115 protein-coding genes, 2 tRNA genes and 1 riboswitch (2 of these 118 only partly in view) are annotated in these 111694 nt (G+C 69.5%); of the genes, 61 read left to right on the top strand and 56 right to left on the bottom strand.

Annotated features, from left to right (window positions below; genetic code table 11):
• Window positions 1-373, bottom strand: the 5' portion of a protein-coding gene (locus F9C12_RS29285; RefSeq protein WP_409462499.1) for a class I SAM-dependent methyltransferase. 233 nt of this gene lie to the left of the window's left edge; only the first 373 of its 606 coding nucleotides appear in the window; the start codon lies at window positions 371-373; the stop codon falls past the left edge of the window.
• Window positions 374-519: 146 nt separating this feature from the next.
• Between F9C12_RS29285 and F9C12_RS29280 the strand changes: the two genes are divergently transcribed.
• From F9C12_RS29280 to F9C12_RS29270, 3 genes are read left to right on the top strand one after another with little or no spacing between them, the layout of a single operon-like run.
• Window positions 520-1644, top strand: coding sequence for a sensor histidine kinase (locus tag F9C12_RS29280; protein ID WP_409467097.1), 1125 nt, complete (start codon window positions 520-522; stop codon window positions 1642-1644).
• The gene (locus F9C12_RS29275; RefSeq protein WP_409184988.1) at window positions 1641-2294 is read left to right on the top strand and encodes a response regulator; all 654 of its coding nucleotides are present in this window, start codon (window positions 1641-1643) and stop codon (window positions 2292-2294) included. Before F9C12_RS29280 ends, F9C12_RS29275 begins: the two co-directional genes overlap by 4 nt.
• A gap of 19 nt (window positions 2295-2313) precedes the next feature.
• Window positions 2314-3453 (top strand): PQQ-dependent sugar dehydrogenase, encoded by a 1140-nt coding sequence (locus tag F9C12_RS29270; protein WP_409462498.1) that lies wholly within the window; start codon window positions 2314-2316, stop codon window positions 3451-3453.
• A gap of 2 nt (window positions 3454-3455) precedes the next feature.
• On the opposite strand, the gene F9C12_RS29265 is transcribed toward F9C12_RS29270, so the two are convergent.
• Entirely contained in the window at window positions 3456-4172 is a 717-nt protein-coding gene (locus tag F9C12_RS29265; RefSeq protein WP_409462497.1) for an SDR family NAD(P)-dependent oxidoreductase, read from the bottom strand.
• Window positions 4173-4202: 30 nt separating this feature from the next.
• On the opposite strand from F9C12_RS29265, the gene F9C12_RS29260 reads away from it, so the two are divergent.
• From F9C12_RS29260 to F9C12_RS29250, 3 genes are read left to right on the top strand one after another with little or no spacing between them, the layout of a single operon-like run.
• Window positions 4203-4736, top strand: a complete 534-nt coding sequence (locus tag F9C12_RS29260; RefSeq protein WP_409462496.1) for a MarR family winged helix-turn-helix transcriptional regulator — start codon at window positions 4203-4205, stop codon at window positions 4734-4736.
• A gap of 10 nt (window positions 4737-4746) precedes the next feature.
• A complete protein-coding gene (locus F9C12_RS29255; RefSeq protein ID WP_409184984.1) occupies window positions 4747-5145 on the top strand; it encodes an NUDIX hydrolase in 399 nt (132 codons plus the stop codon).
• Window positions 5145-5525, top strand: a complete 381-nt coding sequence (locus F9C12_RS29250; RefSeq protein ID WP_409184983.1) for a VOC family protein — start codon at window positions 5145-5147, stop codon at window positions 5523-5525. Before F9C12_RS29255 ends, F9C12_RS29250 begins: the two co-directional genes overlap by 1 nt.
• Before the next feature lie 4 nt (window positions 5526-5529).
• On the opposite strand, the gene F9C12_RS29245 is transcribed toward F9C12_RS29250, so the two are convergent.
• On the bottom strand, window positions 5530-6120 hold the full coding sequence (locus tag F9C12_RS29245) for a TetR family transcriptional regulator (protein WP_409186885.1): 591 nt from the start codon (window positions 6118-6120) through the stop codon (window positions 5530-5532).
• A gap of 207 nt (window positions 6121-6327) precedes the next feature.
• Window positions 6328-7287, bottom strand: coding sequence for an acyl-CoA desaturase (locus F9C12_RS29240; protein ID WP_409184982.1), 960 nt, complete (start codon window positions 7285-7287; stop codon window positions 6328-6330).
• A gap of 197 nt (window positions 7288-7484) precedes the next feature.
• On the opposite strand from F9C12_RS29240, the gene F9C12_RS29235 reads away from it, so the two are divergent.
• The 4 genes from F9C12_RS29235 (at window position 7485) to F9C12_RS29220 (ending at window position 11845) form a co-directional block, all read left to right on the top strand.
• Window positions 7485-7556: transfer RNA gene (locus F9C12_RS29235), tRNA-Gln, on the top strand.
• A gap of 90 nt (window positions 7557-7646) precedes the next feature.
• Window positions 7647-9326, top strand: coding sequence for a diguanylate cyclase domain-containing protein (locus F9C12_RS29230; protein WP_409184981.1), 1680 nt, complete (start codon window positions 7647-7649; stop codon window positions 9324-9326).
• 45 nt (window positions 9327-9371) lie between these two features.
• The gene (gene glmU, locus F9C12_RS29225; protein ID WP_409462495.1) at window positions 9372-10868 is read left to right on the top strand and encodes a bifunctional UDP-N-acetylglucosamine diphosphorylase/glucosamine-1-phosphate N-acetyltransferase GlmU; all 1497 of its coding nucleotides are present in this window, start codon (window positions 9372-9374) and stop codon (window positions 10866-10868) included.
• Window positions 10865-11845, top strand: a complete 981-nt coding sequence (locus F9C12_RS29220) for a ribose-phosphate diphosphokinase (protein WP_409184979.1) — start codon at window positions 10865-10867, stop codon at window positions 11843-11845. The genes glmU and F9C12_RS29220 overlap by 4 nt, the downstream gene beginning before the upstream one ends.
• Before the next feature lie 1219 nt (window positions 11846-13064).
• On the opposite strand, the gene F9C12_RS29215 is transcribed toward F9C12_RS29220, so the two are convergent.
• Window positions 13065-13490 (bottom strand): pyridoxamine 5'-phosphate oxidase family protein, encoded by a 426-nt coding sequence (locus F9C12_RS29215; RefSeq protein ID WP_409462494.1) that lies wholly within the window; start codon window positions 13488-13490, stop codon window positions 13065-13067.
• A 96-nt stretch (window positions 13491-13586) separates the two neighbouring features.
• On the opposite strand from F9C12_RS29215, the gene F9C12_RS29210 reads away from it, so the two are divergent.
• Window positions 13587-14459 (top strand): TIGR03621 family F420-dependent LLM class oxidoreductase, encoded by an 873-nt coding sequence (locus F9C12_RS29210; protein WP_409462493.1) that lies wholly within the window; start codon window positions 13587-13589, stop codon window positions 14457-14459.
• Here the strand turns inward: F9C12_RS29210 and F9C12_RS29205 are convergent.
• Window positions 14395-15072: a TetR/AcrR family transcriptional regulator gene (locus tag F9C12_RS29205; RefSeq protein WP_409184977.1), complete on the bottom strand. Its 678-nt coding sequence runs from the start codon at window positions 15070-15072 to the stop codon at window positions 14395-14397. The two genes, F9C12_RS29210 and F9C12_RS29205, sit on opposite strands and share 65 nt — an antisense overlap.
• A 122-nt stretch (window positions 15073-15194) precedes the next feature.
• Here F9C12_RS29205 and F9C12_RS29200 point away from each other — a divergent pair, with 122 nt between their 5' ends.
• Window positions 15195-16040 carry an esterase/lipase family protein gene (locus F9C12_RS29200; RefSeq protein ID WP_409462492.1) on the top strand — a complete coding sequence of 282 codons (846 nt, stop codon included), beginning with the start codon at window positions 15195-15197 and terminating at the stop codon, window positions 16038-16040.
• A 55-nt stretch (window positions 16041-16095) separates the two neighbouring features.
• Here F9C12_RS29200 and F9C12_RS29195 read toward each other — a convergent pair whose 3' ends face one another.
• Both F9C12_RS29195 and F9C12_RS29190 read right to left on the bottom strand, forming a co-directional pair.
• Window positions 16096-16740, bottom strand: coding sequence for an NAD(P)-dependent oxidoreductase (locus F9C12_RS29195; RefSeq protein WP_409462491.1), 645 nt, complete (start codon window positions 16738-16740; stop codon window positions 16096-16098).
• Window positions 16741-16851: 111 nt separating this feature from the next.
• Window positions 16852-17967 (bottom strand): hypothetical protein, encoded by a 1116-nt coding sequence (locus F9C12_RS29190; RefSeq protein WP_409462490.1) that lies wholly within the window; start codon window positions 17965-17967, stop codon window positions 16852-16854.
• A 326-nt stretch (window positions 17968-18293) separates the two neighbouring features.
• Between F9C12_RS29190 and F9C12_RS29185 the strand changes: the two genes are divergently transcribed.
• From F9C12_RS29185 to F9C12_RS29175, 3 genes are all read left to right on the top strand, one after another.
• Window positions 18294-18893: a 50S ribosomal protein L25/general stress protein Ctc gene (locus F9C12_RS29185; RefSeq protein WP_409184973.1), complete on the top strand. Its 600-nt coding sequence runs from the start codon at window positions 18294-18296 to the stop codon at window positions 18891-18893.
• Window positions 18894-18903: 10 nt separating this feature from the next.
• Complete coding sequence (gene pth, locus F9C12_RS29180) at window positions 18904-19497, top strand: aminoacyl-tRNA hydrolase (protein ID WP_409184972.1); 594 nt, start codon at window positions 18904-18906, stop codon at window positions 19495-19497.
• Window positions 19498-19726: 229 nt separating this feature from the next.
• Entirely contained in the window at window positions 19727-20095 is a 369-nt protein-coding gene (locus tag F9C12_RS29175) for a DivIVA domain-containing protein (protein ID WP_409462489.1), read from the top strand.
• A gap of 198 nt (window positions 20096-20293) precedes the next feature.
• On the opposite strand, the gene F9C12_RS29170 is transcribed toward F9C12_RS29175, so the two are convergent.
• The 3 genes from F9C12_RS29170 to F9C12_RS29160 all read right to left on the bottom strand — a co-directional run bounded on the left by F9C12_RS29170 (window position 20294) and on the right by F9C12_RS29160 (window position 24837).
• Window positions 20294-21982 carry a fatty acyl-AMP ligase gene (locus F9C12_RS29170; RefSeq protein WP_409184970.1) on the bottom strand — a complete coding sequence of 563 codons (1689 nt, stop codon included), beginning with the start codon at window positions 21980-21982 and terminating at the stop codon, window positions 20294-20296.
• An 87-nt stretch (window positions 21983-22069) separates the two neighbouring features.
• On the bottom strand, window positions 22070-23839 hold the full coding sequence (locus tag F9C12_RS29165) for an ABC-F family ATP-binding cassette domain-containing protein (protein WP_409184969.1): 1770 nt from the start codon (window positions 23837-23839) through the stop codon (window positions 22070-22072).
• Window positions 23840-23868: 29 nt separating this feature from the next.
• Window positions 23869-24837, bottom strand: coding sequence for a 4-(cytidine 5'-diphospho)-2-C-methyl-D-erythritol kinase (locus F9C12_RS29160; protein ID WP_409184968.1), 969 nt, complete (start codon window positions 24835-24837; stop codon window positions 23869-23871).
• A 121-nt stretch (window positions 24838-24958) separates the two neighbouring features.
• Here F9C12_RS29160 and F9C12_RS29155 point away from each other — a divergent pair, with 121 nt between their 5' ends.
• On the top strand, window positions 24959-25432 hold the full coding sequence (locus tag F9C12_RS29155; protein ID WP_409462488.1) for a hypothetical protein: 474 nt from the start codon (window positions 24959-24961) through the stop codon (window positions 25430-25432).
• Window positions 25433-25542: 110 nt separating this feature from the next.
• Here F9C12_RS29155 and F9C12_RS29150 read toward each other — a convergent pair whose 3' ends face one another.
• From F9C12_RS29150 to metG, 5 genes are all read right to left on the bottom strand, one after another.
• Window positions 25543-26556 (bottom strand): methionine ABC transporter ATP-binding protein, encoded by a 1014-nt coding sequence (locus F9C12_RS29150; protein WP_409462487.1) that lies wholly within the window; start codon window positions 26554-26556, stop codon window positions 25543-25545.
• A 216-nt stretch (window positions 26557-26772) separates the two neighbouring features.
• A riboswitch (SAM riboswitch) is annotated at window positions 26773-26863 on the bottom strand.
• Window positions 26864-27611: 748 nt separating this feature from the next.
• Complete coding sequence (rsmA, locus tag F9C12_RS29145; RefSeq protein WP_409462486.1) at window positions 27612-28454, bottom strand: 16S rRNA (adenine(1518)-N(6)/adenine(1519)-N(6))-dimethyltransferase RsmA; 843 nt, start codon at window positions 28452-28454, stop codon at window positions 27612-27614.
• A gap of 92 nt (window positions 28455-28546) precedes the next feature.
• Window positions 28547-30007 (bottom strand): transglycosylase family protein, encoded by a 1461-nt coding sequence (locus F9C12_RS29140; protein ID WP_409184964.1) that lies wholly within the window; start codon window positions 30005-30007, stop codon window positions 28547-28549.
• A 349-nt stretch (window positions 30008-30356) separates the two neighbouring features.
• Window positions 30357-31181: a TatD family hydrolase gene (locus tag F9C12_RS29135; RefSeq protein ID WP_409184963.1), complete on the bottom strand. Its 825-nt coding sequence runs from the start codon at window positions 31179-31181 to the stop codon at window positions 30357-30359.
• Window positions 31182-31471: 290 nt separating this feature from the next.
• Window positions 31472-33268, bottom strand: a complete 1797-nt coding sequence (metG, locus tag F9C12_RS29130) for a methionine--tRNA ligase (protein WP_409462485.1) — start codon at window positions 33266-33268, stop codon at window positions 31472-31474.
• A gap of 62 nt (window positions 33269-33330) precedes the next feature.
• Between metG and F9C12_RS29125 the strand changes: the two genes are divergently transcribed.
• The 5 genes from F9C12_RS29125 (at window position 33331) to F9C12_RS29105 (ending at window position 37756) form a co-directional block, all read left to right on the top strand.
• Window positions 33331-33915, top strand: a complete 585-nt coding sequence (locus tag F9C12_RS29125) for a PadR family transcriptional regulator (RefSeq protein ID WP_409184961.1) — start codon at window positions 33331-33333, stop codon at window positions 33913-33915.
• Between the two features lie 92 nt (window positions 33916-34007).
• Window positions 34008-35006: an ATP-binding cassette domain-containing protein gene (locus F9C12_RS29120; RefSeq protein ID WP_409462484.1), complete on the top strand. Its 999-nt coding sequence runs from the start codon at window positions 34008-34010 to the stop codon at window positions 35004-35006.
• On the top strand, window positions 34996-35760 hold the full coding sequence (locus F9C12_RS29115; protein WP_409184959.1) for an ABC transporter permease: 765 nt from the start codon (window positions 34996-34998) through the stop codon (window positions 35758-35760). Before F9C12_RS29120 ends, F9C12_RS29115 begins: the two co-directional genes overlap by 11 nt.
• A 97-nt stretch (window positions 35761-35857) precedes the next feature.
• On the top strand, window positions 35858-36472 hold the full coding sequence (locus tag F9C12_RS29110) for a glycoside hydrolase family 25 protein (protein ID WP_409184958.1): 615 nt from the start codon (window positions 35858-35860) through the stop codon (window positions 36470-36472).
• A 45-nt stretch (window positions 36473-36517) separates the two neighbouring features.
• Complete coding sequence (locus F9C12_RS29105; RefSeq protein ID WP_409462483.1) at window positions 36518-37756, top strand: aminodeoxychorismate synthase component I; 1239 nt, start codon at window positions 36518-36520, stop codon at window positions 37754-37756.
• Between the two features lie 34 nt (window positions 37757-37790).
• On the opposite strand, the gene F9C12_RS29100 is transcribed toward F9C12_RS29105, so the two are convergent.
• Entirely contained in the window at window positions 37791-38750 is a 960-nt protein-coding gene (locus F9C12_RS29100; RefSeq protein ID WP_409462482.1) for a zinc-binding alcohol dehydrogenase family protein, read from the bottom strand.
• Window positions 38751-38922: 172 nt separating this feature from the next.
• Between F9C12_RS29100 and F9C12_RS29095 the strand changes: the two genes are divergently transcribed.
• Both F9C12_RS29095 and F9C12_RS29090 read left to right on the top strand, forming a co-directional pair.
• Window positions 38923-39399: a QsdR family transcriptional regulator gene (locus F9C12_RS29095; protein WP_409462481.1), complete on the top strand. Its 477-nt coding sequence runs from the start codon at window positions 38923-38925 to the stop codon at window positions 39397-39399.
• 9 nt (window positions 39400-39408) lie between these two features.
• Complete coding sequence (locus F9C12_RS29090; RefSeq protein WP_409462480.1) at window positions 39409-40548, top strand: hypothetical protein; 1140 nt, start codon at window positions 39409-39411, stop codon at window positions 40546-40548.
• Window position 40549: 1 nt separating this feature from the next.
• Here the strand turns inward: F9C12_RS29090 and rsmI are convergent, their stop codons facing one another.
• A complete protein-coding gene (gene rsmI, locus F9C12_RS29085) occupies window positions 40550-41389 on the bottom strand; it encodes a 16S rRNA (cytidine(1402)-2'-O)-methyltransferase (RefSeq protein WP_409462479.1) in 840 nt (279 codons plus the stop codon).
• 54 nt (window positions 41390-41443) lie between these two features.
• On the opposite strand from rsmI, the gene F9C12_RS29080 reads away from it, so the two are divergent.
• Complete coding sequence (locus F9C12_RS29080; RefSeq protein WP_409184952.1) at window positions 41444-43012, top strand: dolichyl-phosphate-mannose--protein mannosyltransferase; 1569 nt, start codon at window positions 41444-41446, stop codon at window positions 43010-43012.
• Here the strand turns inward: F9C12_RS29080 and F9C12_RS29075 are convergent.
• Complete coding sequence (locus F9C12_RS29075) at window positions 42963-43742, bottom strand: AraC family transcriptional regulator (protein WP_409462478.1); 780 nt, start codon at window positions 43740-43742, stop codon at window positions 42963-42965. The genes F9C12_RS29080 and F9C12_RS29075 overlap by 50 nt on opposite strands.
• A 55-nt stretch (window positions 43743-43797) precedes the next feature.
• Here F9C12_RS29075 and F9C12_RS29070 point away from each other — a divergent pair, with 55 nt between their 5' ends.
• Entirely contained in the window at window positions 43798-44367 is a 570-nt protein-coding gene (locus F9C12_RS29070) for a class I SAM-dependent methyltransferase (RefSeq protein ID WP_409462477.1), read from the top strand.
• Window positions 44368-44408: 41 nt separating this feature from the next.
• On the opposite strand, the gene F9C12_RS29065 is transcribed toward F9C12_RS29070, so the two are convergent.
• Complete coding sequence (locus tag F9C12_RS29065) at window positions 44409-46130, bottom strand: serine/threonine-protein kinase (RefSeq protein ID WP_409184949.1); 1722 nt, start codon at window positions 46128-46130, stop codon at window positions 44409-44411.
• A 217-nt stretch (window positions 46131-46347) separates the two neighbouring features.
• Here F9C12_RS29065 and F9C12_RS29060 point away from each other — a divergent pair, with 217 nt between their 5' ends.
• Both F9C12_RS29060 and F9C12_RS29055 read left to right on the top strand, forming a co-directional pair.
• Window positions 46348-48222, top strand: coding sequence for a propionyl-CoA synthetase (locus F9C12_RS29060; RefSeq protein ID WP_409462476.1), 1875 nt, complete (start codon window positions 46348-46350; stop codon window positions 48220-48222).
• Window positions 48223-48340: 118 nt separating this feature from the next.
• Window positions 48341-49915: a beta-N-acetylhexosaminidase gene (locus F9C12_RS29055; protein WP_409462475.1), complete on the top strand. Its 1575-nt coding sequence runs from the start codon at window positions 48341-48343 to the stop codon at window positions 49913-49915.
• On the opposite strand, the gene F9C12_RS29050 is transcribed toward F9C12_RS29055, so the two are convergent.
• The 4 genes from F9C12_RS29050 to adh form a co-directional block, all read right to left on the bottom strand.
• Entirely contained in the window at window positions 49892-50581 is a 690-nt protein-coding gene (locus tag F9C12_RS29050) for an MOSC domain-containing protein (RefSeq protein WP_409462474.1), read from the bottom strand. The genes F9C12_RS29055 and F9C12_RS29050 overlap by 24 nt on opposite strands.
• Window positions 50582-50639: 58 nt before the next feature.
• Window positions 50640-51107, bottom strand: coding sequence for a hypothetical protein (locus F9C12_RS29045; protein ID WP_409462473.1), 468 nt, complete (start codon window positions 51105-51107; stop codon window positions 50640-50642).
• A 139-nt stretch (window positions 51108-51246) separates the two neighbouring features.
• Window positions 51247-51618, bottom strand: coding sequence for a DUF779 domain-containing protein (locus tag F9C12_RS29040; protein ID WP_409184944.1), 372 nt, complete (start codon window positions 51616-51618; stop codon window positions 51247-51249).
• Complete coding sequence (adh, locus tag F9C12_RS29035) at window positions 51618-53141, bottom strand: aldehyde dehydrogenase (RefSeq protein WP_409184943.1); 1524 nt, start codon at window positions 53139-53141, stop codon at window positions 51618-51620. Before adh ends, F9C12_RS29040 begins: the two co-directional genes overlap by 1 nt.
• Before the next feature lie 100 nt (window positions 53142-53241).
• Here adh and F9C12_RS29030 point away from each other — a divergent pair, with 100 nt between their 5' ends.
• Complete coding sequence (locus F9C12_RS29030) at window positions 53242-54720, top strand: GAF domain-containing protein (RefSeq protein ID WP_409462472.1); 1479 nt, start codon at window positions 53242-53244, stop codon at window positions 54718-54720.
• 3 nt (window positions 54721-54723) lie between these two features.
• Here the strand turns inward: F9C12_RS29030 and F9C12_RS29025 are convergent, their stop codons facing one another.
• Genes F9C12_RS29025 through F9C12_RS29015 form a run of 3 tightly spaced genes read right to left on the bottom strand, consistent with a single transcriptional unit; the run spans window position 54724 to window position 57349 of the window.
• Window positions 54724-55635 (bottom strand): NAD-dependent epimerase/dehydratase family protein, encoded by a 912-nt coding sequence (locus F9C12_RS29025; RefSeq protein ID WP_409462471.1) that lies wholly within the window; start codon window positions 55633-55635, stop codon window positions 54724-54726.
• A 25-nt stretch (window positions 55636-55660) separates the two neighbouring features.
• Window positions 55661-56530 carry a YwqG family protein gene (locus tag F9C12_RS29020; protein ID WP_409462470.1) on the bottom strand — a complete coding sequence of 290 codons (870 nt, stop codon included), beginning with the start codon at window positions 56528-56530 and terminating at the stop codon, window positions 55661-55663.
• A gap of 48 nt (window positions 56531-56578) precedes the next feature.
• On the bottom strand, window positions 56579-57349 hold the full coding sequence (locus tag F9C12_RS29015) for a class I SAM-dependent DNA methyltransferase (protein WP_409467096.1): 771 nt from the start codon (window positions 57347-57349) through the stop codon (window positions 56579-56581).
• 167 nt (window positions 57350-57516) lie between these two features.
• Between F9C12_RS29015 and F9C12_RS29010 the strand changes: the two genes are divergently transcribed.
• The 6 genes from F9C12_RS29010 (at window position 57517) to F9C12_RS28985 (ending at window position 61900) form a co-directional block, all read left to right on the top strand.
• A complete protein-coding gene (locus tag F9C12_RS29010; RefSeq protein WP_409462469.1) occupies window positions 57517-57957 on the top strand; it encodes a MarR family winged helix-turn-helix transcriptional regulator in 441 nt (146 codons plus the stop codon).
• A gap of 10 nt (window positions 57958-57967) precedes the next feature.
• On the top strand, window positions 57968-58375 hold the full coding sequence (locus tag F9C12_RS29005; protein ID WP_409462468.1) for a hypothetical protein: 408 nt from the start codon (window positions 57968-57970) through the stop codon (window positions 58373-58375).
• 160 nt (window positions 58376-58535) lie between these two features.
• The gene (locus tag F9C12_RS29000; protein ID WP_409462467.1) at window positions 58536-59321 is read left to right on the top strand and encodes an SGNH/GDSL hydrolase family protein; all 786 of its coding nucleotides are present in this window, start codon (window positions 58536-58538) and stop codon (window positions 59319-59321) included.
• Window positions 59318-59887, top strand: a complete 570-nt coding sequence (locus tag F9C12_RS28995; protein ID WP_409184936.1) for a TetR/AcrR family transcriptional regulator — start codon at window positions 59318-59320, stop codon at window positions 59885-59887. Before F9C12_RS29000 ends, F9C12_RS28995 begins: the two co-directional genes overlap by 4 nt.
• A gap of 220 nt (window positions 59888-60107) precedes the next feature.
• Window positions 60108-61253 (top strand): sensor histidine kinase, encoded by a 1146-nt coding sequence (locus F9C12_RS28990; protein ID WP_409462466.1) that lies wholly within the window; start codon window positions 60108-60110, stop codon window positions 61251-61253.
• Window positions 61250-61900, top strand: a complete 651-nt coding sequence (locus tag F9C12_RS28985) for a response regulator (protein ID WP_409462465.1) — start codon at window positions 61250-61252, stop codon at window positions 61898-61900. Before F9C12_RS28990 ends, F9C12_RS28985 begins: the two co-directional genes overlap by 4 nt.
• On the opposite strand, the gene F9C12_RS28980 is transcribed toward F9C12_RS28985, so the two are convergent.
• Window positions 61867-63294, bottom strand: a complete 1428-nt coding sequence (locus F9C12_RS28980) for a phytoene desaturase family protein (RefSeq protein WP_409462464.1) — start codon at window positions 63292-63294, stop codon at window positions 61867-61869. The genes F9C12_RS28985 and F9C12_RS28980 overlap by 34 nt on opposite strands.
• Window positions 63295-63429: 135 nt before the next feature.
• Between F9C12_RS28980 and F9C12_RS28975 the strand changes: the two genes are divergently transcribed.
• Together F9C12_RS28975 and F9C12_RS28970 are read left to right on the top strand one after the other, a co-directional pair.
• A complete protein-coding gene (locus F9C12_RS28975) occupies window positions 63430-64161 on the top strand; it encodes a DUF2786 domain-containing protein (RefSeq protein WP_409184932.1) in 732 nt (243 codons plus the stop codon).
• A gap of 15 nt (window positions 64162-64176) precedes the next feature.
• Entirely contained in the window at window positions 64177-64890 is a 714-nt protein-coding gene (locus tag F9C12_RS28970; RefSeq protein ID WP_409467095.1) for a GNAT family N-acetyltransferase, read from the top strand.
• Here the strand turns inward: F9C12_RS28970 and F9C12_RS28965 are convergent.
• Entirely contained in the window at window positions 64887-65816 is a 930-nt protein-coding gene (locus F9C12_RS28965; protein WP_409462463.1) for a LysR family transcriptional regulator, read from the bottom strand. The two genes, F9C12_RS28970 and F9C12_RS28965, sit on opposite strands and share 4 nt — an antisense overlap.
• Before the next feature lie 206 nt (window positions 65817-66022).
• On the opposite strand from F9C12_RS28965, the gene F9C12_RS28960 reads away from it, so the two are divergent.
• Window positions 66023-67711, top strand: a complete 1689-nt coding sequence (locus F9C12_RS28960; RefSeq protein ID WP_409462462.1) for a 2-isopropylmalate synthase — start codon at window positions 66023-66025, stop codon at window positions 67709-67711.
• Between the two features lie 46 nt (window positions 67712-67757).
• Here F9C12_RS28960 and F9C12_RS28955 read toward each other — a convergent pair whose 3' ends face one another.
• Both F9C12_RS28955 and F9C12_RS28950 read right to left on the bottom strand, forming a co-directional pair.
• Window positions 67758-68405, bottom strand: coding sequence for a response regulator (locus tag F9C12_RS28955; protein ID WP_409467094.1), 648 nt, complete (start codon window positions 68403-68405; stop codon window positions 67758-67760).
• An 11-nt stretch (window positions 68406-68416) separates the two neighbouring features.
• Complete coding sequence (locus F9C12_RS28950; protein ID WP_409462461.1) at window positions 68417-69748, bottom strand: sensor histidine kinase; 1332 nt, start codon at window positions 69746-69748, stop codon at window positions 68417-68419.
• 169 nt (window positions 69749-69917) lie between these two features.
• On the opposite strand from F9C12_RS28950, the gene F9C12_RS28945 reads away from it, so the two are divergent.
• On the top strand, window positions 69918-71111 hold the full coding sequence (locus F9C12_RS28945) for an MFS transporter (protein ID WP_409462460.1): 1194 nt from the start codon (window positions 69918-69920) through the stop codon (window positions 71109-71111).
• Here the strand turns inward: F9C12_RS28945 and F9C12_RS28940 are convergent.
• Window positions 71065-71967 carry a polysaccharide deacetylase family protein gene (locus F9C12_RS28940; RefSeq protein ID WP_409462459.1) on the bottom strand — a complete coding sequence of 301 codons (903 nt, stop codon included), beginning with the start codon at window positions 71965-71967 and terminating at the stop codon, window positions 71065-71067. The two genes, F9C12_RS28945 and F9C12_RS28940, sit on opposite strands and share 47 nt — an antisense overlap.
• A gap of 56 nt (window positions 71968-72023) precedes the next feature.
• On the opposite strand from F9C12_RS28940, the gene F9C12_RS28935 reads away from it, so the two are divergent.
• The 3 genes from F9C12_RS28935 to F9C12_RS28925 are packed head-to-tail and all read left to right on the top strand — an operon-like array spanning window position 72024 to window position 74733.
• Window positions 72024-72812 carry an IclR family transcriptional regulator gene (locus F9C12_RS28935; protein WP_409462458.1) on the top strand — a complete coding sequence of 263 codons (789 nt, stop codon included), beginning with the start codon at window positions 72024-72026 and terminating at the stop codon, window positions 72810-72812.
• Window positions 72813-72859: 47 nt separating this feature from the next.
• Window positions 72860-73951, top strand: coding sequence for an NADH:flavin oxidoreductase/NADH oxidase (locus tag F9C12_RS28930; protein ID WP_409462457.1), 1092 nt, complete (start codon window positions 72860-72862; stop codon window positions 73949-73951).
• A gap of 11 nt (window positions 73952-73962) precedes the next feature.
• On the top strand, window positions 73963-74733 hold the full coding sequence (locus F9C12_RS28925; RefSeq protein WP_409462456.1) for an alpha/beta fold hydrolase: 771 nt from the start codon (window positions 73963-73965) through the stop codon (window positions 74731-74733).
• Between the two features lie 3 nt (window positions 74734-74736).
• Here the strand turns inward: F9C12_RS28925 and F9C12_RS28920 are convergent, their stop codons facing one another.
• On the bottom strand, window positions 74737-75468 hold the full coding sequence (locus F9C12_RS28920) for an SDR family NAD(P)-dependent oxidoreductase (protein WP_409184923.1): 732 nt from the start codon (window positions 75466-75468) through the stop codon (window positions 74737-74739).
• Window positions 75465-75767 (bottom strand): hypothetical protein, encoded by a 303-nt coding sequence (locus F9C12_RS28915; RefSeq protein ID WP_409462455.1) that lies wholly within the window; start codon window positions 75765-75767, stop codon window positions 75465-75467. The genes F9C12_RS28920 and F9C12_RS28915 overlap by 4 nt, the downstream gene beginning before the upstream one ends.
• 85 nt (window positions 75768-75852) lie before the next feature.
• Between F9C12_RS28915 and F9C12_RS28910 the strand changes: the two genes are divergently transcribed.
• From F9C12_RS28910 to F9C12_RS28900, 3 genes are all read left to right on the top strand, one after another.
• A complete protein-coding gene (locus F9C12_RS28910) occupies window positions 75853-76686 on the top strand; it encodes a LysR family transcriptional regulator (protein ID WP_409462454.1) in 834 nt (277 codons plus the stop codon).
• 52 nt (window positions 76687-76738) lie between these two features.
• On the top strand, window positions 76739-77278 hold the full coding sequence (locus F9C12_RS28905; protein WP_409467093.1) for a helix-turn-helix domain-containing protein: 540 nt from the start codon (window positions 76739-76741) through the stop codon (window positions 77276-77278).
• A gap of 189 nt (window positions 77279-77467) precedes the next feature.
• Window positions 77468-78355 (top strand): carbohydrate-binding protein, encoded by an 888-nt coding sequence (locus F9C12_RS28900; RefSeq protein WP_409462453.1) that lies wholly within the window; start codon window positions 77468-77470, stop codon window positions 78353-78355.
• On the opposite strand, the gene F9C12_RS28895 is transcribed toward F9C12_RS28900, so the two are convergent.
• The gene (locus F9C12_RS28895; protein WP_409462452.1) at window positions 78345-79313 is read right to left on the bottom strand and encodes a LysR family transcriptional regulator; all 969 of its coding nucleotides are present in this window, start codon (window positions 79311-79313) and stop codon (window positions 78345-78347) included. The genes F9C12_RS28900 and F9C12_RS28895 overlap by 11 nt on opposite strands.
• Window positions 79314-79531: 218 nt before the next feature.
• Between F9C12_RS28895 and F9C12_RS28890 the strand changes: the two genes are divergently transcribed.
• Together F9C12_RS28890 and F9C12_RS28885 are read left to right on the top strand one after the other, a co-directional pair.
• On the top strand, window positions 79532-80089 hold the full coding sequence (locus F9C12_RS28890) for a hypothetical protein (protein WP_409462451.1): 558 nt from the start codon (window positions 79532-79534) through the stop codon (window positions 80087-80089).
• A gap of 94 nt (window positions 80090-80183) precedes the next feature.
• Window positions 80184-81944 (top strand): chitinase, encoded by a 1761-nt coding sequence (locus tag F9C12_RS28885; protein WP_409462450.1) that lies wholly within the window; start codon window positions 80184-80186, stop codon window positions 81942-81944.
• Between the two features lie 230 nt (window positions 81945-82174).
• Here F9C12_RS28885 and F9C12_RS28880 read toward each other — a convergent pair whose 3' ends face one another.
• Genes F9C12_RS28880 through F9C12_RS28865 form a run of 4 tightly spaced genes read right to left on the bottom strand, consistent with a single transcriptional unit; the run spans window position 82175 to window position 83413 of the window.
• Window positions 82175-82345, bottom strand: coding sequence for a hypothetical protein (locus tag F9C12_RS28880; RefSeq protein ID WP_409462449.1), 171 nt, complete (start codon window positions 82343-82345; stop codon window positions 82175-82177).
• A 2-nt stretch (window positions 82346-82347) separates the two neighbouring features.
• Entirely contained in the window at window positions 82348-82977 is a 630-nt protein-coding gene (locus tag F9C12_RS28875; RefSeq protein ID WP_409462448.1) for a DUF3558 domain-containing protein, read from the bottom strand.
• A complete protein-coding gene (locus tag F9C12_RS28870) occupies window positions 82977-83264 on the bottom strand; it encodes a hypothetical protein (protein ID WP_409462447.1) in 288 nt (95 codons plus the stop codon). The genes F9C12_RS28875 and F9C12_RS28870 overlap by 1 nt, the downstream gene beginning before the upstream one ends.
• A gap of 11 nt (window positions 83265-83275) precedes the next feature.
• A complete protein-coding gene (locus tag F9C12_RS28865; protein ID WP_409462446.1) occupies window positions 83276-83413 on the bottom strand; it encodes a hypothetical protein in 138 nt (45 codons plus the stop codon).
• Window positions 83414-83663: 250 nt separating this feature from the next.
• On the opposite strand from F9C12_RS28865, the gene F9C12_RS28860 reads away from it, so the two are divergent.
• From F9C12_RS28860 to F9C12_RS28845, 4 genes are all read left to right on the top strand, one after another.
• The gene (locus tag F9C12_RS28860) at window positions 83664-83972 is read left to right on the top strand and encodes a hypothetical protein (protein ID WP_409462445.1); all 309 of its coding nucleotides are present in this window, start codon (window positions 83664-83666) and stop codon (window positions 83970-83972) included.
• Window positions 83972-85753, top strand: a complete 1782-nt coding sequence (locus tag F9C12_RS28855) for an alpha/beta hydrolase (protein WP_409462444.1) — start codon at window positions 83972-83974, stop codon at window positions 85751-85753. Before F9C12_RS28860 ends, F9C12_RS28855 begins: the two co-directional genes overlap by 1 nt.
• Window positions 85750-86361, top strand: a complete 612-nt coding sequence (locus F9C12_RS28850; protein ID WP_409462443.1) for an LppA family lipoprotein — start codon at window positions 85750-85752, stop codon at window positions 86359-86361. Before F9C12_RS28855 ends, F9C12_RS28850 begins: the two co-directional genes overlap by 4 nt.
• 601 nt (window positions 86362-86962) lie before the next feature.
• Complete coding sequence (locus tag F9C12_RS28845) at window positions 86963-87187, top strand: hypothetical protein (protein ID WP_409462442.1); 225 nt, start codon at window positions 86963-86965, stop codon at window positions 87185-87187.
• 425 nt (window positions 87188-87612) lie between these two features.
• Here F9C12_RS28845 and F9C12_RS28840 read toward each other — a convergent pair.
• The 5 genes from F9C12_RS28840 to F9C12_RS28820 all read right to left on the bottom strand — a co-directional run bounded on the left by F9C12_RS28840 (window position 87613) and on the right by F9C12_RS28820 (window position 91656).
• Window positions 87613-87685: transfer RNA gene (locus F9C12_RS28840), tRNA-Ala, on the bottom strand.
• A 73-nt stretch (window positions 87686-87758) separates the two neighbouring features.
• Window positions 87759-88577 carry a gephyrin-like molybdotransferase receptor GlpR gene (glpR, locus tag F9C12_RS28835; RefSeq protein ID WP_409462441.1) on the bottom strand — a complete coding sequence of 273 codons (819 nt, stop codon included), beginning with the start codon at window positions 88575-88577 and terminating at the stop codon, window positions 87759-87761.
• A gap of 161 nt (window positions 88578-88738) precedes the next feature.
• Complete coding sequence (locus F9C12_RS28830) at window positions 88739-89398, bottom strand: GNAT family N-acetyltransferase (RefSeq protein ID WP_409184906.1); 660 nt, start codon at window positions 89396-89398, stop codon at window positions 88739-88741.
• Window positions 89399-89401: 3 nt separating this feature from the next.
• Window positions 89402-90754 (bottom strand): gephyrin-like molybdotransferase Glp, encoded by a 1353-nt coding sequence (gene glp, locus F9C12_RS28825; protein WP_409462440.1) that lies wholly within the window; start codon window positions 90752-90754, stop codon window positions 89402-89404.
• On the bottom strand, window positions 90751-91656 hold the full coding sequence (locus tag F9C12_RS28820; protein WP_409184904.1) for a UTP--glucose-1-phosphate uridylyltransferase: 906 nt from the start codon (window positions 91654-91656) through the stop codon (window positions 90751-90753). Before F9C12_RS28820 ends, glp begins: the two co-directional genes overlap by 4 nt.
• A gap of 24 nt (window positions 91657-91680) precedes the next feature.
• Between F9C12_RS28820 and F9C12_RS28815 the strand changes: the two genes are divergently transcribed.
• The 4 genes from F9C12_RS28815 to mscL all read left to right on the top strand — a co-directional run bounded on the left by F9C12_RS28815 (window position 91681) and on the right by mscL (window position 94480).
• Entirely contained in the window at window positions 91681-92280 is a 600-nt protein-coding gene (locus F9C12_RS28815; protein WP_409462439.1) for a 5-formyltetrahydrofolate cyclo-ligase, read from the top strand.
• Between the two features lie 587 nt (window positions 92281-92867).
• On the top strand, window positions 92868-93197 hold the full coding sequence (locus F9C12_RS28810; RefSeq protein WP_409462438.1) for an FmdB family zinc ribbon protein: 330 nt from the start codon (window positions 92868-92870) through the stop codon (window positions 93195-93197).
• A 129-nt stretch (window positions 93198-93326) separates the two neighbouring features.
• Entirely contained in the window at window positions 93327-93986 is a 660-nt protein-coding gene (locus F9C12_RS28805; RefSeq protein WP_409462437.1) for an SAF domain-containing protein, read from the top strand.
• A 74-nt stretch (window positions 93987-94060) separates the two neighbouring features.
• Window positions 94061-94480 carry a large-conductance mechanosensitive channel protein MscL gene (mscL, locus tag F9C12_RS28800; RefSeq protein WP_409462436.1) on the top strand — a complete coding sequence of 140 codons (420 nt, stop codon included), beginning with the start codon at window positions 94061-94063 and terminating at the stop codon, window positions 94478-94480.
• 4 nt (window positions 94481-94484) lie between these two features.
• Here the strand turns inward: mscL and F9C12_RS28795 are convergent, their stop codons facing one another.
• Together F9C12_RS28795 and F9C12_RS28790 are read right to left on the bottom strand one after the other, a co-directional pair.
• Window positions 94485-94658 (bottom strand): hypothetical protein, encoded by a 174-nt coding sequence (locus tag F9C12_RS28795; protein WP_406638733.1) that lies wholly within the window; start codon window positions 94656-94658, stop codon window positions 94485-94487.
• A gap of 54 nt (window positions 94659-94712) precedes the next feature.
• Window positions 94713-95213, bottom strand: coding sequence for a molybdenum cofactor biosynthesis protein B (locus F9C12_RS28790; RefSeq protein ID WP_009083558.1), 501 nt, complete (start codon window positions 95211-95213; stop codon window positions 94713-94715).
• A 123-nt stretch (window positions 95214-95336) separates the two neighbouring features.
• Here F9C12_RS28790 and F9C12_RS28785 point away from each other — a divergent pair, with 123 nt between their 5' ends.
• Together F9C12_RS28785 and F9C12_RS28780 are read left to right on the top strand one after the other, a co-directional pair.
• The gene (locus tag F9C12_RS28785) at window positions 95337-96395 is read left to right on the top strand and encodes an NAD-dependent epimerase/dehydratase family protein (RefSeq protein WP_409462435.1); all 1059 of its coding nucleotides are present in this window, start codon (window positions 95337-95339) and stop codon (window positions 96393-96395) included.
• Between the two features lie 56 nt (window positions 96396-96451).
• Window positions 96452-97300 (top strand): MBL fold metallo-hydrolase, encoded by an 849-nt coding sequence (locus F9C12_RS28780; RefSeq protein WP_409462434.1) that lies wholly within the window; start codon window positions 96452-96454, stop codon window positions 97298-97300.
• Window positions 97301-97318: 18 nt separating this feature from the next.
• On the opposite strand, the gene F9C12_RS28775 is transcribed toward F9C12_RS28780, so the two are convergent.
• The 3 genes from F9C12_RS28775 to F9C12_RS28765 are packed head-to-tail and all read right to left on the bottom strand — an operon-like array spanning window position 97319 to window position 100478.
• Window positions 97319-98368: a sensor histidine kinase gene (locus F9C12_RS28775; protein WP_409184897.1), complete on the bottom strand. Its 1050-nt coding sequence runs from the start codon at window positions 98366-98368 to the stop codon at window positions 97319-97321.
• Window positions 98365-99066 (bottom strand): response regulator transcription factor, encoded by a 702-nt coding sequence (locus F9C12_RS28770; RefSeq protein ID WP_409462433.1) that lies wholly within the window; start codon window positions 99064-99066, stop codon window positions 98365-98367. Before F9C12_RS28770 ends, F9C12_RS28775 begins: the two co-directional genes overlap by 4 nt.
• An 8-nt stretch (window positions 99067-99074) precedes the next feature.
• Window positions 99075-100478: a hypothetical protein gene (locus tag F9C12_RS28765; protein ID WP_409462432.1), complete on the bottom strand. Its 1404-nt coding sequence runs from the start codon at window positions 100476-100478 to the stop codon at window positions 99075-99077.
• A 159-nt stretch (window positions 100479-100637) separates the two neighbouring features.
• Here F9C12_RS28765 and F9C12_RS28760 point away from each other — a divergent pair, with 159 nt between their 5' ends.
• The 5 genes from F9C12_RS28760 to F9C12_RS28740 are packed head-to-tail and all read left to right on the top strand — an operon-like array spanning window position 100638 to window position 104206.
• Window positions 100638-101282: a glycosyltransferase family 2 protein gene (locus F9C12_RS28760; protein ID WP_409467092.1), complete on the top strand. Its 645-nt coding sequence runs from the start codon at window positions 100638-100640 to the stop codon at window positions 101280-101282.
• Entirely contained in the window at window positions 101279-101950 is a 672-nt protein-coding gene (locus F9C12_RS28755; protein WP_409462431.1) for a DUF2064 domain-containing protein, read from the top strand. Before F9C12_RS28760 ends, F9C12_RS28755 begins: the two co-directional genes overlap by 4 nt.
• Complete coding sequence (locus tag F9C12_RS28750; protein WP_409462430.1) at window positions 101947-102576, top strand: methyltransferase domain-containing protein; 630 nt, start codon at window positions 101947-101949, stop codon at window positions 102574-102576. Before F9C12_RS28755 ends, F9C12_RS28750 begins: the two co-directional genes overlap by 4 nt.
• A 44-nt stretch (window positions 102577-102620) precedes the next feature.
• Entirely contained in the window at window positions 102621-103757 is a 1137-nt protein-coding gene (locus tag F9C12_RS28745; protein ID WP_409467091.1) for a molybdopterin-dependent oxidoreductase, read from the top strand.
• Window positions 103754-104206: a hypothetical protein gene (locus tag F9C12_RS28740; RefSeq protein WP_409462429.1), complete on the top strand. Its 453-nt coding sequence runs from the start codon at window positions 103754-103756 to the stop codon at window positions 104204-104206. The genes F9C12_RS28745 and F9C12_RS28740 overlap by 4 nt, the downstream gene beginning before the upstream one ends.
• Before the next feature lie 290 nt (window positions 104207-104496).
• On the opposite strand, the gene F9C12_RS28735 is transcribed toward F9C12_RS28740, so the two are convergent.
• From F9C12_RS28735 to F9C12_RS28705, 7 genes are all read right to left on the bottom strand, one after another.
• Window positions 104497-106104, bottom strand: a complete 1608-nt coding sequence (locus F9C12_RS28735; protein ID WP_409462428.1) for a trypsin-like peptidase domain-containing protein — start codon at window positions 106102-106104, stop codon at window positions 104497-104499.
• A gap of 79 nt (window positions 106105-106183) precedes the next feature.
• The gene (gene galT / locus F9C12_RS28730) at window positions 106184-107254 is read right to left on the bottom strand and encodes a galactose-1-phosphate uridylyltransferase (RefSeq protein WP_409462427.1); all 1071 of its coding nucleotides are present in this window, start codon (window positions 107252-107254) and stop codon (window positions 106184-106186) included.
• Window positions 107251-108051, bottom strand: coding sequence for a DeoR/GlpR family DNA-binding transcription regulator (locus tag F9C12_RS28725; RefSeq protein ID WP_409184889.1), 801 nt, complete (start codon window positions 108049-108051; stop codon window positions 107251-107253). The genes galT and F9C12_RS28725 overlap by 4 nt, the downstream gene beginning before the upstream one ends.
• Before the next feature lie 119 nt (window positions 108052-108170).
• The gene (locus F9C12_RS28720) at window positions 108171-109610 is read right to left on the bottom strand and encodes an ATP-binding protein (protein ID WP_409184888.1); all 1440 of its coding nucleotides are present in this window, start codon (window positions 109608-109610) and stop codon (window positions 108171-108173) included.
• Entirely contained in the window at window positions 109607-110299 is a 693-nt protein-coding gene (locus F9C12_RS28715) for a response regulator transcription factor (protein WP_009083592.1), read from the bottom strand. The genes F9C12_RS28720 and F9C12_RS28715 overlap by 4 nt, the downstream gene beginning before the upstream one ends.
• A gap of 120 nt (window positions 110300-110419) precedes the next feature.
• Window positions 110420-111040, bottom strand: a complete 621-nt coding sequence (locus F9C12_RS28710; RefSeq protein ID WP_409462426.1) for a trimeric intracellular cation channel family protein — start codon at window positions 111038-111040, stop codon at window positions 110420-110422.
• Between the two features lie 9 nt (window positions 111041-111049).
• Window positions 111050-111694, bottom strand: partial view of a response regulator gene (locus F9C12_RS28705; protein WP_009083595.1) — the 3' portion only. It continues 9 nt past the right edge of the window; the window shows 645 of its 654 coding nt (coding positions 10-654); the start codon falls outside the window, past its right edge; its stop codon occupies window positions 111050-111052.

Genomic DNA, 111694 nt, shown 5'->3' with positions numbered 1-111694 from the left:
AGTTCAATACCGCCGCCTGTGGTGCAGCGTGCATGGCTGTCCACGGCAGACCGGAGACGACCACGTCGACCGGCATGGTCACGTACGCAGCGACGTGTTCTGCGGAGCCTTCCGCAATGTGCAGCGACGGAAAGCGTTCGCGTAGCTCCTGTACGAGATGCGGGTTGATTTCGACTGCGGTGAAGTGCGCGTCGCGCTGAAGCATGCGAAGCAGTACTTCGGTGAAGACACCCGTTCCCGGCCCTAGCTCCACGACGCTGTGCGCGCTCTCGACGCCCAGCCCGGCAGTCATCACTCCGGCCAGCCGTGCCGAGCTGGCCGCGATCGCGCCGGTACGCATCGGGTGCCGGAAGAACTCCCTGGTAATCGACATGTTTTCGACGGTAGGAAGCGGCCTGGTCATCGCGGATCGGCTCGGGCGGCGGGAAAAGTCGTCCGCTCGGAGGACCACAGCCATCCTCCGGAACGACGCGCGCGACGACGGCCGCGCGTTACGTTCGTTTGGTGCGTGGACTGGTGATGTGGGTACGCAAGCAGCATTGGTTGCTGGACTTGCCGCTGTACGCCGTCTTCGTCGCCTTCGGACCCAACATCGCGGACCAGGACACGTGGCGGATCCGCATGCTCTCCATGCTGTTCCTGCTGCCGCTGTTGCTGCGTCGCCGCTACCCGCGCACAGTCGCGCTCCTGATCCTCATCGGCGTAGCTGTCGTCTACACCAACGAGATATGGGCCTACGACCGCGGCCGCAGCGACCTCGCGATGGCCGTCGTTCTGTACACCCTCGTAAAAGCCGGCGACAGATGGTTCATCGGCTTCGCAGTAGCTATCGCCGGGCTGGAAACGTTCTGGGGTTTCACCTGGGGCACTCACACCCTGAACCCGACGCTCACCATCTTCGGCGCAGCGCCGCTGTTCCTGGCCGCATGGGCGCTCGGCGCGTTCTTCCGCACGAAGGAGCAACTCGCCGAAGAAGAGCGGTTAAGAGCGGAACTGGCAGCCTCCGAGGAACAAGCCCGCAGCCGCGCTTCAGTCGCCGAAGAGCGCACGCGGATCGCGCGCGAGCTTCACGACGTACTCGCACACAGCATGAGCGTGATCGTCCTGAACGCCGAAGGAGCGAAGCTCGCGCGCCATCACGACCCGGACGCTGTCGACCGTACGCTCGACACCATCAGCAAAACGGGCCGTTCCGCGCTCGCTGAACTACGGCGGCTGTTAGAAGTGATGCATGCTGGCGAACCCGCGCGCGCTCCGCAGCCGACGCTCGACCAGTTGCGCACGCTCGTCGCGCAATCCGGCCGCGACATCACCCTCGAAGTCAACGGCGACATCGCCGACCTTCCCGCCGGAGTCGCGCTTCAGGCGTACCGCATCGTCCAGGAGGCCTTGACCAACATGCTCAAACACGCGCCGGCCGACGCGAGCGGCCGGGTCCGGGTCACCTTCGCCGGCCCGGAAATCCACGTCGAAGTCACCAACTCCGGCGGACGGCAACCGGTCGCGGCGGGGCTGCCCGGGTCGGGACGCGGGCTCACCGGCATGGCCCAGCGCGTCGCGATGTACCACGGCAAGCTCGAAACCGGCACGCTGCCGGACGGCGGCTACCGCGTGTCCGCCACGCTGCGGACGGACGCCGCATGACGTCCGTGCTGATCTGCGACGACCAGGAACTGGTGCGCGTCGGGCTGCGGATGATCGTGGACAGCCAGCCCGACCTGGAGGTGGTCGCCGAGGCGGGCGACGGCGCGGAAGCCGTCGAACTCGCCCGCGCACACCGGCCGGAGCTCGTGCTGATGGACGTCCGGATGCCGGTGCTCGACGGCGTCGCGGCCACCGCGCAGATCTGCGCCGAACTGCCGGACACCTCGGTTCTGGTGATCACGACGTTCGACCTCGACGAGTACGCCTACTCCGCGCTTCGCGCCGGGGCGAGCGGATTTCTGGTCAAGGACGCACCGTCGGACGAGATGCTGGTGGCGATCCGCGGCGTGCTGCGCGGTGACGCGATGGTGTCGCCGTCGGTCACGAAACGCCTGCTCGACCGCTACCTCAGCGCCCATCGGACGCCGCTGGACGAGCAGAAACTGGAGACGCTGACCGAACGTGAGAAGGACGTGCTCGGCCTGATCGCGCGCGGATTGTCGAACACCGAGATCGCCGGGACGCTGTTCATCGGCGAGACGACGGTGAAGACGCATGTCGGGAGGTTGCTGAACAAGCTCGGGCTGCGGGACCGGGTTCACGCGGTCGTGTTCGCGTATGAGTCCGGATTGGTACGTCCCGGCGGCTGAACCGGGGCATGCTGGACCCATGCGTCTCGTCACGTTGGTCGCCGCCGTCCTGCTGCTCGCCGCCTGCTCGGCCGCGCCCGCGAAGTCCGAGCCCGGCCGGTTCACCGTGCACGAAGTCGCGGACGGCCTCGAACACGGCTGGGACGTCGGCTTCCTTCCCGACGGCTCCCTGCTCGTGCCGCAGCGCCCCGGCAAGCTCGCGCTGGTCCGCGACGGCCGGACGACCGACGTGCGCGCCGATTTCTCCGACGTCCTGGTGCAGGGCGAAGGCGGCTTGATGGGCCTGGTCCTGGCGGCGGATTTCGCGACCTCGCGCGAGTTCACCACCTGCCAGACCCACCAGGAAAACGGCCACGCGGTGGACGTCCGGCTCGTCACCTGGCGGCTCGCCGACGACGGCGCGAGCGCGGCGAAGGTGCGCGACCTGCTGACCGGCCTGCCGGTGAACCCGAGCGGACGGCATTCCGGCTGCCGCCCGACGCTCGCTCCCGACGGCGCGCTGCTCGTCGGCACCGGCGACACCGCCCGGTCCACCGTGGCCCAGGACCGGCACAGCCTCGGCGGCAAGGTGCTGCGGATCCACGCGAAGACCGGGGAACCGTTGCCGGACAACCCCTTCTCCGCGTCCGCCGACCCGAACGAGCGGCGGATCTACACCTACGGCCACCGCAACGTGCAGGGCGTCGCGATCCGGCCGGGCACCGGCCAGGTGGTCACCTCCGAACACGGACCGGCGTTCGACGACGAGGTGAATCTCCTGCGGCCGGGCGGGAACTACGGCTGGGATCCGTCGAAGGGCGGCGTCGATTCCAGCTACGACGAGAGCGTGCCGATGACCGACACCACCCGGTTCCCGGACGCGGTTCGTCCACTGTGGACCAGCGGGCAGGTCACCGAGGCGACCAGCGGCGACGCCTTCCTCACCGGCAAGCAATGGGGCGCGGACGAAGGCGCGCTGGTCGTGGTCGCGCTGAAGGGGCAGAAACTCCTGCTGCTGCACCTGGACGCGGCCGCGAAGGTCACCAGAGTCACGCTGCCCGCGGAATTCAACGACAAATTCGGCCGGTTGCGCGCGGCCCGGAGCGGACCGGACGGCTCGCTGTACGTGACGACTTCCAACGGCAGCAACGACAAACTGCTGCGCGTGACCCCCGGCTGACCTCAGCCGACGTACGCGCCGCCGTTCACGTGCACGACCTGCCCGGTGACGTGTCCGGCCTCCGGGGACGCCAGGAACCGCACCACTTCGGCGACGTCGTCCGGTTTGCCCGCCCGTTTCGTCATCGTATTCTCGATCAGCCATTCCCGGCGCTCGGCGGAAAGTTTCCCGCGGAAGAATTCGGTGTCCACGATCAGCCCCGGCGCGACGATGTTCGCGGTGATCCCGCGCGGCCCGAATTGCCGCGCGGTTTCGGTATTCCACACTTCCACCGCCGCCTTCGCCCAGCCATACGATTCGGCTCCGGTGTGCCCGGCGATCGAACCGATGGTGACGATGCGGCCGTTGTCGGCCAGCCGGTCCTGCAGCGCCGTGGTCACGAACGCGGCGCTGAACAGGTTCGCCCGGAGGTTGGCCGTCCAAGCCGCGTCGAGCGCTTTGAGGCCTCCGTCGTCGGTACGCAGGAAATCCGTGTTGCCGCCAGCGTTGTTGACCAGCACGTCGACCCGTTCCGGCAACTGGTCGAGCGCCGCTTCGACGGCCTCGGGGTCGCTCGCGTCGAAGCTCACCGTACGCGCGCCGAGCAGCGTCGCCGCCTCGGTGAGCACCTCCTCGCGCCGCCCGGTGATCGTGACCTGATCGCCCGCCCTGGCAAACGCCGCGGCGATCGCGTACCCGATTCCGGTACCGCCGCCGGTTACTACGACTTCCCGTTTCATCGCATGTCCTTTACTGCTAAAGTACCTCTCGTGGACGACGGTACCGGCGGCGGTGAAAACCCGTCAAGCGACGAGGTGGACGAGATTCAGCGGGCGTGGCTGCGCGAGCGGCCGGGCACGCCGGTGTCGTCCATCGGCGTGATCACGCGGATCTGGCACATCGCGAAACTGCTCGAGGACGACCGGCGCGCGACCATGCTCGAACTCGGGATGGACGCCTCGACCCGCACCCTGCTCAGCACGCTGCGCCGGGCCGGGCCGCCGTACCGGCTCAGCGCGGGCGAACTCGCGAAACGCTGCCGGGTCAGCCCCGGCGCGATCTCCCAGCAAACCGCCCGCGCCGAACGCGACGGACACGTCCGCCGGGTCAAGTCCACTTCGGACCGTCGCGGGGTGTACGTCGAGCTGACCGAGGCCGGGCACGAGCTGATCGAGCGAACCGTCGGCGATCTGCTGGAACACGAGGAAACCCTGGTGTCGGCGTTGTCCCCGGAACAGCGCGAGCAGCTGGCCGACCTCCTGCGCATCCTGCTCGCGGACCTGGACCGGCGGGCGCGGCGGTAGGGTGGCGGACATGTCCACCATCGACAAAGTCGCCTGGCTGCACCTGGTCGACGGCAAGCTGCTCGCCGCGCGCTCGGCGGGCAAGGACACCTGGTACCTGCCCGGCGGGAAACGCGAGGAAGGCGAATCGGACGTCGAGACGCTGGTCCGGGAGATCGCCGAGGAACTGAGCGTGACGCTGGACCCGGCTTCCGCGCGGCCGGCCGGGACCTGGGAAGCGCAGGCGCACGGCAAAGCGGACGGCGTCGTGGTGCGGATGACCTGCTACACCGCCGAATACACCGGCGAATTGAAGCCGAGCAGCGAGATCGAATCGTTCGGCTGGCTCGCCCACGCCGACCGCGACCAGGTGTCGGCGACGGTCCAGCTGATCCTCGACGACCTGCACGCACAAGGAAAACTGGCCTGATGCTGCGGCTCGGAATCACCGTGCTCGGGGTCGCCGACGTCGAACGCGCGATGCGGTTCTGGTCCGAGGCGCTCGGGCTTGTCGAAGACCCGGAATGGGCGAGCGCGACGTGGCGGACGCTGGCCCACCCCGACGGCACGCACGCCCTCGGGTTGCTGCGCAGCGAATCGCCCGCCGAACCGCGGCCGCGGCTGCACCTGGACCTCTACACCGACACCGCGGACGAGCAACGGGCCGAGGTGGAACGGCTGATCGGGCTAGGCGCGAAACGGGTCGACTGGCCGCACTACCCGCCGGAACCGGACTTCGTGGTCCTCGCCGACCCGGACGACAACCTGTTCTGCGTCGTGGACCTGAGCAACGCGCCCTCCGGCGGCTGAAGACTCAGCCGAGCAGCCGCGGCTTGTTCTCCAGATGGGACAACCCGTTCCAGGCGAGATTCACCAGATGCGCGGCGACCTCGTCCCGCTTCGGCTTGCGCGCGTCCAGCCACCACTGCCCGGTCAGCGCGACCATGCCGACCAGCGCCTGCGCGTAAAGCGCGGACAGCTTCTCCTCGTACCCGCGCGCGGCGAACTGCTGCGCGAGGATGTGCTCGACCTGGCTCGCGATGTCGTTGAGGACAGTCGAGAACGTGCCGGTGGAACTGGCGACCGGGGAATCGCGGACGAGAATGCGGAAACCGTCGTGGGAATCCTCGACATAGCTCAGCAACGCGATGGCCGCCTGCTCCAGCATCACGCGCGGGTGTCCACCGTGGAGCGTCGAGACCATCCGGTCCAGCAGCAGCTGCGTCTCCCGGTCGACCACGACGGCGTAAATGCCTTCCTTGCCGCCGAAGTGCTCGTAGACCACCGGTTTGGACACGTTCGCCCGCGCGGCGATCTCCTCGACCGAGGTGCCGTCGAACCCTTTCTCGGCGAACAGGGCGCGCGCCACGTTGAGCAATTGCTGCCTGCGCTCGGTGCCGGTCATGCGCACCCGGGCGACCGGTGCGGCCGGCCGCGCGCCGGTGACCGCTGCTTCTCGCTTCGCCCGTCGTCTCCCCGCCATTCGCAGCAGGGTAGCGGGCCTCGCCCCGGCCGGCTCCAGGGAGCCGCCGGTCGAAACGAACGAACCCCGCCGCGGCGACGGGGTTCATTCGGCGGAACGGGCCGGGAAACCAAGCCCGGCAAGGGAAAACTACTTGGCCTGAGCGGCGATCCGGGCCAGCCGCTGCGGCGTCGGCCACCGCACGTCGTGCACCCAGCCGAACTTCTCGAAGATCCAGATCAGCCGCGCCGACATGTCGATCTGGCCGCGCTTCACGCCGTGCCGGGCCGAGGTCGGGTCGGCGTGGTGCAGGTTGTGCCAGGACTCGCCGAAGGAGAAGATCGCCAGCGGCCAGAAGTTCGCCGAACGGTCGCGTGCGGCGAACGGGCGCTCGCCGATCATGTGGCAGATCGAGTTGACCGACCAGGTCACGTGGTGCAGCACGCAGATCCGGACCAGGCCGGCCCAGAAGAACGCGGTCACCGCGCCCCACAGCGACCACGAGAGCAGGCCGCCCAGCAGGGCCGGGCCGAACAGGCTCACCAGCGACCACAGCCAGAACAGGTCGTCGACCTTGCGGATCGCCTTGTCCTTCACCAGATCCGGCGCGAACCGGCCCTGGTTGCTCTTGTCGCGCTCGAACAGCCAGCCCATGTGCGCGTGCCAGAACCCCTTGGCGATGGCCAGCGGAGAGGTGCCGTACGCCCACGGCGAGTGCGGGTCGCCGTCGCGGTCGGAGAACGCGTGGTGGCGCCGGTGGTCGGCCACCCAGGTGATCACCGGGCCCTGCAGCGCGATGCTGCCCGCGATCGCCATCGCCACGCGCAGCCACGGCTTGGCCTTGAACGAACCGTGGGTGAAGTGGCGGTGGTAGGCGACGGTGATGCCCAGCCCGCTGATTCCGTAGAACACGACGAACAGCGCGACGTCCAGCCAGGTCAGCCCCCAGCCCCAGGCGAACGGAACGGCGACCAGCAGCGCCACGATCGGCAGCAGCACCCCGAAGTACACCGACAGCTGGACCCCGATCGACCGCTGTCCTTCGATGATCGGCTTGGGCCCCTTCGGCGGGTCGCCCGCTGACTGAGAACGATCGAGGGTGGCCGTCATGCGCTCACTTCTTTCCTCTTACAACCCCTTGCCAAGGGTGCCCTTACCTACGGTGTCGTAAGTTACGGTACAGGAGGTTTCCGGCGCTGTGGAGGCCCGAAAAGTCCGATTGCCCAGTGCGCGGGACGGCTCTGTGACGCACGGCTCCCCCTCCTGGCGCCCCCGTCCTCGATCATCGCTATCCTGACCAGGACCGATCCGCCGTAGTGTAATCGGCAGCACTTCAGATTTTGGTTCTGACAGTTCAGGTTCGAATCCTGGCGGCGGAGCTGCACATCCGGCGAGGGCGATGGGAGTGGGGGCGGCTGAGCGAGCAACCGAGCGACCCCGGGGGCGCCCGTCGCCCGACCCTGGTCGAGATGTCGGACGCGTGGCTGGTCGGGCGCGCGCGGGAGCTCATCGCGGCCGTTCAGCGCCAGGAACACGAAAACCAGCTCGAGATCGTCAAGATCATGGACGAGCTGCTCGAAGAAACCCTCCGCCGGGGTGAACCCACCCTCGTCGCCCAGCTGCTGCGCGCCTCCGCCTTCGCCCGGCTCGTCACCCGCGGCCTCGCCGCCGAGGCCGAACCCCGGCTCGACGAGATGCTCGCGCACACCCGCCGGCACGGGCTGTCGCTGCTGCGCGCGGACGCGCACGCGCTGCGCGGACGCCGGCTCGTGCTCGCCGCGCAGGAGGACGCCGCGCTCACCGAGATCGCCCGCGCGCTCGCGATCCTCGACGATTCCACCATCCCGGACCGCCAGGTCGGCGTGCGCAACTGGAACCGCATGCAGTCGATGGCGCTCATCGACTGCTGGATCGTGCTCAACCAGCTCGGCGTCTACGAGGCCGCCGAAGAGGTGATCGGCCGCGCGCACCAGGCGATCCGGGAAAGCGCGAGCCCGCACGAGATCACCCTGCAGCTGATGAACCGGGTCAAGATGCTGCTCGGCTGGGGTCTTCGGCTCGAGCGGATCGAGCAGTACGACGAATCGGCGGAGAAGTTCCGCACCGCCGCGTCGATGGCGGTCGCCGCCGAGGGGCCGTTCGCCGAATCGCTGTTCCCGCGCAAGATCGGGGTGTCCGCGGTCGACCAGGTCGGCGTGCTGGCCGCCGCGCTCGCGCTGCACGATCCGTCCGCCGAGCACGTCGAACGACTGCAGAGCATGCATCTCGGCCACCATTTCCCACACGAGCAGGAACTGGTCGCGATCGCGCTGGCCCGGTGTCTCGACGCGGCCGGCCGCCGCTCCGACGCGCTGCGGGTGCTGCGCGAATCCCGCGACCTGCTGGCCGAGGACGTCTCGCAGCCGTCGATGCGGCTCACCCTCTCCCGCGAACTCGCCCGGCTCGACCCGGAAGCCGCGAGCCAGTCGCTGATCGACTACGCGACCGCGCTGGAAACCGAAATGTGGGCGCTGCGCGAATCGCAGATCGCCACGCTGAACGCGCGTCGCGAGCATGAACGGCTTTCCGCCGAGCACGGCGCGATCACCCAGCAGGCACTGCAGGATCCGCTCACCGGCCTGCCGAACCGCCGCGCGCTCGACGAACGGCTGCGCGCGCTGGCGTCGTCGGCGGACGCGCAGCCGCTCGCGGTCGCGCTGGTCGACCTCGACGGGTTCAAGGGCGTCAACGACAAGCAGTCGCACGCCGAGGGCGACAACGTTTTGCGTGTTGTCGCAAGCACTCTGCGCGACGCTTTGCGCGGCGACGACGTGGTGGCCCGCTACGGCGGCGACGAGTTCATCGTGCTGCTGCCCGGCGCGCCGGCGTCGGCGGCGAAAATGGCGCTCGGCCGCGCGGCCAAATCCGTCGCGACGCTGCCGCACCACCTTTCGCACGGGGTGACGCTGTCCATCGGGCTCGTGTCGCTGCGGCCGCAGGAGCGGGCCGAGCAGGTGCTCGCGCGCGCGGATGCGGCGATGTACGAAGCGAAACGCGGCGGCGGCAACCAGGTCGCGTCGGCCAATTCGATGGCAGGCGACGGCACCGGCGGCTGGCCTGGGGAAACCGCTCCGACCGACCCCGCGTGGAGCGCTGAGGACCCCACGTAGGATCGTTGGTGCTCGTCAACGCACCGGTGAATCGTTGGGAGACTCGTGAGCGGCCCGCTGAGCACGCTGATCCTCGCTGCGGGTGAGGGCACCCGCATGCGTTCCTCCACTCCTAAGGTGTTGCACCCGATCGCCGGAAGGCCGCTGGTGGAACACGCTGTGCGCGCCGCTGCCGGCCTCGAGCCGCAGCATCTGGTGGTCGTCATCGGGCACGGCCGCGACGCCGTGCGCGCCGAGCTCGAACGGGTCGGGCAGGCGCTCGGCCGCGAGGTCGCCACCGCCGTGCAGGAAGAGCAGAAGGGCACCGGGCACGCCGTTTCGTGCGCGCTGGCCGAGCTGCCGGAAGGACTCACCGGCACCGTCGTCGTCAGCTACGGCGACGTTCCGCTGCTGGACACCGAAAACCTCGAAGCACTGCGCGCCGAGCACGTCAAGACCGGCAACGCGGTCACCGTGCTCACCGCCGAGGTCGCCGACCCGACCGGCTACGGCCGTATCGTCCGCGGCGCCGACGGTTCGGTCAGTGCGATCGTCGAGCACAAGGACGCGACGCCGGAGCAGCGGGCGATCACCGAGATCAACTCCGGGGTCTACGCCTTCGACGCGGCCGTGCTGATCGACGGCCTGTCGCGGCTGTCCACCGACAACGCGCAGGGTGAGCTTTACCTCACCGACGTCCTCGGCATCGCGCGCGAGGACGGCAAGGGCGTCGGCGCGCTGGTGGTCGACGACCCGTGGGTGACCGAGGGCGTGAACGACCGGGTGCAGCTCTCGGTGCTCGGCGCCGAGTACAACCGCCGGATCGTGCGCCGCTGGCAACGCGAAGGCGTCACGGTCACCGACCCGAACACGACCTGGATCGAGGCGGACGTCACGCTCTCCCGCGACGTGCTGATCGAGCCGAACACCCAGCTCAAGGGCCATTGCTCGGTCGGAGAGGGCTCCGTGGTGGGCCCGGACACCACCCTGACCGACGTGCGGATCGGAGCGGGCGCGTCGGTCGTCCGCGTGCACGGTTCGGGCTCTGAGCTGGGCGACGGCGTGAATGTCGGTCCGTACACATACCTGCGGCCGGGCACGAAGCTCGGCGCGAAGGGCAAGCTGGGCGCGTTCGTGGAGACGAAGAACGCGCAAATCGGCACCGGGACGAAGGTGCCGCATCTCACGTACGTGGGCGACGCCATCGTCGGCGACCACAGCAACATCGGCTGTTCCAGTGTCTTCGTGAACTACGACGGGGTGAGCAAGCACCAGACCGTTGTCGGTTCGCATGTCCGGCTTGGGGCGGACAACACGCTGGTCGCGCCGGTGCGGATCGGGGACGGCGCTTACAGTGGAGCCGGTGCGGTGATCCGCGACGACGTTCCGCCTGGCTCCTTGGCGCTGTCGGCCGGTCCGCAGCGCACCATCGAAGGCTGGGCGGTCCGGCGCAGGCCGGGTACGCCCGCGGCGGAGGCGGCGGAAGCCGCGCTCGCCGCCCAGCAGCAGGACACCGTTGTGTCCGAGTCAGCAGCAGGAACCGACGGGGAGTCGCCAGCATGAGTCCGAAGTCAGGTACGCCGAAGAAGAATCTGATGCTCTTCTCCGGGCGTGCGCACCACGAGCTCGCGGAAGAGGTCGCCAAGCACCTCAACGTGACGATCACCCCGCAGACCGCGCACACGTTCGCCAACGGCGAGCTGTTCGTGCGGTTCGAGGAGTCGGTGCGCGGTACCGACGCGTTTGTGATCCAGGCGCACACCACGCCCATCAACGAGTACGTGATGGAGCAGCTGATCATGGTGGACGCGCTCAAGCGCGCGAGCGCCAAGCGGATCACCGTGGTCATGCCGTTCTATCCGTACGCCCGCCAGGACAAGAAGCACAAGGGCCGCGAGCCGATCTCCGCGCGGCTCATCGCGGACCTGTTCAAGACCGCGGGCGCGGACCGGATCATGACGGTCGACCTGCACACCGCGCAGATCCAGGGCTTCTTCGACGGCCCGGTCGACCACCTGATGGCGCAGACCGTGCTGGCCGACCACATCAAGGCGACCTACGGCGACGCGGACATCACGGTCGTTTCGCCGGACTCGGGCCGCGTGCGGCTGGCCGAGAAGTGGGCCCAGCAGCTCGGCGACCGGCCGATCGCGTTCATCCACAAGACCCGCGACCCGGACAAGCCGAACCAGGCCGTGGCCAACCGCGTGGTCGGCAAGGTCGAGGGCAAGCTCTGCGTGCTGATCGACGACATGATCGACACCGGCGGCACCATCGTGAAGGCCACCGAGGCCCTGCTCGAGGAGGGCGCCGCGGACGTGGTCATCGCGACCACGCACGGCATCCTCTCCGACCCGGCCACCGAGCGGCTCTCCCAGTGCAAGGCCCGCGAGGTCATCGTGACGAACTCGCTGCCGATCCCGGAGGAGAAGCACTTCCCGGGCCTGACGGTGCTGTCCATCGCCCCGATGCTCGCGGAAGCCATCCAACAGGTCTTCGAGGACGGCTCGGTCACCTCGCTCTTCGACGGCAACGCGTGACACGGACGGCATCAGCCTGACTGAAGCAGTCGCATCCGGGCCCTTGGCGGAAACGCCAGGGGCCCGGTTTGCTGTCGGGCTCAATCCCGGCGATCCGAGAGCGACGGGCGACGCCGCGGTACGTTCGGGCCAGCCGGGTTGGCCAGCCCAGGAAGTCGCGCTCCGGACGCGACGCCTCATTTCAGCGGTGCCCACGAGGACCGGGCAGTTATGCCTGCCTTGAGAGCACCAATGATCCAAACACCACCTCCTGTCTAGTTGTGACGCTCGCTCGACACCGTTGTTGCGCGGGCCCTGACTGCTGCGCCGGATCGGCCGCGTCCGGCACACCACCGTGCCGGCGGCTCACCCGTGTGGGTGAGGGGCGCGGGTGAGGGGCGCGGGTGACGGACGTAGGGCGAGGGGTGCGGGGTGGGCTGGGTGGGCTGAGTGAGAAGGGTGGGTGAGAGGAGTGGGCGACGAACGGGGGGTGAGGTGCGCGGGGGGCGGGGTGAATGCGCGGGGTGAAGGGCGCGAGGTGGCGAGCGCGGGGTGAAGGGCGCGGGGTGGGCCGGGTGCGCTGGGTGAAGGCCACGAGGTGGCGAGCGTGGGGTGAAGGGCACGAGGTGGCGAGCGCCGACGAAGGGCGCGGGGTGGGCCGGGCGCGCTGGGTGAGAAGCGTGGGTGAGAGGAGTGAGCTGAAAGCCGCAGGGTGACGGGCGCGAGGTGGCGAGCGTGGGGAGAAGGGCGCGGAGTGACGGTCGCAGCCCACCCCGCGCTCCGCCTAGCGACGCTCACCCGCCTTCCTCACGCCACACCGCTCACCCGAGCTCATCACCCGCTCCCCTCGATCCACACTTCCCAACCCAGCCCACACCACGTGCCGCCAAGCGACGCTCACCCGCCTCTCTCACGCCACACCGCTCATCTGTCACCCCGCACCCGTCCACCCACGCCCTCCATCCACGCTTCTCACCCAACCCACCTCGCGCACCGCCAAGCAGCACTCACCCGCCCTCCCACGCCACACCGCTCACCCGCGCCCCACACCCCTCACCCACACTTCTCACCCAACCCACCCCACGGACCGCCAAGCGGCACTCACCTGCCTCCCGCACGCCGCACCCCTCACCCGCGCCCGTCACCAACTCCCCTCACCCACACTTCCCACCCAACCCACCCCATGCACCGCCAAGCAGCACTCCGCCTCCCGCGCGCCAAACCAGCTCACCCACCGACCTCACGCAGCTCCCATATCCGAAGACAACCACCTCTCCGGCCGCATGTGGATCGCCATGTGTTCGCCCAGCTGTGTCCGCTCGAACTCCACATACCCGGCCACCTTGTCGGCGGGCAGATACCGCGACGCCATCTCCCACGTCAGCTCCGCGCTGCCCGGCCGGGTCCGCACGACCGGGCCCTCCACCGACACGTACCGCACCGTTGGTTCGACCCGTTGCACCATCAGGCTGAACCGTCCCGCCGCCTCGATCGCCTTTGCCTTGCGCGAGTTCGGTTCCGTGATCACCCACAGTTCGCCGCCCGGCGTGTACTGGTACCAGATCGGCACCGTGAGCGGTGCGCGGTCCGCGCGCTCGACCACGGAGAGCGCGCCGATGTGCGGTTCGGCCAGAAACTGTTCCCGTTCTTCCTTCGACAACACCATGCCCCCGAAGCTAACGAGGGGGTACGACAAAAACCGGCTTCCGCCGGCGGCGAAAACCCGTGCGTCACCCGTCCGGGACTGGATAGCGTCACGGCCATGGGGAACTTCGAATTCGGCGTCAGCCTGCGGCTCACGGCCAACGGCACCGAGTGGGCCGAAAAATGCCGGCGGGCCGAGGAGCTCGGCTACGACCACCTGACCGTGCCCGACCATCTCGGGCCGGGGCGGCTGTCGCCGTTTCCCGCGCTCACGGCCGCCGCGGCGGTGACCGAGCGGGTGCGAGTCGGCACGTTGGTGTCCAATGTTCCCTTCTACAACCTCGCGCTCTTCGCCCGCGATGTCGCCACTGTCAACAAACTCACCGAAGGCCGCTTGGAACTCGGTCTCGGTTCGGGCCACATGAAGCACGAGTTCGACGACGCCGGGCTGCCGTGGCGCAAAGCCGCCGACCGGATCGCCTACCTCGCCGAGGGTCTCGACGAGTTGCGCACGCGCGTGGAGGACGAAGGCGGCATGCCGAAGCTGTTGATCGCGGGCAACAGCGACGGCGTGCTGAAGCTCGCCGCGGAACAGGCGGACATCGTCGGATTCGCCGGGCTGCGCCAGGATCGCGGCCGCCCGCCGGGCACGTTCGTGCTCGACAACGACGTGGCGATGGACGAGCGGGTCGCGTATTTCCGTTCCCTGGCAGGGGATCGCGAGATCGGCTACAACATGCTGATCCAGCGCGTCGTGGTCACCGACGACCGCCGCCAGGCCGCCGCGGAATGGCACGCCGAGACCGAGGAGCGCAGCGCGGCGAACGTCGACGAACTGCTGCGGGCACCGCAACTGCTCTTCGGCACGGTGGACGAAATGGTGCAGCAACTGATCGCACAGCGCGAACGGTACGGGTTCTCCTACTTCACCGTTTTCGAGGCGATGATGGAGACTTTCGCTCCGGTGGTGGCTGAACTGCGGGGTCGCTAGCCGCCGCCCGCACCTTCGCGACGGCGTCTCCGGCGATGAGCGTGAGCACTCGGCCGAGGAGACCGTCCGGCACCGCTTCGTCGTCGATGTCGGCTTCCACCGCCAACCCATTGCTCAACGCGAGCAGCACGACGGCGAATTCCTCGGCGGGCAACGGAAGTTCGAGGTCCAGCCCCTCGGCGAGCCGGCGCAAAGCCCGCGCGATCGTGTCACGGACCTCCCGGCGGCGCCGGCGCAACGCGTCGCGCCGCCGGTCGTCCTGGTGCGCCATCGCGAAAAACTCGGCCAGCAGCCGGTGCCACACCGCGTCGGCGCGCATTTCGTACATCAGCACGGCGGCGACGTTCGCCAGTCCCGCCCCGCCGTCGTCCGCTTCGGCGAAACTCGCCAGGCTCGCCTCGAGCCGGTGCGCGGCGTGTTCTTCCATCAACGCCAGCACCAGTTCGTCTTTCGACGCGAAACTCGAGTAAACCGCGCCTTTCGTCAACCCTGCCGCCGCGGCGACCTCGGTCAGTTTCGTCGCGGCGATGCCCTGTTCCCCGAACACGGCGAAGGCCGCGTCGAGGATGCGCCGCCGGGTCTCCGCCCGCGTCGGCCGCGTCCGGCCGGTCATCGGCTTCTCCCTCATCCGGGGGTTGACACTGGCTCAGCCCACTCAATACCTTCAGGTATCCAATACCCCCGGGTATCCAGTGTCAAGGACTCTGTCAAGGACGACAGGGAAGGACCGCTCCGATGAGGTTGCGCATCGTCCTGGCCGCCGCGGCATTGCTGACCGCCGCGTTCGCCGCCCCCGCAGCAGCCGCCCCGACCGGCGGCGTCAACGACCCGGCATGCCGGCCGAGCGCGGCGCATCCGCGTCCCGTGGTGTTCCTGCACGGACTCGGCGCGACGTCCTATGAGGACTTGAACTATCTCCAGGACCACGTCGCCGCCAAGGGATACTGCACCTTCAGCCGGACCTACGGCGCGTATCCGCGATTCCCGCTCGTCGGCGGGCTTCGCCCGATCGCCGACTCCGCAACGGAAATCAAGCAGTTCGTCGGCGAGGTGCTCAAGGAAACCGGTGCGGCGCAAGTGGATCTGGTCGGCCACTCCGAGGGCGGATTCCAGACCCTTTACGTCACCAAGACGCAAGGAATCGCCGACCGCATCGGCTCGGTCGTGGCCATCGCGCCGCCCACGCACGGCACCACGTTCGCCAATCTGACCAAGCTGGCGTATCTGCTGGGAGTGCGCGACGAGGTCGGCAAGGCGCTCACCGCGTTCGGCTGCCCGGCGTGCGACAACCTGATCACCGGCGGCAGCGCGGTCCAGACGCTCACGAACGGTCCCATCGCGCAGCCCGGGGTGCGCTACACCGTGCTCACGTCGCGATTCGACGAACTGGTCACGCCGACCGAAACGTCCTTCGTGCGCGAGCCGGGCGTCACGAACGAGTACGTCCAGGACACCTGCCCGTTCGACCCGGTCGGGCACATCGGCGAGGCCTACGACCTCAACGTCTGGAACCTGGTCACCAACGCGCTCGACCCGGCGCACGCCACGAAATTCGCGTGCACGACCGGATCTCCTGGCTGACGAACACCCCGCAACCCGGTGGTGCCAACGGAAACCGCACCACCGGGTCCGGTGTTCAGTACGCCAGCGTGAACCGGGCGCGCGAGTGCTTCGGCTCCTCGATCTCGTCCAGGAACGCGATCGCCAGGTCCGCGCCGCTGATGTGCGAGCGGCCGTCGGCGTCGCTGACCAGCACGTCGCCGCCGAGCCGGAAGGTGCCGGTGCGCTCGCCGGGAATCCAGGAACCGAACTCGGCCGCCGGGCTGACGTAGAACCAGTCGACGTCGTCCGGCAGCTCGCGCAGCGCCTCCAGGACGAGGACGTGGCTGCCCGCCTCCGGCTTGTACTCCTCCGGGAACTCCGGGGTGTCGATCAAGCGCGGCCCGTCCTCGCTGACCCGCAACGAACCGGCACCGCCGACGACCGCGAGCCGGGCACCGTTCGCGCGGGCCGCCTCGACCAGCGTCGGCAGGGCGTCCACCAGGCGGCGGCCCTCCTCGTCCGCGCGGCCCGGCGTCGCGATCACGAGCACGTCCGCGCCCTTGGCCACCGAAGCGACGAATTCCGCGTCGTGCATCGACCCCGCCCGCGCTTCGACCTCCGACGGCAGCCCCTCGGCTTTGCGCGCGACCCCGGTCACCGAGTGCCCGCGCCGCAGCGCCTCGTCCACGATCCGGCTACCGGCGAATCCCGTCGCGCCGAACACCACCAGCTTGCTCATTTGCCGCTCCTCGAAAGAAAGTCCGTCTCAACGCTCTCGACACAGGCGATGGTAGGGACGGATCTTCGGCTACTTCAACGGAAGCAACGCACCCCGAGGTGAGCGTGCAGGTCAGCCGCCGAGCGCGGCGAACGCGGCGGCCAGCTTCGCCTTCAGCGCGTTCGCGTCGACCGGCGAGCGCACCTCGGCGACCGCCGTCGGCTTCGCCAGCACCTGGTAGCTCGCGGTGCGGTTGGGCAGGGTGAACTTGACCGAGCAGGACATCGTGATGGTCGCGTCCGCGGCGGCGTCGCCCTCCGTCGCGCAGCTTTGCGAGCCGAGCGTGTCCGCGCTGATTTCCACCGAAAGCTTGATGTGCACGCTCGGTTTCGAGCCCGGCTGGTTGCCGACGACGCTGTTCGAAACGTCCACAGTGGTCTTGCAGGAACCGACGTAGTCCTGGCAGTCGAGTTTGTCGTTGAGCACCGTGACGCTCGCCTGCGCGAGGCCGTCGAACGGCTGCCCGAGCGCGTCGACCGCGGCGTCGAAATCGGTGTGGAACTGCTTGATCTCGGCCGCGCCCAGCGGCCGGACCCGGAACGCCGCGCCCAGCTTCGGGCCGCCGCGCGGATCGAGCAGCGCCGGCGCGAACCCGGTGACCCGGTGCGGTTCGGCCGTGGTCACCTGCAGCGCGCCGCCGAGGTCGTACACCTCGGTGCCGTCCGGCAGCTTCTGCTTCCGCGGCGCGCCCGAACCGAGGCCGCCGAGCGCCTTGCGCAGTTCGCCGGCGAGCTTCGCCGGGGGCATCCGCGCGGCCGGGTCGACCGGCAGTTCGCTGCCGACGGTGTGCACCCATCCGGAACCGAACTGGGTGCTGTTCTCCTCGAGGCCGTGCGACTTCCAGTAGTCCGCGTCGGCGGCGAGGTACAGCTGCCCGTTCGGTTCGGTGATCCGCACCGGCTTGCCCTCCAACGGCAGCGCGCCGAAGCCGTTGCCGTCGCGCGCGACGCGGTAGGTCAGCGTCGCCGGGGTGCCGGCGCCGTCCTTCAGCGTCGCGTCGTACTGCAGTGCCGGAGCCTGCTCCAGCGCCCGCAGCGCGGCGTCGATCGCCGTCTGCTGCTGTGCACGCTGAGTAGCCAGCTGCCGGTCGGCATCGGACAGTCCCGCCGTGCCGGTCACCGCGACCTGGCAGCCCGCGAGAAGCCCGCCAACCAGCACCAGCGCTGTCGCTGTCCATCGAGCCCGCATGTCGGCCGCCCCTCTATCCGCGGAAATCATGCCACCCCCGCCGGAACGGCGAGCGGGACGGGAATTGTGTCGTCACCCACCCGGCCGGGGGAGGCCGCCCCGACCCGGTGCACGCCGGTGCGGACCGGCTGGTTTACACTTCTCGGGTTGTCTCGGCGAGGCGGGTGCGCCGGTAGGTGCCCGGCGTGATCGACGCGGCGGCTCGAGAAGCCCCGTGGTCCGCTCACGCCCGCAATCTCGCCGCCGTGCACAGCCGCCCCCGAGCAGAGATCGACGATCCCGCCGCCCCCTGCCGCACGTCGTGTGATTTGAAGGAGTGCTAAACCGTGTCCGAGGTACGTCTTTCCGTCGAACCGCGCACCGAGTTCGGAAAGGGTGCCGCCCGCCGCACCCGTCGCGCCGGCAAAATCCCCGCGGTGCTCTACGGGCACGGCTCGGACCCGCGGCACTTCGCGCTGCCGGCCATCGAGTTCGCCCGCGTCGTGCGCGAGAACGGCACCAACGCCGTCATCACGCTCGACCTGCAGGGCAACATCGAGCTGGCGCTGACCAAGACCATCGTGGTCCACCCGCTCAAGAACTACATCGAGCACGTCGACCTGCTGGTCGTCAAGCGCGGCGAGAAGGTCACCGTCGACGTTCCGGTCGTCGTCTCCGGCACCCCCGCCCCGGGCACCCTGGTCGCCCAGGACATCGACACGATCCAGGTCGAGGTCGAGGCGCTGCACATCCCCGAGCAGTTCGAGGTCTCCGTCGAGGGCATCGAGGCCGGCACCCAGATCAACGCGGGCCAGATCAGCCTGCCGTCGGGCGCCGAGCTGGTCACCGACCCGGAGGCGCTCGTCGTCGCCGTCAACGAGGCCCCGCGCGGCGCCGCTGACGAGGACGCCGAAGCCGAGGAAGCCGCCGCCGAGGCGGCCGAATAAACTCGCTTTCGTGAGTGAAGACCTGCCCGGGGCCGGCGAGCTGATTCTGCTCGCCGGCCTTGGCAATCCCGGGCCCCAGTACGCCGGGAACCGGCACAACGTCGGGTTCATGGTGCTGGACGAGCTGGCCGGCCGGATCGGCGGGAAGTTCAAGGCCCACCGCAGCGGGGCCGAGGTGCTCGAGGGCAGGCTGGCCGGGTCCCGCGTGGTGCTGGTGAAGCCGCGGTCGTTCATGAACCTCTCCGGCGGCCCGGTGGTCGGCGCGGCCCGGTTCTTCAAGGTCCCGCCGTCCGGCGTCGTGGTGGTCCACGACGAGCTGGACGTGGACTTCGGCGCGCTGAAGCTCAAGCTCGGCGGCGGCGACAATGGCCACAACGGACTGCGGTCCATCACCAAATCGCTCGGCACGCGCGACTACTACCGCGTGCGGTTCGGCATCGGGCGGCCGCCGGGACGGCAGGATCCGGCGGATTTCGTGCTGAAGGACTTCTCGACGGTCGAGCGCAAGGAGCTCCCGTTCGAGATCGACCGGTGCGCGGACGCCACCGAGGCGCTGATTTCGCGGGGACTGGCCGCGGCGCAGAACGCGTTCCACGCCGCCTGACCCCGCCATGCCGGGTTTCACCCGGATGCGGCCTCAAGGACCACTTCGGCCCGGGGTGCCTGTGGGTGAGCCGTTGTGGCGGTGCGTGATCGATTTCTCACTCGATGGGTGGCTTATGGGGCCCTGATCGAGTCGTCCGGGCGGGCGCGGGCTTCCCGGGGTGGCTGGGACCAGTTAGGACGGAGTTCAGGAGTTCGCACCACCCCGACCCTGAATCGGAGAATGATCCATGCCGTTTACCGCCGAGGATCTCGCTGAGGTCGCTTTCGGTAACGCCCCGATCGGCCGCCGCGGCTACGCCAAGCAGGAGGTCGACGACTTCGTGCGGCGGATCGCGAAAACGCTCGCCGACGAGGACGATCTCACCGCGGCCGAGGTCCACCACGTGCTGTTCTCCAAGCCGTTGATCGGCAAGCGCGGGTACGACGAGCGCGAGGTCGACGAGTTTCTCGACGAGGTGGAGGCGCAGCTGGCCGAGAGGTCCGGAAGGAGGGCTCCGGTGATTCCGGGGAGCCGGGACCATACCGAGGCCACTGCTGGACGGGCTTCTTGGCCGGTGGTCGCTGAGGCGCCGGTGGAGGGGTTGCCTGGGAGGTGAGGTCCCCGACGGCTCGTGCTTCGCACCTCGCGGGGCGGTGGTTGCGTGGGGCACCCCGAAGCTGAGTGTGACGACGGTCTGGGGGTGCTTGTCAAGGCGGGAAAGATGCCTTGACAAGCACCCCCAGACCGCGTTGTTGGCTTCGTATCGGGGTGCGGGGCCGGGGCTGGCTGCTTGGTTGGCCGGGTGCGGCGGCAGTTAGGCGTCTGCGTTTTTCGCGATCTTGTCCGCGTACTGCACTGCGGTCGCTGCCCGCTTGACCTTGCCGGAAGGGGTTTTCGGCAGGCTTCCGGCGGGGAGGACCACGACGGCGAAGGGGCGCATGTCCACTGCGTCTCGGACCCGGGCGGCGATTTCCTTGGCCAGGCGGTTTTCCTCGGCGGCGTCACCGGCCAGTTTGGACTCCACGACCACGGCGAAGCGTTCGCGGCGGCTGCCCGCGTCCAGGCGGACCGCGACAGCGTTTCCTGCTCGGACCCCTTCGACCGAACCGGCGGCGCGTTCGATGTCGGTCGGGTACAGGTTGCGGCCGCCCATGATGATGACGTCCTTGCGGCGGCCGCAGATCACGATCTGGCCGTCGACCAGGTAACCCAGGTCGCCGGTCTTCATCCAGCCGTCCGCGTCCTGGGTGTCCAGCGGGCCGTTGACCGTCAGGTAGCCCGGGGTCACCGCCTCGCCGCGCAGGCGGATCTCGCCGACCTGGCGTTCGCCCAGTACCGCACCGGATTCGTCGACGATGTCCGCTTCCAGACCGTCCAGTGGGCGGCCTAGCAGGGCGAACGAGCGCACCGCGTCCGTGCCGCGGCGGGGGTCGTCTTCGGGCACCGGCACCGCGCGGTTGTCCGCTTCCAGGGCGTCCGCTTCGACTACGTCCAGCGTGAGGCCGGTGAACAGCGGCGCGAACGAGACCGCCAGCGTCGCCTCTGCCATGCCGTAGGCGGGGAACACGCACTCGGGCGGCATCTTGAACCGCTTTCCGGCGTCCACGAAGGTCGCGACGGCCGTTTCGTCGATCGGCTCCGCGCCGTTGAGCGCGATGCGCAGCTTCGACAGGTCGTAGGCGTTGTCGTCCTCGACCCGGGCCATGCGCTTGCCGACGATGGCGTACGCGAAGTTCGGCGCGGCCGTCGTGGTGCCGCCGTACTTGCTGATCAGCTCCGGCCAGATCAGCGGGCCGGTCAGGAACTCGACCGGGGTGATTTTGATCAGTTCGACGCCGAACGTCATCGGCACGGTCAGGAAGCCGACCATGCCCATGTCGTGGAAGGTCGGCAGCCACGACACCATCACGTCGGTGTCGAACTCGAACTCGGCGCGGTCGACCATCGCCTTGACGTTGGTGTACAGGTTGCCGTAGGTGATCCGGACGGCCTTCGGTTCCGCGGTGGATCCGCTGGTCAGCTGCAGCAGCGCGGTGTCGCTCTCGGCGGTCTCCACGATCTCGGCCAGCGGCTGCGCGGCCGCGAGTTCGGAGATCAGCCGGTAGCCGATGCCCTTGCCTTCCAGCACCGGGGCGAGCTGGTCGAACGGTTCGCCCAGCACGACCAGTTCGGCCCCGATCATCGCGAGCACCTTCACCGTGTCCTCGGCCCATGCGGCGAGGTCGGTGCGCGGGGTCGGCTGGTGCAGCATCGTCACGCTGCCGCCTGCGAGCCACACCGCCTGCACGGTCGGCGCGATGAGCACCGGCGCCGCGGCCAGCACCGCCACCGCGCTCCCCGGCGCCAATCCGCCGCTGACCAGCCCGCCCGCGATCCGGCGCGCTTCGTCGTGCACCTGCGCCCAGGTCCGGCGCACCGGCTCCTTGGGCTCGCCGGTCACCATGCCGCGCCGTTGCCCCCGGTCCGCCGCGTTCCCGACGAGTGTGTCCACAAACCGACTCATGTGCGTCAGATTACTGTCCGGTTTTTCCGGGCCCGCCCGCGGCGGCGTGAACAGCGGATGTCCGGCGGCAGACAGCGTGCGGACGGGTCACTCAGCGAGTTCGGACGTCTCCAGCCACCGCGCCTCGACGTCGTCCTTCTCCGCCAGCACGGCCTTCAGTTCGGTGTTCAGCTCGATCAGCTTCTCCGGGTCGGTGGCCGCCTCCGCCAGCGCCGCGTGCAGTTTCTCCTCGCGCTTCGCGAGCTGGTCCAGCTTCCGCTCCAACCGGCCCAATTCCTTTTGCGCCGCACGGGTTTCCGCCGCGCTGCGCTTGGCCTCGGTCTTCTCCGCCGGGGGTGCCTCGCGACGCGGCGCGGCTTCCTTCGCGCGGGCGCGGCGCTGCAGGTACTCCTCGATCCCGCCCGGCAGGTGGGTGACCTTGCCGTCGCCGAGGAGCGCGTACGTCGCGTCGCAGACCCGCTCGACCAGGTACCGGTCGTGCGAGACCACCACCATCGTGCCCGGCCAGCCGTCGAGCAGGTCTTCGAGCTGCTGCAGGGTGTCGATGTCCAGGTCGTTCGTCGGCTCGTCCAGCAGGAGCACGTTCGGCTCGGCCATCAGCAGCCGGCACAGCTGCAGCCGGCGGCGTTCGCCACCGGAGAGGTCGCCGACCGGCGTCCACTGGCGGGCGGCGGGGAAGCCGAGCTTCTCGCCGAGCTGCGACGCGGTCATCTCCTGCTTGCCGAACACGACCCGGCCCGAAACCTGCTCGATCGCTTGCAGCACGCGAAGATCGGCGGGCAGGTCGTCGAGTTCCTGGCGCAGGTGGGCGAGCGCGACCGTCTTGCCCTGCACGCGCCGCCCGGTCGACGATTCGACGTCGCCGCCCAGCAGCTTCAGCAGCGTGGTCTTGCCGGAGCCGTTCACGCCGACCAGACCGATCCGGTCGCCCGGGCCGATCCGCCACGTCACGTGGTCGAGCAACGTCCGGTCGCCGACGGACAGCGAAACGTCTTCCAGCTCCAGCACCGTTTTGCCGAGCCGGCGTTTCGCGAACGCCATCAGCTCCACGGAATCGCGCGGCGGCGGCACGTCCGCGATCAGCGCCTCGGCGGCCTCGACGCGGTAGCGCGGCTTCGAGGAACGCGCCTGCGGGCCGCGGCGCAGCCACGCCAATTCCTTGCGCGCCAGGTTCTGCCGCTTCTCCTCCGCGGTCGCGGCGAGGCGGGCCCGTTCGGCACGCGCGAAAATCCAGTCGGCGTAACCGCCTTCGTACTGTTCGACCCGGCCGTTCGCGACCTCCCAGGTGAGGCTCGCGACGGTGTCGAGGAACCACCGGTCGTGCGTCACGACCACGACCGCGACCCGGCGGCCCAGCAGGTGGTCGGCGAGCCAGCGGACGCCTTCGACGTCAAGGTGGTTAGTGGGCTCGTCCAGCACCACCAGGTCCAGTTCGCCGGTCAGCGCGGCGGCCAGCGCGACGCGCCGGCGTTCGCCGCCGGACAGGTTCGCGGTCGGGGTGTCGAGGCCGATCGCGGTGATGCCCAGACCGTCCACAATAGACCGGACGCGTGCGTCGGCGGCCCATTCGTGCTCGGCTCCATAGCGCTGCAGCACGACGTCGCCGACCGTGCTTCCGGCCGGCAGTTCGGTGCGCTGGGTGACGACGGCCATCCGCAGCCCGCGCACCTGGCTCACCCGGCCGGAATCCGGCTCGCTCAGTCCGGAAAGGACTTCGAGCAGCGTCGTCTTGCCGCCGCCGTTGAGCCCGACGACGCCGATCCGCTGCCCCTGCGCGACCCCGAGGGAAACGTTGTCCAGCAACGGCTTCACGCCGTAGGACTTGCTCACCGATTCCAGGTTGACCAGGTTGGCCATCCGGATCCTTTCCACTGTGGACTATTGATTCAGGCGTGCACGCGCGGCGGCGCGTTGCGCGGGGCGTCGTCGCCGCCCACCACGCGCGCGCCGGGCACCGGGCCGTGCGCGACCCGCACCGTCCGGCACACTCCGGCACCGGAGAGTTCGGCGGCCACCTCGACCGCGGTTTCCGCGTCGGAGCACAGGAACGCGCAGGTCGGCCCGGAGCCGGACACGCATCCGGCCAGCGCGCCCGCGTTCACCCCGGCACGCAGCGTGCGGCGCAGGCCGGGCCGCAGCGACACCGCGGCCGCCTGCAAGTCATTCCCGAGCAAGAGGGCGAGCTGGCGAGGATCTCCCGACGCGAGCGCCTCCACGACCGGCGTGTGCGACCCGATCCGCGGCGGCTTGCCGTCGGCGCGCAGCCGGTCGAGTTCGCCGAACACCTTGGGCGTGGACAGGCCTTCCTCGTCGAAGGCCAGCACCCAGTGGAACGTGTGCCGCGCGAGCACCGGCACGAGCTGCTCGCCGCGGCCGGTGCCGAGTGCGGTGCCGCCATACAGCGCGAACGGCACGTCGCTGCCCAAGCGGCCGGCGATGGCGGCCAGCTCGTCGCGCGTGACGTCGAGCTTCCACAGCGACGAGAGCCCGACCAGCGCCGCCGCCGCGTCCGCGCTTCCGCCCGCCATGCCGCCGGCGACCGGAATGCCCTTGCGCAGCACGATTCGCACCTTCGGCTCATCCGCGTCCGGCCGTCCGGCGTAGGCGGCCAGCTCCCGGGCCGCGCGCCAGGCGAGGTTGGCGCCGTCGGTGGGCACCGTGCGCTCCCCCTCGCCGTACACCTCGAGCCCGGGCTCGTCGGCGGCCGCGACGGTCACCTCGTCGGTGAGCGAAAGCGCCTGGAAGACGGTGACCAGCTCGTGGAATCCGTCCGCCCGCAGGTCTCCGACGGCCAGGTGCAGGTTGACCTTGGCCGGGACCCGGACGGTGACTGGTGGTGGAACTACGGCGAGCACCCGTCCAGCCTACGTGGCTGGCCCGCGCCAGGTCCCGCCAGGAGAAAACGTCGGCACGGAAGTTCCCCCAGTCGTCGCCGCGGAGTGGCCAGACGAGCTAATTTGGAACTACTTTGTAACTATGCGCGCGCCCGAGGTGAACCTGTCCGAGCTGTCCCTGCGCCCGCGCCGGGTGGTGGAGCGGCTCGAGGCCGCGCCGAGCCGTTCGGTGCGGATTCGCCGACGGGAGAAGGACAAACCCGATCTGCTGCTCGTCACCGCCGAGCGCGCGGAACAGGCGGTGGCCGGGTTTTCGGCGACCGTCACGCTCCTCGTGGAGCTGATGCGGCGCAGCGCCGAGACGGCCGCGCTCGCCGCCGAGGCGCTGCCCGCCGCGTTCCCGTGGGCGCGGTACCTGTCGACGGAAGAGCTGCACGCGTTCGCCGGCGAATTGGTCGAGACCTTGGAACGAGCCGAATCCCTCGGCAGCCCGGTGCCGTTCGCCACGCTGGTGGCGAAGTGGAAGCAGACCGCCGAGGCACACGCGGATCCGGAACTCGCGGCGATCTTGCGCCGGAACGACCACAGTGGACAGACTTCAGGACGGTTGTCCTGAAACTTTGCCCGTGTGTCCTGATTCCTCGGGCGGCGCGTCCGGCGGAGACGGCGAGGGCCGCCCCATCTGGATGGGGCGGCCCTCGGAAAAACGGTTCGGCGTAAGGGAAATCAGGCGGCGACGACGCTCTGCGGACCGCGAGCCGGCTGGATCACGTGCGCGCCCCGGTCGGAGATCCAGGACAGCGCGGCGTCGGCCCGCTCGCCGCGGACGCCGAGGCGGAACCGGGCGATCGGGGTGTCCCCGACGCGGGTGAGGCCGCCGCCGATGGTGGCGAGCTCCACGTCGAAGCGGCTGGCCGCCTCGGGCAGCAGCGCGCCCACCGACGCGAACCCGATCAGCACGACGTCGACCGCGCGGTCGTACTTCGCGGCCTGGGCGCGCGAGGTCTCGATCGACGGCAGCACCGCCTGCGCGGTCCAGCTGTCCGGCGTCGAGATCAGGTCGAGCACCGTGCCGCGCTCGACGACCACGCCGTTGTCGAGCACCGCGACGTCGTCGCAGACCCGGCGGACGACGTCGGCGTCCGGGGTGGTGACGACGACCGTCACGCCCAGTTCGGCGCGCGCCCGGTCGAGCACGGCGAGCACCGCGCCGGCGTCCTCGGCCGCGATCCCCGCGGTCGGGTCGTCGGCGAGCAGCACGGCGGGCCCGGCGGCGAGCGCCTTGGCGACCGCGACCCGGCGGAGCTGGCCGTCGGTGAGTTCTTCCGGCTTCTGCGCGGCGCGGGCGGTGAGGCCGACCAGGTCCAGCAGCGAGCCGACCCGGCTGCGCCGCTGCGGTCCGTCGACGCCGAGCTGCTCCAGCGGGCTGGCGATATTGCCGGCGATGGTGCGCTCGGCGATCAGCTCCGGCTTGGTCCCGACGACGCCCAGCTGGCGGCGGATCTCCCGCAGCCGCTTGCCGTCGAGGGTCGCGGTGTTGAGGCCGTCGAGCCGCACGACGCCGCGGTCGGGACGCTCCTGCAGCGCGATGCAGCGGGCGAGGGTCGACTTGCCGGAACCGGACGGACCCACGACCCCGAACAGCGAGCCGGCTTGCACGTCGACGCTCACGTCGCGCAGCGCGGCGACCCGGCTTCCGTGGAAGGGAAAGGATTTGGACACGTTTTCGACAGTGATCACGAAAGGGCTCCAGGCAAACGAGGCGCGGCGGGAGTTTCCGGGCGCGCCAGGCGTCATCGAATTACCGTCCACAGTGGACGGCGCAAGAAAGTGCGGAAAAAACGATCAGGCGATGACCATGGAGCGTCGACACGCACATACCGAGCGGCGACCTTCGTCGACTACGCGCCGGCGGGTCAGCAGGAGCGGGCGGGTGACCCTCTTCATCGAAAACAGCCTCCATCGGTCCTGGCGGTAGCACCTGCCCTGCGGAGGGTGGTTGCTGCGACTTCGGCGAGCCAGGTCTCTCAGTCGCTCGGGATGGACGCTTTCGAGTAAAGCCGATCCCATTGGCTGAACGCAAGCGCGTTGGTGCAGATCACACGTCTGGTGGTGCCCGCATCCCGGGACCCGGCGTCCAGGACCCGAAAACCCGGAACCTCGGTCGCCGAACAGTGCCTCGACCTGCGAAACCCGGGCGGCGGGCCACGGCGGCGAACTAGTTCGTTCCACTGTGGACGATCAAAGAGCTTTGTGGAACAAGAGTTTTCTCGTTGTCAAGTGGTGGCTTGACGCGGGGCGCGAGGCAGGGCTGCCCGCGGCCGAAGCGGGGTCGAGATAGGTCAGGGAAGCGAAGCACCTTCGGGCGGCACCGCTGAACAATCGGGGGTGCGGAGCACTCAAGCTCCCCCGAATGCCGAGGGGGTGGCGAGGCGCTCGGCACAGGTGGAGGGCGGTTTCCGCGGTCCGCGCACGATCACCGAGAGTAGCTGTCTGTCCATGGATGCCCCACACTCAGCGACGACGCAAGATCATCGGACAACACAGCGGAACCAGTGGCTCGCATCCGGAATACCTGCCGCGAGGCCGCCGTTAGAGGTCACAACGCACGGGGAGTTCCGCGACTGGGAGGTGCTCGCGTTGCCTTGCTGCCACTGGTATCGCTTCTTGGACGCGAAGTAGGCCGCTGGAATCCCGACCAGGAATCCGGCGAAGGAGAACCCCGCGACGTACGGGCCGCCGACGAGCTGGGCCTTGCGGCCGAACCTAGCCCGCCGTCGCGGACGGGGTCCCGGTCAATGACCGGCAGCCGCGATCCGCGCGAACGCGTGCACGTCCAGCTGTTCCCCGCGTGTCTTCGGGTCGATTCCCGCCTCGGCGAGCAGCTCGCCGGCCCGCTCGGCGGAACCGGCCCATCCGGCCAGCGCCGCCCGCAAAGTCTTGCGCCGCTGCGAGAACGCCGCGTCGACCACCGCGAAGAGCCGGGCGCGATCCACTCCGGCTACCGGGTCGGTCCGGGTGAACGAAACCAGTGCGGAATCGACGTTCGGCACCGGCCAGAACACCGCGCGCGGCACCGCGGCGACCTTCCGCGCCGGGCCGTACCAAGCGAGTTTCACGCTCGGCACGCCATAGGTGCGGCTGCCCGGCCCCGCGGCCATCCGGTCGGCGACCTCGGTCTGGACCATCACGAGTCCGCTGCGCAGCGACGGCAGCTCGGCCAGCAGGTGCAGCACCACCGGCACCGCGACGTTGTACGGCAGGTTCGCCACGATCGACACCGGCTCAGCCGGGAGGTCGGCGGCCCGCACCCGCAGCGCGTCGGCTCCGACCACCGTCAGCCGGTCCACTGCCTCCGGGGCGCGCTCGGCGACCGTGCGCGGCAGGCGGGCGGCCAGCACCGGATCGATCTCCACCGCGACGACCTGAGCGCCCGCGGCGAGCAGGCCCAGCGTCAGCGACCCGAGCCCGGGTCCGACCTCCAGCACGACGTCCCCCGGCCGCACGCCGCCGAGTTCGACGATGCGGCGGACCGTGTTGGGGTCGTGCACGAAGTTCTGCCCGAGCTTCTTCGTGGGCCGCACATCGAGTTCGTCGGCCAGCCCGCGGATTTCGGCAGGCCCCAGCAGTTCCACCACCGGACGAGCCTACCCAGCGGCGACGCGGCGGACGAAAACAGGCGGCCGGGAGCGCGAGGCTCCCGGCCGCCTGCCGGAAAATCAGAGCGTGCTCAGGCCTTGTAGCCGCAGCCCCAGGCGCTGTAGCCGCCGCGCGCGTCGCGCACCCGCTCGGCGATCGCGATCTGCTGCTCCCGGGTGGCCTTGTCCGCGGTCGGGGCGTACTGCCCGCCGCCGTAGGCGTTCCAGGTCTGGCGGTCGAACTGGAGGCCGCCGTAGTAGCCGTTGCCGGTGTTGATGGACCAGTTGCCGCCCGATTCGCACTGCGCGATGCGGTCCCACACGCCGGTGTCGCCGATCGCCGGCGTCGGCGGCTTCTTGGTGCCGACCTTGATGATCTTGGCCTTGGCCTCGACGAGGACCTTCTCCGAGACCTGCTCGCGAGCGATCTCCTCGCCGTTTTTCTTCGTGACCTTGTAGGTCACCAGCTTCTTGCCCGGCGTGCCCGGGTCCTCGACGCTCTGCTGGCCCTGCAGCTGCGTCGGGTCGTCGACCTTCTGCACCTCGGGGTCGATGGTCTCTTCCTGGTTGACCATCGACACGCCCATGCGGCTGACGTGGACCTCGGCGCCGTTCTTGAGGCTGACGTCGAGGCCGCCCTCGATCGCGTCGTCCGGGCCCAGGTTCAGCTTCAGGTCGGAGACGAGCTCCTTGGTGGTCACCGCGTTGGTGCTCACCTGGCGGGGCGCGTTGGTGCCGTCGAAAAGCGTGATGTGCTTCAGGGTCTTGACCTGGACGGTCGAGCCCTCCAGCGGCAGTTCGCCGGACGACGGCATCGACGTCCACGCGCCCTGGGAAAGCATGCTGCCCATGCCGAGCTGGTTCATGGCCTCGCCGAGCGTGGTCGCGCGGACCCAGGAGGGCCGGGACACGCCGTCCACGACGAGGTTCAGCTGACGGCCGCGCTCGAGCTTGATGACGCCGCCGTCGCCGACCGCCGCCTGCGGCGAGGGCGAAAGCGCGTCGTGCTCGCCGACCGACAGGCCCGCGTCCTCGAGCACCTCGCCGACGGTGCCGCCGAAGCTGTGCACGGTCTGCTGGTGGCCGTCGACGTCGACGGTGATGCTCTTGTTCATCGCGAGCGCCGCCGCGCCGCCACCGCCGACGGTGACCAGCAGCGAGAGCACGGCGCCCTTGAGGAAGCGGCGCTTCCAGGTCTTGGTCGCCTCGCGCAGCCCTTCCTCGACCGCGGCCTTCTTGGCCTGCGGGGAGGCGGTGCGGTCCTGCTCGACCTCGTCCGGGAGGACGAGCGGCGGAAGCATCGTGGTTTCCGCGTTGATGAGCCGGATCAGCTCGTCCACGTCGACGTCGATTTCCGACATCAGCGCGTCGGCGTCCGGGCCGAGCGCGGCGAGCACGTCCTGCTCGGTCACGCGGAGTTCGTCGGAGAAGTCAAGCTGCCCGTAGGCGGTGTCCTCGAGCTCGCGGTCGAGCACGGCCACCGAAGATTCGGAGGAGGAGAAGTACGCCGTACCCGCGTCAAGACGCGAGTCATCCTGCCGACTACCAGTCACCGGGTCGTTCCCTTTCCCAAGACACCGCGCGTCGTGCGCGCGTCGTCCTTCGTTCGCGACGCGCCCTCAGGCGCGCCTCTCAAGTCCGACACCCCCAGCCAGCGCCATCGTCACGGTTCCGAGTCGTACCAACCCCGGTTCCGCTTCCCCGACGTGCACTGACGTGACTGGTGGGCGTATCAGCCGGCTTCGCTGCGCGATACCGACCGGCACGATCACGGGACAGTAACGGGTGTTGGCAGGTTGCGCAAACACCCCCCGGAGTGTCGTGACTTGCGTCACTCATCAGGTGGACGAATGCGGGGTCTCGAATGTCGCAATCCGTGCAACCCGTTGTGACACTACGGAATCACGCAGGCAGCCGATATGCGCGTTCGGCAGTGGTCCGGACCGCTTCGGCCACCTCGTGGACGGCTTCGCCGCGAAGCTGAGCGAGGAACCGAACGGTATAAGCAGTGCAAAACGGCTCGTTCGGCCGCCCCCGATAGGGATGAGGCGTCAGAAACGGCGCGTCAGTCTCCGCGAGAAACTGCCCGCGCGGCACGATCCGCGCGGCCTCGTGCAGCCCGCGCGCGTTCTTAAAGGTGACAGTGCCTGCGAAGGACAGGATGTAGCCCTTGTCGATACAACGGCGCGCGATGTGCTCGTCGCCGGAGAAGCAGTGGAAGACGACCGTCTCGGGCGCACCTTCCTCGTCGAGGATGCGAAGCACGTCCTCGTGCGCGTCGCGATCGTGAATCATCAGCGCCTTGCCCAGCCGCTTCGCAAGATCGATGTGCCATCGAAACGCGGCTTGCTGCGCATCGTGCGGCGAGTAGTCCCAGTAGTAATCGAGCCCGGTCTCGCCGACCGCGACCACCCGCTCCCCCCGCGCCAGACGCTCCACTTCGGACTGTTCGGCAACCCCGAATTCCTTGGTACGAGTAGGGTGGATCGCCACCGCTGCGAACACCCGCGAGTCCCAAGTGGACGCCTCCGCAGCCCAACGAGCAGCAGCGAGATCATCCGCGACAGTGACCACCCGAGCAACCCCAGCCCGCTCGGCACGATCAACCATCTCGGCAACGTCGGCAGCAGTCTCCGCACCACACGCGTCGAGATGAGTGTGCGCGTCAACCACCGTCACCGGCAGCCGATCAGGAATCGGGGGGAGTTCGCGCTTCTCGTCACCCATAGCACCCAAGCTACTGGGCCCCCACCCGCAGATGCCGTGAGGGAACCCCCACAGCCCCCTGATCCCCCCAAGTTCCCCTCACAGCCCTAAACCGCCGCCACTGCACCCAAACAGCGAGGCACCCAGCCCCTCCCCCGCACCCCGATACGAAGCCGCCCTGCGGTTCGGGGGTGCTTGTCAAGGCATCTTTCCCGCCTTGACAAGCACCCCCGAACCGTCAGCACAATCGGGCTTCGGGGTGCCCCACGCAACCCCGCAGCAATGTCGCCGCCAGGCGACGAGCCGAACCCTCAATCAGTAATGATAGGAGCCCACTCCGGCCCAGTCTCCCCCAACTTCGGATCCAGCTTCGCGAACAACGGAGTCGGCTTCTCCAACGGCCGCCCAACCTCAACCGGCTTCGACTCCCACTTGGCCTGCTCACTGGCGTAGTCCCCGGTGAGGATGGGGTTGATCCGATCCGGCAGGTCAAGATCCTCAACCTCCCGAAGCTCAGGCTGCGCAGCCCAAACCCCGGTCCCGCCAAGCGCCTCGTGCACCTTCTGCGCCGAATGCGGCAGGAACGGCGTCAGCAACGTATTGGCGTCACTGACCACCTGCAACGCCGTGTGCAACACCGCATCCCGCCGATCCGGATCGTCCTTGAGCTTCCACGGCTCCTGATCCGACAGATACCGGTTGGCCGCGGTAACCACCCGCATCGCCTCAGCCGCCGCCAGCTTGAACCGCGACCGAGCCAGATGCCCCCCGGCAGTCTCGAACGCCTGCCGGGACAACGCCTTCAACTCCTCATCCGCGGGAGCAGGCGCGGTAGGAGCCGGAATCGCCCCATTGTTCTTGTGCGCCATGGAAATCGACCGGTTGACGAGGTTCCCCCACTCGTTGGCCAGCTCGAAGTTGGTCCGCCGCACGAACTCGTCCCACGTGAAGTCCGTGTCCTGCGTTTCCGGCCCGGCCACCGAGATGAAGTACCGCAACGCGTCCGGCCCGAACTCCCGCAGGAAGTCGTGCACGTAAATGACGGTCCCCCGGGACGTGGAGAACTTCGACCCGCTCATGGTGAGGAACTCGCTGGACACGATCTCGTCCGGCAGGTGCAGCTTGCCGTACTTGCCCGGCTCGCCGCCGCGGTCGCCCGCCCCGTTCTGGCCGAGCAGCAGCGCGGGCCAGATCTGGGCGTGGAAGGTGATGTTGTCCTTGCCCATGAAGTAGTAGGCGCGCGCGTCGGGGTTGGTCCACCACTCCTGCCAGGCGTCCGGGGTCCCGTTGCGCCGGGCCCACTCGACGCTCGCCGAGAAGTAGCCGATGACCGCGTCGAACCAGACGTAGAACCGCTTGAGCGGCTGGTCGCGCCAGCCGTCCAGGGGGATCTTGACGCCCCAGTCCAGGTCGCGGGTGATCGGCCGCGGCCGCATGTCGTCGATCAGGTTCTTGGTGAAGTTGAGGACGTTCGGGCGCCAGTCGGTCTTGGTGCCCAGCCAGTCGCCGAGGGTCTGGGTGAACGCGGGCAGGTCGAGGAAGTAGTGCTCGGTCTCGACGAACTTCGGCGTCTCGCCGTTGATCCGCGACTTCGGGTTGATCAGCTCGGCCGCGTCGAGCTGGTTGCCGCAGTTGTCGCACTGGTCGCCGCGCGCGCCGTCGTAGCCGCAGATCGGGCAGGTGCCCTCGATGTAGCGGTCGGGAAGCGTGCGGCCGGTGGACGGGCTGATCGCGCCGCGGGTGGTCTTCGGGACCACATAGCCGTTGCGGTTGAGCGCGAGGAAGATCTCCTGCGTCACCGCGGCGTGGTTGCCGGTGGTGGTGCGGGTGAACAGGTCGTAGGAAAGGCCGAGGCCGCGCAGGTCCTCGTCGATCTGGCGGGTGTACTTGTCCGCGGTCTGCTGCGGGGTCATCCCCTCTTTGTCCGCCTGGACGGTGATCGGCGTGCCGTGCTCGTCGGTCCCGGACACCATGAGCACCCGGTTGCCGGCCATTCGCTGGTAGCGGGAGAAGACGTCGGACGGGACGCCGAATCCGGACACGTGGCCGATGTGGCGGGGGCCGTTGGCGTAGGGCCAGGCCACCGCGGTCAACACAGGGGTGCTCATACCTGTTTAGCCTACGGATGCGCTCCAGGGCGTTTTCCGGACGGTCGGGGAAGGGAGAGCCGGTGTCGGCGACGCGTCTGCTGGTGCTCGGGGTCGTGCGGATGTTCGGCCGCGCGCACGGCTACCAGGTGCGCCGCGAACTGCTGTCGTGGTCGGCGGACAAGTGGGCGAACGTCCAGCCCGGTTCGATCTACCACGCGCTCAAGAAAATGGCCGCCGAAGACCTGCTGGAGAAGGTCGACGTCGAACCGGGCGACGGGGGTCCGGACCGGATCGCCTACCGGCTTTCGCCCGCGGGCGAGCAGGAGTTCCAGGTCCTGCTCTCGAAGGGGCTGTCCGACCCGGGCGCGAGCAACGCGGAGCTGTGCGCGGCGATCAGCCTGATGCCCGCGCTGCCCCGCAGGCACGTGATCAGCCTGCTCCGGCAGAACCTCATCCACTTCGAGGCGGAAGAGCGCCGGTCCCGGCTGGGCCTCGAGGACGACACCTGGAACAAGCCGCCGCACGTGTCCGAACTGTTCCGGCTGTGGGGCGGGATCGCCAGCGCCAGCCGGGAATGGCTCAACGGGTTGATCGGCAGGCTCGAAGCGGGCGAGTACGTCATGGCCGACGATCCGGACTCGGCGTTCGGCCCGTCAGCCGAGTAATCAAATTTGACTAACCCGGCGTCCTCGGGCACAGTGTGCGCGTCAGCTAGTCAAGATTGACTAGCTGATCTTCTGGGAGGAGAGGGGATTTCATGATCACGGCACGCGGACTCGAGCGGCGGTTCCGCCGCAAGGGCCGAGCCGGCGGCGAGGTGCACGCGGTGAAGGGGGTCGATCTCGACGTCGAGGCGGGTGAGCTGGTCGGGTTCCTCGGCCCGAACGGCGCGGGCAAGACCACCACGCTGCGCATGCTCACCACCCTGCTGAAACCGACCGCGGGCACGGCGACCGTCGGCGGGCACGACCTGCTCGCCGACGCGGCCGGGGTGCGCCGCAACATCGGGTACGTCGCCCAGGGCGGCGGCACCGCCCCCGAGGCGCGCGTGGACGAGGAGCTGGAGCTGCAGGGCAGGCTGTACCGGATGAGCAAGGCCGACGCGATCGCCCGCGGCAAGGTGCTCACCGAGCAGCTCGACCTGACCGGACTCGGCCAGCGGGCCACCAAGACGCTGTCCGGGGGCCAGCGGCGCAGGCTCGACATCGCACTGGGGTTGATCCATTCGCCGGGACTCGTCTTCCTGGACGAGCCGTCCACCGGGCTCGACCCGCAGAGCCGGGCGAACCTGTGGGAGCACATCCGGCGGCTGCGCGCGGAGCAGGGCGTCACGATCTTCCTGACCACGCACTACCTCGACGAGGCGGACGCGCTGGCCGACCGGCTGATCGTGATCGACGACGGCCGGATCGTCGCCGAGGGCCATCCGGACGCGCTGAAAGCACAGGTGTCCGGCGACGGCGTGGCGATCGAGGTGGATCCCGAATTCGCCGCGGAGGCCGCGGACCTGGCCCGGCAGCTGCCCGGCGCGCAGGAGCTCGCGGTGTCCGAGGGGTCGATCCGGTTCCGGGTGCCGCGCGGCGACACCGCGATGCCGGAGCTGCTGCGCGCGCTCGACGCCAAGGACATCCCGGCCCGCTCGATGCAGGTCACGCGACCGACCTTGGACGACGTATTCCTTACCCTCACCGGCCGGTCGCTGCGCGAAGCCGAGCAGCCCGCGCCGGCCGAACCGGAGGTGTCCGATGCTGCGTGACACCTGGCTGATCTTCCGCCGCGACATGGCGGGAGCGCTGCGGAATCCGGCGTGGCTGCTGATCGGCCTCGCCCAGCCCCTGCTGTACCTGTTCTTCTTCGGCCCGCTGCTGGTCAAGTCGCTGGGCGCGCAAGGGATGTCCGAGGTCGACGGCTGGATGGTGCTGACCCCCGCGCTGATCGCGCAACTGGCGCTGTTCGGCAGTTCGTTCGTGGGCTTCGGGCTGCTGGCCGAATTCCGGTCCGGCGTGGTCGAGAGGCTGCGTGTCACCCCGGTGCACCGGTCCGCGCTGCTGCTCGGGAAGGTGCTGGCGAACGCGTTGCAGGCGGTCGTGCAGGCGGTGCTGATCATCCTGCTCGCCTACCTGGTGTTCGACCTCAACGCGCCGATCGGCGGCGTGCTGCTGAGCCTGGCGATCGTCTTCCTGCTCTCGCTCACGCTGGCGTCGTGCTCCTACGCGCTGGCGCTCACGCTCAAGAGCGAGGAAGCGTTCCCGGCGCTGCTCAACGCGGTGCTCATGCCGTTGCTGCTGCTGTCCGGGATCCTCATCCCGATCACGTCCGGGCTGGCCCCGAAGTGGCTGTACACGATCTCGCAGATCAACCCGTTCCGGCACGTGGTCGACGTGGAGCGCAACAGCTTCCGCGGCGACTTCTCGATGGACGCGTTGTTCACCGGCGGCGTGGTCGTGCTGGTCATGGCCGTATTGGCGGTCTGGTGGGGAACCCGCACCTTCCAACGGGAAAACGCCTGATCAAACCCTATCGACACGCCGGGAAAGGTCACCCCGCTCCGGAATTCCGGACGTAGGGTGGCCTTTCACCCGTCGTGGGGCTTGTCAGGGGTGCGAGGTGGCGGAACCGGAGAGTGGGCGAGGGCTCACGCTCACTCATCGCGAGCAAGTGCTCGACTGGACGGCGGTGCGCGGCGCCGACGTGCGGTTCGCCTCGGTCACGATCAGTGAGAACGTCAACTGGAGCGATCCCGGCGCGGAACGGATGCTGGCCGCGGCCCAGCACGCGGGCATCCACACCGGGGCCCGGCACTACGCCCGCCCGGGCGCGGTGCACGACCAGGCCGAGCATTTCGTCCGGACGGCGAGCAGGCTCGGGGCGTTCGCGCCCGGATCTCTCGCCCCGGCGCTGGAGGTGGACGCGCAGAGCGTCGACGACCGGTTCGTGAAGGCGTGGATCAAGCACGTGCGGCACGCCGCGAAGATCCGCCGGGTGCTCGTGTACGCCGGGCACGACTGCTGGGCGCACCGGCTGCACCCGGACCGCTGGGCCGATTCCGACGTGGTGCTGTGGCTCGTGCGGCACAACGGCATTCCCGGCAGGCCCGGCTGGTTCCATGCCCGGCTCGGGCTGCACCAGCACGCCTTCGCACCGGACGTGCCGGGCGTCGACGGGCCGGTGGCGCAGGACGCGGTGGTGTATCCGTTCGCGCTGTCCGATGTGCTGCTCTGATCACCTTTTCCGCTGGTCACCGCCGGATTCCGGCACAATGGCGCGATGCGTTTCCAGCGGCTGCGGACCAGCCTGTCACCTTCGCGGGTGCTCGTTCTGCTGTCCGCGTACGCCCGCGCGCACGGCCTGCCGGAACCGGCCGCGGTCTGCGGGGACTGGTTCGGTTCGCGGGCAGTGATCGCCCCGTTCGTGGCGGTGGCCCCGCAGCCGTTCCCGTCCGTTCTTCCGGCTTCGGGTCCGCCCGGCCGGGTCGGCGGCGGGTGGTTCGGGTTCCTGGCTTACGACCAGGCGGATCCGTCCGGCCGCTCGACCGGGGTTCCGGCGTCGGCCTGGGGCTGGGCGGACCACGTGCTGCGCTGGGACGCGGCGGGGGAGTGCTGGTTCGAGTCGCTCGAAGGGGACGCCGACGCGCAGCTCGCCGTGGTGGAGCGGGCCCTGGCTGGGTCTGCCGGGTTGTCGTGGTCCGCTAGCGAGCTGGACCGGCCGTCCGGGCACGAGCAGGCGGTGAAGGCATGCGTGCACGAGATCGAAGCGGGCGAGTTGTTCCAGGCGAACATCTGCTCGCGGTTCACCGGGACCTTCGAGGGATCGCCCGCCGCGCTGTTCGCCGAAGGGGTGCGGCGGCTGGCTCCGCGCCGGGCGGCTTACGTCACCGGTGACTGGGGTTCGGTGGTTTCGCTGTCGCCGGAGCTGTTCTTGGCCCGCCACGGCCGCCGGGTGCGGTCGTCGCCGATCAAGGGCACGCTGCCGCGTCGCGGTCCGGCGGACGACGGGAACGCGGCCCGGTTGCGGCGGTCGGCGAAGGACGTCGCGGAGAACGTGATGATCACCGACCTCGTGCGCAACGACCTCGGCCGGGTGTGCGAGGTCGGCAGCGTCGTGGTGCCGGAGCTGCTCGCGGTGCATCCGGCTCCCGGGGTGTGGCATCTCGCGTCCACTGTGGAGGGTGAGCTGGCGGACGGCGTGCCCGACGCCGGGCTGCTGGCGGCGACGTTCCCGCCGGGTTCGGTCACCGGCGCGCCGAAGATCCGGGCGCTGGACCTGATCGCCGAGCTGGAACCGGCCGCGCGCGGGGTGTACACCGGCGCGGTCGGGCTGGTGTCGCCGCTGGCCGGACTGGAGCTGAACGTGGCGATCCGGACGTTCGAGATCGCCGGGGACCGGATCGCGCTCGGGGTCGGCGGCGGGATCACCGCGGATTCGGACAGCGCCGCGGAATGGCAGGAGTGCCTGCACAAAGCCGCGCCGCTGGAAGACCTGCTGGCCACCCCTCGTGAGTGGTAATCCCGGTTAGAACCGGGATTACCACTCACGAGACCTACTTGCGCGGGTCGAGCAGCAGCTTCCCGGTCGTGCCCCGCGATCGCAGCGCCTCGTGTGCCTTCCTCGCGTCTTCCAGCGCGTACTCGCCGCCCGCGATCGCGCGGAGCTTCCCGTCCCGCACCATCGAGAACAGCTCGCTGAGCGCGGTGCCGAACACGTTGCCCGGCAAGCGGAACACGTGCGGCAGCCACATCCCGGCCACGGTCGTGCTGTGGCCGAGCAGGTTGCGCAGCTCGATCGGCTTCGGCGAACGGCGGCCGGCCATCCCGTAGAACACCAGGCGGCCGAACGGGGCGAGCGCGGCGATGCTCTGGTCGGTCGTCGGGCCGCCGACCATGTCGAGGACGACGTCGACCCGCTTGCCGCCATTGGCTTCCCGCAGGACCTCGGTCATGTTCTCCGCCCGGGAATCGACCGCGACGTCCGCGCCGAGCTCGATCGCCAGCGCGCGCTTTTCCTCGCTGCTCGCGGTCGCGATGACGCGGCCCGCGCCCCACGCGTTCGCCAGCTGCACCGCGATCGACCCGACCCCGCCCGCCGCGGCGTGCACGACCACGGACTCGCCGGGTTCGAGATGCGCGTTCTTGCGCAGCATGATCCACGCGGTCGCGCCTTGGACCAGCATCGAGAGCGCGTGCAGGTCGTCCACGCCGTCGGGCACCGGGAACGTCATGGCCTCGTCGGCCGCGACGCGCTCGGCGTAACCGCCGCCGTCGTTGAGCAGCGCGACCACGCGCTTGCCGTCCGCGGTGCGCCCGACGACCTCGCCGCCCGGCACGAGCGGCAGCTTGCTCGGGGCGAGATACGAGTTTTCCGCCTGGTGCGTGTCCGCATAATTCAGCCCGACGCGGTCGACCTCGATCAGCACCTGCCCCGGCCCGGCCACCGGATCGGGCAGCTCGACCGGCTTCAGCACCTCGGGACCGCCGAACTCGGTCACCTGCACAGCACGCATCTTCGCGGCTCCTCTCGTCGTGAGACATTCTGCCATATGTCTCATCCATGGGACACTCTCTGCTAACGTCTCACCCATCGACACGCCACTGTCCACCCGCACCTCGCGACCCGACGCCGTCGCGGCGTTCCGCCTCGCCCGCGCCCGGTTCCTCGCCGGAGACCGCGTCGACATGCGGGACCTGGCCGCCGACCTCGGCGTCAGCCGCGCGACCCTGCACCGCTGGGTCGGCAGCCGCGACCACCTGCTGAGCGAAATCCTGTGGGCGGAGACGTCGGCGGTGCTGGATAACGTCAGTTATGCGGGCCGCGGCGGGGACGGCATCGCGGAGGCGATCGGAGCGTTCGTGCGGACGGTCAACGCGTCCGCACCGTTCCGCGCGTTCTTGCGCCGGGAGCCGGAGCGCGCGCTGCGGTTGTTGACGACTAAGGCGAGCCTGGTGCAGTCGCGCACCATCGAGAAGGTGCGTGCGCTACTGTCGGACGAGGTGGCGGCGGGACGGCTGGATTCGCCGCTGCCGGTGGCGGATCTGGCGTATCTGCTGGTGCGGGTCGGCGAGTCGTTCATCTATACCGACGCGATCACCGGGGACGAGCCGGACGCGGAAAAGGCTTTGGTGGCGGCGAAAATGTTGTTGCGCGGCCGGTAAAGTCTTCTGGTGACTGTTGTCCAAGCCATCGCCCGGATCCCAGCCGCTTCGATCGGCGCGTTGGTGTCCCATCCGAAACTGCCGCTCGTCGCCGGGATCGATCAGGACCCGCCTGCGGTGCATCTCTACCGCGCCGAGCGAGTGCTGCGCGAAATCGGCGCAGTGGGCGCGGAGTACGAGAAGTTCGACCGCTGGCCCGTCGTCGCCTGGCATCCGGAACGGCCGGAACTGGTCGTGTCGAGCGGTGGGGAAACCGTGCGCTGGACCCGGTCCGGCGTCTCCGCGCTGGATATCGCCGTCTCCGACGACGTGGCCTTCAGCCCGGACGGCCAGTCACTGTGGACGTCGCCGACCCCACCCGATCTTTACGACCGATCGGACGCCATCGATCTCAGCACCGGCATCGTCGAACCCGCTCCGCTCTGGGACACCGGCATCGTCGCGCATCCAGCGGGCGGACTGGTCGCCACGAAGCAGAGCGATCAGGGCGCGACCTTGGTTCTGTTCTCCCGCCCGGGCGAGAAGCTGCGGTTCCTCGACCGGGCGCTGATTCTGGAGTCCAACTGCTGGGGGCTTCCGGTCTTCAGCTCCGACGGGCGGTACCTGGCGATTCGCGGCAACACCTACGAACACCAGGTCCTGGTGTTCGAGTTCCCTTCGCTGCGCCGGGTCAGGAAGATCTCGCTCGCCTCGCTCGCCGACCCGAAGCGGCGCAAGCCGAATTCCTCCTGGTCCTGGGTCAACGTCGCCTTCGGTGCGCGGCCCGGCGCACTGTGGATCGGGACGCCGTCCGGCACCTTGCTGGAGCTGGACGTCGAGCGCGACCGAACCAAGAAGCACAAGCTGCTCGGTTCAGCAGTGACCGCGCTGGCCGCGACGTCGAACGGCGACCTCGTGGTCGCCGGAGACGGCGAACTCGCGCTGGTGCCCATTCCCGGTCCGCGCACCGTCGCGGATCCGGCCACCGTCGCCGAGTTCCTCGTCGGCACCAAGGAGATTCCCGACGACGTCCTGCCGGAAGACCACGCCGTGCTCACCGACGGCACCGGCACTTGGCGGCAGGAGGACCTGGCCACGATCACGAAAACCGCGCCCGGCGACCCGCACTGGCTGCGGATCCGCGCCCAGGTCAACGCCCGCAGGCGCTGACTCACTTCCGAGCCGCGAGCACCGCCGCGTAAAGCTCCTTCGTCGACACTCCCGCCGCCCCAGCCACCTCGGCCGCCACGGTCTTCAAGCGCTCCCCCGAGGCCACCCGCTCCGCTACCTCCGGCACCAGGTCCGACACCGATGCCTGCCGAGGCGTCGCGCCCTCCAGCACCACCGAGATCTCGCCGCGCACCCCCTCCGCCGCCCACTCCGCCAGCTCCGCGAGCGTGCCGCGTTTGACCTCTTCGTACGTCTTCGTCAGCTCCCGGCACACCGCGGCCCGCCGGGAGCCGCCCAGCGCGGCGGCAGCGTCCGACAGCAGCGAAGCAATCCGGTGCGGCGATTCGAAGAACACGACAGTCCGGCGCTCGTTCACCAACTCCGCGAACCACTTCGACCGCTCGCCAGGCTTGCGCGGTGCGAAGCCCTCGAAGCAGAACCGGTCGCACGGCAAGCCGGACAACGCGAGCGCCGTCGTCACCGCCGAAGGTCCGGGAAGGCAGGTGATCGGCAGGTCCTCCTCGACGCAGGCGGCCACGAGGCGGAAGCCCGGATCGGACACGCTCGGCATCCCGGCATCGGTCACCACCAGCACCGTCTCGCCGCCGTGCAGCGCCTCCAGCAGCTTCGGCAGCCGGGCGGTCTCGACGTCCTCATAGAAACTGACCACCCGGCCGGCGGGCGACACGCCGAGCGCGGAAGCCAGCCCGCGCAGGCGCCGGGTGTCCTCGGCCGCGATCACGTCCGCCGAGCCCAGCGCCTCGATCAGCCGGGCGGACGCGTCGCCGGGGTCGCCCAGCGGGGTGGCGGCGAGGACGAGCCGTCCGGACGCAGAAGTCATGGCAGTCAGCCTAACCAGACGCCACCGGTGGATCAGGCCGTACTATCGGGCCCCGTGACCGCGCTGCTGACCCGTGCCGACGACGAGAGCGTGCGGCCGGACCCGGTCGACGCGCGCCGTCCTCCGACCGACCGCGAAGCCACCCTGCTCGGCCGGGCCATGCCCGCCGACCGGCTGCGCGGCTGGATCGTCACGATCGTGCTGACCGTGCTCGGCGGCGTCGTCCGGCTGCAGAATCTGGGCTTTCCCACTGACCACGACAGTCCCGTCTTCGACGAGAAGCACTACGTGCCCCAGGCCGCGCAGATGCTGCGCAACGGCGGGTACGAGGACAACGCCGGGTACGAGCTGATCGTGCACCCGCCGCTGGCCAAGGACTTCATCGCGCTCGGCGAGTGGCTCTTCGGCTACAACGGCTGGGGCTGGCGGTTCATGTCGGCGGTGGCCGGCACGCTGATCGTGCTGCTCACCGTGCGCATCGCGCGCCGGCTGACCCGCTCGACGCTGCTCGGCGGCATCGCGGGCGTCCTGGTGATCTGCGACGGCGTGCTGCACCTGCAATCGCGGATGGGGATGCTCGACATCTTCATCGCGTTCTTCGTGCTCGCCGCGTTCGCCTGCGTGCTCTGCGACCGCGACCAGGTGCGGCAGCGGCTGGCCGTCGCGGTGCGCGAGGGATGGGTCAACGAATCGCAGTGGGGGCCGAAACTCGGCTTCCGCTGGTGGCGGTTCGCGGCCGGGCTGATGATCGGCCTGACCTTCGGCGTCAAATGGTCGGCGCTGTACTACATCGCGGCGTTCGGCCTGCTCACCGTGTTCTTCGACGTCGCGGCCCGGCGCGCGGCGGGCGTGCGGCGGCCGTGGGTCGGCACGATCCGGCGAGACGTCGCGCCCGCGCTGTGGGCGATCCTCGTCGTGCCAGTGCTGATGTACCTGGCGGCGTACTGGGCGTGGTTCGCCAGCGAGACCGCGACTGACCGGCACTACACCGAGATCAAGAACCTCGACCCGGGCATGTTCGGCTGGATCCCGCCCGCGCTGCGTTCGCTCGGCAGCTACACCGCGAACGTGCTGCATTTCCACGAAACCCTGGTGACCCCCAAGGACAATCCGCATCCGTGGGAGTCGAAGCCGTGGACGTGGCCGATGGGCCTGCGGCCGATGCTCTACTACTACGACGGCACCGTCACCGGCTGCGGCGAATCGCGCTGCCTCGGCGCGACGATGCTGATCGGCACGCCCGCGATGTGGTGGCTGGCCGTGCCGATGCTCGGCTGGGGCCTGTGGCGCTGGTTCTTCCGCGCGGACTGGCGCTACGCCGCCGTGCTGACCGGCTACTTCGCCGGCTACCTGCCCTGGTTCACCAACATCGACCGGCAGATGTACTTCTTCTACGCCACGCCGATGGCCCCGTTCCTGGTGCTCGGCCTGGTGCTGGCGCTCGGGCAAATCCTCGGCAGCGCTCAGCGCGGCTTCGAACGCCGGGGCACCGGGCTGCTCGTCGTGTCGCTTTACGTCGGGCTGGTGGTGGCGAACTTCGCCTGGCTGTGGCCGATCCTCAACGGGGTCCCGATCACGAACGACCATTGGCAGGCGGAAATGTGGCTGCCTTCGTGGCGCTGAAGTAAGCACCCGGCGGCACCCCGACCGCTCGGCGGAAGGCAGCGACGAACGCGCTGGCCGTCGTGTACCCGACCCGGTGCGCGACGGTCGTCATCGGCATTCCCCGCGCCAGCAACGGCAACGCCGCGCGCAGCCGGGCTTGCGTGCGCCAGGTGCCGAACGTCATCCGGCAGTCGCGGGCGAACGCGCGGGCCAGCGTCCGCTCGCTCGCGCCGACCTCCCGGCCCAGTTCGGCCAGGCTGCGCGAGTCGGCGGGGTCGGCGAGCACCGCGTCGGCGACGTCCTTCGCTCGCGGGTCGGTGGGCGCGGGCACGACGATCGGCGCCACGTCCATCGGTTCCAGGAGATCGAACGCGACCGCTTCGGCGCGGCGTCGCGCGTCGTCGCCGATGCCGTCCGAGGACAGGTGCTCCAGCAGTTCCCGCAGCAACGGCCGGACGAGGACGATGCGCGGGGACGGCCAGTCGACCGGGCACTGGTCCGGATGGGCGTAGATCCCGCGCAGTTCGGCGTTTCCGACCGCGCCGGTGCGATGCCGGACGCCGACCGGGATCCAGAGCGCGCGCGTGGACGGCAGCACCCATTGCGCGTCGCCGACCATCACCGCGGCGACCCCGCGCGCGGCCCAGACGAGCTGGTGCGCCGGGTGTTCGTGCCAGGGGAACCAGGCGCCGGCCGCGATCGGGAGGTCGCCGAGCAGCATCGCGCCGGTTTGACCGTACTGCGACATGAGTTGACAGCCTATCGCCTACCGGCCAGTGCGGCTCGTCCCTAGCGTCGGGGCCATGCCGATGAACCTGATGCACCGCAAGCTCTGCAGCTCGGAGAAGTGGGCCGCCATGGTGGCCGGAGTGCTGCCGGATTGGCTCGCCCGCTTCGACCTCGGCGACGACGTGCTGGAAATCGGGCCGGGCTTCGGAGCGACCACGCGGATCCTGGTCGACGCTTCGCCGCGGCTGACCGCGATCGAGATCGACCCGGCGTCAACCCGGCTGTTGCGGGAGAAATACGGCGACCGGGCGGACATCGTGGAGGGCAGCGGCGCGGAAATGCCCTTCGCCGACGACCGGTTCTCCGGGGTCGTGTGCTTCTCGATGCTGCACCACATACCGACCGACGAGCTGCAGGACCGGATCTTCGCGGAGGCGTTCCGCGTGCTGCGGCCCGGCGGCACTTACTGCGGGGTGGACAGCCAGCTCAGCTTCGGATTCCGGTTGCTGCACATCGGGGACACGATGAACGTCCTCGACGCGAGCACGCTGCCCGGGCGGTTGGCGGCGGCGGGGTTTGAGCAGGTGCGGGTGGAGTGCGAGCCGAAGAGGCGGCTGGAGTTTTCCGCGGTGAAACCGTCGTGAGTGCTGATCCCGGTTAGAACCGTGATCAGCACTCACGAGGCTCAACGCGGAGAGCGGCGCGGCACGATCTGGGTGACCGGCCCGTCCAGCGCCTTGCCCTGCCGGCTCAGCCAGCCGTCGACCTCGCGGCGCACCGAGTTCAGCGTCGGACGCCGGCGCGGCTCCGGGTCCAGCGACGCCGCCAGGATCCGTGCGTGCACCGAACGCTGCGGCAGGTGCGTGACCGGATCGGCGCGTGCCGCGGCCATCAGCGCGGCCATCGGCGTCTCGCGGGTGCCGCGCGGCGGCTGGCCGGACAGCGCGTAGCTGACCGTGGCGGCGAGCTGCCAGGCGTCCGACGCCGGGCTCGCCGGGGAGCCCATCGCCTGTTCCGGCGCGACGAAATCGGGTGTGCCGATCATCATCCCGGTGGCGGTCATCTTGGAATCGCCCTGGCTGCGGGCGATGCCGAAGTCGATCAGGTGCGCGATGCCCGCCGGGTCGAGGATGACGTTGGACGGCTTCACGTCGCGGTGCAGCACGCCCCGCTCGTGCGCCGCGACCAGCGCGCCGGCCATCGTCGACCACAGCCGTCCGGCGGCGACGTCGTCGATCGGGCCCTGCGCGTCGACCACCTCGGCGAGCGGGCGGCCCTGCAGGTACTCCATGACGAGCGCGAGCCCGTCCGGCTCCTCGACCAGGTCGTACACGCGGACGCAGTTGGGGTGGTTCACCACGGCCAGCGCCCGCGCCTCGCGCTGCATGCGCTCCTCGGTGTCGCGGTCGGGCGCGTGCGCGATCTTGAGCGCGACAGTGCGGTTGAGCTGCGTGTCGACGGCTTCCCAGACCGTGCCGAATCCGCCGTGCCCGAGCTGGCGGACGCGCCGGTACCGGCTGCCGCCCGCGTTGCGCGAACCGGGCGGAGGCGGGATCGCGCCGGGCGCGGCGGCCAGCATCCCGGCGGGCGGCGGCTCCGGAGCGGACGCCAGCGCGGTGGCCGGGTACTGCTTGTTCTGCGGCGGCGGAGGCGGCGGTAGCTGCTCGCGGCGGGACGGCGGCGGCACCGCGGGCGGTTCGTCGCGGCGCGGCTCCGGCCGGTTGATCACCGACCACGGCGGCGGGCCGACCAGCGCGACCGGGATCAGCCCCAGGACGCTGAACGGCAGGAACCCGAGCCAGAAGTGCACGGCGGTGTTGGCCGACATGCCCGCGGTCGCGACCGCCATGACCACGAAGGGAATCCAGAAGAACCGCGACGGCCACTTCGGCCCGCGCCGGAAGGCGGTGCGCGCCTGCAGCATCACGAACAGCAGCGAACCGACCGGCAGCACGGTGAAGGCCAGCAGGTACAGCGCGTAGGACAGCTTGAGGCCGCGCGGGTAGAAGAGCGTCTCGAAGACGTTCGACCCGCCGCCGAGGTAGGTCTTCTGCACGCCGACGAACGAGCAGTAGTTCGTGCTCAGCGAGGACGCCTCGGAGGCGGACAGCCCGCTCGCGCTGCCCGCGTTGGCCGCGCGGAAGGTTTCCGAGATGCCGGAGGCCATCAGCCACGGCAGCACCAGCACGCTGACCACGCCGATGAGCCCGAACACGGTGAGCGTGGTCGTGTCGTACCGGTTGCCGGTCCCCTTGCGGACGATCGCCACGATCAGCGCCCCGGCCGCCGGGAAGAGCGCGACGAGCGCACCCGCTGTGGTCGTCGCCCACACCCAGTCGCCGGGACAGAAGCCCGGGCCGAACAAGGTGTGCGCGAGCGAGAGCAGCGCGCTCGCGATTCCGCTCACCGGCTGGTTCCCCTCACTGTCAGTGTTGTCCTCGTGCCGCTGCGCGGCCGATCCCCACGGTCCAGCTTAGGACGCACACGGCCTCCGCGGGGTTGCCGGGTCGGGGCCGGATCGTGATCCACTGCATCGATCTCGCCCGACCTCGCTGACCTGCGTTCCGCGGAGGGAAAGGCCATCATGAGGGCAGATTCGGCCGTCTGACGTCAAAGGAGACCTCGTGGGCGCGTACACCGAGACGTATCGGCGCAGTCTGGACGACCCGGAGCACTTCTGGCTCGAAGCGGCCCGGGCGATCGACTGGACGAGGCGGCCCACTCGCGCGCTCGACTCGTCCGCCGCGCCGTTCTACCGCTGGTATCCCGACGGCGAGCTGAACACCTCCTACAACGCGCTCGACCGGCACGCCGACGGCGGCCGCGGCGCGCAGGACGCGCTGATCTGGGATTCGCCGGTCACCGGCCGCAAACGCCGCTACACCTACGCCGAGCTGCGGGACGAGGTCGCGACCTTCGCCGGCGCGCTCTCGGCGCTCGGGGTGACCCGCGGCGATCGCGTGATCCTTTACCTGCCGATGATCCCGCAGGCGGTCATCGCGATGCTCGCCTGCGCGCGGATCGGCGCGGTGCACTCGGTGGTGTTCGGCGGGTTCGCGCCGAAGGAGCTGGCCGCGCGGATCGAGGACGCCAAGCCGAAGCTGATCCTGGCCGCGTCCTGCGGGATCGAGCCGACGCGGATCGTCGAGTACAAGCCGATCATCGACGCCGCCCTCGAGACCACCGAGCACCAGCCGGAGCACGTCGTGGTGTTCCAGCGCGAGCAGGCGCGCGCGAAGTTGTCCGGCTCCGACCTCGACTGGAACGAACTCGTCGCCGACGCGGACCCGGTGGATCCGGTTCCGGTGAAGGCGACCGACCCGCTGTACATCCTCTACACGTCCGGCACCACCGGGCGGCCGAAGGGCGTGGTCCGCGACGCGGGCGGGCACGCGGTCGCGCTGGCGTGGTCGATGGGCGCGCTGTACGACGTCCATGCCGGGGACGTGTGGTGGACGGCTTCCGACGTCGGCTGGGTCGTCGGGCATTCGTACATCGTCTACGCGCCGCTGCTGGTCGGGGCCACAACGGTGCTGTACGAGGGAAAACCCGTCGGAACACCGGACGCCGGGGCGTTCTGGCGGGTCATCTCCGAGCACGGCGTGCAGGCGCTGTTCACCGCGCCGACGGCGTTGCGCGCGGTGAAGAAGGTGGACCCGGACGCGGACGAACTCAAGAAGTACGACCTCTCCCGGTTCCGCACCCTGTTCCTGGCGGGCGAGCGGCTCGACCCGGAGACCTACCACTGGGCGCACGACATCCTCGGCACGCCGGTCGTCGACCACTGGTGGCAGACCGAAACCGGCTGGCCGATCGCGGCCAACCCGCGCGGGCTCGAACCGATGCCGGTCAAACCCGGGTCGGCGACGAAACCGGTGCCCGGCTGGGATGTGCGGATCCTCGACCAAGCGGGTGAGGAACTGCCCGCCGGACGCGAGGGTGCGATCACGCTGAAACTGCCGCTGCCGCCAGGTTCGCTGCCGACGCTGTGGGGCGACGACGAGCGCTACCGCGAGGCGTACCTGTCGCGCTACCCCGGCTACTACCTGACCGGCGACTCGGGCTATCTCGACGAGGACGGCTACCTGTTCGTCATGGGCCGCACCGACGACGTGATCAACGTGGCCGGACACCGGCTGTCGACCGGTTCGATGGAGGCCGTGCTGGCGTCGCATCCGGCGGTCGCGGAGTGCGCGGTGATCGGCGTCGCGGACCAGCTGAAGGGCCAGGTGCCGCGCGGGTTCGTGGTGCTGAAGTCCGGAGTGGAGCTGCCCGAGGACCAGCTGCGGGACGAGCTGGTCGCGCTGGTTCGCCGGGACATCGGGCCGGTGGCGGCGTTCCGGGACGTCTCCGTGGTCGCCGCTTTGCCGAAGACGCGGTCGGGGAAGATCCTGCGCAAGACGATGCGCGGGATCGCGGACGGGCGCGACGAGGCGGTTCCGTCGACGATCGAGGACCCGGCGGTGCTCGACGCGCTGCGGGCGATCCTGCGGCCCTGAGCATCCCGGCGAACGGGACATCGGGGTACAGCCGACCCTTTCGGGCGTTGTCAGCGCCCCGGTAGTGGTCTATACCTCTTGAGGTCCGCCTTCTCCGCGACGCGACCGGAGGTATGCCGTGAGGAAGACCCTGTCCAGGGCCGTGCTTGGGGTGACCGTGCTCGGGCTCGCCGCGGTGGGAGTGCCCGGGCCGGCCGCGGCGAGTCCCGCGCCCATCGAACGGCAGGTCACCGACCTCGTTCCGGCGCCGGTGCATGCCGTGGCGAAGGCGGACGCCACCTTCCGGCTCACGCCGCTGACGGTGATCCGCGCCGGCCACGGCACCGGCGAGGTCGCCTCCTACCTGCGCGGCCTGCTGCGGCCCGCGACCGGCTTCCCGCTGCCGGTCGTCCCGATGAGCCCGGGGCTGTCCGCGATCTCGCTCGACCTCGGCCAAGCCGACCCGCGCGTCGGCGACGAGGGATACCAGCTCGACGTCACGAAGAACGGCGTCCGGCTGCGCGCCAACACTTCCGCCGGCCTGTTCACGGGCGTCCAGTCGCTGCGGCAGCTGCTGCCGTCGGCGATCGAGGCGAAGACCGTGCAGCACCGCACGTGGACCATCGCGGGCGGCAGCGTCCTCGACTACCCGCGCTTCGCCCACCGCGGCGCGATGCTCGACGTCGCCCGGCATTTCTTCACGCCCGCGCAGGTGAAGAAGTACATCGACCAGATCGTCCAGTACAAGGTCAACACGCTGCACCTGCACCTCAGCGACGACCAGGGCTGGCGCATCGAGATCAAGAGCTGGCCGAGGCTGGCCACCGAGGGCGGCAAGACCGCGGCCTACGGCGACCCGGGCGGGTACTACACGCAGGAGCAGTACCGCGACATCGTCGCCTACGCCGCGAGCCGGCACGTGACGGTCGTGCCGGAGATCGACATGCCCGGGCACACGAACGCGGCGCAATCGGTGTACGCGGAGCTGAACTGCGACGGGGTTGCCGTTCCGCCGCGCACCGACATCGAGGTCGGCTACAGCTCGCTGTGCATCGATTCGCCTACGACGTACCGATTCGTGGACGACGTGATCCGCGAACTCGCCGCGATCACGCCCGGCAAGTACATCGCGATCGGTGGCGACGAAGCGCATTCGACGTCCGCGGAGGACTACAAGGCCTTCTACGAGAAGGTGACCCCGATGGTCGCCAAGTACGGCAAGCTGGTCACTGGCTGGCACGAGATCGCGAAGACGCCGTTGCCGGCATCAGCCGTGCCGCAGTACTGGGACCAGGGCGGCCCGAACCCGGACCTGGCGGCCGCGGCCGCACGCGGGAACAAGTTCGTCATGTCGCCCGCGAACCACGCCTATCTCGACATGAAGTACACGGAATCGACGAAACTGGGCCAGGATTGGGCCGGCCTGGTCGAGGTCCGCGACGCCTACGAATGGGACCCGGCGGCGCTCGTTCCCGGTGTCGGCGAGAAGTCCGTGGCCGGGGTCGAAGCTCCACTGTGGACGGAAACCATCCGGACCAGCGACGACATCGAGTACATGGCCTTCCCGCGCCTGCCCGGCGTCGCGGAAATCGGCTGGTCGCCGCGAGCGTCCCGGACCTGGGACGGCTACCGCGCCCGAATCGCCAAGCAAGCGCCGCGCTGGGAGGCACAGGGGATCGACTTCTACCGCTCACCGCAGGTCGACTGGAAGTAACCCCTTCGCCCGGTCCACTTTGGACTTGATCCCGTCGCGATAGCCTTCGGGCAGCGAGGCCGACGCCAGCACGCGCTCGGCCAGCTCCAGCATCGCCGCCGGCTCGGGCACCTGCGCGTAATTCGCGGACGCGACGAGAAACGTCTCCGCGACGGTCGGCCCCTCGGCCCGCTCCACGAGGTCGAGCGGCCCGGCCGTCGGGACCGTGCCCGGCCGCAGCACGCGCAGGTACCAGCCGCACCGCTGAGTGCTGATCATCGCGGGAACGACGTCCTTGCGACCGGTCCGCATCGCGAGCTTGAAACACGGATGCCGCGGCTGGGCGACCTGCACGAGCGCGTCGCCCCAGGCCCAGATGTCGCCGATCCGCACGTCGCTCTCGAGCGCGCCGTACACGGAGAGGTTCTCGCCGAAGTCGCCGTGCGCCACGGAGTACCCCTCCGCGGTCCACACCGGATAGTGCTCGATCGGGTAGACGTAGACGGCTTTGTCGGGGCCGCCGTGCACCGAAAGGTCGGCTTGGCGGTCACCGGCGAGGTTGAGTTCGGACAGCTTGAGCTCCGGCGCGTCGACCCGGGTCTTGCGGATGGCACTCAGGACGGCCTTGTCCCGCTGGTGGCCGAGGACGGTCGGTTCGCCCACGTAGACGTCTTTCAGCGACAGCATGGGATGAACCTAGCAAGTGCGTCTGACTATTTGGACGGCTCGGGGAAGGCCGTCAACGCTAGTTCGGGTAACCGGTCGTCAGACTATAGGCGTACACCGTCTCCTCGGCACCCTGTTTGACGAACACCCAGAACGACGAGCCATTCGGTGTCCGGAAACCGTGGTACAGAGCGGAGCGCTGCTTCAAGTCATAGGTCCAGCCGTATCGCTCCGACTTGTCCGCTCCGAACGGCGGAAAGTTGTCGTCCCGAGGCCATTTCAGCCCCGGGTGAGCAGGGTCCGCACCGTACTTCGTCAAAAAGCCGTCCACGCAGGACTTCGATGCCATGAAAGTGAACACCAGATGGTCCCGAAGCCGGGGCTGCACATCGAACCGGAACTCCTTGGTCGGACAGGAGGGCAACGCGATCGCGTACCGCGCCGCGGCCTCTTCCCAGCTCACCCCGTCCTCACTGCCGGGATACGCCCGCGGATCCGGTGGCCCGCTGCATCCAGCCAGCGCGATCGCGGCAACGAGAGCCGTCACCGCCAACCGCGACCTCATCGTTTCCCTTTTTCCAGTTTGTGCTCCCACCACCGTATAGTCCCGGGCCAGTCGTCGACGAACAAACGGCGGCGCCCGGTGAGCGGGAAACACCCACCAGACGCCGCCGCGGCCGACTGGGTTACCCGTTCAGCTCAGCCGACTCCTCGTCGCTGAACAACCGGGACCGGATCAGAAACCGCACCCCCTCCGGTGCCTCCAGCGAGAACCCGCTCCCCCGCCCCGGCACCACGTCGATCGTCAGGTGCGTGTGCTTCCAATACTCGAACTGCGGCCCGGACATCCACACCGGCACCGCGTCGATTCCGGCCACCGTCAGGTCGCCCAAATGCACGTCGCGGGAACCGACCCGGAATTCGCCGGTCGGGTAGCACATCGGGGCGCTGCCGTCGCAGCATCCGCCGGACTGGTGGAACATCACCGGTCCGTGGACGGACACCAGCCGCCGCAGCAGGTCGGCGGCGGCTGGTGTCAGTGCGACTCGTTCGCCCATCAGAAGAAGCCCAGCGCCTGGTCGGAGTAGGAGACCAGCATGTTCTTCGTCTGCTGGTAGTGGTCCAGCATCATCTTGTGGTTCTCGCGGCCGATGCCGGACGCCTTGTAGCCGCCGAAGGCCGCGTGCGCCGGGTAGGCGTGGTAGTTGTTCACCCACACCCGGCCGGCCTGGATGTCGCGGCCCGCGCGGTAGGCGGTGTTGCCGTCGCGCGACCAGACGCCGGCACCGAGGCCGTACAGGGTGTCGTTGGCGATCTTGAGCGCGTCGTCGTAGTCGTCGAACTTCGCCACCGACACCACCGGGCCGAAGATCTCCTCCTGGAAGATGCGCATCTTGTTGTCGCCCTCGAAGACCGTCGGCTGCACGTAGTAGCCGCCGGACAAGTCGCCGCCGAGGTCGGACTGCTCGCCGCCGGTGAGCACCTTCGCGCCCTCCTGCTTGCCGATGTCGATGTAGGACAGGATTTTCTCGAGCTGGTCGTTCGAGGCCTGCGCGCCGATCATCGTCTCGGTGTCGAGCGGGTTGCCCTGCTTGATCTTCTTCACGCGCTCGACCGCGTCGCCGAGGAACCGGTCGTAGATGCCGGACTGGATCAGCGCGCGCGACGGGCAGGTGCAGACCTCGCCCTGGTTCAGCGCGAAGAGCGCGAAACCCTCCTGCGCCTTGTCGTAGAACGCGTCGTTGGCCGCGGCGACGTCGTCGAAGAAGATGTTCGGGCTCTTCCCGCCCAGTTCGACGGTGACCGGGATGATGTTTTCGCTGGCGTACTGGAGAATCAGCCGTCCGGTGGTGGTCTCGCCGGTGAACGCGACCTTGCGCACGCGGTTGCTCGACGCGAGCGGTTTGCCCGCCTCGACACCGAAGCCGTTGACGACGTTCAGCACGCCCGGCGGGATCAGGTCGCCGATGATCGACAGCAGCAGGTGGATCGACGCCGGGGTCTGCTCGGCGGGCTTGAGCACGATCGCGTTGCCCGCGGCCAGCGCGGGGGCGAGTTTCCAGACCGCCATCAGCAGCGGGAAGTTCCACGGGATGATCTGGCCGACGACGCCGAGCGGCTCGTGGAAGTGGTAGGCGACGGTGTTGTCGTCGATCTGCGAAATGCCGCCCTCCTGGGCGCGCAGCGCGCCGGCGAAGTAGCGGAAGTGGTCGATCGCGAGCGGGATGTCCGCGGCGAGGGTCTCGCGGACCGGCTTGCCGTTCTCCCAGGACTCGGCGACCGCGATCTTCTCGAGGTTCTGCTCCATCCGGTCGGCGATCTTGAGCAGGATGTTCGCGCGCTCCTCGGGCGAGGTGCGGCCCCACGCGGGCGCGGCGCCCTCGGCCGCGTCGAGCGCCCGGTCGATGTCGGCCGCCGTGCCGCGGGCGATCTCGGTGAAGGTCTTCCCGGTCACCGGCGTCGGGTTCTCGAAGTACTGCCCGCCGGCCGGCGCGACGTATTCGCCGCCGATGTAGTGGTCGTAGCGGGTCTCGTAGTCGACGACGGAGCCGTCGGTGTTCGGTGCGGCGTATACGGCCATCTTGCCCTGCCTCGTTGCTGGTCGGTGACGGTCGGCGGCGACCGTAGGCCGGGCAACGTTGCGCCGACGTTGCAGCCTTGTGACCAGGGTCTCTACTCTCGTGCACGTGGCAGAGCCGCCCGAACCCGACCTGCTGCGCGATCCGGAGTCGTACGCGCAGCTGCTCCGGCATGTCCGCGAGGCCGTGCTGTCCGGGGCCACGGCGCCGCGTTCGCCGCGCTCGGTGGTGTCCGCGTCGTGGGAACGCTCGCTGGCCGCGCACGTCGACCCGGACGCCGGCGAGGCCCCGCTGATCTGCGAGGCGGACGAGCTCACCGAACTGCGCGCGGAGCATCCGCTGGCCCCGGTGCTGCCGTTGTTGCGCGAGATGCTGGTGAGCATCGCCGACGACGCCGAGCACATGATGATCGTGACCGACGCGAACGGGCTCATCCTGTGGCGCGAGGGCGCGACCGGCGTGCTGCTGCGCGCGGACCGGGTCGCACTCACCGAGGGCACGCGGTGGAGCGAAGAGGCGATCGGCACGAACGCGATGGGCACGACGCTCGCGACCGGGAAGCCGGTGCAGATCTACTCCGCCGAACACCTCGTGCGCCGCTACCACACGTGGACCTGCGCGGCGGCCCCCGTGCGCGACCCGGACACCGGTGCGCTGCTGGGTTCGATCGACGTCAGCGGTCCGCTTCGGACGGTGCATCCGGCGATGTTGTCGCTGGTCACCGCCACCGCACAGCTCGCCGAGGGACGGTTGCGGGCCCAGCTGGCGGTCCGCGACGAGAAGCTGCGGCGGGCCAACATGCCGCACCTGGCGGCACTGCGCGGCCGCCCCGGCGCCCTCCTTTCAGCGGGCGGCCGGGTGCTGGCCGCCGAAGCGTGCACCCTTCCGTCCACTGTGGAGGTACGCAAGGGCGGCGGCACCGTGACGCTGCCGGACGGCCGGATCGCCACCGTCGACCCGCTCGACGAGGGCTACCTGCTGCGGATCGCCACGTCCGGCTCCGCACCCCGGCGGCGGTTGTCCCTCGAATACCTCACCGACGGTCCCGGATCGACCACTGTGGACGGTCGAGATGTGCCGTTCACCTTGCGGCACGCCGAATTGCTGACCCTGCTTGCACTGCAGCCGCGCGGTTTGTCGGCGGAGAAGCTGGCGTTGCAGCTGTACGGCGAGTCCGGCAACCCGGTGACCGTGCGCGCCGAGATCCACCGACTGCGCACCCAGCTCGGCACCGGGGTGTTGCAGACGCGTCCGTACCGCCTCGCCGCCATCGTGGACGCGGATTTCCTGCGCACCAAGGCCGCCCTGCGAGCCGGAGACGCCGCCGCGGCGGTCCGCTCGTTCCAGGGTCCGCTGCTCGCGGAGTCGGAATCGCCCGCGATCCTGGAGGAACGGGAATCGATCAGCGCGCAGGTCCGGCAGCTGGCGTTGAACAGCCGGGACGCGGATACGTTGTGGGCTTTCTGGGAAACCTCCTGCGGTGCCGACGATGTGGCGATTCTGGACGCGTTGTGCGAGGTACTCTCGCCTTCGGACCCACGATTGGCGGCGGTACGCACGCACCGGGCCCGGCTGGGCTGATTCTTACCGCGCCACAGCGGTCTCCCGGATCGCCTCGTCCACCGGAGCCGGGTAGTTCAGCTCCAGATACAACTCCCGCAGCAACAACCCGTCCATGTGCTGCACCGCCAGCCCCGGCTGTTTCCCGCTCAGTCCGTTGAGGAATCCGCCGAGCTTGAACGCGCCGCGCACCAGCCAGGACGGCATCAGCCGCACTCGGCGCGGTCGTCCTGCTGCTGCCGCCAGCCGGGCGAACATGTCCGTCCACTGCAGGTTTTCCTCCGCCACCGGGATGTCCGCGCCCGAAGCCTGCTCCAGCGCATCCACCGTCACGACGCCGACCCCGCGCGCACTCGTCGCCGCGGTCCCGCCGGGTGGCGCGAAGAGCGGCGAGTCAGAACGGACCCACTTCACGATCGGCACCGACCACTGCGGCACCCGATCCTCCGCGACGCCAAAGACGAACGGCACCTCGATCACCGCCACCGGCAACCCGGGCCCCGCCGTTTCGCGCGCGACGCGGGCCTGCTCCAGCCGACTACGCACGTACGGATGCTTCGCGGCCAACCCCCACTCAGGGTGTACGCGGTCGAAGTACGTGTAGTACGACCCAAGCACCGCCGCGCGCGTACAGCCTGCTTCGCGCGCCGCGCGCAACAACGCGGCGACAGGTGCGACGTTGCCCGCGCGCAGCCGAGGCTCCACCGGTCCACGTCCGACCGCACGGTCGTCCATGCCACCCGCGAAGACGACACCGTCGTGTCCCTCGAGCGCTTCGCGCAGTTCGGCGTGCGAAGCCGTCGAGACGTCGAGCGTCCGGTCGACTCCCGCACGTGCGGTACGCGCGACCGCCGTGGCCTCGTGCCCGCGGTTCCGCAGCTCGTCGAGCACGTGCTGGCCCAGCAGACCGCTGCCGCCCACCACCAAGATCTTCATCGGTCCCATCCATTCGGGCTTGTCGTCAGCCGCACTGCATCAGGCAGCGGGCCGCGTCGAACCGGCCTGCCCGCAGATCGTCGGCCCGGATCAGCCAGTACAACATCCCGGCGTCACCCCACCTCATGTCTGTTTCTTCGGCACTGTCGAACTGGGCGAGCAGCACCCAGCGGGCCGCTTCTTCCTTGAGCCGCGGATCGTCCCATCCGTCCTCCAGCACCGCCGCCGCGACCTCGTTCTCCACCGCACCCTGGACCGGCGCGGCGAGGCCGCCGACCTGATGGCGTGGCGTGCCCTGGTTGATTTCCCAAGTCATCTCGCCGAACACATCGGCGCCGGACCGCCAAGGACCAAGGACATCCTTGACCGCTTCGGCCAAGGACGCTCCGCTCGCGACCGTGGTGCGGTCCAGCAGGAGGTGCTCCCGCTCCGGGGCGGTGGCCGCGATCTCCGCGAAAACCTCCCGGCGCGGGTACGGCTCAAGACCGGACGGGGGCGTTCGTTCGGCGACCGGGGTGCCCGCGGGCACGAAGAGCACTCGGTAGCCGTCGGCATCCCGGGGCAAGTGGTCTTCGTCGTCCGCGGAGGCGAAGCGTCCGTCGAAGCAGAAGAACAACAGCGTGCCCGCCTCCGGCAGCGGGATGGTCACGAACTCGCGCGGCAGCGTCGCGCAGTCCACCGCGCCGACGAACGTGAGCGGTCCTCGGTCCGCCCACACCGGCCATTCCATCGCTTCCGGCAGCGCCGGATTACCGCCGAGCTGCCCGACGCGCGGACCCGTGCCCCGGGAAACGAGCCGGATCCCGGGTTGGAACAGCTCGATCCATTTCGCCGCCGCCTCAGCGGGCAGCCGGTCCTGTGCAAGAGTGCTGAGTCGATCTCTCCATGCCGTCACGCTGCCATGGTGGCGCAGGGCACCGACAAAAACGCCCGTGCGGCACCGTCACCTGTTCGGGTCTTTCTCCCAGACCGACACGTGTTTGGTGCTGTCCGCGGTGAATTCCGAGCGGTTCCAGTCCGCCCAGCGGTATTTCAGGCTCATCCCGGCGATGCGCGCCATGAGGTCCAGCTCGGCCGGCCAGGCGTACCGGAAGGGAATTCGGCGGAACCGCCCGGTCCCGTCCGGCGACACGGTGACGTGGTTCGACGTGAACCGCTGCGTGACCACGTCGTACTGGTCGAACCCGACGTAGCCGCCGCCGGGCTCCACCGCGAACGGGACGGTGTCCTGCCCCGGAGGAAGGCGCCGCAGGTCCGGCACGCCCAGCTCGACGAGGAACAACCCGCCCGGCCGCAGATGCGCGGCCGCGTTGCGGAAGACGTCGACCTGCCCTTCCTGCGTGGTCACGTTGCTGATCGTGTTGAACACCAGATAGACCAAGGAAAACTGCCCGGCCAGCCGAGTCGTCGTCATGTCGCCGAGCACGACTTCCACCGCGTCGCCGCCCGGCTTGCCGGCGATCCGCGCCGCCATCGCCCGGCTCAGCTCGATGCCGCTCACCGGCACCCCGCGAGCGGCCAGCGGCGCGGCGATCCGCCCGGTTCCGACGGCGAACTCGAGCACCGGGCCGTCGGCCAGGTCTTCGAGGACGTCCACCGCGGGCGTCACGATCTCGGGCGCGTTCGCACCGCCTGGGTCGTCGTAGCCCGCGGCTACGCTCTCCGGGAACCAGCCGTCCGCCGGGTCGTCTCCCGTGTTCGCCGAACCGGTCATGGTGGCCGACGCTACGCCCGCGGCCATGCGCTCAGCATCCTGTTTTCGCCGCCGAGGAGCACCTCGGCCAGCGCGGTTGTCCCGTGCGCCTAGCTGCACTTCGCCAAGCTCCAGGGATCCTTCACCAGATAGTAGCCATGGCTATAGTTTCCATTTACAGTATCTACATGGAACCAACGCTGGGGTATCTCGTCTGGCGGCTGTCGATGAAATGGCGGTCCTCCGTCGACCGGGCGCTGGCCCCGCTGGGCCTGACGCACGCGCAGTACGTGGTGCTGGCGTCCCTCAGCGGTTTGTCGGCACGCGGCCCGGAGCCGAGTCAGCGCCAGCTCGCGGACCACACCGGCCTGGAGCCGATCTACGTCTCGAAACTGGCCAGGGCACTGGAGAACGCGAAACTCATCGAGCGGCCAGTGCATCCGGACGATCCGCGGGCCGTCCGGCTCGTGCTGACCGAGCGCGGCCGAAAGACGGTCGCCGAGGCCATCGCGATCGTGCAACCGCTCATGGCCGAGCAGACCGCCGGCATCGGCGGACCGAAAGGCAAGCAGGCCAAGGAGTTCCGGGAAACCCTGCTCGCCCTCCTTGGCGAAAACCCCTCACGGTAAGGAATCAGCAATGACCGCGTTCAACGCTCGTACCGTCGTGATCGCCGCCGCCGCTTTGACCGCGCGGCGGGACACCATCCTCGGCCAGGCAGGGCTCAGTTTCGCGGAGTCGCTCGCCCTGCGGGCCGTCGCGGCCGGAGCGGCGACGCCGGAGGAAGTGGCGACCGCCGTCGTGACGCCCAACGTGATCGACGAAGCGCAGGTGTCGGCGGCACTGGAAAAGCTCGCCGCGGCCGGGCTGATCGACGGATCGATCTCCGCGACGACGAAGGGCGAAGCACTCAACGCCCAGCTCAACGCCGCCAACGCGCGTTCGTCCGCCCTGCTGCTCGACGGGATCGACGAGCGGGACTTGGCCGTCGTGACGCGGGTGCTCGAGCTGATCACCGAGCGTTCGGCGACGCCTGTGGCCCTGTAGGCGAATTCCCTTGCCCCGCCGTGCGGAGGAAGGTGTCGGCGACCGGGCACAAGCAGCGCCGCGGCATTCTCTCCGGCGCTCACGCACCCCGAGGTAGACACCGTCTACCCACTTTGATAGACAGTGTCTACAAGATGAACCAGGGGTTACGGAGAGCGGAATGGGTTTCCACACGTTCGTCGCCGTCGGCGACAGCTGCGCGGAGGGGCTGGACGATCCCTACCCGGATCACAGCCAGTACCGCGGCTGGGCGGACTACGTCGCCGGGCGGCTCGCGCGCGACGAGACCGCGTTCCGTTACGCCAATCTGGCCGTTCGCGGACGGCGGCTCGACCAGATCACCGCGGAGCAGCTGCCCGCCGCCGAGCGGCACGGACCCGACCTGATCGCGCTTTTCGGCGGCGGCAACGACGTGATGAGCCGCAGCTGGGACGCCCGCACGGTCGCGCGTCGCGTCGACACCGCGATCCGGCGGTGCACGCAAATCGCGCCGACCGTGGTCACCTTCACCTTGAGCGACATCGCGCATCGCATGCCGCTGGGCGGGCGGATGCGGCCACGGGTCACCGCGCTCAACGACGCCATCCGCGAGGCTTCGGTCAGCTACGGCGCGAAGCTCGTCGACCTCTGGCCGGATCAGGCCGCGCACGATTCGCGGTACTTCGGGCCAGATCGGCTGCACCTGTCGCAGGCCGGGCACTTGCGTGTCGCCGGCCATGTGCTCGACCGGCTCGGCGTCGCGCACGACGGCAGTTGGCTGCAGCCGCTGCCCGGCGCTCCGGCCCCGGGCAGTGCGCTCGCTGACCTGCGCTGGCTGTGGCAGGAAGTGCTGCCGGTCGGGATTACCCGGCTGCGCAACCGCCTCACCGGACGCTCCCCTGGCGACGGCTTCCTGCCGAAGCGCCCGGAGCTGCTGCCGGTGGCCTTCTCCGAAGCTCAGGTATGAGCGCGCGACAGCGGTTGATCCGCACTGCGGCAGACCTGCTCGTCGGCTCCGGCGTCGAGGCCGTGACGTTGCGCGGCATCGCGAAGGCGGCAGGCGTGTCGCACGGTGCGCCGCTTCGCCACTTCTCGGGGCGCGCGGAGCTGCTGTCCGCCGTCGCGACGCTTGGCTTCACACAGCTGCTCGACCGCGGCGCACAGTTGCCCGACGGCACTCCGCGCGAGCGCGTCACGGCTGCCTGTCACGCGTACGTCGACTTCGCGGTCGCCAACCCCGCCATGTTCGAGCTGATGTTCCGTCGCGACCTCATCGACCCGGAAGAGCCAGGGCTGGTCGCGGCCAGCAGTGCCGTCTTCGACACCTTCGCCGAGTTAGTGCGGCTCGACCGCGCCGAAGCGGACGACGACCGACTGCGGCCAGGTACAGATCCACGGTTGGTCGCAGCGTCGCTGTGGGCCGCGTTGCACGGTCTCGCGCAGCTGTGGCTGTGGGGCGGACTGGCCGGAGCCAGCTTCGCGCCTTCGCCGGAATCGGCGTTGGCGGTGACGCTCGACGCGTATCTGGGGTGAAGCTCAGCGGAGAGCCCGGAGCCTCCCCCCCCCCCCCCCCCCCTGGCTCTCCGCCGAACAGCGGGAATGGATGACCATTCAGAGCCGACGGTAATCGCTCGAGCCCTCTCGCGGAATCCGCCGTTGGCCGCACCCGGGGGTAAACCCTGGCGGTAGGCGGCCTGCCGCGAGCGCGGTACGGAATTGGGAAACCGCCGGTCAGGCGGGTAGTTTCGGGCGCGTGAGGCGGATCCTGCGGGCCCGGCCGCTGTGCACGGATTCGCTGCTGGCGGCCGCGGTCGGACTATTCCTTTTCGTCGGCGCGGCCGTGCACCACGGCTCGCTCGGCGACCGTCCGGGACCGTTCGGACTGCTGCTCGCGGCGGCGGGCGCGGTGCCGCTGGCGGTCCGGCGGCGCTACCCGATCAGCGTGCTGCTCGCGGTGACCCTGCTGGTCGGCGCGTTCGCGCTGGCCGGATACCGCGCGACGCTCGGCCGTCCCGACCTGCTGATCGCCGCGTACACGGTGTGGGCGCGTTATCCGGTGCGGCAGGCCTTGCCACCGTCGCTGTTCGCGATGCTCGGTTTCGAGGCCACGATGCTCGTCGGCGACAACTCGAACCCCATCGGCGACACGGTGATCGCGGTGCTGCAAGCGTCCGCGACTGTCCTGATTGGACACTCGGTCTACCTTCGCGGCCTCGCCCTGCACGCGACCACCGAACGGGCGGACCGAGCCGAGCTGGCGGTCGTGGAAGAGCGGCTGCGCATCGCGCGCGAGCTGCACGACGTCGTTTCCCACCACCTGTCGGTGATCTCCGTGCAAGCCAACCTCGCGCGGTACGTCTTCGACTCCGCACCGGACACCGCGCGCGGCGCGCTCGACACGATCACTGGCACGACCACCGAGGCGCTGGACGAACTCCGCCGCCTGCTCAGCGTGCTGCGCCCGCCGCACCACGAGGCGGGTGAGTACCGTCCGCAGCCCGGTCTCGACGAGCTTCCCGCGCTGGTCAGCCGGGTTCGCGAAGCCGGGTTGACGGTGCGGCTGCGGGTCGCTGGAACACCGCGGACGCTGCCGTCGGGCCAGCAGTTGTGCGCGTACCGGGTCGCGCAGGAAGCGCTCACTAATGTCCTCAAGCACGCGCCGGATTCCTTCGCCACGCTGGAGGTCGAGTACCTCGCCGACGCGCTGCGGCTGAGCGTGGCCGACTCCGGCGGCGGACCGCGCGCCGACGGCAATCCCGCCGGTCACGGCCTCGTCGGCATGCGGGAGCGGGCGCGTATGTACGGTGGCGAGATCGAAATCGGACCTCGCGAACCGGCGGGGTTCGAAGTGGTGCTGACCCTCCCGTACCCGGACCGGATCGGCGGAGAACCGAAGTGACCAGTGTGCTCGTGGTGGACGACCAGGATCTCGTCCGCGCCGGCCTCGTCGCGCTGCTCGACGCCGCGCCGGGCGTCGAAGTCGTCGGCGAGGCGCGAGACGGGCTGCAGGCCGTCGAGGAAGCGGCGCGGGTGCGGCCCGAGGTGATCCTGATGGACATCCGGCTGCCCAGCCTCGACGGAGTGTCGGCCACCGCGCGCATCCTCGCCGGGCCGGACAAACCGCGGGTGCTGATCCTGACTGTCTTCGACCTCGACGAGTACGTATACCGCGCGCTTCGGGCCGGTGCGGCCGGATTTCTGCTCAAGGACAGCCCGCCGGAGACGCTGATCTCCGGCATCCAGGCGGCAGCGCGCGGAGATATGCTGTTCGGCCCGACGATCACGCGACGGCTGGTCGAGGCGTACACGAGCGCGCCGCCCGCCGAACCCGCACCGGAACTGAGCGGCCTGACCGAACGCGAACGCGAGGTGCTCCGCCTGGTGGGCACGGGGATGCCGAACGCGGAGATCGCGGCTCGGCTGCTGGTCAGCGAGGCGACGGTGAAGACGCATCTCAACCGGCTGATGCCCAAGCTCGGGATCTCCAGCCGGGCACAGGCGGTGGTGGTCGCTTACGAAACCGGGCTCGTCCGGCCCGGACGGTAACCGAACTCGTTGCGCAGCACCCGTTCCGCCGCGTGGTTACCGGCCATTCCGTGCACTCCCGGGCCGGGCGGGGTCGCGGCTGAGCACAGGTACACGCCGCGCAGCGGGGTGCGGTACGGGTCCCAGCGCAGGACCGGCCGACCCAGTATCTGACGCAGCGTGACCGCCGCGGCCGCGATGTCTCCGCCGACGTAATTCGCGTTGTACGTCTCGAAATCGCTCGCCGGGATCGCGCGCGAGGCGAGGATCGTGTCGCGGAAACCGGGCGCGAAGCGTTCGATGCGGCGGATGATCGCGGCGGTCGGGTCGAGCGGATCTCCGTGCGGGACATGGGCGTAGGCCCAGATCGGCTGCTTGCCCGGGAGACCTCGGGACGGGTCGGCGGCCATCGGCTGGGAGAGAAGCACGAACGGATCCCGCGCCCGCTTCCCCGCGGCTACCGCGTTTTCCGCCGCGTACACCTCGGCCCTGGTCCCTCCGATATGGACAGTGCCGGCGCGGGCGAGTTCCCTTTCGCGCCAAGGGATCGCTTCGGAGACCAGGAAGTCGACCTTCGCCGCTGCCGGTCCGTAACGGACTTTCTCCAGCGCGCGGCGGTACTGCGGCGGCAACAACGGCCCGGCTAGCTCCAGGACGCCTTTGGGCGCTACGTCCAGCAGTACGGCGCGCGCGTGCGCTAACTCGCGTACGTCGGCAACGCGCGTGTTGGTGTGTACGCGACCACCGTGGGTCTCGATGTCGGCGACGAGCGCGTCGGTGATGCGTTGCGAACCACCGCGGGGAATCGGCCAGCCTGTGGTGTGCGCGAGATGGCTCAGCAGGACCACGATGCCGCCACCGATGAGTGACGGCAGTTTGCCGAGCGCGTGGGCCTCAACCCCAGCGACGAGCGCTGCCGCTTCCTTGCTCCGGAAGGAATTCGCTGCGAGGGCGCGCGTCGCGATGTACGCCGCCGTACGCGGACGCGGTGGGTGGCGAAGGTCGCCGAGGAGCGCTTCGGTGATCTCGGCGGAGTGCTCGATCAGCGGTGCCATGAAGCGCCGCCACCGCGCACCGTCGGCTCCTAGCCGGGCACAGGTGCGGTCGAGGTCCGTGTACGCGATAGCGGTGGTCTTCTCGTCGATCGGGTGCGCGTACGGGATTTCGGGACTGCAGAGGTCAAGCTCGAACTGCCGGAGAAACGGCGAAGCCGCCGCCATCGGGTGGACCGCGGAGCAGATGTCATGGACAACGTCAGCGTCGAACAACCGCTTCGACCGCGCCCCGCCGCCCGGCTCGTCCGCCGCCTCGTACACCTCGACCGACAACCCGGCCCGCGCGAGCACCACGGCCGCGGCCAGGCCGTTCGGGCCCGAGCCGACGACCGCGACGTCCAGCGTGACCGGCGGAGACACGTCCCGAGCCTACGGCTGCGACGAACCGGGCGCCCAGTGTCACTCCCGAACATCTGATCGAATATTGTCGTACCCCACGCCTATCGTGCACCCCATGCCGGTCCGCACGGGCCGCGCCTGCTGGAGAGGGGGGTCATGCCCGACCACGACACGTTGCTGGAGCGCGTGCGGAAGCTGCTGGCCAAGGCCGAGGACCCGGCCGTCACGCCCGCCGAAGCCGAGCTGTACAACACCAAAGCCGCGCAGCTGATCGCGCGGCACGGGATCGACAACGCGATGCTCGCCGCGTCCGGGCAGAGCGGCGACGACATCACGGTGCTGAAGCTGCCGATCTCCAATCCGTACAGCCGCGACAAAGCCAGCCTGCTCACCAGCATCGCGTATCCGTTGCGCTGCCGGACCTTGCTGCACCGAGCCGGCCAAGGGGTCGAAGAGGTCACCGTGTTCGGCTTCCGCACCGACCTCGCGCGCGTCGAGCTGCTGTTCACCAGCCTGTTGCTGCAGGCGAGCACGCAACTCGCGCGGGTGCGCCCGGAGGAGCGGGTGTTCCGCGAATCGCTGGCGGCGTACCGGCGGACGTGGCTGCACGGCTTCGCGCGCGCGGTGCACGAGCGGCTGACCGCGGCGGAGGAGAACGCGGCGCGGACGTATTCCGATGTCGCCGGCGGAAAGTCGGCGGAGCTGGTGGTGCGGGACCGGACGGCGCTGGTGCAGCAAGCCTTCGACCGCGAGTACGGCGACCTGCGCTCGGCGGCCCCGCGACGGTTGTCGGGGTCGGGGTATCGGGAAGGGCACCGGGCCGGAACCCGGGCGAATCTCGACCCGGCGGCGCTCGGGCGGCGGCGGTCGGCGCTTCCGGTGCGATGAGTTGACGTGGATGTCGTGATCCGCGTCGAAGACCTTGCCACTCGGCCGGAGCTGCGCGTTCCCGCGCTCCAGCTGGGATTCGTCGGCGGCGAGTTCCTCGGCCGGGGTTTCACCGCCGGGCTGGCCAGTTCGCAGCGGATCGCCGCGCATTGGCCGGAGTTCTTCCTGGTCCTGCTCGACGAAGACGTTCCGGTCGCGCGAGCAGCGGCGATCCCAGTTGCCTTCCCAGCCCCGGAACGACCCGAACTGCCTGACCACGGCTGGGACGGCGCCCTCGTCTGGGCCGCCGAAGACCACCTGGACGGACGGGTGCCCACCACGCTGGTCGCGCTGGAGGTGTACGTCGCGGAATCGGCGCGCGGGCAAGGCATTGCCGCGCAGGCGCTCGTGGAGTTGAAGAACCGGGCGCGCCGGGCCGGCCTTTCCCGGCTGGTCGTGCCGGTGCGGCCGACCGGCAAGCCGCCTTTGGAGTCCATTGTGGACTACCTCGGCCGGGGAACCGACCCCTGGCTGCGCAGTCACGAGCGGCTCGGCGCGGAGTTCCGGAAGATCGCGCCGTTCGCGATGACCGTCACCGGCACGCTCGCCCAGTGGGAGCAGTGGACCGGCATCCGGCTCAAGGACGGCCACACCGTCGTACCCGGCGGAATCGCGCCAGTGCTGGCGTCGACGGAACAAGACCTGGGCGTGTACGTCGAGCCGAACGTCTGGTACGAACACCCGCTCTAAGCCTGCTCCCAACCAGGCAGCCAAACCCCTTCGCCCGGCTCCGGCCCAGTCACCAGGTACTCGCACAGTTTCCGCACGTCCGGATGCGCGGCCTCGCGCCGCCACAGCAGGGACATCGGGTACACCGGCGTCGGGTCGACCACCAGTACCCGGCGGAGGTCGTACTCGTCCGGCCAGAAGTACCGCGAGCCAGCGCCCACGAACGTCGACAGCTCCGCCGACGTCGCGAGTTCGTCCAGCATCGTTTCGTTGCCGAAAACCGGGCCCGACACGTCGATGGTCAGGTCGAACGCCTCGGCCAGCTCCGCGTAGTACGCGCCCCATTCCGTGCTCGCCGACAGCCCCGGCATCCAGATCCGGTGGCCGACCAGTTTCGCGATCGGCACCGACGGCAGGTCCGCGAACGGATGGCGCGGGCCGACGAGCAGCTCGTGCGCGTCGTAGTCCACTACGGCGCTCGTCACGCCGCCGGGCAGGTCGCGTTTCCGCACTCCGCGGAAGGCCGCGTCGACCGAACCGGCCGCGACCGCGGCGACGGCGGCGTCGAAGCTCAGCTCGGCACCGGTGGTCACGACCTCCAGCTCCACTTCCGGGAACGCCCGATGGAAACTCAGCGCCAGCTGCGCCGACTTGGTCCGGCGGTTCAGCACGTCCACCCGCAGCGGCCGCTTCTCCGGACGCACCGCGGCGAGCGCGCTCTTCTCCGCATCGAGCAACACGCGCGCGTGCGGCAGGAACGCCTCGCCGTCGCTGCTCAACCGGGCCCCGCGCGCGGTCCGGGTGAACAGCCGCACCCCGAGTTCGCGCTCCAGCGCACCGACCCGCTTGGACACTGCTTGCTGCGTGATCCCCAGCTCCGCGGCCGCTTCCTGGAACTGCCCTCCGTCCACGACGGCGACGAAGGTCCGCACGAATTCCAGCTCCACGGGGCAATCCTAAGCGCTCCGGCCGCCGGTCGCGGAGCCTTGCCTTAACCCCGCTACTTGTCTGAGGAGTTGTGTTACGCTCCGGCTCGATGTTCACGCGCTTCCTTCTCCTTCGCCGCCACGGCGGGGCCTGACCGGACCGGCCCCCCGCCGTGGGGCAAGCACGCGCGCCGGTCGGCTTTCGACCACCAGAGAAGGACCGCCAGATGAACACCGCGTGGAACCGGCAGCGCCCCTCCCGCATGCCCTCGCACCGCTACCGCGACGTCTACCAGCGCGTCGACGTCCCCCATACCGGCCGCGCCTGGCCCGGCAACCGGATCGCCCAAGCCCCGCTCTGGGTGCCGGTCGACCTGCGCGACGGCAACCAGGCGCTGGCCGAACCGATGGACCCGGCCCGCAAACGCCGGTTCTTCGAGCTGCTGATCAGCATGGGGTACAAGGAAATCGAGGTCGGCTACCCGTCCGCCTCGCAGACCGACTACGACTTCGTCCGGCTGCTCGCCGACACCGATCTGGCCCCGGACGACGTCACCATCGTCGTGTTCACCCCGGCGCGGCGCGACCTGATCGAGCGCACCGTGGAATCCGTCCGAGGCATCCGCAACGACGTCGTGATCCACCTGTACACCGCCACCGCGCCGACCTGGCGCACCGTGGTCCTCGGCCACGATCAGGCGTCGCTGAAAGAACTGATCCTCGACGGCGCCCGCGACGTCCTGCGCACGGCCGGCAACCTGCCGAACGTCCGCTTCGAGTTCTCCCCCGAGGTCTTCAACCTCACCGAACCCGACTACGTCCTGGAGGTCTGCGACGCGGTCACTGAGACCTGGCAGGCCAGCCCAGACCGTCCGGTGATCCTGAACCTGCCGGCGACCGTCGAGATCGCGACGCCCAATGTGTACGCCGACCAGATCGAGTACATGCACCGCAACCTCGCGCGCCGCGATTCGGTGATCCTGTCCGTGCACCCGCACAACGACCGCGGCACCGGCGTCGCCTGCGCAGAACTCGCCGTGCTGGCCGGCGCCGAACGCGTCGAGGGCTGCATTTTCGGCAACGGCGAGCGCACCGGCAATGTCGACCTGGCGACACTCGCACTCAACCTGCACGCGCAGGGCATCGACCCGATGATCGACTTCTCGGACATCGACGAGATCCGCCGCACCGTCGAGTACTGCAACCGGATCGAAGTCCACGCCCGGCACCCGTACGTCGGCGACCTCGTGCACACCGCGTTCAGCGGCACCCATCAGGACGCGATCAAGAAGGGCTTCGCCGAACATCACGCACGCGCCGCGGAAACCGGCGTGCCCGCCCACGAACTGGATTGGCGCGTCCCGTACCTGCCGATCGACCCGGCCGACCTCGGTCGCGACTACGCCGCGGTGATCCGGGTGAACTCGCAGTCCGGCAAGGGCGGAATCGCCTACCTGCTGGAAAGCGAGTACGGCATCACGCTGCCGCGCCGGCTGCAGATCGACTTCGCACGCCGCGTCCAAGGCCACACCGACGATTCCGGACACGAGGTGACCGCGACCGAACTGTGGCAGCTCTTCGAGTCCGCCTACCTCCAGCCGAATCCGGCAATCACGTTGTCCCGCTTCGAAAACTCGGCCGACGAGCACACCAGCATCACTCTGCGCGTGGACGGGGCCGAGCACACCAGCACGCACACCGGAACCGGGCCGGTCGAGGCGCTCACCGCGGCGCTCAGCGAGCACGGGCGGAAGGTGGACATCGTGGCTTTGCACCAGACGAGCATCGGTTCGGGCAACGACAGCGAAGCGTTGACTTTGCTGGAATACCGCACCGACAGCGGTACCCAGTGGACTGCCGGGCGCGATCGTTCGGTGCTCGCGGCCAGCTTGACCGCGGTGGTGAACGCCGCCTGACCGCGGCAGCGGTGCGAGCGCAGACCGCACTGCGCTCGCACCGTTCTCAGCCGGTGCCGCGAAGGAACGCCAGCACCGCCAGCACTCGCCGGTTCGCGTCGTCCGTCGGCGGGAGGTCGAGTTTCGACAGAATGCTCCCGACGTGCTTGCCGACCGCGGCGTCGGACACCACCAGCCGCCGGGCGATCGCCGCGTTGGAATGGCCCTCGGCGATCAGCGAAAGGACCTCTCGCTCCCGCGCCGACAACCGGGCGAGCGGGTCGGCCCGCCGGCGCAGCAGCTGGCGCACCACCTGCGGATCCACCGCCGTCCCGCCGTCGACAACCTGGCGCAGCGTCCCGGCGAACTCCTCGACGTCGACCACCCGGTCCTTCAGCAGGTAGCCGACCCCGCGTCCTTCGGCGGAGTCGAGCAGTTCGGCCGCGTGGTGGTGTTCGACGTACTGGCTCAGCACCACCACGGCCAACTCCGGCCGCGTGCGCCGCAGCTCGACCGCGGCACGCAGCCCCTCGTCCGCATGCCCGGGCGGCATCCGGATGTCGGTGAGCACGAGGTCCGGATCGTGCTCGCGCACGGCGGCGTGCAGCCCCTCGGCGTCGCCGACCGCGGCGACGACCTCGAAGCCGAACCGCTCCAGCAGACCGCACAATCCCTCGCGCAGCAGCACCTCGTCCTCGGCGAGGACGACCCGCATCGGCTCTTCCTTCAGCACGGCAGCTCCACTCGCACGACCGTCGGCCCGCCGACGGGACTCCGCACCCACATCCGTCCGCCCAGCACGGCCACCCGGTCGCTCAACCCGGTGATCCCCGTGCCACGCGAAGGATCAGCACCGCCCGCTCCGTTGTCCCATACCTCAATGGTAAGAACCCGACCGACAATTTTGGCGGTCACCGACGCGCAGCTGGCCGCGGAATGCTTGGCGACGTTGGTCAGCGACTCAGCCACCACGAAGTACGCGGTGGATTCCACCGGCTCCGGCAACCGCGCCGGCACCGCCACGTCCACGGTGACCGGCACCGCGCAGCCGTCGGCGAGTTCCTCCAGCGCGGCGGGCAAACCGAGTTCGGCGAGTGCCCGCGGGTGGATTCCATTGATCAGCTCTCGCAGTTCGACCATCAGCTTCTTGGCCTGGTCATGCGCGTCCGACACTGCCTTCGCCGCTGCCGAATCCGGCGGCAGATCGACCTTCGCGAGTCCCAGCTGCAGGCTCAGCCCGACCAGCCGCTGCTGCGCGCCGTCGTGCAGATCGCGTTCGATGCGCTTGCGTTCCGCGTCGAACGCCGACAGCAGCCGGGTGCGGGATTGCGACACCTCGGTCAGCTCGCCGCGGAGCTTCTCGGCGGCGCCGTCGGTGAGCAGTGAACGGGCCAGCATCGCGTGCAAGCCAGCGAATCCGGACAGCAGATAGCCCGACAGAACGAGCAGCACCACGCCGGCCAGCGCGTACGGCACTGCCCCTTCCGGAGTGGAAACCACAGTGAAGCCAACGGAAATCGTGTCGTCATCGCTGACGAGCAACGGGCTGGCCACCAGAACCACGGCGAACAACGCGACCATGCCAGCCACCGAATAAAGTGCTGGAATCGCGGTGCACAACAGAACCGCGTACCCGAGTTCGCGCCACGAGGCCGGTTCCGTGTACCGCGCCCGCAGCCGGGGCCACCAGCCTGGTTCGCTCACCGGTCCAAACGGGACAGGCACCGGGTTGAGGTCGACCATGCGCAGCCGCTGCCGTTCGACGCCGGCGACCACCGCCGCCCACGCCGGGCCCGCGCCCAGGAACACCAGCATTCCGAACACCGAGGCCACCGCGACAAGTCCGAGATCGGAGGTCTGCCCGTGCACGACGCGGTTGACCAGCACCGCGAGCGGCAGCAGGCAGAACCCGAACGGCAGGCCGAACAGCAGCGTCATCGGGCCGGTGCTGAGCCCGTACAGCAGCGCCCGCCACGGCCAGGAGGAAATCAGGAACGTCCGATGTGCCAAGGCATCGAGCACAGTGCGCGGTTTCGCTGGTGGAGAGACGGTAGCCACGAGATCCAGGTTAGCCAGCGCAATGCCCGGCTTCGATCGGTTTGCCTCTAGTCTCGGAGGTAGGGCTAGGCATACCCCGGGGCGGATCGCCCGGTCGGCGAACCGCGGGATCAGCCACCGCGGTCGCGACCTTGACTTAGAGTTAAGTTTAAGTTTAACCTTCGGCGTCGTGACCGAAACGACTGCCGCCGGAGTACGGCGCCCACCGAGATCCCTGCTGGCGACGCTGCTCGGCGTCAGCACCATGACCATCATGGCCAGCGCCACCATCACGCCCGCGCTGCCGGGCATGCAACGGCACTTCGCCGCGGAACCGCACGCGGAGCTTCTCGTCCGGCTGGTGCTCACCTTGCCGGGGTTGGCGATCATGGTGTCCGCGCCGTTGCTGGCCAAGCTGAGCGGACGGACCGGGCGCGTGCCGGTGCTGCTCGCCTGCCTCGTCCTCTACACCGTCGGCGGCGGGTCCGGCCTGTTGCTGGATTCGCTCCCCGCGCTGCTCGTCGGACGGGCGGTGCTCGGGATCGGCATCGCCGGGGTGATGACCACGTCGACGGCGTTGATCGCCGACCATCATGCCCCCGAGGAACACGGCCGAGTGCTCGGCTTGCAAGGCGCGGCAATGGGTTTCGGCGGCGTCGTCGCACTGCTGCTCGGCGGTTTGCTGGCCGCGCTGGACTGGCGGGGGCCGTTCGCGGTTTACCTGCTGGCGATTCCGATGCTGGCGCTCGTGCTGCGGTTCGTGCCGGAAGCACCAGTTCAGCCAGCCGATCCGACGGACACCAGCACGGCCGCGTCGCCATGGCAGCCGCGGTTGCTCGGGCTGTACGCGCTGATCTTCATCGGCGTCGTGGTCTTCTACACCGTTCCGACGCAGGCTCCGTTCTGGCTGGCCGAAGTCGGCGGCGCGGGACCGGCTGTCGCAGGAGCCTTGATCGCCGCGGTCAATCTGGTGATGACCTTGGTGGGACTGAACTTCCGCCGCCTGCGTGCCCGCTGGTCCTTCCCGGCGCTGGCCATCGCGATGTTCGCCGCGTTCACCGTCGGGCTGGTCGTGCTCGGCACCGCCGGTGCATTGTGGACAGCCGCGCTGGGCATGGTCGTGGTCGGCCTCGGCATCGGGCTGCAGAATCCGACCGTCAACGGATGGCTGGTTTCGACGGCGTCCCCGGGCGCGCGGACCAGGTCGCTGGGATTGCTGACGTCCGCGTTGTTCCTCGGGCAGTTCTCGTCGCCGCTGATCGCACAGCCGGTGATCGATGCCGTCGGAATGGGGACGACGTTCGTCCTGTCTGGCGCGTTAGCCGCGGTCGTCGGCGTTATCGTGGCGGCGGTTCACTGGCGGCCCGCCCGGAAACATAGTTGACCACTTGGGCGTGCGTAGCGAACCAAACCCTGTCGTGCGAAGCGAGATGTTCCAGCAACTCAGCGAGAATCGTGATGCGGGAACGATGTCCGATGAGGTGCGGATGCATGGTGAGCTGGAAGAGGCCGCCTTCGGCCAGGGCGAGGGCGAACTCGTCGCGCCAGATCGGCAGCACTTCCCGCGGCGGGGTGTACGGACGCTGCGAGCCGAACCGATTCATCGTGAAATACGGCGCGTCGTCGCGGATCCATTCCACCGGAAGCTCGACAATGCCAGTCGGTTCGCCGTCGGCAAGGATCTCGTAGCAGTCGTTGTCCGCCATCAACGAGGAATCGTAGGTCAGGCCCAGTTCGCGAATGATCGAGAGAGTGTTTTCGGAAAAGTCCCACGACGGGGTGCGAATGCCGACCGGACGCGTGCCGGTGAGCCGTTCCAGCGTGTCCGCGGCCCGGAAGGTGAGGTCGCGTTCCGCCGACGGCGGCAGTTGCGCGTTGCTTTCGTGGATCCAGCCGTGCAACGCGACCTCGTGCCCGGCGTCCACATAGGACTGAGCCTCGCCGTCGTGCAGCAAGGCCGACACCGCGGGCACGAAGAAGGTCGCCGGCGCCCCGAACCGCTCAAGCAGCTTCAACACCCGCGGCACGCCGACCCGCGAGCCGTACTCGCCTTGCGAGAGCTTGCCCGGCAGCACCTGACCGTCGCGCAGGGAGATCGTCTCGTGGTCGGAATCGAACGACAACGCCACGGCGACCCGCGCCCCGCCCGGCCACGATGCCGGTCGCAACGGCCGCCCGGCCCGCACGCGGCCGACGTGGTCCCGCCAGGTTCGCTCGCTCCACTGCCACGGTTCGGTCATGCGGTCCTCCCCTGCGACGCGAGGCTTCATCGTATCGCTGTGCCACGATGAGGCACATGCACGACGAAGAGGCCGACAAGCCGGCCAGCGGGGTCCGGTCGATGAACAGCGTGCTCAGCACACTGCGCGTCTTCGAGGAAGTCGCCCAGCGCCAGCCGATCGGAGTATCCGAGCTGGCCCGCTGCACGGAGATCCCGAAGAGCACCGTGCAACGCGGCCTGATCACGCTTCAACAGGCGGGCTGGCTGAAGGTCGTGGACCCCGAACACGCTCGGTGGGGCGTCGCGCCGCGGGTGCTGGCGCTCGGCCTGCGCGACTGCGGGAAGCCGGACCTCAAGGAGGTCGCCGAACCGGTCGTCAAACGGCTCGCCGCCGAGACGAACGAGACGGTCATGCTGGCCGAACGCGACGGCGACGACCTCGTCGTCGTCGCCAGCCAGGACACCGACCAGATCGTGCGGGTCGTGCTCGACGTCGGTACGCGGGTGCCGTTGCTCGCCACGTCCGGCGGCACGGCGATCCTGGCGCTGCTCGGCGAATCCGAGGTCGAGGAGCTGTTCACGCATGAACTTCCCGGCTTCGCCCAGCCTCCGGATTTCACCGCGCTCCGCCGTGACATCGCCCAGACCGCGAAGCGCGGATACGCGCTCAACGGGTCGTCGTCGTGGTTCCGCCCGCAGGTGTCCTCAATCGGCGCGGCCATCACCGACTCGGCCGGACGGCCAGTGGCGGCGATCACCCTCGCCGTTCCCGACACGCGCTATACCCGCGCGCAAGAGAAGACGTTCGCACCGCTGGTCGTGGCGGCAGCGGCCGAGGTCAGCCGCCTGCTCGCGGACAACTGACTCACCTCGCGTGCCGCATTGCGAAATGAGGCGTACCGTATGGCGGCATGAATGAGTTCAGCGCGTCCCGCGCGGAGTTCCCGGAGGCGACCCCGTTTCGGTTGCGCGGTGTCACTTTCCGCAACCGCGTCTGGATGTCCCCGATGGCGCAGTACGCGGCCGGCGCGGACGGCCTGCCGACCGAATGGCATCTGGCGCACTACGGCCCGCGCGCGATCGGCGGCGTCGGACTGGTCCTGGTCGAGGCCACCGCGATCAGCCCGGACAACCGGTGCACCGCGGCTGACCTCGGGCTGTGGAACGAGGAACAGGCGCTCGCGCACCGGAAACTGACGTCGTTCCTCACCGGTCACGGCGCGGTGCCCGCGGTGCAACTGAACGCCGTCGGCCGCAAGGGATCGCACCAGGTTCCGTGGGTCGGCGACGGGCAGAACAGTCCGGTGCCGGTCGCCGACGGCGGTTGGGAACTGATCGCGCCGTCGGCGATCCCGTTCGGCGACCTGGCGATGCCGCGTCCGGCCACCGCGGCCGATCTGGACCGAATCGTCGAGGAGTTCGCGCACGCGACCCGGATGGCCGAGCTGGCCGGTTACCAGGCAGTCGAAATCCATGCCTCGCACGGTTATCTGCTGCACCAGTTCCTGTCCCCGCTGTCCAACCACCGCACCGACGAGTACGGCGGAAGCCCGCGGAACCGGATGCGCTTCCCGCTGCGCGTGGCCCGCGCGGTACGGGAGGCGTTCCCTGAGGACAAGCCGGTGTTCGTCCGCATCACCGCCACCGACTGGGTCGAGGACAGCATCACGCTCGAAGACGCCGCGGAGTTCGCCAAGGAACTGGCCGCCGCCGGGATCGATCTCCTCGACGTCACGTCCGGCGTGCTCGTGCGCGATCGCGGTGCGCGGCCGCCGAACCGGGAAGGCGTGAACGTCGAATTCGCCGCCGCGCTCAAGGAGGCGTCCGGGCTGGCCGTCGCGCCGGTCGGCCAGATCACCGATCTTGCGGCGGCGGGCCAGATCATCCGCTGGGGCAAGGCCGACGCCGTCCTGATGGGCCGCTCGCTGCTGCGCGATCCGTACCTCGCCTTGCGAAACCAGCCCAAAGACGCCTGGCCCGTCCGCTACCACCGCGCTTTCTGAGGAACTGCCCCATGAATCGCGAGATCCATCGTCCAGACGGTACGAGAATCCATTACACCGCAACCGGTCCCGCTACCGGAACCGCGCTGACGCTCATCCACGGCTGGGGCTGCGACCGCGGCGACTTCGACCCGATCGTCAAGCATCTCCCGCCGGAGGTCCGCGTGCTGGCCGTCGACCTCGCCGAGCACGGCGACTCCCGGTCGGACCGCGACACCTGGACCATCGAGGAATTCGCCCGCGACGTGGCCGCCGTACTGGCCGCCGAGTCGGTCGATTCCGCTGTCGTAGCCGGGCATTCGCTCGGCGGAGCGGTCGCGGTCGAGACCGCCCGGCAGCTTCCGGACACGGTCACCCAGGTGATCGCGCTCGACGCGTTGCACTACCTGAGCTTGTTCCCCGCGCAGAGCGAGGAGGACGTCCAGGCATTGCTGCAACCGTTCCGGGAGGACTTCACCGGGGCGATGCGCGGGATGGTCGAGGCCGGTTCACCGGAAGGCACCGATCCGTCCTTAGTGGACTCGTATATCAGGAAGATGGCTTCCGTACGCCAACCCGGCGGTCTGCTCGCACTCGAAGGCCTCGCACGCTGGGACATGGACGCGGCGCTGCGCGAAGTCGCCCAGCCGATCGTGCTGTTCGCCGTGCGCTCGATCATCACCCAGGAGGCGATCGACCGCTACGGCGACCGGTTCCGGATCGAGCTGGTCGACCTCGGCAGCCACCACTTCCCGGTCGAATCCCCCGCCGAAACCGCCAAGCTCCTGGCTGGCGAACTCTAGGAACTACGCCCGCCGTCCGCCGTCGACCGACAGCGTGGTCCCGGTGACATACGATGCGGCGTCCGAACAAAGCCAGACCACGGCCGCGGCGGCCTCTTCCGGCGTGGCCAGCCTGCCGAGCGGAGTGATCGCCTCCTGCCGGGCGATCGTGGCGGGGTCGTCAGCCCAGGTGTCGAACCCAGGCGTCCGCGTCGGCCCGGGGCACACCGCGTTGACGCGGATGCCGTCCGCCGCGTAGTCCACCGCCGCGACCTTGGTCAGGCCGACAATCCCGTGTTTCGCCGCGACGTAAGCCGGCGCGTTCGGGATCGCAGACAACCCGCCGTTGGAGGCGACGTTCACGATCGCGCCGCCCTTCAGATGCGGCAGTTCGTACTTCATGCAGAGGAAGGTCCCGGACAGGTTCACCCGCACGATGCGCTCGAATTCGGCGAGCGTCAGCTGGTCGATGCGGTTGCGAGACGACACTCCGGCGTTGTTGACCGCGAAGTCGAGCCCGCCGTATGCCTCGACCGCCTGCTCGATCGCGGCCCGCACCGAAGGCTCGGCGGAGATGTCGGCCTGAACGGCCAGCGCCTCGCCGCCGTTCGTCTTGATCAGCCCGACGGTCTCGGCCGCCGCGGCCTCGTCGAGGTCCAGCACGGCCACCGCGGCCCCGGTGCGCGCGAACTCGATCGCCGCCGCGCGGCCGATCCCGCTGCCCGCCCCGGTGACCAGCCCGCTTCGCCCGCTCACGACAGCGACTCGTGGTTCGCCCAGGCCACCCGGTACGAATGCCGCGCCTTCCAGCGGTCGATCACCTCGTGCAGTTCGGGCGCGGCGAAGCTCTTGGCCAGCGTGTCGAGGTCGGCGACGGTGACCTGCACGATCGCCGTCGCGATGAGCGCCGGGATGGCGTCCTCGCCAGGGATCGGCAGGTGCCGCCGGGCCTCGACCGACTCGGCGAGCCCGCTCGCGAGCATCGCCTGTTTGATATCGCTGAGGTACTGATCCAGCTCGGCGTCGGGGAGCGGCTGGTCGAACGAAACAATCATCGTATGCATGATCATGCTTCAAGTTTTGCTCTCGGGAGGGGAACTCGTCCAAGACCGGTTCGCTATTCGGCGATAACCTGAAGGCATGGCTGAACTGGAGACGCGCGAACTCGAGTACTTCCTGGCGGTCGCCGACGAGCTGCACTTCGGCCGCGCCGCCGTGCGGTTGTCGATCGCCCAGCCCGCGCTGTCGAAGGCCATCCAGCGCATCGAAACCCGGCTCGGCGTGCAACTGTTCACGCGCTCGAGCCGCCACGTGGAACTGACCGCGGCCGGCGAGGCGCTGCAGGAACACGGACGGCACGCGCTCAACGCGGTCAGCGCCGCCGCCCGCAATGCCCGCCGCGCCGGCGAGAGGCACCTGCGGCTGGTGCTCAAACCGGGCGGGGACGCCGGGCTGCTGTCCGGAATCCTCGCCGAGTACTCCCGCGATCCCGGCGCCCACCAGGTCGACATCCTGTTCAGCGGCCCGGCCGACCGCTCCGACTTCCTCCTCAGCGGCCGCGCGGACGTCGGGCTCCTGTTCGTCCCGTTCGACGACTTGACCGGGCTCGCCTGCGAGACCCTGCACGCCGAGGACCGGGTCGCCATCCTGCCCGCCACGCACCGGCTCGCCCAGCGCCCGTCCGTTCGACTGTCCGATTTGGACGGAGAGACGCTGCCCTCGTGGAAGGGCGTCCCCGGGGTCGAAGGAACGGGGCCGAAGGTGGCCGACGTGGTCCAGCTGCTGCAGCTCGTCTCGCTGGAGCGGATGATTGGCGTACTGCCGCGGTCGCTGGTCGACCAGGTCCCGCCGGGCGTCGTCTGCGTGCCGCTCAAGGACGCTCCGCCCAGTCAGCTGGTGCTCGCCTGGAACGAGCAGGACCGGCGGCCGCAGGTGGCTTCGTTCGTCAACGCCGCGCTGGCCGCGGTCCGCTGAAGCCCCGGTGCGGTTGAAGACCGCCAGCAGCGACAGTGTCATGCTGGCCTGCGTGGAGGACATCATCACCGCGATCGGCCCCCGCCTGCGACAGCTCCGGCGGCAACGCAACCGCACCCTGGAAGAACTCTCGGACGCGACCGGCATCTCCATCAGCACCCTCTCCCGCCTCGAATCCGGCCAGCGCAAGGCCACCCTCGAACTGCTGCTGCCGATCGCCCGCGCGCACCGGATCCCGCTGGACGAACTGGTCGGCACCGCCCCGCTGCAGCCGGTCACGCGCAGCGACCGGACTGTCGTGCCGCTTACCAACCAGCCCGGCCGGCTGCAGTCGCTCAAGATGATCTTCGACGCCGCCCGTTGCGTGCCCGCGCCGCGCACGCACCCCGGGCACGAATGGTTCTGCGTGCTCAGCGGCAAGGGCAGGCTGGTGCTCGGCGAGCACGACGTCGTCCTGAAAGCGGGCGAGGTCGCCGAATTCGACACCCGGATCCCGCATTGGTTCGGCAGCACCGGCGAGGGGCCGGTCGAAATCCTCAGCCTGTTCGGCAGGCAGGGAGAACGGCTCCGCGTCCGGGCCAGGACCCGCTGATTGCTCCGCTTGGCGGCATAACACTGCGCGCGCGGGAAAACCTATGCCCGCGCTGACCTGCACTGAGTGGAACACACCGTCGAAAGTCGGTGCCTGACCGCAAAAATTCCGACTTAACATCCGGGTCCCGCGGACGGACCCCCTTTTCCCTCCGCGCGTTTCCTTCGCCTACGACGAGGAGATGCACCGATGCGGAAACTCTTCGCCCTGCTCACTTCCGCCCTGGCGGCCGCGGCCGTCGTCGCCGGCAGCCCGCCGGTGTCCGCGGCCCCGGACAGCGGGGTGGTGCCCGGGCTGACCGGCGCCGCCGCGAAAGCCGCCGCCGGGGCCGCGGCGGACAAGTTCCTTCAGCTGCGCCGAGAGAAAGCCGGCCGCAGCGGCAAGCCGCGGCTCGACGCGCAACAGCACACCTTCTGGGGCCCCGAACCGCAATTGTCCAGCGGGGCGGACGGAATTCTCGTGACGCACAGTGTCGTCCCCGACCTCCGCCTCTCGAACAGCGCGGACGTCGTCTACGCCCCGACGGTCAAGCCCACCGGCCATTCCTGCATCGAGGTCGTCACCGCGTACGGACTCGGCCAGGGCGGTCAGGTCTGGGCCTGGGACTGGTGCGGGACGATCGGACCCGCGAAGGTCGTCCAGCTGGACAGCTCGTTCCTCTCCACCTATACGTCCACAGTGGACGGACATCCGGCTTTCACCGTGCAGGAAGTCCAGACCGACGCGGGCAGCAACAGCTGGACCGCCTCGCTCTACAACGTGAAGACCGGCAAGTGGGACGACCTGTTCACGCAAAGCGGCAGCGACCAGAGCACCCTCAACGAGGGCTGGGACATCTTCGAGCTGTACTCGACCGTCGACCCGTCGACCGGACAGGCTTACTACTGCTCGGACGCCAAGGGCAAGGTGTTCGAATCCAGCCAGCTGCAGCTGCGCATCGGCGGCCAGTGGACGCCCGCGACCGAGTCGAACTCGCCGTTGCAGCCGACGGCCAACCCGAACCCCAGCGATTACAGCTGCTCGTCCCTGCAATTCGAGGTGCCGACGCCGAACAGCAACTGGCGCGTCACCGTCTAGGCCCGGCCCCGGCCGGCAGGAGTGCGTGCCACCAGCGGTCAAACGCGGCACTGCACCCCTGCCGGTTGGCGTAATCACGGGCCACCCGCTGAGATATCTCGCCCGCCCGGTCCGCGACCGCAGTGCCCGGCCGGTAGCACAACCGCAGCTCCTGCCACAACGGCGCGCCCTCGATCGCCCGCACCACGATCCCGTCCCGCCGGTCCTCCCGGGTCGCCAACGCCGGCGCGATCGCCATGCCCGCGCGCACCAGGTCCAGCAAGGTAGCCAGGCACTGCGGCCGATGCGGCTGATCCAGCACGACCCCGCGCTGCTGGCAGACCTCCTGCAGATACGCCGACCACCGGGTCGTCCACGGCGGATCGTCCGCCCACGGATACGCGGCAAGCTCCTCCAGCGGGATTTCCCCGCTCGAGGCCAGCGGATGATCCTCAGCCAGGATCACGAAAACCGGCTCCCGCGCCTGTACCACGACGCTCTCGACGCCGTCCGGAACGATCCGGTCCGGAAGCGGCGCGAGGTAAACGAGCGCGAGGTCAAGCTCGCCGTCCGCGAGCGCCGCCAACGTCCGCGCCTCGTCCTGCTCCTCATACACCCGAACCGCGGGACACCACGGCTGCTCCCGCAACCACCTCGCCAACGCGAGATGCAAGAACCCGCTGTACCCGCCGATCCGCACCGCCCCCGCCGTCTCCCGCCGCGCACCAGCCCGCTCGGTCAGCGCCGACATCCCAGCCAGCACCGCCCGCGCGTCCGCGACGACGTCCTCGCCAAGGGCCGTCGGCACGCACCCCGTCGGCGAGCGCGCGAACAAACTCCCGCCGACCGACCTTTCGACGCGCCGCAGCAACCCGGACAACGCCGGCTGGGAAACGTGCAGCATTTTGGCCGCGCGAACGAGACTGTGCGCGTCGGCGATGGCCACGACCGCGCGCAGGTGGCGCAGTTCCAGCTCCATGACTCCTCCGGACGCAACCCCTCGCCTGGTCACTGTAACGCCGAAGATCGTGAGGAATTACCGACGCGAGTCGGTACTCGGTCACTAACCGGCCCGTCCCGATTTCCGGGCCAGCAGCTCTGCCCGATGAGGCACCCCTTGCCGGATTCGATTGCCCCTCCCCGGCAAACCCAGGACGCTCTGTGGCCTCACCGCCAACTCATTCAAGGGGAACTTTCGTGACGGCAAGGACAACCGCGACCTGGCTCGCCGCACCGGCGATTCTGCTCAGCCTGGCCGCATGCGGCTCGACCGACGTGGCCGGTTCGCCCGGACCGGCCGCCGCGCCGCCGAGCAGCGCTCCCCAGCCGTCCGCGGCCGAGACCGCTTCCGGTGCCTCGACCTACCAGATCGCGGTCGAACGCTGGGTCACTCAGATCCTGCGAGAGCAGTACGAGGAAGCCTGCCTGTCCAGCGCTCCCGCGATGCCGCCCGGCAAGGACGCCAAGACGCTGTGCAAGAGCCCCGCGGCCCGCAAATCCGCCGAGTCGCTGCACGAGGCCTGGGCCAAGCCCGGCGTCGCCCTGCCGCCGCGGGGGAAAGTCACCGTGGACCAGGTCAGCGCGACTGGCGACGAGGTCACCGTGCCCGACACCGCGGTCAAGCTCGACGGCCGCACCCTGCACAGCCTCGAACTCATCGGAGCCACCGGGAACACGAGTTCGTTCAGCCTCGCGTTCAAGGTGCGCAAGCACGAGGGGGCCTGGTACGTCCAGGGCTTCGACATGAACGCGTGACAGCCGACTTTCGTCGGGCAGACAGGTCTGGACAACTGGCCAATTGGTCTAGACAATAAACGGTCAGGGGGTCGCACCGGACCGGAGGAACGCAATGAAGCGTGCTCGTTTCCTCGTCGTGCTCCTGCTGGCCGCAGCCGGACTTGTCGTCGGCGGGCCAGCACAAGCGGCGAACCTGCTCGCCAACCCCGGTTTCGAAGCGGGTTCGACCTCCGGCTGGACCTGCCCCGCGGGCTCCGCCGTGAAGACGCCAGTGCACTCGGGTACCTACGCATTGGCCGTCACCCCCGGCGCGGCCGACCTCGGCAGATGCTCCCAAACGGTGCCCGTGCGGCCCAACACGACCTACTCGGTTTCCGCCTGGGTCCAAGGCGCACCGGTGTACCTCGGCGTCACCGGCGGCTCCTCCACTTGGACTAACGCCTCCGCGTACAGCCAGCTTTCGCTGTCCTTCACCACCACCGCGAACCAGACGTCCGCGGAGCTGTACCTGCACGGCTGGTACGGCGCAGGCACGTACTACACGGACGACATAGTCCTCGACGGCCCCGGCGGCGACACCCCCGGCGCGCCCGGCGTCCCCGGTACCCCGACCGTCGGCACCGTGACCGACACGTCGATCGCCCTCGCCTGGGGTGCCGCCACAGGCACCGTGACCGGCTACCGCGTCTACGAAGACAACACCCTGCGCGCCACCGTCCCCGGAACGTCCACGACGCTTTCCGGCCTCACCGCCTGCAGTTCGCACAGCTATTCCGTCACCGCCTACAACGACAAAGCCGAATCCGCCCGCACACCCGCGGTTTCCGCGACCACCAGCGGCTGTACCAGCGCCGGCCTGCCAAAACACGCACTGATCGGCTACGTCCACGCAAGCTTCGCGAACGGCTCGGGTTATCTGAAACTCGCCGACGTCCCCAACGCGTGGGACATCATCGACCTGGCCTTCGCCGAGCCGACCTCGGTCACTTCCGGCGACGTCCGCTTCAACCGCTGCTCAGCCACCGAATGCCCCGGCGTGGAAAGCGACGCCGACTTCATCGCCGCCATCCGCGCGAAGCAGGCGCAGGGCAAGAAGGTCCTGATCTCCATCGGCGGCCAAAACGGCGAAGTCCGCCTCACGACCACCGCCGCCCGAGACAACTTCGTCAACTCCGTCGCAGCGATCATCGACAAATACGGCCTGGACGGCCTGGACGTCGACTTCGAAAGCCAGTCCCTGTCCCTGGACTCGGGCGACACGGACTTCCACAACCCGACCACGCCGGTGATCGTCAACCTGATCTCCGCGTTGAAGACTTTGAAAGCCCGCTACGGAGCCAAGTTCGTGCTGACGATGGCCCCGGAAACGTTCTTCGTCCAGGTGGGCTACCAGTTCTACGGCGGCTCCGGCGGCGGCGACAGCCGAACCGGCGCCTACCTGCCGGTGATCTACGCCCTGCGAGACTCGCTCACGGTGCTGCACGTCCAGGACTACAACTCGGGCCCAGTGATGGGCCTGGACAACCAGTACCACACGATGGGCGGCGCGGACTTCCTGATCGCGATGACCGACATGCTGAAGTCCGGCTTCAAGGTCGCGAACACCGGCCAGACCTTCCCCGGCCTGAGGGAAGACCAGATCGCGGTCGGCCTGCCCGCAGCAGTCAGCGCAGGAAACGGCTACGTCTCCCCGCCTGAAGTCCAAACCGCAGTGACGTGCCTGGCCCACGGAACCGGCTGCGGCTCGTATACGTTGCGGGGCGGGCCGTCGCCTGCGCTGCGGGGGTTGATGACTTGGTCGGTTAACTGGGATCGGTATTACAAGTGGGAGTTTCAGAACGCTCATCGGCCGTTCTTGGACGGGCTCGGATGAGCGGTCACCTATAGGGCCGTCGAAAACTGTCTGTTCCGAAATCCCTGTGGCGTCCGCCCATCGAGACGCGTTCAAGCGCCTTGGCGAATAAGGCCGTTGCGTCCTGCAGCGAATCCCGGGTCGAGGTGAACGCATGCCCTTGGTCGGCGAGGGTGTTCTGACTGTCGTGCAACGCCAGCGACGCCGACGTCGCCACGTCCGCCAACGGCTTCAACGATCCCCGTGCCGCGTCACCGCTCTGCCCTGACCAGGTGCTTCGCAGCGGCGTACTGCGCCTGCCCGAGACTGTCCGGCCCAGGCCCAGCCTTCACTCGCCGCACAAGCTCGCCCGGAAGGATGATTTTCCCTTCGGCCTGCATCTGCTTCAGGAACTCGTTGAACCTGTCCGCGATGAAGCTCATCGTCACGCACCGCCCTTCAGCGTGGTGACGGCGAGGCCGGCGACGTGCTGGGCGTCCTGACAGGGATCGGCCGACGATCCGACTTGGTCATTGGCCAGCTTCACGTCGATCTCGAATGCGGCGTCGTCTGCGATGCCGACGGCGACGCTGCACCGGCCGGTCGAGCGGTCGTCGCTCGGCCCGTAGGCGACAACCGGGTAGCCCTGGACAGGAGTCAGCTCTTTGAAGAATCCCTCGTTTTTCTTCGCGTAGACGTGGCCGAGGCCGTCCTTCCACGCGTACACGAGCTGCACGCCGATGCCCGAACCCCGGCTCGGATTGGACCAGCGGCATTGCTTGGCGACGCCAGTGTCCTCGGACGGTTGCACCGCAGGCGACGCACCAGAGAACAGGGTTTTCACCTGCGCATCCGTAAGCACCTTGCAGGGATCGCCCTGGACGATCGATGCGGGCAGCGGGTTCGCGATCTTCGGGGCTCCCGAAGAAGGCTGTTGTGCATCGCTGCTTGAGGAACCGGAACTGGGCAGCGACTGCCTCGGAGGGTCGGCTTTCCCGCCGCTTCCGCTGCACGCCACCAGTCCGGCACTAAGCGCCAACGCCAGCAACGAAATCCGGAAGCCGGTCGAACGCATCAGAAGTGTCCTTCGCCCTGTTTGGTGATGTCCTTGCCTGCTTGCTGGTCATGCGCGTCATGGATGCCAAGGGCGTCTTTCATCTTCTGAATGACGGAGCCGAGGTAGGCGCTTTGCCGCATCAGGTGGCCGCGGTAGTAGTTCCCCGAGTTGTTGCTGGCGTCGGTGTTCCGCAGCGAAGCCGGGTCTTTCCCGGGCGGCACGATGCTCCACATCGGGACGGCTTTTTCGATTTGAGAATCGATGCGCGTCCGCAAGTTCTGGAGGTTCGCGAGTTCGGCGATCATGGCGTCCTTGCTCAGGTAGAAGCCAGGAGCACTGCCTCCGCCAGACGCGCCACCACCGCCTCCGGACGGGCCGTCGGCGACGAAAAGCTCGCCCCGGTGAGCGCGCCGATCATGCCGGTATCGCCTAGTGGTGTCGCCTGCTCAGCCATCTGCATCCTCCCCTGGCGGCTAGCCTCGCCTATAGCTTCACTAAGCCGAACCGATGATATGCAACACGCAACTGTGTGTCCCGGGAACGCTGCAGATCACCGAGTGTCCGATAGAAATGCATTCCTCCAGAAAGCAGCCGAGTAGTTTTACTCTCGGTGGCCGAGTAGATCCTCTCGATCACGCCCGCGATCGTTGAGACGAACCAACTGGTCCCGTACCGTGATGGAGCGACTACGGGAGGGGACGCAGATGGGGTTCCGCACGGTTCCTGAAGAACTGAAAGCCGCAGGCAAGGCCGCGAGTGACGCAGCAGGAGTGCTGCGCAGCGCACACTGCGCCGAGCCAGTCGGGCAGCTCTCCAGCGCACTGCCCGGCGGCGCAGCAGCCGGGGCGGCCACGTCCTTCAGCCAGTCATGGGAGTCGGACTTCACCGCTTGGTGCACCGATGCCGAACGCTTCGGCACCGACCTCGGCACCGCCGCTCGCGACTACCAGGGCAGCGACCAGGCCGCGCACAATGGCGTCAATCGTGCCGGAACCATGCGGGGACCGCAGTAATGGTCGGCCTTTCCGACGTCAAACGCTGGAACACCGGCCAGCTCGACGAGATCTTCAAAACCGTCCAGCAACGGCTTCAAATCCTCACCCATTCCGGGGATGATTTCGGCAAGGTCATCCCGGTCGCGGACTGGTCCGGCCCCGCTGCGGACAACGCCCGCTCCGCCCACAGCAACCTCATGTTCCGCATCGACAAAATGGCCGCCGGAGCCAGCATCGTCGGCAAGGCCATCGGGCAGGCCGCCGACGCCATCACCGGCGTCCAACACGCCATCGCCGGAGCTGAAGAACTCGCCCGCAAGTACGGCTACCAGATCGCTGACAACGGCGGCGTCACCGATCTCTACCCCGAGGGGAAAGCGCCACCCGAGCTGCATCCGGAGGATCGTGCCCGCGCCAAGGCCGAAGTCAGCGACGCTATCGCCCAAGCACTGCGCACCGCCGACGACATCGACCGCGACCTCGCCGCCGTCCTGCAACGCGCACAACAGGGCGACTTCGGCACCGGCAATGAGGGCACCGTGACCGCCGCAGCTGCCGACGGAGCCCTCGATCCCGGCCTCACCCTCCTGGAACCGCCCAAGGACGGCAGCCCGAGCCAGAACGCCGGCTGGTGGAACTCCCTGTCCCCCGCCGGGCAAGCCATCCTCCTGCGCGACCACCCGGACTGGCTCGGCAACCTCGACGGACTGCCCAGCAGCGTCCGGTCGCAAGCCAACATCGCCCGGATGCCCGCTGAACGAGCCAGCCTCCAGCGTCAGCTTGACGAGGCGAAATCCTTTGTCGACCAGGTCAAAGGCATGGCCTGGCCGCCTCCGGGCATGCTGTCGGACGCCCTGGCCAAAGAGGATGTGATCAAGGCGAAGCTGAAATCGCTCGACGCGATCGACGCGACGATCGCCAAAGGCGAGCGCCAGTTGCTGACCTTGGACACCTCAGGCGAGCGGGTCAAGGCCGCGGTCGCAGTCGGCAACGTGGACACCGCCGAACACGTCGCCGTGTTCACGTCCGGCTTTACCTCGACCGTCGACGGCAGCCTCAAGGGCTACGACAACGACATGCAGAACCTGCTCACACAGTCGCAAGGGATCTCGAATGTGTACGGCAACCACGGCGGAGTCGCCGCGGTCACCTGGATCGGCTACGAGGCACTGCAGACTGCCGACGTGCTGAACCCCGACGAGTCGGTTGGCAGTGACAACCTGGCGAAGATCGGCGCGCACAAGCTCGACGGTTTCCTCAACGGTCTTGGCGCGTCCCACGACATCCACAACCAGCCGCTGCACCTGACCGCGCTCGGCCACTCCTACGGCAGCCTGACCACCGGAATCGCCCTCCAGCAACCGACCCCGGTCCACGACGCGGTGGTCTTCGGATCACCCGGCCTCGACATGCAGACCCCGAACGACCTCAAAGTGCCGCAAGGGCACCTGTTCTCAGAGTGGTCGGATCAGGATCCGGTGCCACGCCTGGACATCGCCCACAACTTCGGCACCTCGCCCTACCAGGCAATCTCTGGCGGCTCGGTCGCCGGCATCGAACAGCTCTCCACCGGCGACGCCACCGGAGCCAGCGGGCAGTCCCTGCACGCCACCCACGAGCACGGACAATACTTGGACAACAACTCCACCAGCCAATACAACATGGCGAGCGTCGTCGCCGGCCGCCCGGATCTGACCGTGCACTACACGCAACCCTGGGACGTTCCGGCCGCGCCGCCCGCGCCAGGCGAGCCCGTCCCCGCGCCCCCGGGCACCGACCCGACACCGCCCCCACGATGACGAGAGCCACCTGCCAGCACATGAAGCGCACGCTTGCCCTGGCTGCCGCACTCTGCCTGACCTTCGGACTGAGCGCGTGCGGACCGGACGTTCCCCCGGAGACCACGGTGAACCAGAAAACCGAGCAGTTCAACGAGCTGATGAAGCGCCCCGACATCGATCAGGCCGTCGCCCGGTACGACGAGATGTACGCCAAGATCCGCGCCAAGGTCACCGAAATCGTGCCGAGCCTCAAGTGGACCTCGGCGAACCCCATGACCTCGGCATCCTGCGGAAACGACTTCGCCGCGGTGAACGCCGACCTCCGAAAGGACGATGCCGAGGTCAAGAGCCTGGCCAGCTGGGTCGCACAAGGCAAAGTTCCCGACCCGCAGTGGGACTCCGTCCAGGCGGCAGTGAGCGACATCCTTCGCGGCTACGGCTTCGACTCGGGTCCCACCGTGGTGAAGAACCAGCCCTCCGATCACTACGTGACCTACCGCGCGCCGGACGGCTCAGAAGTCACCTTCGGCAGCTCGGTCAACACAAGCGCCACAGTGCGCACCGGTTGCCACCTGACCGCTGAGGGGAAGAAACGCGGGACCCCCGCGGCAGTGCCGACGTACTGACAAGGGAGCGGAGGGAAGACTGCTCCGGATGGAGCGGGCTCGAGAACGGCGGCGCAGTCGAGACCCTTTCCAGCACGACCAAAACAGGCAAACCGCTTGTTCACAGGAGCCTTCTTCAAGAATTCCTCAATTGGTCTGTTCCTTGAGACCCTTGTGGTTCTGCCAAGCCACCAATGTGGTGACCGCACCGGTCACTATGACGCCCAAGATCGCGCCGATCACGCAACGACGACAGTTTCAGCTGCTGCGCGTACTACGCTGGTCGTCTTCAGATCAACCTCGTTCAGCTACGAGAACAGCGGCACTCCGTGCGGCTGTCATCGACTGTGAGAACGGTCTGGGAGGCACATACCGAATCAAGCCTTCACCGGAGGCAACGCCGTAGAGGACGGCACCGATGCGATCCAGCCGGTCCATCTCGAACGTTTCAGGCATGGGGCGCTCCGGCAAAGTCGAGAGTGCAGCTGTGGCGAGGAGTCGGCCGAGCGCCTGAGACCGTTACGGGAGGGGATGGCAAGCCGCCGATTCCTTGCCGTCGACGCGACCACCCAGGTCGATAACGCGTACATCCCCACGATTACCCCTTTTTGCCCCGCCGCCGTTGACGAACACCCCACCCGCCGCCCTGCCTGTGACGGCCGGTCGCGAACAGCCGCGGTTCACCGCTGAGCTGGGCTTGGTCGCGCTGCCCACGGCAGTACCGGTGGTCCGCATGTTCGTGGCGGACACGCTGCGCCGTTGGCGCGCGATGTTCATCGAGCCGGACATGGAAGACGTCGCTGCGGAACTGGTGACGCTCTCCGTGCAGGCCACCGGGCCAAGCTGAAAGAGCGTCTGCGCGACATCGGTCGACAGCGGCAGCGGCTCACTGAACGCCTGGCCGAAACGAGCAACGAAGTCTCAGAGGCTGCCCGGCTGGTCGAGCTCTGCCTCACCCTCCTCGATGATCCACAAGCGCTCTAACGGCGTTGCGACGACGGCTGCTCAACCAGGCCCTCTTCGAGCACGTCTTCATCGAGGAGGACATCACCGGCTACGCCATGAAAGAGCCGTTCGCCACCATGAGCACAATCGAGAAGCGCCATCAGGACGCAACCAGCGATAAGCCCGACCCCGGGGCCAATGGAACTTCGTCTACACATAGCGCGAGGGGTGTCTCCGGATCCGGAGACACCCCTCGCGCTATTAACGGTCTTGAATTCTTACTAGCTGGCATGGACTTGGCCCAGTGTTCTAGTAAGCCCTCTAGGGTGGAGCTGAGGGGAATCGAACCCCTGACCTTCTCGATGCGAACGAGACGCGCTACCAACTGCGCTACAGCCCCTAGGAGCGTGAGCCCCTGTTGTTCAGTGCTTGGAAAGCTTAGCAGCGCCCTCCAGGCACCCAACAGCGGGGGGTCACTCTCCGACCGCCCGGCGGTAAGGACTCGCGCTGGGCTCGGCGAGTTCCTCGAAAGCCGGGTCCTCGTCGTCCAGGTCCACAACGACTGCCTGCCGGCGGATGCGGGACATCGGGGACGGTTTGCGCTCCACGATGTCGCGCGGCACCTCGGGTGCGACGACCTCGACGTCCTCCTCTTCCTCCGCGAAGGAGTCGTACGACTCGCGCGAAGGAGCAGCCGGGGCCGTCGCCGCGTAGCGGGCCATTCGGCGCTGCCGGATCTCGTTCTCGATGCGGACCTGGCGGCGGAGGTACACGAGGTAGCCGACGAGGGCGAGGTCCACCGCGGCGTGTGCCCACCACGCCAGCGAGAACGCGAATCCGGCGATAGCGGCCGTGACGACGGCGGCGATCAGCAGGATCACGACCACCCGCTGGCGGAACGCGTACTTGGCCCGGGCGGCGATCTCCGCCGCCTCCGGGTCGAAGCCGCCCCGGCCGGGCCGGTAGCTGCGGCGTTCGCGGCGCGGCGCGGCGGCGCGTTCGGCGCGCGCGGGCTGCGGGAGCGGCTCCGGTTCGGGTTCGGGCTCGGCGTCCAGGTCAGCGTCGAGTTCCGCCTCGAGTTCGGCGAGATCATCCTCCACCGAAGGATTCGCGTTGTCGGACACGGCGTCGTCCTCCTGTCCCTCGTTGCGAGCACTGCCCCTTCGCACTACCCGGGCGGCCAGCGCGGAGGTTGGCGTCCGCGCGACTTGCTGGCGTTTGCGAGCCACCATGGGCACGAGAACGACGAGCCATGCCGCGGCGAGCGCGACGATGATCACCGAACTGGGCATCTCCCGTCACCTCCCCCGATCCTCTGCTGTAGTCACGCTAGCCACAACAGTCACACAGGAGGCGCAGACTCGCCGGGTTCGATCACGAAAATGCATCACCGCATTAGGTGAATCTCACAGGATGTGGTAACGCGTGATCGAGGCGGGACGCGTAGTCACCGTCAGACCAGGTCGGCGCGTCCGGAGGCCACCAGGCGGGACACCAGGCCGTCGCCGGTCTCCTCTTTCGTCACGGCGAAACAGAGGTGGTCACGCCAGGCTCCGGCGACGTCGAGGTACCGCTCGAACAGCCCTTCCTGCCGATATCCGGCCTTGGTGAGCACGCGGATGCTGGCGTTGTTCTCCGGCCGCACGGTCGCTTCCAGCCGGTGCAGCCCGGCGGCATCGAAAGCGTGATCTGTCACGAGCGCGACGGCCGCGGTCGCCACGCCTCCCCGGACGATCTCGGACGACACCCAGTACCCGATCCAGGCCGACCGGAGTGCGGCGCGGATCACATTACCGACAGTGATCTGCCCCGCGAACTTTCCATCCACCGTGATCGTGAACGGCAGGCACTGGCCCCGCCTCGCCAGCCCGCGCAGCGCCGCCCACTGCGACGGCCACGACCAGAACGCGTTGCGGTCGGCCCACGGCCCGATCCCGGTCGGCTCCCACTCCTCGAGGTGCTCGCGGTCGCGCAGCCGGACGCGGCTCCACTCGCCGGCGTCGCGCAACCGCACCGGGCGCACGGCCAGCACGCCGGCCGGGATCCGCAGGGGGCCGAGCGTGGCGGGCCAGCCGGGGTGCCGGTTTTCGACCGAGTCGGCGAGTGCGGCCACGGATCAGGCGCGCTGGGCGAGGAAGGTGACCTTGACCTGGTCGCCGGCGGCCACCTCGGTGAGGTCCTCCTCGACGGTGATGAGGCAGTTCGCCTCGGCCAGCGACGCGAGCAGGTGCGCGCCCGACGTGCCGAGCGGCTGCACCAGGTACTCGCCGTTCGCCTCGTCGCGCAGCAGCTGGCCGCGCAGGTAGCCGCGGCGGCCCTTCGTCGAGGTGATCGACGACAGCAGCCGCGCCCCGACCACCCGGCGGTGCGGGTTGCGGGTTCCGCGCGCGGTGCGGATCAGCGGCCGCACCAGCACCTCGAACACCACGAGCGCGCTCATCGGGTTGCCCGGGATGAGGAACGTCGGCACCGAGTCCGGGCCGAGCCTGCCGAAGCCCTGCACCGACCCGGGGTGCATCGCGACCCGGGTCAGGTCGATGTGCCCGAGGTCGGACAGCGCGGCGTGCACCTCGTCGCCGGACGACCCGCCGGCCCCGCCCGCGACGACCACGATCTCGGACATCAGCAGCCGTCCTTCGACGACCTCGCGCAGCCGCTTCGGGTCGCCCGGCACGATGCCGACCCGGCTCACCTCGGCGCCGGCGTCGCGCGCGGCGGCGGCCAGCGCGTACGAGTTGACGTCGTAGACCTGGCCGACCGACGGCGTGCGGTCGATGTCCACCAGCTCGTCGCCGACCGACACGATCGACACCCGAGGCCGCGGGTAGACCAGCACCTTCGCGCGGCCGACCGCGGCCAGCAGCCCGACCTGCGCCGAGCCGATGGTGTCGCCCTTGCGCACGGCGACGTCGCCGATCTGCACGTCCTCGCCCGCCCGGCGCACGTAGCCGGCTGACGGCACGGACCGGTTGATGGTGACCTTGGCCTGGTGGCCGTCGGTGTAAGCGGTCGGGACCACGGCGTCGGCGAGCGTGGGCAACGGCGCGCCGGTGTCGACCCGCACCGCCTGACCGGGCTGCAGCCGTCGCGGCTGACGCGAGCCAGCCGGGATTTCGCCGACGACCGGCAGCTGGACCGGTTCCTGCCCGGCGGTCTGCACGTCGACGCTGCGGACCGCGTAACCGTCCACCGCCGCCTGGTCGAACCCGGGCAGCGCGTGCTCGGCGACCACTTCCTCCGCGCAGAGCAGCCCCTGCGCCTCGGAGATCGCGACCCGGACCGGCCGCGGGCGCACGGCGGCGTCGAGGGTCAGCGCGATCTGCTCGTCGACCGAGCGGAACTCTCCGGTCTCGGCGGATTCTTCCGCCGGGACAGCGATTTCTGCCGATTCCGCTGCGGCGACTGCCTGAACCGCGGGTTCGGTCGCCGTGGTGTCGTCAGTCGGGGTGGTGTCGAGGGAGTCCGTCATGGGCGATCGTTTCCGATCCGTTCGGTCAGCCAGGTGCGCAGCGACGGCCCGTAATCCGGGTCCTCGAGCGCGAAATCGACGGCGGCGCGCAGGAATCCGCCCGGGTTGCCCAGGTCGTGCCGCCCGCCGCGGTGGACGACGATGTGCACGGGGTGCCCCTCCTGGATCAGCAGCGCGACGGCGTCGGTGAGCTGCAGCTCGCCGCCCGCGCCGGGCTCGATCCGGCGCAACGCGTCGAAAATCGCCCGGTCGAGCAGGTACCGCCCGGCCGCGGCGTAGGTCGAGGGCGCGTCCTCCGGCTTGGGCTTCTCGACCATGCCGTGGACCTGCTTGACGTCCGGGTCGTCGGTGTCGGTGACGTCGAAGACGCCGTACGGGGAGATCTGCTCCTTCGGGATGTCGAAGGCGCAAAGCACGCTTCCGCCGTGCTGGGCGCGGACGGCCGACATCCGCTCGAGGACCCCGGCGGGCAACACGAGGTCGTCGGGCAGGAGCACGGCGACCGCGGTGTCCTCGTCGGTGAGGTTCGGCTCGGCCTGCGCGACCGCGTGCCCGAGCCCGAGCGCCTGCTCCTGGATCGCCACCTCGACGTCCAGCAGCTCCGGCCCTCGGCGGACCTTCGCCAGCAGCTCGGTCTTGCCCTTCTCCTCGAGCGTCTTCTCCAGGTCCGGCTTCGCCTCGAAGTACCGGACGACGGCTTCCTTTCCCGGCGAGGTGACGATCACCAGCCGCTTCGCGCCCGCACTCGCCGCCTCGGCCGCGACGATCTCGATTCCCGGCGTGTCGACCACTGGCAGCAGCTCTTTGGGCACCGCTTTCGTCGTCGGCAGGAATCGCGTGCCGAGGCCTGCGGCAGGCACGATGGCGGTTCTGAAGGTCTGGGTGGTTGAGGCGCCCGTCATGGGCGCAAAGCCTAACCTGGTCTCATGCACGAGCCGGGCAATGAGACCCCGAGCAAGGCGGAGTGGCGGACCCGAATTCTCCGCGCCCGCGCCGAACTGCCCCCCGAAGCCCATGCCCGCGAGGCAGCCGCACTGGCGACCGCGGCGTCGTCGATCCACGCGGAAACGGTGTGCGCGTACCTCCCGTTCGGCACCGAGCCCGGCCAAATCTCCCTGGTGAACGCCCTGGCCGCGACGGGAGCCCGCGTCCTGCTGCCCGTCATCCCGGACGTTCCGGGCCCGCTCGATTGGTCCGAGTACACCGGTCCGGACACCCTCCTCCCCGGACGCCTCCGCGGCGTCCTGGAACCGTCCGGCCCACGTCTGGGCACCGCCGCGGTGGCGTCGGCACAGGTACTGCTGATCCCAGCCCTGGTCGTCGACCGCCACGGCACCCGCCTCGGCCGCGGCGCCGGCTACTACGACCGCACCCTGACCGCCGCGCCGGATACCGCCCGCGTGGCTGTGGTGCGCACGGAGGAGGTCGTCGACCACCTCCCCGCCGAACCCCACGACGTGCCCATGACCGCCGTCCTGACCCCCTCGGGCCTCATCCAGCTGCCGACCGCCGCCGCGGCCCGCTGAGGAGTGGTCAAGACCACTCGACCGGCTTGCCGTGGTCAGTGACGCGTGAACCGGATGGCCGCCGCCACAGCCCGCCCATCCGGTCGAAGGCAGTGACGACCGCCTGTGCAGATACCCGCCGTCCGAACCGCAGACTCCGGCGACCGTCCCGGACGGAGGCCTAGCCGCGGACGCTCCACAAGAGGTGCGCCACCTGCCTCATCCGACGCCCGGCACTCGGACCACCAGCTCCGCCGAGCTGCTCACGGAGCGGCCGCCGGCAGCCAGCCGAGCACCTCGCCGAACGAATCACCCAAACCACACGCCCGCGCAGGCCGCCCGCACAGCCGCCGAACCCGGCACAGACCAGCCCTTCCGCAGACACTGCCCGCCCCGCCAAACCGGCCCAGCGACAGCCCGACCGACCGCACCAGCCGCAGTCCAGTCACCCAGCCACGCCGCCCAGCACGCCCTGACCAGCGCTAACCCGCCGCCACCCCTTCCGCCGCCGCACTGTGAGCAAGGGGTAATTGCGCTGAGGGAATGCTGTCCAGCACAATTGGGTTAGCACTCTTGTAGGTCGAGTGCCAGTGCATGAAGGAGCTTCAGTGCCCACGTACCAGTACGCCTGCAAGGAATGTGACCACCGCTTCGAGGCGGTGCAGTCCTTCTCCGACCCCAGCCTGACCGTCTGCCCGCAGTGCTCCGGTCCACTGCGCAAGGTCTTCAGTTCGGTCGGCGTGGTCTTCAAGGGCAGCGGGTTCTACCGCACGGATTCGCGTGATTCGAGCAAGTCGAGCGCCTCCGCGGCCCCGGCCAAGACCGAGAGCGCCAAGTCCGACTCGTCGTCCACCACCTCCTCTTCGTCGACGTCTTCTTCGTCCTCGAACACATCCTCCACCACGAGCACGACGAAAACGGCTTCCACGGCCTCCTGACCCCCGAGTTATCCACAAGGGGCCAGTTGTCCACAGGTTCGCGAATCGGCTCTTCCGGCCGGTTCGCGACGTCCTTAACGTCGGATTCGTGCGGCATCCCGCCGCACCGCAACCGACGAGGGGACAACCGTGAACACCTTGCTCAGCCGCCTTCCCGCGCTGCCTGATTTCCGTTTGCCGCGCGGTCGGCGAGCCCGGATGCTCCGCCGGTGTCTCGCGGCGGCCTTGCTCTTGGCCGGCCTGCTCGTCCTGCTTCTCCCGCCCTCCGCGCGGGGCGCACCCGCCACTTCGACGGTGGTGTCCGCACGCGACCTCCCCGCGGGTTCTGTCCTGCGCGCTGCGGACGTGCGGACCGTCGCGCTGCCCGACCACCTCCGCCCGTCCGGCGCGCTCTCGACGCCCGACGCGGCGGTGGGCCGCCTTCTGTCCGGCGCGGCCCGGGCTGGCGAACCCATCACCGACGTCCGGCTGCTGGGCAACAACCTCCCCGTAACGGGTGAACCCGGTGCAGTCACGGTCGCCGTCCGGCTCGCGGACGCGGCCGTCGCCGAGTTGCTTCAGCCGGGCCAGCGCGTGGACGTCGTCGCGGGCGCGGATACCACAAATTCCGCGTCTGTGCTGGCCAGAGGGGCCACGGTGGTCACCGTCCGGCGTTCCGACGACGCCGGGAACCGCACCCTGGGCCCGCCGCAGAAGGGTCCGTTGGTCCTGCTCGCGCTGCCAGCGCAGGTTGCCACGCAGGTCGCTGCTTCCTCGCTCGAACGACCGGTAACGGTTACTCTCCGCTAACCCGACCCTGTTCCGACGGGCGACGGCTGTCCGAAGACGGCCAGGTGCCTGTCCCGAATCCCCTGGGAGCAGCAGTGCTGAAAGGTTTCAAGGACTTTCTGATGCGCGGCAACGTCGTCGACCTCGCGGTCGCCGTCGTGATCGGCGCCGCGTTCACCGCGATCGTCACGGCGTTCACCAACGGCCTGATCAAGCCGTTGATCAACGCGCTGGGCGGCTCGGACGCGGCGAAGGGCCTCGGCTTCAACGTCCTGCACGGCAACGACTCGACGTTCATGGACTTCGGCGGCGTGATCAACGCGGCGATCAACTTCGTGATCGTCGCCGCGATCGTCTACTTCCTGATCGTGCTGCCGATGAAGCACATCCAGGAGCGCCGCAAGCGCGGCGAGGAACCCGGTCCGGCCGAGCCGACGGACGTCGAGCTGCTCACCGAAATCCGCGACCTGCTGCGCGCGCAGCAGGGCAACGGCCCCTCCAGCCGCGGCAACTGAGGGGTCACCGATCGTGATGCGGGGGCCGGTTCTCGAGATACCAGGAATCGGGAGTGGTCTCCGGGCCCCGGCCCCGCTCATCGGACGTGGTCTCCGGCAGCACGTCGCCGAAGACCTCGTCGACCCGGCGGCGGCGCTGGGCCTCGGTCACGCGGGGGCGTCGTTCCTCGTGCGGCATGGGTCCATCGTCCCACCTGTTGTTTGACAAGTGCAGAGAGATACCCGACCGGGCTCAGACCTCTTCGAGGCCGGAAAGCTCGTCGATCACGTGCGGGACCAGCGAGGAAAGGGTTGCCATGCCGTCGCGCACAGCCGCGCGCGAGCCGGCCAGGTTGACCACCAGCGTGCTGCCCGAAACGCCGGCCAGGCCGCGGGAGATCCCGGCGTCGACCGCGCCCGCGGCCAGTCCCGAGGCGCGCAGGGCCTCGCCGATGCCCGGGATCGGGCGGTCGAGCACGCCGGCGGTCGCGTCCGGCGTGCGGTCGCGCGGCGACACTCCGGTGCCGCCGACCGTGATCACCAGGTCCGCCCCGCCGATCACCGCCGTGTTGAGCGCGTTGCGGATGCCCGCGGTCTCGGCTTCGACCACCACGACGCCGTCGACGATGAACCCGGCCTCCTCGAGCAGCTCGGTGACGAGCGGCCCGGAGGTGTCCTCGTGCTCCCCGTGCGCGACCCGGTCGTCCACAATCACCACGAGGGCCCGGCCCAGCCGCTGTGCGCTCCGTTCCATGCCGACACCGTATCCGGTTCCAGGCCCGCTTCGCCGCCGCGGGCCCGGTGATTTCTGACGATTCGGTGACGTGGTCCGCGCAGGCCGCGCGCACCCCGGCGCGGGCGGCCTACCGTCGGCGAGGTGCGAGTGCTCCTCACCGGCGGCGCCGGGTTCATCGGGTCCCGGATCGCCGATCAGCTGGCCGACGACGGCGACGAGGTCGTGGTGCTGGACAACCTGCTGTCCACCGCGCACGGCTCCACCACGCCGCCCGAATACACCCGGCGGCATCGGTTCCTGCGCGGCGACGTCACCGACACCGAGATCGTCGCCGAGCTGCTCGACGGCGTCGACGCGGTCTGCCATCAGGCCGCGGTGGTCGGACACGGCGTGGATCCCTCCGACGCACCCTCGTATGCGCTGAACAACGACTACGGCACCGCCGTGCTGCTAGCCGCGATGCACGCGGCGAAGGTGCGCAAGCTCGTGCTGGCCTCGTCGATGGTGGTCTACGGCGAGGGACGTTATGCGTGTGCGGAACACGGTGTCGTTCCGCCGTCACCTCGCCGGCAGTCCGATGTGGACGCCGGACGATTCGAACCCACCTGCCCGCATTGCGGTGCCGAGTTGGGCTGGCGACTCGTGCCCGAAAACGCACCGCTGTTGCCTCGAAGCACCTACGCGGCAACGAAACTGGCGCAAGAACACCTCGCGGGAGCCTGGACGCGGCAGACCGGCGGCACGGTCTGGGCGTTGCGGTACCACAACGTCTACGGCCCGCGGATGCCGCAGAACACGCCGTACGCAGGCGTAGCGTCGCTGTTCCGGTCGGCGCTGGAACGCGGCGAGGCACCCACCGTGCTCGAGGACGGGCGGCAGCAGCGGGATTTCGTGCACGTGGACGACGTGGCCCGCGCGAACGTCCTCGCGCTCCGCAGCGACGGTCCGGAGGCAGACCTCAAGCCGCTGAACGTCTGTTCCGGAGAGCCGCACAGCGTCGGCGACCTGGCCCGGGAACTGGCCCACGCCTGCGGAGGGCCGGAGCCGCGGATCGTCGGCGGTGCGCGGCCCGCCGATGTCCGGCACGTCGTCGCCGATCCGGCCCGAGCACGGGAGCTGCTCGGGTTTCAGGCGGAAACGGCCTTCGCGGACGGCATCGCCGCGTTCGCCACCGCGGAACTGCGCGCGCCCGTCACCTGATGAGGTGAAGATCACGTTCCGGAATGAATCGGCCGTACCGGATCTTGATGCTGGGCATGCGTTCCATCGTGGTGGGGGACATCGAGATCCACGCACTGGCCGACGGACGGCTGCAGTTGCCGTCGTCGTTCTTCCCGGGACTCCAGGGCAAGCGCTCGGCGCCGAGCACTGTTCCGGTGGTCGTCGGCGCGTTCCTGATCCGGACCGGCGGCCGTACGGTGCTGGTCGACGCCGGTTTCGGTCCGCGTCCGTCCGGCGAGCCGCATCTGCCGCAGCACTCCAAGGAGCAGCTGCACCCGGTGGTCAGCGCGGCTGAGCCCGAGCACACCGGAGGCTTGCCCGCAGCGCTCGCCGAAGCCGGGGTCGCCCGCGAAGACATCGACACCGTGGTGCTGACTCATCTGCACGCCGACCACCTCGGCTGGGTCGCGCCGAACGGCGAACCGTACTTCCCGAACGCCGAAGTGCGGTACGGCGCGCCCGACTGGGCGGCCTTCGTCGAACCGGCCGGGCGGCACGACCGAGGCCGCGTCGCGCTGGAAGCCCTTCGCGCTCAGGGCAAACTGCGTCCGCTGCTTGACGGCGAGGCGGTCGCTCCCGGCGTCACCGTGCGGCATGCGCCTGGGCACACTCCGGGGCATTACGTGCTGGAAGTCGCGGATCAGGACCGTCGCGCCGTCCTGATCGGGGACGTCTTCCAGATCCCGGAGCAGATGGCTGATCCGTCGATCGGCGCGGCGTCCGACGTCGATCCTGGGCAAGCGGAGCTGACCCGCCGCCGTTGGCTCAGCGAAGTCGTCGGCACCGGAACGATCGTCGCGGCAGCGCATTTCCCGGAGGAGCCGTTCTTCCGGATCGCGCCCGACCGCACCGTGGAGCCGGTCTCGGCGGTTGCCGCGTCCTGACTGTCCACAACAGACAGATCAGGACGTCGCCAGCGGCAATCGCACCTCGAAGCGGCATCCGGGGCCGTGGTTCTGCACGCCGATCCGTCCCCGGTGTGCCTCCACCAAGCCCTTCGCGATCGCCAGGCCCAGCCCGCCGCCGCTGGTAGTGCCGCTGCGGTCGGGGGTGCGGGCTTGTGTGCCCCGAAAGGCGACGTCGAAGACCCGGTTGATCTCGTCGTCCGGAATCCCGCCGCAGCCGTCGTCCACCGCCAGCAGCGCCTGGTCGCCGTCGATGCCGATCTGCACGGCGACCGTGCCGTCCGGCGGCGTGTGCCGGATGGCGTTGGACACGAGGTTCCGCACAATCCGCGCCAGCTCCGGATCGCTGCCGGACACCACCGGCCACGCTGACGCGTTTTCCAGCACCCGCACGCGTTTGCGGTCAGCCACCGGTGCCTGCGCGGCGACCGCGTCGCTCACCACGTCGCGCAGCGGCACCGCCGACATGCTCAGTTCGAGTGCTCCCGCGGTGATCCGGGACAGCTCGAACAGGTCTCCCACCATGCCGGACAGCCGGGTGGTCTCGCCGCTGATGCGCTGGGCGTAGTCGGCCACCTCGGTGCGTTCCGAGACCACGCCGTCGGCCAGTGCCTCCGCCATCGCCTGGATTCCGGCTAGCGGGCTGCGCAGGTCGTGGCTGATCCACGCGACCAGTTCGCGCCGCGACGCCTCCGCCGCGCGTTCGCGTTCCCGCGCCTCGCGTTCCCACACGCTGCGCCGCGCGATGACCCGGCCCAGCACCATGGCCGCGGGCACCGCCACCAGTGCCACGAGCAGGCACACCAGCAGCTCGGTGGTCAGCGCCTCGGTGAACATGAAGCCGCTCACGCCGAGGATCCCGACCAGCATCGCGGCGACCGGGGTCAGCACGAGTGTGGTCATCGTGGTGGCCAGCGACCGGTGCCGCAGCAGGTAAAGCGCGAGCCCGCCCAGCGCCGCCACCGGCAAGGCGAACATCAAGGCGAGCGGCAGGATGTGCAGGACGTGGACGAACAGGTCCCACGCCGACTCGCCCGAGCCGATCACGGCTGTGTCCGGTCGTAGCGGTAACCGACGCCCCACACCGTGGCGACGCGGACCGGTTTGGCCGGGTCACGTTCGATTTTCTCGCGCAACCGCCGCACGTGGACAGTCACCGTGGACTGGTCGCCGAAGTCCCAGCCCCACACCTTCTCCAGCAGGTCAGCCCGGCTGAACGCGACGCCGGGATGGGAGAGGAAGAATGCGAGGAGATCGAATTCGCGCGTGGTCAGCGGCAGTACCTCGCCGTCGAGCGTCGCCTGGCGGGCGGTCATCTGGAGCCGGAGATTGCCGTCCGTCAGTTCCGCCGCGGGCGGTTCGGGGCGCGGCATCCGGGCCCGGCGCAGCACGGATGCCACTCGCAACGTGAGTTCCTTGGGGCTGAACGGTTTGGTGACGTAATCGTCGGCCCCCAGCTGCAAGCCGGCGATCCGGTTTTCCTCCTCGCCGAGCGCGGTGAGCATGACGATCGGCACCTGGCTCGTCTGCCGCAGCCTCCGGCACACCTCCAGGCCGTTCAGGCCGGGCATCATCACGTCGAGCACCACCAGGTCCGGCACGCGCCGCGCGAACTGGTCGAGCGCCGCCGTGCCGTCGCCGGCCAAGTCGACGGTGAAACCGGCGGTTTCGAGGTAGCGCCGGACGACGTCGCGCACGGTCTCGTCGTCGTCGACCACGAGCACGCGACCCGCTTGGTCCTCCATGCCTCACCTCACCAATTCGTCAGCAGCAGGTGGTTGACCGCGAGCGCGACCACTGCCTGTCCGGCCAGCCACCAGCGGCGGTGGCCCGCCGGGAGCAGCGCCGTGGCCGGGATCAGCCACGCGCCGAACGGTAGCCAGATCCGTTCTACCTCAGCCTTCGACAGGCCGGACGAATCAGCGAACACGATCGTGAGCACCGCGGCCAGCACGATCAGCAGCACCGGATCGCGCAGGATCGTCCGGCGGGAAGGCAAGAAGATCGCGGTAGCCATCCCTCGGCGGGCCGCCGCGACCACCGCCGGCCCGCACGCGACCGCCACCGCGGCCAAGTCGGCCCACACCCAGTAGGAATACGGCCGCACCAGCGCGACGCCCTGGTAGTAGCGCTCGACCACGAGGCGGTAGCCGTCGAACCACCAGAAACCGGCGAGCGCGAACACCGCGACCACTGCCAGCGCGCCGATAACGGCGGCTGCCGCGGCCCGCCATTGCCTGCCGAGCACAGCGACGGCCACCGCGATCAGGCCGAGCAGGACGAGGCCGTAGGAGAGGAAGATGCCGAATCCGATGAGAATCCCCGCCGCCACCGCCGTGGGCCAGGCGTAACCACGGTGCCTGCGGAAGCCCGCCGACGAAAGGGCGAGCAGCGCGATACCGGCGGCCGTCACGCCAGCGAAGAGGCCGTCCGCGGACACGCCCAGCCACACCGCGCCTGGGCTGAGCACGGCGAACGGCAGCGCCGCGCGGGCGGCATCGGGACGGCCGAGGAGAGCGATCGTCGCTGGTACCGCGACCGCGACCAGCGCGGCCACCAGCACCACAGCGGTCGACGCCCAGGCACCGCCGCGGAGGCCGAGCCGGTCGAGCCAGACGAAAACGAGGGTCGCGCCGGGCGGGTGACCAGACACGTGAGTGGTCCACGAGTTCGGCTGGAAATCGAGGATGCGAGAGGAGAACTCGCGGAGGAACCGCGGGATGTCCGTGATGCCGGGGACTTCGTGCAGGTACTCCTGCGGAGTGGTGAGCCGTCCGGTGAAGCCGCGCGTCCAGCCGTCCACCATGGCGAGCGAGAAGATCCAGCCGAGGGAGGCCAGGTAGCCCGCGGCCAGTGCTCGCCGCCACCGCAGCCGGGCGGCCAGGGCCGGGCCGTACAGGACGACACCGGCGGCGATCAGGACGGCGAACACCGAGCCCGGGCCGACGTGCGGCAGCCAATGTGCGAACAACGGCGGCGTGAACGCGTAGATCACCACGCCCGAGCCTGGCCGGTTGTAGTACACGCCAACCGCGGTCGCGGCGGCGATCCCCACAAGGGTGACGCCGACCGTCACGAGGTCTGCGCGGAACCTGGGGCGGACGGAAATCGGGGTGGGCGGCTCGGCGAGCCGGGCAGCCTTCGTCGACTCGCTCATCGCCGGTCACGATAACCCCGCGGACGGCGGTCCATCAGGTTTCGGGCGGATCCGTGAGAAGTCGGTAAGAACTTGCCGGACGTCAGGATTTGGTAAGCACAGCAAGGGTTCTGCACTGTCCTTTCCAGACTTACCGTACGCCTCGTGAACGAATTCGGAGTGGACGTCGTCCTCCCTTGCCTCGACGAGGCGGCCGCGCTGCCCGGCGTGCTCGCCAGTCTGCCGCTGGGGTATCGCGCGATCGTCGTCGACAACGGGTCGCGGGACGGTTCCGCTGGCGTCGCGGCCGCGCACGGCGCGAAAGTCGTCGACGAGCCGCGGCGTGGTTACGGGGCCGCCGTCCACACCGGGTTGGAGAACGCGACCGCTGACATCGTCTGTTTCGCGGATGCTGACGGGTCGCTCGATCTGGCTGAACTGCCGCGTCTGGTCGCCGCGGTCGTGGATGGTGCCGACCTCGCGGTCGGGCGTCGGGTGCCGGTGTCTCGGGCGGCTTGGCCGTGGCACGCCCGAGCAGGCAATGCCGTCCTGTCGCTGCTGTTGCGGTTCCGTGGGTTACCGGTACGGGACATCGCGCCGCTGCGGGCGGTGCGGCGTCGGGAGTTGCTGGCTCTCGGCGTTGCGGACCGGGCGTTCGGCTATCCGCTTGAGCTGTTGGTGAAGGCGCAGCGCGCGGGCTGGGTAGTCCAGGAGTTCGACGTCGCTTACCGGGAACGGGCGCGGGGCACGAAATCGAAGGTGTCCGGATCGGTGCGCGGCACGGTGCGGGCGGTGCGGGACTTCGGGCGGGTGCTGGTCCGATGACGTTCTGCCTGCTTGTGGTCGCGAAAGCCCCGGTACCGGGGTTCGCGAAGACCCGGTTGTGTCCGCCCGCGACACCGGAACAGGCCGCGGAAATCGCCGCGTCCGCGCTCCTGGACACGCTGGACGCTGCGTTCGCCACCGACGGCGCGCTCACTGTGGTGGCGCTGACGGGCGACCTCTCGGAGGCAGCACGGGGTGCGGAAATCGGTCGAGCATTGCGGAAGGCGACCGTGATCGCGCAGCGGGGCTGGGATTTCGGCACCCGGCTAGCCAATGCGCACGCCGATACCGCTGCGGTACACGCCGGTTTGCCCGTGCTGCAGATCGGCATGGACACGCCGCAGGTCTCCCCCGCGTTGCTGGCTTCGGCGATCGAGCCGGTCATCGCCGGAGACAGCCACGCGGTGCTGGGCGGCGCGGAAGACGGTGGCTGGTGGGGACTTGGGCTTGCCGATCCACGGCAGGCACAAGTGCTCACTGGGGTACCGATGTCGCGGCCGGACACGGGGTTCCGTACTCGCGTGGCGTTGGCAGGCGCAGGTCTCCGCGTTGGCCAACTGCCGATGTTGTCCGATGTGGACACCATGGAGGACGCGCTGCGGGTGGCCGCGCTCCGGCCGGACAGCAGGTTCGCCGCGGCGGTCGACGCGGTGGGGGTGGTGGCGTGAAACTCGCGACTGGGCGGGAATTCGATCGCGGGCTGCTTGGCCATCACTGCTGGCTGGAACTCGCGAACGGCGACCGGATTGAGCTTCCGGTCGGCCGTTGGGCGGACGGTTGCGGCGCGGGCGATGCCGTGCTGCTGGACGCGTGCGAGGGTCCGACGCTCGACATCGGCTGCGGGCCTGGCCGACTTACCGCCGCTCTGACGCGTCGAGGCGTGATGACCCTCGGCGTGGACAGTTCGCCGATCGCGGTGCGGCTCACTCGGCGACGTGGGGCGAGCGCGTTGCAGCGCAACGTTTTCGCTCGCTTACCCGGTGAGGGACGGTGGAATCACGTGTTGCTGGCTGACGGCAACATCGGGATCGGTGGCGATCCCGATGCGCTGCTGCGGCGAGCGCGCGAACTGCTCACGCCGGACGGTGACGTGCTCGTGGAACTGGAGGAACCCGGCCACGGCGTGCGCCGGGACCACGTCCGCCTGCGGCCGGATCCCGCTGGCGGGCGGTGGTTCACCTGGGCGTGGGTGGGAGTCGACGCCATCGCGGAAATCGCGGTGCGGACTGGGTTTCGAGTGGCGTGGACGACCAGCCGAGGGCACCGCTGGTTCGCGAAACTGGAACGCGCGTGAAACGCGGGCGGCTGGCTTCCGCGTGGCGCGGACTCGACGCCCGGATCACCGACGCGCGGGCCCGTATTCCGAAGGCTGAGCAGTTCAAGGGCGGCGCGCACGGCGAGCGCGTGACGGCACGTGTCGGCAGCCTGCTCGGGCTCGCGTTCCTGATCTGCTTCGTTACCGGGCTGGTGAGCCACTTGATCCAGCATCCGCCGGGGTGGTTCTTCTGGCCGAGCCGGCCGGTTTGGTTGTATCGGGTGACGCAGGGCATGCACGTGCTGTCCGGGATCGCGGCGATTCCGTTGCTGCTGGCCAAACTGTGGAGCGTCTACCCGAAGCTGTTCGAGCGTCCGCTGGTGCGCTCGATGCCGCATGCGGTAGAGCGGCTGTCGATCCTCGTCCTCTCCGGGGCGGCTTTCTTCGAGCTGAGTTCGGGATTGCTGAACGTCGCGCAGAACTACCCGTGGAACTTCTACTTTCCGCAGGTGCACTACGCGGTCGCGTGGGTCGCGATCGGGTCGATCCTGGTGCACGTCGCGGTGAAGCTCCCGGTGCTCCGGCGGGCGCTGACGCGGGAGCGTGCGCCCGCGCAGCCGCCCGGCCCTGGGTTGTCGCGCCGAGGATTCCTGACCACCACGGGGATCGCGACCGGAGTCGCCGTGTTGGCCACCGCGGGTGCGACGGTTCCCGCGCTGCGGAACGTGTCCGGGTTGTCGTGGCGATCGGACAAGGGCACGCAGAAGTTGCCGGTCAACCGCACGGCCGTGGCGGCGCAGGTGACGCGGGCCGCGCAGGATCCCGGATGGCGGCTGTCCGTGGTGACTTCGGGCGGGACCCGCCAGTTCACCTTGGCCGAACTGCGGGCGTTGCCGCAGACCACTGTGGACTTGCCGATCGCGTGCGTCGAAGGATGGAGCCAGATGGCGACGTGGCGCGGCATCTCGTTCCCGGACCTGCTGCGCGCCGCGGGCAGTTCACCCGGCGTGGCCGTGCGCGTGTCGTCGCTGGAGAAGACCGGGCTGTACGGCGTCAGCGTGCTGCCTGGCGAGCACACCGCAGACCCGCTCACGGTGCTGGCGCTGGAGCTGAACAGCGAGGTGCTGAACCTCGACCACGGCTATCCGTGCCGCGTGATCGCGCCCAGCCGGCCCGGCGTGCTGCAGACCAAGTGGGTCGCGAAGCTGGAGGTGCAGTGAAGACCGCGCGGATCCTGCTGGCGCTGCCCGGATTGGCGGCGTTGGCGTACGGGGTCGTGCTGTTTCTCGACTATGCGGGACCGGCCTGGCCGGACAGCGGCACGACGTTGCTGTGGATCGGTGGCGGTCCGATCGTCAACGACGTGGTGTTCACTCCGGCCGCCGGATTGGTTGGCTTGCTGCTCGCGCGGGTCCTGCCGCGGCCGTGGCGAGGACCGGTGCAAGTCGGGGCGGTGCTGACCGCGGTGCTGGGTTTCGTGGCGCTCCCGCTGCTGTGGCGGGCTTACGGGGTGCCGCCGAAGCCTGGGTTGCACGACGGGAACACCTGGCTGGGACTGCTGGCGACGCTCGCTGTGGTGTGGGGTGTCGTCCTGACGGTCTCGATCGTCCGGATTGTCCAGATCCGGCATCGGGCGGCGCGGGAAATTCGGCCGCGCGCACGTAGTTGACCTGGCTTTTCTTCCGGTACCGGAATTTTCCCGCGGATTCGGCGTTTGGCTCGGTGTGCGCGTGGGCACCCCACCGCACGCGGAGAGGCTCTCCGTGCCGAGTCGGAGGCGGCACGGAGAGCCTCTTCGTGTTTTCGTGCGGGAGCCGGTTTTCCGGCGCTGGGCACTAAAAACGGCCACGCGCGACCGGCTCTTGCTCCGGTCGCGCGCGGCCTGCAAAGGTTCGGCCCCAGCGCGGACAGGGGGTCGAGCCGTGGCTGGTCTCGGCCGCGCCTCGGCGGCCGAGCGATCTAGTTGGCCGGCACCGCCTGCCCGCCGAGGGTGACCTGCACCGTGCGTCCGTCGGCGAGGGTGAAGGTCGCCTGGTCGTTCGGGGCGCGCGTGCGGATCGCGGCGACGAGCGTGTTGGCGCTGTCGATGACGCGGTTGTCGATCTTGGTCACCACGTCGCCGGACTTCAGGCCCGCCTTCTCCGCCGGGCTGCCCGGCGTGATGTCGCCGAGCTGGGCGCCGCCCTGGGGCGCGTCGGTGACCTTCGCGCCGATGAACGTCTGGGTCGCGTGGCCGGTCTTGATGATGTCCTGCGCGGTGCGGCGCGCCTGGTCGATCGGGATGGCGAACCCGATGCCGACGTTGCCGCCCTCGCCGCCGCTGCCCTGGCCGCGGCCCGAATTCGGGCTGTAGATGGCCGAGTTGATGCCGATGACCTGGCCGCTCATGTTCGACAGCGGACCGCCCGAGTTGCCGGGGTTGATCGCGGCGTCGGTCTGGATCGCGTCCATCACCGTGGTCTGGTCGGTCTCGTCGCCGCCCGCCTGCACCGGGCGGTGCAGCGAGCTGACGATGCCCGAGGTGACCGTGCCGGTCAGCTCGTACGGCGAGCCGATGGCCACCACCTGCTGCCCGACCCGCAGGTCGTCGGACCGGCCCAGCTCGACCGGCGTGAGGTTGCTGACGCCGGACACCTTCACCACGGCGATGTCCGTGGTCGGGTCCCGGCCGACGACCTTCGCCGCGGCCTTCTTGCCGTCCTGGAACACGGCCTGGATCTGGCCGCCGTTCGCGGCGACCTGGACGACGTGGTTGTTGGTCAGGATGTAGCCGTCGCTGCTGAGCACGAAACCGGAGCCCTCGCCCGCCGCGGTCCGGCCGGACACCTGCAGTTCGACCACGCTCGGCGACAGCTTCTGCGCCACCGATTCGACCGAGCCGGCGGGCACGTTGCCGGTCTGCTGCGCGGGTTTCGGCGCGTCGAGCGCGCTGACCGACGAACCGGATCCGCCGGTGAGGTACCCGACGGTCCCGCCCGCCACGCCGCCGATCACGAGCGAGATCGCGGCGACGCTCGCGAGGAGCTTGCCCGCCGAAGCCTTCTTCTCGCGCTGCGCGGGGACGCCGTACACCGAGGTTCCCGGTGCGCCGTAAGGATTGGCCGGTGCTCCGGCGGGCGGAGTGTTGGGTCCGCCGGGGTACTGGCTGCCGTACGGCTGACCCGCCGCGGACTGCTGAGCGCCGGGGATCGAACCGCTGTGCGGGGCGGCCGCGCCTTGGGCCGACCACGGATTCGGCGTCGCTCCACCCGAAGCGGTGGCCCCGTACGTCGGAGCGGCGCCGTACTGACCCGCAGGCGCTCCGTACGCGCCGGAAGCGTCGCCGCTCGACGTGCCGGAGCCCGACGTCCCTGCCGAGCCCTCAGCGACCGAACCGTACGAGGCAGTCGAACCAGTCGCGCTGGCGGCTGACTGTCCCGCGTCACCGCCGGTCGAGCCTGCGGAAGAGGGTTGCTCCGGCTGAGCCGGGGTCTGCTGCCAAGCCGCCTGGCCCTCGGCGCCCGGCTGGGCGCCCGGGTCCTGGCGACCCGCCGCGGAGTCTGGCACGTGGGGGTCGTTCTCGGTCATGTCCTCACCTAAGCGGCCGGGCCTGAGAGGTTCCTGAGTCGAACCTGTGTTTCGTAGATGAGTATGCCGCGAGTCGCGGTCAGCCTGCCGAGCGAAGCCGCTCCGCGATCTGCTCCGGGGTGGCGTCGTTGATCCAGACCGCCATGCCCGACTCGGATCCGGCCAGGTACTTGAGCTTGTCCTTGGCCCGCAGCACCGAGAACAGCTCGAGGTGCAGCCACGACAGCTCCCGGTCCCGCCGCACCGGTGCCTGCTGCCAACCGGCGATGTAGGGCAGCGGCCGGTCGTACAGCGCGTCGCACCGGCGCAGCACGTCCAGGTACACGCGGGAAAAGTCGTCGCGTTCGGCGTCGGTGAGCGACGGGAGGTCCGGCACCTGCCGGTGCGGCACGATCTGGACGTGCACCGGCCAGCGCGCGGCCGGCGGCACGAAGGCCGTCCAGTGCTCGCCGGCGGCGATCACGCGTTCGCCGGATTTCTGTTCCGCCGCCAGCACGTCGCCGAGCACCGATCCGCCGTGTTCGCGCGCGACCGCCAGCATCCGCTCGGTCTTCGGCGTGACGAACGGGTAGCCGTAGATCTGGCCGTGCGGATGCGAGAGCGTGACGCCGATTTCCTCGCCGCGGTTCTCGAACGGGAAGACCTGTTCCACGCCAGGCGTCTGCGCGAGCGCGGCGGTGCGGTCGGCCCAGGCGTCCACGACGAGCCGCACCTGTTCCGGAGTCAGCCGGGAGAACGCGCCGTCGTGGTCGCTGGTGAAGCACACGACCTCGCAGCGGCCGAGGCCCGGCGCGGTCGGCACCAGACCCAACCCGTCCACAGTGGACGAATCGCCGGTCGCCTGCTGCGAGAACGACGGGAACCGGTTCTCGAACACGACCACGTCGTAATCGGCTTCGGGGATTTCGCTCGGCTTGTTCGGCCGGGTCGGGCAGAGCGGGCAGAGGTCGGCCGGAGGCTTGTACGTGCGCGTCTGGCGGTGTGCCGCCATCGCGACCCACTCGCCGGTCAGCGGGTCGCGGCGGATCTCCGAGGCCGCCGCGACCGGCGGCAGGTCCCGGGTGTCGGCGGCGAGCCGCTCGTGGGCGTCGGTGTGGTCGAAATAGATGATCTCCCGGCCGTCGGCCAGGTGCCGCACAGTGCGTTTCACGCTTCTTCTGCCTCGAGGTTCTCCGCCGTTTCGGCGATCATGAGTTCTCCGACCCGCTCCGCGAGGTCCTCTCGCGCACGGTCGTCCAGTCCGTCGTCGGTCACCACGACCTGAGCTTCTTCCAGGTCCGCGATCGTGGAAATGCCGACCGTGCCCCACTTCGTGTGGTCGGCGAGCACCACGAGCCGCCGTCCGGCCTCCACCAGCGCGCGGTCGGTCTCGCTTTCGGTGAGGTTCGGGGTGGTGAACCCGGGCCCTACCGCCATCCCGTGCACGCCCAGGAACACCAGGTCGAGGTGCAGCGTCCGCAGGCTTTGCACGGCGACCGGGCCGACCAGCGCGTCCGACGGGGTCCGCACCCCGCCGGTGAGGACCACCGTCCGGTCCGGCTGTCCCGCGTTGCGCAGCACGTCCGCGACCTGGATCGAGTTGGTGACGATGGTGAGGCCCTCGATGCCGTCGAGCGCGTGCGCGAGCGTCCAGGTGGTGGTGCCGGCGGACAGCCCGATCGCGGTGCCCGGCTTGACGAGGGTGGCCGCCAGTTCGGCGATGGCTTCCTTCTGCGCGCGTTGGCGCACCGATTTCGCCTCGAATCCCGGCTCGTCGGTGCTCTTGCCGACCAGCGACGTCGCGCCGCCGTACACCTTCTCGACCAGGCCCCGGCCCGCGAGCACGTCGAGGTCGCGGCGGACCGTCATGTCGGAGACGCCGAGCCTCGCGACGAGGTCACTGACCCGGACCGCACCGGTCCGGCGTGCTTCCTCGAGGATCATCGCCTGTCGCTGCCGCGCGAGCACCGCCACTCCCCAAGCACACCCATTAACTACACAAAATCCTACACGATTCAACATCAGGGGTGCGCGACGTGCAGATCATTCGTCCCCCTGCCGGGCGACGGCCATGCGGGGCGGGCGGTTCAGGCGACGGGCGCCCCGGGTAGCCGGATGGTGAGCAGCGCCCCGCCTTCCGGTGCCCGATTGGCGTAAACCGTGCCGCCGTGCCGTTCGGCGGCGTGCTTCACGATCGCCAGTCCGAGGCCGGATCCGGGCAGGGTGCGCGCCTCCGACGAGCGGTAGAACCGGTCGAACACCTTGGGCAAGTCCTCCTCGGCGATGCCCGGACCGGAGTCCGCGACCTCGACCACCGCGGTGCCGTCGCCCAGCGGACGCAGCGTGACCCGCACCCGCGAACCCTGCGGCGAGAACTTCACCGCGTTGTCCAGCAGATTCAGCACCGCCCGTTCGAGCGAGCTGTTGTCGCCGGTGAGCACCCACGGCTGCAGCGAGACCTCGAACTCGATCTCGCCTGCGCGGCGGCGCGCCCGGTCGAGCGCCCGCTCGACCACCTCCATCAGGTCGACGCGTTCGGCCTGCTCGCGCGGTTCGTCCTGCCGCGCCAGCTCCACCAGGTCGCCGATGAGCTGGGTCAACTCGTCGAGCTGGCCGCGGATGTCGGCCTCGATGTCGGCGCGGTCCTCGTCCGGCAGCGACGGCGCGCCGGGACGGCTGGCGGACAGGAGCAGTTCCAGGTTGGTGCGCATGGAGGTCAACGGGGTGCGCAGCTCGTGCCCGGCGTCGGCGACGAGCTGCCGCTGCCGTTCCTGCGAGTCCGCGACCGTGCCGAGCATGATGTTGAAGCTGTGCGTGAGCCGGGCGAGTTCGTCGTCGCCGCTCACCGGGATCGGACGCAGGTCGCCGGTCGCGGCCACCCGCTCGGCCGCCGACGTCAGCCGGTCGACGGGGCGCAGCCCGGCCCGCGCGACCGCCGTGCCCGCGCCCGCGGCCACCACGATTCCGGCCCCGCCGACCAGGAACAGCACCACGGACAGCTGGTTCAGCGCACGCATCGTCGGAGCCATCGACTGCGCCAGCACGATCGCCTGCCCGTGCCCGAGCGGCACCGCGACCACTCGCATCCCGGTGGTCGCGTCCGTGCGCAACGACTGGGGCAGCAGACCGGTCGCGACCCGCATCTCGGCCGGGCCGACCGGCGGCCGCGTGCCCGGCTGCGGATAGATCAGGTCGCCGGTGATGCCGTTGAGCTGGCCGATCTGCAGGTCGGCGCTGGCGAGCAAGGCGCCAGGCACCTCGCGCAACTGGTCGGTCGGCACCTGCGGCGAATTCGCCGCGGCTTGCGCGCGGGCGAGCAGGTTGTCGTCGAGCTGGGTGAGGAGGTTGTTGCGCACCACCAGGTACGCGCACAGGGAAACGAGCGCAACCGCACCCGCCACGCACGCGGCGGCCAGCAGCGTGACGCGGCCGCGCAGCGAGAACCGGCGGGTGCTCCACCGGGTGCCCCGCGGATCGGGGACCTCCCCCGCCGGCGCGGCCTGCTCGCCCGCCGGGTGGTCGGTCACGGCGGGGTCTCGCGCAGGACGTACCCCACTCCACGCACCGTGTGGATCAGCCTCGGTTCGCCCTCCGCCTCCGTCTTGCGGCGCAAATAGCCGACGTAGACCTCCAGCGCGTTGCCCGACGTCGGGAAGTCGTAACCCCATACTTCCTCCAGGATCCTTCCGCGGGTCAGCACGTGCTTGGGGTACGAGAGGAACAGCTCGAGCAGCGCGAACTCGGTGCGGGTGAGGCTGATCTCGCGACCGCCGCGGCGGACCTCGCGAGTGCCCGGGTCGAGCGTGAGGTCGGCGAACGACAGCACCTCCGACGTCTCGCCCTGCTGAGCGTCCGGCGCGGCGCGGCGCAGCAGCGCGCGCAGCCGGGCGAGCAACTCCTCCAGGGCGAACGGCTTGGGCAGATAGTCGTCGGCGCCGGCGTCGAGGCCGGAGACCCGGTCGGAGACGGTGTCGCGCGCGGTCAGCACGAGAATCGGCAGGTCATCGCCGGTGCTGCGGAGCCGGCGAGCCACTTCGAGCCCGTCCAGGCGCGGCATCATCACGTCGAGGACCATCGCGTCCGGACGGTTGGCGAGGATCGTCTCCAATGCCTGCGCACCATCGCTCGCGAGCTCCACGGTGTAGCCGTTGAACTCCAAAGACCGCCTGAGCGATTCACGGACGGCACGGTCGTCGTCCACTACGAGGATGCGCATGCGGCCAGTCTTACGCAGAGTGCTGAGACCCGCCTAAGAACACACGCAGAACACACAAAGAGCATCTCCGGACGACGGGACCATTCGCGCTGGCCGCGCCGGGGATCGGGGACGCGGGAATCACAACGAGCGTTCTTCGGGCGGCCGCGCGACCGGAGCGTTCCAGCGTCGCCAGAGCGTGAGCACGCGGATCGCGACCACGACCACCGCGGAGACGGTCGTGACCGCGCCGGCCGGGAGGTTCAGCGCGTGCCCCGCCCAGACGCAGACCGCGCCGGTCAGCGCGGCCATCGCGTAGATCTCCTTGCGCAGCACGAGCGGGATCTCCCGCAGCAGCAGGTCGCGGAGCGCGCCGCCGCCGATGCCGCTCGTCATGCCGATCAGGGACGCGGCGTACCCGGTCACGCCCGCGTTGAGCGCCAGCGTCGTCCCGGCCGTGGCGAACACGCCGAGCCCGACCGCGTCCGCGAGCAGCACCGCGTGCCGCAGCCGGGCGACCTGCGGATGGAAGGCGAACACGACCAGCGCCGTCACCGCGCAGACGGCCAGGTACGGCCAGGTGCGCAGGGAGGTCGGCGGATGGATGCCGAGGAGCACGTCGCGGATGATGCCGCCGCCGAGCGCCGTGGTCAGGCCGACCACGACGACCCCGAACACGTCCAGCCGCGCCCGGACCGCGGCCAGCGCCCCGGACGCCGCGAACGCCACCAGCCCGAGGAACTCGAGCGCGGTCAGCAGCATCGGCCGGTGCTACTGGTCGAGGAGCCCGCCGCGGTAGGCCAGGAGCGCGGCCTGCACCCGGTTGGCCGCGCCGATCTTGGACAGCACCGCCGAGACGTAGCCCTTGACCGTCGCCTCGGACAGGTGCAGCCGCCCGCCGATCTCGGCGTTCGACAGACCCTGCCCGATCAGCGCGACGACCTCGCGTTCGCGCTCGGACAGCGAGGCCAGGAGCTTGCGCGCCGGCTGCGCGGCCCGCTGCTCGTCGCGGTGGCTCTGCACCATGCGCACGGCCACGCCCGGGTCGAGGACGGCACCGCCCTTGGCCAGGTCGCGCACGGCCCGCAGCAACGCCGCCGGGTCGATGTCCTTCAGCAGGAACCCGTTGGCGCCGAGCCGCAGCGCGAGGCTGACGTACTCGTCGATGTCGAAGGTGGTGAGCATGGCGACGGTGGGCGGATCGGGCAGCGCGAGAATGGCCCGAAGCGCGCGAATGCCGTCGTCAGGGGCGCGCATCTTGATGTCGAGCAGCGCGACGTCGGGGTGATAGCGACGGGCGACCTCGACCGCCGATCTGCCGTCGCTTGCCTCGCCCACGATCTCGATGTCCGACGCCCCGGACATCATGGCGCGCAGCCCCGACCGAACTAGTTCCTCGTCGTCGGCGAACATGAG

Origin of the sequence: Amycolatopsis sp. GA6-003 (assembly GCF_046267895.1) — a bacterium.
Taxonomy (GTDB): domain Bacteria; phylum Actinomycetota; class Actinomycetes; order Mycobacteriales; family Pseudonocardiaceae; genus Amycolatopsis.
Note: the sequence above shows the minus strand (reverse complement) of the source record. Positions and strands in the feature narration are given on the sequence as shown.

Coding starts and splice junctions, on each gene's coding strand:
- F9C12_RS29280 (WP_409467097.1), top strand. CDS start 520: ATGTGGGTACGCAAGCAGCATTGGTTGCTGGACTTGCCGCTGTACGCC.
- F9C12_RS29275 (WP_409184988.1), top strand. CDS start 1,641: ATGACGTCCGTGCTGATCTGCGACGACCAGGAACTGGTGCGCGTCGGG.
- F9C12_RS29270 (WP_409462498.1), top strand. CDS start 2,314: ATGCGTCTCGTCACGTTGGTCGCCGCCGTCCTGCTGCTCGCCGCCTGC.
- F9C12_RS29265 (WP_409462497.1), bottom strand. CDS start 4,172: ATGAAACGGGAAGTCGTAGTAACCGGCGGCGGTACCGGAATCGGGTAC.
- F9C12_RS29255 (WP_409184984.1), top strand. CDS start 4,747: ATGTCCACCATCGACAAAGTCGCCTGGCTGCACCTGGTCGACGGCAAG.
- F9C12_RS29250 (WP_409184983.1), top strand. CDS start 5,145: ATGCTGCGGCTCGGAATCACCGTGCTCGGGGTCGCCGACGTCGAACGC.
- F9C12_RS29245 (WP_409186885.1), bottom strand. CDS start 6,120: ATGACCGGCACCGAGCGCAGGCAGCAATTGCTCAACGTGGCGCGCGCC.
- F9C12_RS29240 (WP_409184982.1), bottom strand. CDS start 7,287: ATGACGGCCACCCTCGATCGTTCTCAGTCAGCGGGCGACCCGCCGAAG.
- F9C12_RS29230 (WP_409184981.1), top strand. CDS start 7,647: ATGTCGGACGCGTGGCTGGTCGGGCGCGCGCGGGAGCTCATCGCGGCC.
- F9C12_RS29220 (WP_409184979.1), top strand. CDS start 10,865: ATGAGTCCGAAGTCAGGTACGCCGAAGAAGAATCTGATGCTCTTCTCC.
- F9C12_RS29215 (WP_409462494.1), bottom strand. CDS start 13,490: ATGGTGTTGTCGAAGGAAGAACGGGAACAGTTTCTGGCCGAACCGCAC.
- F9C12_RS29210 (WP_409462493.1), top strand. CDS start 13,587: ATGGGGAACTTCGAATTCGGCGTCAGCCTGCGGCTCACGGCCAACGGC.
- F9C12_RS29205 (WP_409184977.1), bottom strand. CDS start 15,072: ATGACCGGCCGGACGCGGCCGACGCGGGCGGAGACCCGGCGGCGCATC.
- F9C12_RS29200 (WP_409462492.1), top strand. CDS start 15,195: ATGAGGTTGCGCATCGTCCTGGCCGCCGCGGCATTGCTGACCGCCGCG.
- F9C12_RS29195 (WP_409462491.1), bottom strand. CDS start 16,740: ATGAGCAAGCTGGTGGTGTTCGGCGCGACGGGATTCGCCGGTAGCCGG.
- F9C12_RS29190 (WP_409462490.1), bottom strand. CDS start 17,967: ATGCGGGCTCGATGGACAGCGACAGCGCTGGTGCTGGTTGGCGGGCTT.
- F9C12_RS29175 (WP_409462489.1), top strand. CDS start 19,727: ATGCCGTTTACCGCCGAGGATCTCGCTGAGGTCGCTTTCGGTAACGCC.
- F9C12_RS29170 (WP_409184970.1), bottom strand. CDS start 21,982: ATGAGTCGGTTTGTGGACACACTCGTCGGGAACGCGGCGGACCGGGGG.
- F9C12_RS29165 (WP_409184969.1), bottom strand. CDS start 23,839: ATGGCCAACCTGGTCAACCTGGAATCGGTGAGCAAGTCCTACGGCGTG.
- F9C12_RS29155 (WP_409462488.1), top strand. CDS start 24,959: ATGCGCGCGCCCGAGGTGAACCTGTCCGAGCTGTCCCTGCGCCCGCGC.
- F9C12_RS29135 (WP_409184963.1), bottom strand. CDS start 31,181: ATGGGTGACGAGAAGCGCGAACTCCCCCCGATTCCTGATCGGCTGCCG.
- metG (WP_409462485.1), bottom strand. CDS start 33,268: ATGAGCACCCCTGTGTTGACCGCGGTGGCCTGGCCCTACGCCAACGGC.
- F9C12_RS29120 (WP_409462484.1), top strand. CDS start 34,008: ATGATCACGGCACGCGGACTCGAGCGGCGGTTCCGCCGCAAGGGCCGA.
- F9C12_RS29115 (WP_409184959.1), top strand. CDS start 34,996: ATGCTGCGTGACACCTGGCTGATCTTCCGCCGCGACATGGCGGGAGCG.
- F9C12_RS29105 (WP_409462483.1), top strand. CDS start 36,518: ATGCGTTTCCAGCGGCTGCGGACCAGCCTGTCACCTTCGCGGGTGCTC.
- F9C12_RS29100 (WP_409462482.1), bottom strand. CDS start 38,750: ATGCGTGCTGTGCAGGTGACCGAGTTCGGCGGTCCCGAGGTGCTGAAG.
- F9C12_RS29095 (WP_409462481.1), top strand. CDS start 38,923: ATGCGGGACCTGGCCGCCGACCTCGGCGTCAGCCGCGCGACCCTGCAC.
- rsmI (WP_409462479.1), bottom strand. CDS start 41,389: ATGACTTCTGCGTCCGGACGGCTCGTCCTCGCCGCCACCCCGCTGGGC.
- F9C12_RS29075 (WP_409462478.1), bottom strand. CDS start 43,742: ATGTCGCAGTACGGTCAAACCGGCGCGATGCTGCTCGGCGACCTCCCG.
- F9C12_RS29070 (WP_409462477.1), top strand. CDS start 43,798: ATGCCGATGAACCTGATGCACCGCAAGCTCTGCAGCTCGGAGAAGTGG.
- F9C12_RS29050 (WP_409462474.1), bottom strand. CDS start 50,581: ATGCTGTCGCTGAAAGACGTCTACGTGGGCGAACCGACCGTCCTCGGC.
- F9C12_RS29040 (WP_409184944.1), bottom strand. CDS start 51,618: ATGGGCGAACGAGTCGCACTGACACCAGCCGCCGCCGACCTGCTGCGG.
- adh (WP_409184943.1), bottom strand. CDS start 53,141: ATGGCCGTATACGCCGCACCGAACACCGACGGCTCCGTCGTCGACTAC.
- F9C12_RS29025 (WP_409462471.1), bottom strand. CDS start 55,635: ATGAAGATCTTGGTGGTGGGCGGCAGCGGTCTGCTGGGCCAGCACGTG.
- F9C12_RS29015 (WP_409467096.1), bottom strand. CDS start 57,349: ATGACCGGTTCGGCGAACACGGGAGACGACCCGGCGGACGGCTGGTTC.
- F9C12_RS29010 (WP_409462469.1), top strand. CDS start 57,517: ATGGAACCAACGCTGGGGTATCTCGTCTGGCGGCTGTCGATGAAATGG.
- F9C12_RS29005 (WP_409462468.1), top strand. CDS start 57,968: ATGACCGCGTTCAACGCTCGTACCGTCGTGATCGCCGCCGCCGCTTTG.
- F9C12_RS29000 (WP_409462467.1), top strand. CDS start 58,536: ATGGGTTTCCACACGTTCGTCGCCGTCGGCGACAGCTGCGCGGAGGGG.
- F9C12_RS28995 (WP_409184936.1), top strand. CDS start 59,318: ATGAGCGCGCGACAGCGGTTGATCCGCACTGCGGCAGACCTGCTCGTC.
- F9C12_RS28975 (WP_409184932.1), top strand. CDS start 63,430: ATGCCCGACCACGACACGTTGCTGGAGCGCGTGCGGAAGCTGCTGGCC.
- F9C12_RS28960 (WP_409462462.1), top strand. CDS start 66,023: ATGAACACCGCGTGGAACCGGCAGCGCCCCTCCCGCATGCCCTCGCAC.
- F9C12_RS28955 (WP_409467094.1), bottom strand. CDS start 68,405: ATGCGGGTCGTCCTCGCCGAGGACGAGGTGCTGCTGCGCGAGGGATTG.
- F9C12_RS28940 (WP_409462459.1), bottom strand. CDS start 71,967: ATGACCGAACCGTGGCAGTGGAGCGAGCGAACCTGGCGGGACCACGTC.
- F9C12_RS28935 (WP_409462458.1), top strand. CDS start 72,024: ATGCACGACGAAGAGGCCGACAAGCCGGCCAGCGGGGTCCGGTCGATG.
- F9C12_RS28930 (WP_409462457.1), top strand. CDS start 72,860: ATGAATGAGTTCAGCGCGTCCCGCGCGGAGTTCCCGGAGGCGACCCCG.
- F9C12_RS28925 (WP_409462456.1), top strand. CDS start 73,963: ATGAATCGCGAGATCCATCGTCCAGACGGTACGAGAATCCATTACACC.
- F9C12_RS28915 (WP_409462455.1), bottom strand. CDS start 75,767: ATGATTGTTTCGTTCGACCAGCCGCTCCCCGACGCCGAGCTGGATCAG.
- F9C12_RS28910 (WP_409462454.1), top strand. CDS start 75,853: ATGGCTGAACTGGAGACGCGCGAACTCGAGTACTTCCTGGCGGTCGCC.
- F9C12_RS28900 (WP_409462453.1), top strand. CDS start 77,468: ATGCGGAAACTCTTCGCCCTGCTCACTTCCGCCCTGGCGGCCGCGGCC.
- F9C12_RS28895 (WP_409462452.1), bottom strand. CDS start 79,313: ATGGAGCTGGAACTGCGCCACCTGCGCGCGGTCGTGGCCATCGCCGAC.
- F9C12_RS28885 (WP_409462450.1), top strand. CDS start 80,184: ATGAAGCGTGCTCGTTTCCTCGTCGTGCTCCTGCTGGCCGCAGCCGGA.
- F9C12_RS28880 (WP_409462449.1), bottom strand. CDS start 82,345: ATGAGCTTCATCGCGGACAGGTTCAACGAGTTCCTGAAGCAGATGCAG.
- F9C12_RS28875 (WP_409462448.1), bottom strand. CDS start 82,977: ATGCGTTCGACCGGCTTCCGGATTTCGTTGCTGGCGTTGGCGCTTAGT.
- F9C12_RS28870 (WP_409462447.1), bottom strand. CDS start 83,264: ATGATCGCCGAACTCGCGAACCTCCAGAACTTGCGGACGCGCATCGAT.
- F9C12_RS28865 (WP_409462446.1), bottom strand. CDS start 83,413: ATGGCTGAGCAGGCGACACCACTAGGCGATACCGGCATGATCGGCGCG.
- F9C12_RS28860 (WP_409462445.1), top strand. CDS start 83,664: ATGGGGTTCCGCACGGTTCCTGAAGAACTGAAAGCCGCAGGCAAGGCC.
- F9C12_RS28855 (WP_409462444.1), top strand. CDS start 83,972: ATGGTCGGCCTTTCCGACGTCAAACGCTGGAACACCGGCCAGCTCGAC.
- F9C12_RS28850 (WP_409462443.1), top strand. CDS start 85,750: ATGACGAGAGCCACCTGCCAGCACATGAAGCGCACGCTTGCCCTGGCT.
- glpR (WP_409462441.1), bottom strand. CDS start 88,577: ATGCCCAGTTCGGTGATCATCGTCGCGCTCGCCGCGGCATGGCTCGTC.
- glp (WP_409462440.1), bottom strand. CDS start 90,754: ATGACGGACTCCCTCGACACCACCCCGACTGACGACACCACGGCGACC.
- F9C12_RS28820 (WP_409184904.1), bottom strand. CDS start 91,656: ATGACGGGCGCCTCAACCACCCAGACCTTCAGAACCGCCATCGTGCCT.
- F9C12_RS28815 (WP_409462439.1), top strand. CDS start 91,681: ATGCACGAGCCGGGCAATGAGACCCCGAGCAAGGCGGAGTGGCGGACC.
- F9C12_RS28795 (WP_406638733.1), bottom strand. CDS start 94,658: ATGCCGCACGAGGAACGACGCCCCCGCGTGACCGAGGCCCAGCGCCGC.
- F9C12_RS28790 (WP_009083558.1), bottom strand. CDS start 95,213: ATGGAACGGAGCGCACAGCGGCTGGGCCGGGCCCTCGTGGTGATTGTG.
- F9C12_RS28780 (WP_409462434.1), top strand. CDS start 96,452: ATGCGTTCCATCGTGGTGGGGGACATCGAGATCCACGCACTGGCCGAC.
- F9C12_RS28770 (WP_409462433.1), bottom strand. CDS start 99,066: ATGGAGGACCAAGCGGGTCGCGTGCTCGTGGTCGACGACGACGAGACC.
- F9C12_RS28765 (WP_409462432.1), bottom strand. CDS start 100,478: ATGAGCGAGTCGACGAAGGCTGCCCGGCTCGCCGAGCCGCCCACCCCG.
- F9C12_RS28755 (WP_409462431.1), top strand. CDS start 101,279: ATGACGTTCTGCCTGCTTGTGGTCGCGAAAGCCCCGGTACCGGGGTTC.
- F9C12_RS28735 (WP_409462428.1), bottom strand. CDS start 106,104: ATGACCGAGAACGACCCCCACGTGCCAGACTCCGCGGCGGGTCGCCAG.
- F9C12_RS28715 (WP_009083592.1), bottom strand. CDS start 110,299: ATGCGCATCCTCGTAGTGGACGACGACCGTGCCGTCCGTGAATCGCTC.
- F9C12_RS28710 (WP_409462426.1), bottom strand. CDS start 111,040: ATGCTGCTGACCGCGCTCGAGTTCCTCGGGCTGGTGGCGTTCGCGGCG.